Genomic DNA, 111,741 nt, shown 5'->3' with positions numbered 1-111,741 from the left:
TGCGCGTCCTGGCCTACTGCTCCCCGGCGGCGTCGTCCGCCCCGTCGTCAGTGGACTTGAGGTTTCGTTTCGCCAGCACGCCCAGGGCCACGAGGATGCCCAGGGCCGTTCCGGCGAAAAGTACCAGGCTCCAAGGGAACGGCTCCGAGGCGTCAGGCGCCGGCTCAGGCGCCGTGGTGGTGCCGGGCTGCGCGGTGCCGGCCGTGGGGACCCCCGCCGCAGTCGTCGAACTGCCCGCCGAACTGCCCGGCGTTGAGCCGGTGGCGCCGGAACCCGGCGCAGCGACGGTGGCGGTGAAGGTGAAGGTGCCCTCGATCGGATGCGAATCGGAGCTGACCACACGCCACACCACAGTGAACTCTCCGGCCGGCGCACCGGGCCGGAGCTTCTGCGACGCCACGTTGTCCACGATCTCCACCGGGCCCTCTGCCCAGTTGGTGCCCGCGGCATCCTTCACCTGGAACTGTGAACCGAGGGCCAGCGGGTCCCTGTTGAAAGTTACGGAAACCTTCTCCGGCGGAGTGGCCACGGTGGAACCCTGGGCCGGGCTGCTGGACTCAGCGGCGTCGTGGGCTGAGGCGGGCGCAGCTGCGGCCAGCACGGCGGCCGTGAAAAACAGTGCCCCGATGAGGGCGCTCAGCAGGTGGCGGATGGAACGCATGCGGGGCTACTCCTGTGTGTTGGCTTCCTTACAGACTAGGCGAAATCGCGGCGTCGCAACCCGGGAACCTACTAGGATTCAAGTAATCCCCAACACTCTCCCCCGGAGGACTAATGCTTAAGCAGGGCTCTGCACTGGACCGGTACTTCAAGATTTCCGAACGGGGGTCAAACTACTCCCGCGAGATCCGCGGAGGCTTTGCCACGTTCTTCGCCATGAGCTACATCGTGGTGCTGAATCCCCTGATCCTTTCCGGCCCCGACTCCAGCGGCACAACCCTGGGCTTCCCGGCCGTCGCCGCCGTCACTGCTTTTGCCGCGGGCATCCTGACCATCCTCATGGGCGCCTGGGCAAAGCACCCGTTCGCCATGGCCACCGGGCTGGGCGTCAACGCTTTCGTGGCTGTTACTGTCGCCACGAATCCGGGCCTGACCTGGCCGGACATGATGGGCCTGGTTGTCCTCTCCGGCGTCACCATGCTGATCCTGGTCCTCACCGGTTTCCGGACCGCCGTGTTCAAGGCTGTTCCGGATGGCCTCAAGACGGCCATCGTGGTGGGCATCGGCCTGTTCATCGCCCTGATCGGGCTGGTCAACGCCGGCTTCGTCCGCCGTATCCCGGATGCCGCCGGCACCACTGTCCCGGTGGGCCTTGGCTTCGACGGCAAGCTCCTGGGCTGGCCCACCCTGGTGTTCGTCTTCGGACTCATCCTGACCATCGGCCTGCTGGTCCGCAAGGTCAAGGGCGCCATCCTCATCGGCATCATCGCCTCCACCATTCTGTCCGTCATCCTTGAATTCACCCTGCACATCGGCCCCAGCTTCGACGGCAAGAACTTCAACCCGCAGGGCTGGTCCCTGGTGGCACCGAAATTCACCGAATGGGCTGCACCCGACCTGTCACTGATCGGCAAGGCCAACCCGATCGGCGCGTTCGAACACCTCGGCTTCGTAGCCGCGACGCTGCTGGCCTTCGTGATCCTGCTCAGCATCTTCTTCGACGCCATGGGCACCATGGTGGGCCTGGCCAACGAAGCCGGCACCGTGGACAAGGACGGCAACATCCCGGACGTGGACCGCGTGCTGCAGGTGGACGCCCTCGGCGCGATCGTGGGCGGCGGTGCGTCCGTTTCCTCCAACCAGATCTATGTGGAATCCGGCGCAGGCATCGGCGAGGGCGCACGCACGGGCCTGGCCTCGATCGTCACCGGACTGCTGTTCCTGGTGGCCATGTTCTTCACGCCGCTGATCAACCTGGTCCCGTTCGAGGCCGTGGCCCCCGCCCTCGTGGTGGTGGGCTTCATGATGGTTTCGCAGGTGGGCAAGATCGACTGGCAGGACTGGGGCATCGCGATTCCCGCATTCCTGACCTTCACCCTGATGCCGTTCACCTACTCCATCGCCAACGGCCTGGGCGCCGGCTTCATCGCGTACGTGCTGATCCGCACGTTCCAGGGCCGGGTGCGCGACATCCACCCGCTGATGTGGGCCGTTGCCGCCGCGTTCCTGCTGTTCTTCGGCATCGGGCCCATCGAGCAGGCGCTCGGTATTCACTAAATCTCGGCGCCGTTTAAGCAGGGTGTCCGGGATTCGGGACAGTCCGACGGCGGCGGGGCTGGTTTTCGGGGCTCCGCTGCGGTGAGCTTGGAGTATGCCTCACACAGCCCTCACAGTCGACATCCCGCCGCTCACGTGGAGGGGCCGTTTCGACGGCGACGCCGCCGAGCACCGCCGCTGGTGGCAGGCGGTCACGCCGTACCGCCACGAAACTGCCGCGCCGCAAAGCCTTGAACCTGGCCGTCGTCCCGCCGTCATTCTCGGTTTCAGCAGCGATGCCGGCGTGCTGCGCAACAAGGGCCGGGTGGGTGCCGCCGCTGCCCCCGCCGCCATCCGGGCCGCTCTCGGTCCGCTTGCGTTCCACCTCCCGCGCGAGGTGTTCGACGCCGGTGATGTCACCGTCAAGGACAATGCGCTGGAGGCCGGCCAGGCCCGCGCCGGGCTGGCCGTTTCTGAAATGCTCGACGCCGGCAACCTCACCGTGCTGCTGGGCGGGGGCCATGAGACCGCGTTCGCCAGCTACCTTGGTGTGGCCGGTTCCGAAGCCGTCCGCGGAGGGAAGCGCCTGGGGGTACTTAACCTCGACGCGCACTTCGACCTTCGGGAAGCACCTGAACCGTCCTCGGGCACGCCTTTCCTCCAGATGGCGCGTGCGGAGGAAGCCGCCGAACGCGCACTGAACTACGCCGTCGTCGGGATCTCCGAGCCCAACAACACCCGCGCGCTCTTCAAGACCGCTGACCGGCTGGGCGTGAAATACCTTCTCGACGAGGACTGCACTGCCGAAGCAACCCGGCAGTTCGTGGCCGACTTCCTGGACACCGTGGACGTGCTTTACCTGACCATCGACCTGGACGTGCTGCCCGCAGCAGTCGCCCCGGGAGTCAGCGCGCCCGCGGCGTTCGGGGTACCCCTGCCCGTGATCAGCTCCGTGTGCCGCCAGGTGGCTGCCAGCGGGAAACTGCTGCACCTGGACGTGGCCGAACTGAACCCGAAGTTCGACATCGACCAGCGCACGGCCAAGGTTGCCGCGCGGCTGGTCAACACGCTGCTGGGTTAGGAGCGTCGCCTGCCGTCAGTCCCGGAAGGTGACGACGGCGGTGGCCCACGGTCCCAGCGTTACCGCCAGGGCGCCGTCGTCCGCTGATGATGCCTCCGCCGGCGCCGCCTGCGCCCGGGCGCCCGCGGATGCCCCGATGACCGTCACGTCAGCCGCCGCCGAAGCAGTTCCCTCGGGAAGCGTGAGGCGAACTGCGGCCTCCCGCGGACTGAGGTTGCCCAGGAACAGTTGCAGGCCGGCGGCCGACTGCACCGGATAGACCGTCACGGGGTTTGTCCCGTGGGGCCGGTGTGACAGTGCGGGAGCGGAGCCCAGCACCGGGGCGCCCTTGCAGGCAGCGAGCCTCTGCAGCAGCTCCCCTGCCGGGTTGAGCGTGCCGTCTGCCCCGATGATGCCGCGCGGCCGGCCGGCTTCGAAGTACGTCACGGAGGCGACGCCGTCCACGGTGAGGGCAGCGAGGCTGGCGAGGGTCCAGGCCGCGGTGAAGCTGTGGTTCTGGAGCTCGTCTCCCCCGGCCTCCTGGTCCGGGGCGTGAAGCCTGGGTTTCAGCGTGATGGGTCCGACGTGCACGGGACGCCCGTCACCCAGCTTCAGGGCGTTGGCCGCGGCGAGCCGCTGCACAGGGACAGTCTCCACAATGTGTGGAACCTCCGTGCTGTGGACCTGCGGCGCCAGGCTGAAGGTCAGGGCGTCGGCGTCCTGCGGAACGGGGCTGCCGTCACTGCTGCCTGCAATCCAGCGGTTGAGTTCGGTGAAATGTGAGCGCGTGCCGGCCAGAAGCTGTCCGCTGAAGCCCGACTCGTCCAGCGATGCCTTCAGCGCGCCAAACGCTGCCGGGTCAGTGCACTGCGTCCCGGGGTGGAACAGGGCAAGACGGACGATCCGCGAGAGTTGACCTCCCAAGGCGCCCCTGAGAGCCTCCGCAACGCCGTCGGCTGATTCGGACACGACCCGCACGTCCAGTGCAGCGCCGTGGCGGTCCGCCTCCTTGGTTGCGGCGGCAAGCTTGCCTGGCCAGAGTTCCCGGGGCTCGTAGAGTTCCACCAGGACGGCGTCGAGGCCGGGGAGCCGTGATCCTTCCCCGATGTTTCCGGCGGCCGCTTGCGTTGAGTCCGCTTCCGTTGAGTCCACGGACAGGGCCAGCGCCGGAACGGTTCCCGCGGGCTCGCCCACCGTGAAGGCCGCTTGCTCGTGGCTTTCGCTGAGGGGGTTGTCCGGCGTCTCGATGCTGAGGGCTTCGATGCTGACCGACTGCTGCACGGTGTCCTCAGCGGCAACGTCCACCGGGATGGGCAGCGCGGACGGGGTGCTGTACGTCTTGAAGGAACCGTCGCTCCAGTTCCGCTGGTCCTCGGTCTCGAAGATGTCGCCGGAGAAGCCAAGGTCAAAGGCGGTGCCGGCGTCGGCCCATTCCAGCGAAGAAATGTCCGTGAAGACCAGGTCCGGCCTGATATCCGTGGGGAAGGCCCCGCTGGTGGCGGTGCCGTCCGGGGACACCACGTTGACGTCCCGTCCGGCTTCACTGGTGGGATGGAGGACCACCAGGCCGATCCGGTTGCGCCGGAACGCCGTTTTCGCCCGGCCGGAGAAGGACACTTCGACCGTGGCCGGGGTGATCCGGAGCATCAGCATGCCTTCGTACGCCGGGCCGGTGCCCGGCGCCCCCGGACCTTCCGCTGCGCCGGGTGCCGCGTAGTCAACGTGGATCCGGAGGCTGATGCCGTCGTCGTCCTTCAGCTCCGCGACATCCCGGACCGACGGCGCAAAGGTGCGCCATTCGTGGTCCCGCACCACCGCCTTGATGGCACGGAGGACGGGGCGGCCACCGTAGCTGATGTTTGCCAGTTCGTCCCCGATCAGCTCCGCTGTCCAGACGCCCACTGCAAGCTTGCGGATCTGCGGATCAAGGCGCTGTTCGAGCGGCGGGCGCTGGTCGGCAACCGCGTCGGCGGACACTTGGGCGGGCAGTGTTGCGGAGTGCTCGGTAGACACGGGAGGCTGCTCTCTGGTGGCTGGTGACTGCGCCCAGCTGACCCCGGGCCGGTCCTGTGGACTTGACGATATCGGATGAGGCGCGGGGGCTCAATGGCCGTCCACGAGCACTTACCGGGCGGCGTCGTAACCGGCGAGCAGGCGGCGGGACGCGGTGCCCATATGGGAAGCCATGGCATCCGTGACCGCCGCGGCGTCGCGCGATTCGAGGGCCGCGAAAATAGCCCGGTGCTCCGCGAGCGCCGCGGCGGCATGGCCTTCGTCCGTCAGCGCACGGTCAACCCAGATCCGCAGCAGCGAGCGGATGCTCTGCAGGAGCTCCTGCAGCACCTGGTTTCCGGAGCTGGCGGCGATTTCCTTGTGGAAGGCGGCGTCAGCTTCGACGAAGGCCGCCAGGTTGCCCAGGTTCTTCTCCATCGAGTCGAGGTTGGCGCGCATGCGCTCCAGGGCTTCTTCGGTAATCCTCATCGCAGCAAGTTGCACCGCCTGAACCTCCAGGCCGCTGCGCAGCTCAACGAGTTCGCGGGTACGCGGCTCGCCCAGCATGAGGCCCCAGCTGAGTGTCCGCGGCAAGAGCTCCGAGACGCCGTCGCGCAGGTAAGTTCCGGATCCCGGACGGACGATCACGATGCCCAGGATTTCCAAGGCGGCAAGTGCCTCGCGCACGGCCGAACGGCCTACCCCGAGCGAAGCGGCCAGCTGGCGCTCGGCCGGAAGACGGGTTCCGGGCGCAATGTCGCCGCTGGTGAAGTAGGCCATTAGCCTCTCCGCCACCTCGGAGACGACAGAGCCCTGCCCCATGGAACCGAGCGCGGCACTGATTTTGGCCGACGAGGCGGCGGAGTTTGCGGACACATTCACAGCGTAGCAACCGGACGCGGCAGCGCCGACAGAGCCTGCCCTCAACCCTTTGGAATTAAATCAGTCAACCGGTTGACCAATTTGCGCTTTCAGCCGTATGGTGGAAGTCACAGGCCTAGCCCCGCTTGATACGCCCCCGCCGCTAAGCCTCGAAACCAGCCCCACGCCTCCAGCGCAGGATGCGGCCGGGACATCAACATCTAGGAGTCAACGTGGACACCACACAATCGGTGGTCGAAAAATCTGCAATCAGGAAAGTGGCAATCCGGCTGGTGCCGTTCGTCGCCCTGATGTTCTTCATCAACTACCTTGACCGGACGGCCATCTCCTTTGCCGGCCCCAACGGCATGAACAACGATCTGGCCCTTTCGGCGGCTCAGTTCGGGTTCGCCTCCGGCGTCTTCTTCATCGGCTACATCCTGCTCGAGATCCCGAGCAACCTGGCACTGCACAAGTTCGGCGCCCGCCGCTGGCTCGCCCGCATCATGGTCAGCTGGGGCATCGTCTCCCTGCTGTTCACCTGGGTGGGCAACGTGGAACAGCTCTACGTACTGCGTTTCATCCTGGGCGTGGCAGAAGCCGGCTTCTTCCCCGGCGCCATCCTCTTCCTGAGCCTCTGGGTTCCGTCCCGGCACCGCAGCAAGATCCTCGCCCTCTTCTACTTGGCCCAGCCGCTCACCACCGTGATCGGTGCCCCGCTGGCCGGCCTCCTCATCCAGCAGCACGGACTCTTCGGACTCGCCGGCTGGCGCGTCATGTTCTTCGGCGTCGCCATCCCCGCCATCATCGTTGGCATCGTCGCCTGGTTCTACCTGGCTGACTCCCCCGCCAAGGCCAAGTGGCTGACGCAGGAGGAAAAGACCTGGCTGACCGGTGCACTGGAGCAGGAAAAGAAGGAAACCGCCGCCAGCAACAGGCACGTCAGCGTCCGCACAGTCTTCGGCAACGGCCGGGTCTGGATGCTCTCGGCAATCTACTTCGGCTTCATCTACGGCCTGTACGCGCTCGGGTTCTTCCTGCCCACCATCATCGCGGGCTTCGAAGGTATCTACGGAACCAAGTTCGACGTCTTCCAGAAGGGCCTGATCACCGCAATTCCGTACCTGCCCGCGGCGTTCGCGCTGTACTTCTGGTCCAAGGACGCCACCAAGCGCGGCGTCAGGACCTGGCACATCGCACTCCCCGCCCTCATTGGCGGCCTGAGCATCCCGCTGGCACTGTTCGCCGGCTCGCCGGCAGCAACCATCGCAGTCATCACCATCACTGCGATGTCCATCTTCGCCGCCCTGCCCAACTTCTGGACGGTACCCACCCAGTTCCTCACCGGCGCAGCGGCAGCCGCAGGCATCGCCCTGATCAACACCGTGGGCAACCTGGCCGGCTTCAGCGCCGGGTACGTCACCGGCTGGCTCAAGGACCTCACCGGAGGGTACACGGTGCCAATGTTCGTCGTCGGCGGCTTCATGCTCCTGTCCTCCATCCTCATGGTGGTGCTGAGCCGCTCCGGCAAGGTCAGCGAAGGCGTCCCGGTCGAGGCACTGGACCCGGCAGGAGCCGGACACCGCTCCGAGCCGTAGGCACGACCTCAACGCCTTTCTTCAACTAACCGGTGGTGGAGCCTGTCGGGACCGATCCGACAGGCTCCACCACCGGGGCCAGCCAATACTCCAGGAGCTTTCCCATGACCCGCCTGTTCAATGAACCAGCAGACTTCGCTGACGAGATGATCGAAGGCTTTGTTGCCTCCCACGGCCGCTGGGTGAAGCGCGTCTCCGGCGGCGTCGTCCGCAACACCAGGAGCACACCGGACACGGCGGCGCTGGTGATCGGCGGCGGCTCCGGCCACTATCCGGCGTTCGCCGGCCTGGTGGGGCAGGGCCTGGCACACGGCGCCGCCATGGGCAACCTGTTCGCGTCCCCCTCCGCCCAGCAGATCTACCACGTGTCCAAGGCCGCCAACAACGGCGGCGGCGTGCTGCTGGGCTACGGCAACTACGCCGGCGACGTCCTGCACTTCAACCAGGCACAGGACCGCCTCCGCGAGGAAGGCATCGACTGCCGCAGCATCGCCGTCACCGACGACGTCTCCTCCGCCCCGCCGGCCGAACGCGCCAAGCGCCGCGGCATCGCCGGAGATCTCACCGTTTTCAAGGTGGCCGCCGCGGCCGCCGAGGCCGGCTACTCGATGGACGACCTCGTCGCCATCGCCGAGCGCGCCAACGACCGCACCCGCTCCTTCGGAGTGGCCTTCACCGGCTGCACCCTGCCGGGCGCCGATCACCCGCTGTTCTTCGTCCCCGAGGGCCGGATGGCCGTGGGCATGGGCATCCACGGTGAGCCCGGCATCGGCGAGGCAGACATCCCGACGGCGGACGAACTCGCCGAACTTCTGGTCGCCAAGCTCCTCACCGAGATCCCCGACGGCTTCGAGGCGTCAGCCGGTGCCCGCGTTGTCCCCATCCTGAACGGACTGGGCAGCGTTAAGTACGAAGAGCTGTTCGTGGTCTACCGCCGCGTCGCCCGGCTCCTGGCTGAAGCCGGCCTCGAAGCCGTGGACCCGCAGGTGGGCGAACTCGTGACCAGCTTCGACATGGCCGGCACCTCCCTGACCCTGTTCTGGCTCGACGACGAACTCGAGACCCTCTGGAACGCCCCCGCCGATGCCCCGGCCTTCCGCCGCGGAGCGGTCACTGCCGAAGCGTTGGACGCGTCTGCCGGAAGCACAGACAACAGCGAGCTTGCCGACGTCGAACTTTCCATCCCTGAGGCCACGCCGGATTCCCGCGCCGGTGCCGTCCGGGTCCTGGCAGCGCTGGGGGCCGCCAAGGCAGTGGTGGACGCCAACGCCGACGAGCTCGGCCGGATCGATGCCATCGCCGGCGACGGCGACCACGGCATCGGCATGGAACGCGGCGTCCGCGCCGCCGTCGACGCCGCACGCGACGCCGTCGCCCGCGGTGCCGGCTCAGCCACCACCCTGCACTTCGCCGCGGACGCCTGGGCCGACAAGGCCGGCGGAACGTCCGGCGCGCTCTGGGGCATGGCCCTTCGGGCCGTCGGTGACGCGGTGGGCAACACGGAAACGCCCGACGCCGGGGCTGTCGCCGCCGGAGTCGCCGGCGCTGCCTCCGCGATCATGGACTTCGGCAAGGCCAAACCCGGGGACAAGACCCTGGTGGACGTCCTGGTCCCGTTCCGCGACGCCCTGGCTGCCGGCGTGAATGCCGGGCAGTCCCTCACCGAAGCCTGGGGCGCCGCCGCCACGGTTGCGCAGCAGGCCGCCGAAGACACCGCCCGGCTGCTGCCCCTCATGGGCCGTGCCCGCCCGCACGCCGAGAAGAGCCTCGGCACCCCGGACGCCGGGGCGGTCTCCATGGCACTGATCGTCCGGGCAATCCACAACACTTTCGCGGAGTCGAAAGCTGCAGCGAACACCGCCGCCCAGAACAAAACTGTTAAGGAGAACGCATGAGCGCCAAACTGCGCCTGGTCATCGGGTCCGACGACGCCGGATTCGAATACAAGGAAGCCCTGAAGGCTGACCTGGAGGCCTCCGAGCTGGTCGAATCCGTAACCGACGTAGGGGTGGATGCCACCAGCCACACGCCCTACCCGTCCGTGGCCATCGCCGCCGCCGAACTCATCGCCGCAGGCAAGGCCGACCGCGCCCTGCTGGTCTGCGGCACCGGCCTCGGTGTGGCCATCGCCGCGAACAAGGTCCCCGGCGTCCGCGCCGTCACCGCGCACGACAGCTTCTCCGTGGAACGCTCCGTCCTGAGCAACAACGCCCAGGTCCTCACCTTCGGCCAACGCGTCGTCGGACTGGAACTCGCCCGCCGGCTCGCCCGCGAATGGCTCACGTACACCTTCGACGAGACCTCCGCCTCGGCCGAAAAAGTCACCCTGATTAAGGACTATGAAGGTGTCACTTCCTGCTAGCACAGCAACAAAACCGAAGGCCATCATCGGCGTCAGCCTGAAGCTGTACTTCGGCTACCAGCGCTCAGTGGACTACTGCCGCGACGTGGCCGCCATCGCGTTCGCGCACCCCGCAGTCCAGAGCGGCGACATCGAACTCTTTGTACTGCCCTCCCTTCCGGCACTGCCCGAAGCGGCCCGCATCCTGGGCGCGGCCGGTGCCGCCGCCGGAGCCCAGGACATCTTCTGGGAAGACGAAGGCGCGTTCACCGGCGAGGTGGGCGGCAGGACCGTGGCCGAAGTCGGCGGCCGCTACGCCGAAGTCGGACATGCGGAACGCCGCCGGATCTTCGGCGAGGACGACGGGATCATCGGGCTCAAGACCGCCGCCGCGTACCGCAATGGCCTCACCCCGGTCCTGTGTGTGGGCGAACTGCAGCAGGGATCCATCGAGGAAGCAGTCGCCCGGTGCACGGCCGAGATCGATGCCGCGCTCAACCGCGCGCAGTCCCTTGGACCGGCGGCCCGCACCATCGTGGCGTACGAGCCCCAGTGGGCCATCGGCGCCCCGGAGCCGGCAACCCCGGAATACATCAGTGCCGTCATTACCGGTCTGGATGCGCACCTGCGTACTCTGCCCGGACAGGCGGACAGCCGGGTAATCTACGGCGGCAGCGCCGGACCCGGCCTGATCACGGAACTGGACTCCGCCGTCGCCGGTCTCTTCCTGGGCCGGTTCGCGCATGCTCCAAAGGCACTGAAGACCATCCTGGACGAGGCCGCCGCACGGCTGGGCCTGCTGGCCGGAACGGCGGCCAGAGCATGAGCTCAGCAATCGGCCTCAGCAGCTACGCCTTCTTCTGGCAGCTCTCGGACCAGGTCTCCGAACCGCTCAGCATCCACCAGGCCCTGGAACGCACCGCGGCCCTGGGCGTGGATCTGTTCCAGATCTGCGACTACGCCCCGCTGGAAGCCATGACGGACGCCGAACTCGAAGCCGTGCGGGCCACGGCGGACCGCCTTGGCCTTTCCCTGGAGCTCGGCACCAAGGGCATCCGTCCGGAGCATCTCAGGAGATTCCTACACATCGCCGGCATCCTGTGCTCGCCCCTGCTGCGGACCATGTTCAACGGCCCGGACCACACGCCCACTGCGGAGGAAGCGGTGGCGATCTTCACGGAAGTCCTGCCGGAGTTCCAGTCCGCCGGGGTGAAGATCGCGGTGGAGACCTACGAACAGGTTCCCACTTCCCGGATCCTGGATGTCATCCGCGGAGTGGACAGCCCCTACCTCGGCATCTGCAGCGACCCGGCCAACACGGTGGCGGCGCTGGAGATGCCCCGTGAGGTGATCGACGCCGTCGCGCCTTACGTCCTGAACATGCACATCAAAGACTTTGCGTTCAGCCGCAAGGAGGGGTGGGTCGGGTTCACGTACTCCGGCGCTCCCCTCGGCGAAGGCCTTCTCGACTATGACTACATGGCCGGGAAGTTTCAGCCCAAAGAAAGAAGCATCAACCAGATCGTCGAACACTGGCTGCCGTGGCAGGACTCCGAGGCGGAAACCATCCGCCTCGAAAACCAGTGGACCCGGCAAAGCATCGATTTCCTAAGGAGCAAGTGAAATGTCAGCAGAACAATTGACCGTCGCCGTCATCGGAGCCGGTGGGAAAATGGGGATGCGCGTTTCCCGGAACCTCCAGAAGAGCGCCCACACCGTTTTCTACAGCGAGAACTCCCCCGCCGGCCAGGACCGGGTCCGCGCCGAAGGCCGTGGGATCACCTCCACCGACGACGCCGTCAATGGCGCCGACGTCGTGATCCTCGCCGTCCCGGACACCGTCCTGGGCGTCGTATCCGAAGGCGTGGTCCCCCAGATGAAGGCCGGTGCGATCCTGCTCACCCTGGACCCCGCCGCCGCCTACGCCGGGCTGCTGGCCAAGCGCGACGACGTGGTCCAGGCCGTTGCCCACCCGTGCCACCCGTCCGTGTTCCTGGAGCGCACCACCAAGGAAGAGTGGGCCGACACTTTCGGCGGCGAGGGCGCCCCGCAGAACGTGGTTGCCGCGATCGACGGGGACGCACCGGCAGCGAGCCGCGACTCGGCCGAGGCCGTCATCCGCACCATCTACGCGCCCGTCATCGACGTCCACTGGGTCACCGTGAAACAGCTCGCCATCCTCGAACCCACCCTGGTGGAAACCGTGGCCTGCATGATCGGCACCCTGCTCAACGAGGCGCTGCACGAGACCGTGCACACCGCCGGCGTGCCGGAGGAAGCCGCCAAGGCCATGCTGTTCGGTCACGTTCAGATCGCCCTGACCAACGCCCTCCGTGGTTCCAACCCGTTCTCCGAGGCCTGCGAAATCGCCATCCAGTACGGCAAGGACACCATCATCAAGGACGACTGGAAGAAGATCTTCGACGACTCCGAGCTTGACGGCGTCATCGCCAAGATGCTGAAGCTGGACGCCGTCAGGCGCTAGGCGGATCCCCGCTGCCAGTAGCGGACAGCTGTCCCCGCACCGCTCCCGCGGGGCGGGGACAGTTCGTTGAGTCACCGCCCGGGTGGGAGGGTCAGTGCGGAGGCGGCCCGGAAGTAATCGCCTGGCGCAACAGTGCCTGCGCGGACCACCGCATGGATGCCACCGCCTGCTCCCGCGTGAGTCCGCCGATATCCGTGAGCCAGACCAGGGCCTCGATGCCAATAGCGCTGCGGATGGTCAGCGCCAGTGCCCGCATGGCCGCCGGCGACCAGGTGCTCCGGAGCGGGTGCAGGGATTCCTCGATCCAGGCGATGGCCCGCCCCTGCCGCAACGGCAGCGGCGAATCCTCTTTGGCCTCTTCAAGAGAAAGCCGGAGCATGGTGCGCTGTTGCGCCTCAGTCCGGACGATCAGTTGCGTGAATTCGAGCACGACGGCGTCCAGCCGGGCGGCGGGATCGTCCGGGGCGTCCGGCGGCAGGAGGGACGTTCGCGCGGTCTCCGGATGCGCGGCGGCCAGCAGCTCACGCTGGCCCGGAAAATACCGGTAGGCGGTGCTCCGGGCGACGCCTGCAGCAGCAGCCGCGTCATCCACTGTGGGAGTGTGGCCGGCAGCCACTGCCTCCCGGGCGGCCGCCACCAGTGCGTCGAACGTCCGTTGCTTCTGGCCCGTTCGCCCGCCAGCCTGGTAGGGGGTTGACATGGACCTTATGGTACTCCAGTCTTGTTATGGGACATCAGTCCCATAAGCTTCTCAGTGAAGAGAGAGCCCCATGGACGCAACCGGCAGTCCCGCGATCAACTCCGTAGCCATCAACCCCATCATCCGGGGACGGGAGGAAGGCGAACGGCGCTGGTTCTTCGGCGGCGGAGTGCACATCTGGAAAGCCAAGGCCGAGGAGACCGGCGGGGCCTTCATGATGTTCGAAGACCAGATGTCCGGCGGCAAGATGACGCCGCTGCACACACATCCCGATTCGGACGAAACCATGTTCATCCTGGAAGGCGAGATCCTGGTTCACATGGACGGAAGAGAACACCGGGTCGGCGAGGGCGGCCTGATGGTCGCGCCCCGAGGTGTCCCCCACGCTTTTATGGTGACGTCCCCCCACGCCCGGATGCTTTGTTTGCATACACCGGGATGCTGCCAGGCTTTCTACTGGGATGCGAGCACGCCACTGGACGCCGGGGCCGGGGGCGGCGCCGTGGATTTCGGCAAGGTGCAGGAGTCCGCGCGCAGGAACGGCGGGATTGTGCTCCTGGGGCCGCCACCCTTCGGATCCCACTGAGGGCGGGGCTTAAAACAGGCTGTCCCTCCGGGGTTCGGTGAACCCGAAACCCGGAGGGACAAATGCCAGACATCCTACGTATTTTGACAGCGTCGGTAGAATGGATTGTGGCCAACCGGCGCATAGTTTAGAGAAAGTCCTGCAATGAGCTCAGCCATCCTGGAAACCCGGACCACCAACGCGCGGTCCATCCGCCTGACCTTTTCCACCGTCGAAGAGGCCCACGACGGCTTGGACAGCGCCGTCAAGGAACTCATCGAAGCTGCCGTCGAGGACGGCAATTGCGGCATCCGCGTCACCCGCCACGAGCCGGGCGCGTTCACTGTGGCCTTGGACGAATCCGTCCCCTTCGGTGAGACCTACGAAGACATCGCCGCCTAACTCCGCGGCTCACGTTCGGCTGTCCAGGTCCGCGGCTTAAGTCCTGCGGACCTGGACGCCGTCGGACTTCATAAAGAGCTGGGTTTCCGACGGGCCCGAAGGCACCAGCCACAGCACGTTTCCACTCACGGAAATTTCCTCGATTTCACCTGCGGCCACCACATGCGCATGCTTGAGGATTTCGACCCGCTCGCCTGCCTTGAGGGTTCTCCAGTCGGAAACCGTGGCAGCAAATGCCGCCCGCCTGGACAGAACCGTCCCCCGTGCTTTCATTGAACTTCTACCCCTTTGTATATGTTCTTTTGCCACAACATCATTGGTGTGGGCTTCATCACTACGTCTTTAGTTCTACTACAATTCCCGGGCCCCCGCCTGTTGTGTCGCGCAGTATTTCGGGGGCACCGGGAAATTGTCATTCTTGATGCATAATATTCACTTTTAGGCCAGAATTCCGACGGCGGATTCGGCTGCCGCCCGCACCTCGCCGGAGGCGACGAGTCGGTCCGCGGCCTCCAGTTCCGGCGACAGGAACCTGTCCGTTCCCGGGCCGTCCACCACGTTGCGGAGCGCCGCGAGTACCGCGGCTCCGGCCGGCCCCGGGATGAGCTCTCCCCCGGACAGCTGGGTCCGCATGTCGATGGCCCGCGCCGACGTCACCAGCTCGATCGCCAGGACGCGGCGGAGGTTCTCCACGGCCTTGCGGAGCTTCCGGGCAGCGTGCCAGCCCATGGACACGTGGTCCTCCTGCATGGCTGAGCTGGGGATGGAGTCCACCGATGCCGGGACGGCGAGCCGCTTGTTGTCCGAGACCAGACCGGCCTGCGTGTACTGCGCGATCATCAGGCCGGAATCGACACCAGGGTCCGCAGCCAGGAAGGCGGGCAGCCCGTGTGAACGCGCCGGGTCCAGCATGCGGTCGGTACGGCGTTCGGCAATGGAACTCAAATCCGCCACGGTAATTGCCAGGAAATCCAAAACGTAGGCCACCGGGGCGCCGTGGAAATTGCCATTGGAACTCACGCGTCCGTCCGGCAGGACAACGGGATTATCGATGGCGGCGGCGAGTTCGCGCGAGGCGACGAGGGCTGCATGGTCCACGGTGTCGCGGACGGCGCCGGCCACCTGGGGTGCGCAGCGCAGCGAGTAGGCGTCCTGGACCTTGGTGTCGTTGACCCGGTGCGAGGCCACGATCGGGGAGTTGGACAGCACCCGCAGCATGTTGTCGGCGGACGCAGCCTGGCCCGGATGCGGCCGGAGCGCGGCGTGCAGCTCGGGCAGGAATACCTGGTCGGTGCCGAGCAGCGCCTCGACGCTGAGCGCGGCGGTGATATCCGCCGTCGTGAGCAGCTGGCGGATGTCCGCGATGGCCATCAGCAGCATGCCCAGCATGCCTTCGGTGCCGTTGACCAGGGCCAGGCCCTCCTTCTCGGCCAGGGTGACGGGTTCGATCCCGTGCTCGGCCAGCAGGTCGGCAACAGGCCTTTGGCCTTTGCTCCCGTACAGCGTGCCGTCCGGACCGGCGGCTTCGCCTTCGCCCATGAGGACCAGGGCGCAATGGGAGAGCGGAGCGAGGTCGCCCGAGCAGCCGAGCGAGCCGAATTCGCGGACCACCGGAGTGATCCCGGCGTTGAGCACGTCCACCATGGTCTGTAGCACCACGGGGCGGACGCCCGTCCGGCCGGAGGCGAGGGTCTTGGCGCGCAGGAACATGATGCAGCGGACCACTTCGCGCTCCACGGCCGGCCCCATGCCGGCGGCGTGGCTGCGGATCAGCGACTTCTGCAGCTGGGTGCGGAGCTCATTGGGGATGTGCCTGTTGGCCAGCGCCCCAAAGCCGGTGGAGATGCCGTAGGCCGGGACTTCGCTGTGGGCGAGGTCGTCGATGTGGGCGCGCACCTTGGCGACCGTGTCCAGGGCTTCCTGGGAGATGGCCACCCGGGCATCGTGGCGGGCGACGGCGACGACGTCCTCGGGGGTGACGCCGCTGGAGCCGAGGGTGACGGTGAGCGGTTCGTGGGTGGTGAGAGTCATTGGGTGTTCCTACTTTTCGTTCATGGGGATGCGGACGCCGCGTTCCTTGGCGACTTCGACGGCGCGGTCGTAGCCGGCGTCGGCGTGGCGGATGACGCCCATGCCGGGATCGTTGGTGAGCAGGCGTTCGAGCTTTTCCGCGGCGAGGTCGGTGCCATCGGCGACGGAGACCTGGCCGGCGTGGATGGAGCGGCCGATGCCGACGCCGCCGCCGTGGTGGATGGAGACCCAGGTGGCGCCGGAGGCGGTGTTGAGCAGGGCGTTGAGCAGCGGCCAGTCGGCGATCGCGTCGGAGCCGTCGGCCATGGCCTCGGTTTCGCGGTACGGGGAGGCGACCGAGCCGGAGTCGAGGTGGTCGCGGCCGATCACGATGGGCGCCTTGACCTTGCCTTCCTTGACGAGCTGGTTGAACAGCAGGCCGGCCTTGGCACGTTCACCGTAGCCCAGCCAGCAGATGCGGGCCGGCAGGCCTTCGAACTCGACCCGCTCCTGGGCGGCGTCGATCCAGCGGTGCAGGTGCTTGTTCTCCGGGAACAGTTCCTTGATGGCCTCATCAGTGACGCGGATGTCCTCCGGGTCGCCGGAGAGCGCCACCCAGCGGAAGGGGCCGAGGCCCTCGCAGAACAGCGGCCGGATGTAAGCCGGGACGAAGCCGGGGAATTCGAAGGCGCGGTTGTAGCCGCCCTTGCGGGCCTCGTCGCGGATGGAGTTGCCGTAGTCGAACACCTCGGCGCCGGCATCCTGGAACTCCACCATGGCCTGGACGTGCCTGGCCATCGACGCCTGGGCCTTCTTGGTGAAGCCTTCCGGGTCCGCGGCCGCCTCGGTGTGCCATTCCTCCACCGTGATGCCTTCGGGCAGGTAGCTCAGCGGATCGTGCGCGGAGGTCTGGTCCGTGACGATGTCCACGGTGAGCTCGCCGGCGTTGTGGCGGCGCAGGATCTCCGGGAAGACCTCGGCCGCGTTGCCGACGTAGCCCACGGACCAGCCGCGGCGCTCTTCCTTGGCCTTGAGCACCTTGGCGATCGCGGCGTCGAGGTCCGTTTCCACCTCGTCGAGGTAGCGCTTGCCGGCACGGCGGCGCAGGCGGGTCTCGTCGACGTCGACAATCAGGCAGGCGCCGTCGTTCAGCGTGACGGCGAGCGGCTGGGCGCCGCCCATGCCGCCGCAGCCGCCGGTGAGGGTCAGGGTGCCGGCGAGGGTGCCATTTTCGTCCCCGGTGAGCTTGCGGGCGATCGCGGCGAAGGTTTCGAACGTGCCCTGCAGGATGCCCTGGGTGCCGATGTAGATCCAGGACCCGGCGGTCATCTGGCCGTACATCATCAGGCCCTCGGCCTCGAGTCGGCGGAATTCGGGCCAGTTCGCCCAGTCGCCGACGAGGTTGGAGTTGGCCAGCAGCACACGCGGCGCCCATTCGTTGGTACGGAAGACACCCACGGGCTTGCCGGACTGGACCAGCAGGGTCTCGTCCTTTTCCATGGTTTCCAGGGTGCGGGTGATCGCGTCGAACGCGGCCCAGGACCGGACGGCGCGGCCCGTGCCGCCGTATACGACGAGGTCGTCGGGGCGCTCGGCCACCTCCGGGTCCAGGTTGTTCATGAGCATGCGCAGCGGCGCTTCCGTCTGCCAGCTCTTGGCGGTGAGCTCGGTGCCGCGGGCTGCTTTGACCGGGCGGGCACCGGTGGTGAAATCGGCGGGTGCCATGGGGGCTCCTTCATTGTTTCGGGTGGTTCGCGGGAAGAGGTTCTGTATCAACTAAAGCCTGTCCGCGGGTGCGGAAACAGGGCTTTCGGAAGGGTGCTGTCCGGGATTCCAGACGCGCTCCCAGTGCCCAACTGGCTGGCAGTTAACGTCGCGAAAAGCGCTTTTGGCGACGTTAACTGCGAGCTAGTTGGGCTGCGGTGCGGACTAGCCCGCGGGGCGGCCGTGGATGCGGACCGAGAGCTCGTCCGCCACCTTCCGGACGCGGGCAGCGAGGGCCGGCCACTGGTCTGCCGGGAGTTTGTCTTCGAGGAAGGTCACGGCGACGGCCGCCGTCGGCCATCCCACGTGGTCCGTCACCGCGGCGGCAATCGAGCCGAAGCCGGGCGTCACCTCACCGTGTTCGGTGGCATAGCCGCGCTGCCGGACCTGGTCCAGGTGCGAGGACAGCGCCGAGTACTTCATGATGGCGCCTTCCACCTCGTGCCGGGCGGTGAAGACTGCCGCGTTCGGGTACAGCGCGCGGACCTGCGACTTGGGCAGCGCGGCAAGGATGGCGCGGCCGCTGGCCGTGAGGTGGCTGGGCAGCCGGACGCCGACGTCGGTCACCAGGGACGGCCGGTTCTTGGCACGCTCCTCCACGATGTACAGCACGTCGCGGCCGTGGAGCACCGCCAGGTGCGCGCTTTCGCCGATGACGTCCACCAGGGAGGCGAGCATTGGCCGCCCCAGCCGGGACAGCGGTTCCTGCCTCGAGTACGCGGAGCTGAGTTCGAAGGCGCTGATGCCCAGGCCGTACCGCTGCTCCTCGTGCAGATGCATCACGAAGCCGTTGGCTTCCATCACGCCGAGCAGGTGGTACACGCTCGATCGCGGCAGGCCCAGCGCGGTGGCAATGTTCGACGCCGCCATGGGGCCGCGCTTGGAGGCCAGCAGCTTGAGGATGCGCAGGGTGTTTTCGGCCGCGGGAACTTTCGACGTCACCTTCATTGCCGGCTTTAGTACCGCGGTCGACGCCGCTTTTGGCGCCGTCTTTGGCGTCGCTTTTGGCGCTTCCCGCACGGGCGACTCACTGTCCGCCATGTGTCCTCCATCGATCGCGGCCGGACACCGCGCAGGTGTCCGGTATCCCGTACTTAAGCGTGCTCCCCTCCGGGGTGCCCGGCGATGCCATCGAACCACACCGGTGTCCGGGATGCCAGACATTCTCCCTGCGGATGTGCGGCCGGGGCTTCCGCCCCTATGCCGTGCCACCCGTCCGGTGCTTGGATGGAGGTCACGGACAGTTGCGGGAGGTCGCCATGCAGTGGATTGCCGGGCTGTTCCTTATCGCCCATGGACTGGTCCATCTCGCCATCTGGCTCCCCAAGCCGGACCCGAAAGCACCGTTCGACGTCGGACGCTCCCCCTTCGTCGGCGACGTCAGGCGCGTTGCAGTGGTGCTGGCTGTTGCCGCCACCGTTGTGCTGGCCGCGGGCGGCACAGGGCTAATCGGCGGGACGTCCTGGTGGGTCCCCGTCACTGTTTCCGGAGCAGCAATCTCGGCGGCGCTGCTTCTGCTGACCTTCAACAAGTGGTGGCTCATCGGGCTAGGAATCAACGCCGCCATCATCGTGCTGAGCACGCAGCAACAAGGCTAGGAACAAGGCGGTAAGCACGCGGCCATGACCAAACCACCGGCAGGGAAAATCGGCCTGGTGGCCGGGGCCAACCGCGGGGCAGGGTTCCGCCGCGCTGACGTCCGCGGCCTAATTAGCCGACCGAGTAGCTCTCTGCGGACAGAAAGAGCTCCCATTCCACGAAGGGGTCTTCGGCATGCGGATAGTCTGCCGGTTCGAGATCGGGCAATGGGTCGTCGTCTACCGGCGAGTCACGGTCACTATCCGGCCCAGGATATGCGGGCAAGGGGTGGCCCGGACTGTTGTCGAACTCCTCGGGCGCGCCCGGCTCCGGGCTGTTAGCCAGGGCAACGGTCTCACTTGGCAAGCGGGGTGGATCCCAGTCGGGTTGTTCGCTGGCGTAATGGCGGCCTGTGGGTGAAGTCCAGCCCGGCGGTTCATGGGTTCCGGCGCCGGAGGGTGCCCACCCGGTGGCGTGTTTGAGGCGGTGGTGTTTGCGGCACGGTTGGCCGAGGTTGCTGATCCCTGTGGTCCCGCCGCGAGCCCAGGCGAGGAGGTGGTCCGCGTCATTGTCCAGCGACTGGTTGTTACAGCCGGGGAACGGACATTTCCCGTCCCTCAGCCGGAGCCACTGCCGCAACACTTTGGGGATGCGGTAGCTGGTCCGTCCGATCTCCAACGGCGCACCATTCCGGGGGTCAGTCAGCACCCTCAGGAACGACGAAGCCCCCTCGGCGACAAGGGCTCGCCCCATGGACGGCGGGACCGGCCCGTACCCGTCCAGCATGGCAGCCTCCTCGCTCAAGCCCAGCAGCGAGAGCACCGGAACGGTAATGAGTACCTGCGCTGCAGGGGAAGGCACCTCTCCAGCCACTGAGCTGCCTTCAGTTTCGCTGCCTGCAGTGAGGAGCCAAGTGGCTGCGACGTCGGCGCGGAGTTGGGTAAGGGTCCTGGCCTCGTCTGCTCCTTGGAGGGCCCGGGCGGCACTGGTGGTTCGGTCCCAGATCGCGGCGGCGGTGTCGGCGGGAAGGTACGCGGAGAGCCAGGCCATGCCGTCCCGGTCCGGGAGGTACTCGACCCGCCGGTCCCTGGCGCTCTTGGTGTGGCGCTCTTCGATGCTGACCGGGTGGTGGCGCTCCCGCCAGGTGCGGGCCTTGGCGCGGAACCGGGACGGGACGAGGTCCCCGGCCGGGCACCCGCGGGCGGGGTTTGGCGCGTCGGCGTCCAGGAAATGTGCCTCCAAACCAGCGGCTCCAGCCCGGTCGAGGTTGGCGGCTTCGTCCACCATGATCCTGGCGTGCTGCCAGGAAATACTTCCGGCCTGCAGCGCGGACAGCGTCAGCGGCAAGGCAGTGGTCAGGGCGTGGGCCTCGGCCAGGAGGGCACCGGCGGTGCGTTCGCTGACTGTCAGGACACACGCGACCTCGGCAGTTACGGCCATGTCCTGGACTGTGTGTTCCTGCGGGGACGCTGGCGGCGGCGCGATGGCTGCGGCTGTTTCAGCGTATCCGGCGGCGAGGTGCACCTTCAGGGCAGCGATTCCGGCTTCCATCCCGGCGAGCTCAGCCATTCCGTCCAGGCACGCATCCGCCCGGTCCCGAAGCGGATCACCGCTGGCGGAGCCCACGTCGTCAGTACCGCGGCGGAACATGGCAGCCAACGCAGCGACGGAAGCCCCGATCGCCTCCGTCGTCTCCACGACCGCCTTGATTTCCATACCCAAAGCATCGCGCGAGGCACCGACATTCTTTGATGGCACAGCAACGGCCCGTAAGCGTCCGTTCGCACCCCGCACCGGGGCCGCAACTGTCCGTTCACGCTGGAGGGGAAAAAGCGGACGTGTGCCGAACAGTCTGAAATGAAAGACACCAAACCTCCGTGAGACTCATCACGTAGGCCGCGAAAATGATCTGCTGGATGGCGATCCCCCTCCCAATGACGAGAAGGTATTCGCATGCAACAAGCCCCAACAGCAGCCAAAACAGCAGAACAAACGGCTCCCGAAAACACCACCACGGCCCCCGGCACCGCCGGAGGCACTGTCCGCGCCGCTGCGGGCACCGCCGTCGACGCTGTCCTGAACCGCGGACTCAACGTCCGCCACATCCGCTTCATGGCCCTGGGGTCGGCCATCGGCACGGGCCTGTTCTACGGCTCAGCCTCCGCCATCCAGAAAGCCGGCCCGGCGGTCCTCCTGGCCTACATGATCGGCGGCGCCGCCGTGTTCATGGTGATGCGGGCGCTGGGCGAGATGGCCGTTCGGCACCCTGTATCCGGCTCCTTCGGCCAGTACGCCAGCCGCTACCTCGGCCCGCTGGCCGGGTTCGTGACCGGCTGGACGTATGTGTTCGAGATGGCCATCGTGGCCATTGCGGACGTCACGGCCTTCAGTATCTATATGGGTTTCTGGTTCCCGGACGTGGAGCGCTGGATCTGGGTCCTCGCCATCATCTTCTTCCTGGCTGCCCTGAACCTGCTCAGCGTCAAGGTGTTCGGGGAGCTGGAGTTCTGGTTCTCGCTGATCAAAGTCGTGGCCATCATCGCCATGATCGCCGGCGGTGCGGCCATCATCATCTTCGGTTTCCAGGCAGGCGGGGCCACCGTCGCACCGGGGATCGGCAACCTGGTGGAGCACGGGGGCCTGCTCCCCAACGGCTTCGAAGGGCTCCTGGCCTCGTTCGCCGTCGTGATGTTCGCCTTTGGCGGGATCGAAACTATCGGCGTCACAGCCGGTGAAGCTGCCGACCCCAAGAAGGTCATCCCCAAGGCGGTCAACACCGTGCCCGTGCGCGTGCTGCTCTTCTACGTGCTGACCCTGGCCGTACTGATGAGCCTGTTTCCGTGGAACGAGGTGGGCACCAACGGCAGTCCGTTCGTCCAGATCTTCAGCGGCCTGGGCATTCCCGCCGCCCCGCACATCCTCAACGCCGTGGTGATTACCGCAGCCCTGTCCGCCATCAACAGCGACATTTTTGGTGCGGGCCGCATCCTCTTCGGGCTGGCCCGGCAGGGCCACGCACCGGCCAGCTTCGGCAAGGTCTCGCGCCACGGGGTGCCGTGGATGACTGTTGTGATGATGGCCGTCGTCCTGCTGGTTGGGGTGGTCCTGAACGCCGTCATGCCGGAGGACGTGTTCCTGCTGATCGCCTCGATCGCCACCTTCGCCACCGTCTGGGTATGGGTCATGATCCTGGCATCCCATGTGGCCATGAAACGGGAGATCGCCCGCAGGGGGCTGCCGGCGTCGGAATTCCCTTCTCCGTGGTGGCCGGCGGCCTCCGTCCTGACTATCGCATTCATGGCGATGGTGATCGCGATCCTGGGTGCGTTCGAAGATTCCAGGGTTGCGCTCTACGTGGGCGCGGTGTGGCTGGGGGTGCTGGTGCTGGCCTACCGGCTGTGGGTCCGCGGCCATGGCCGCGCCCGCGCCGAACTGGTGGATGAGACGGCGTCGAGCCTCGCGGAACCGGGCAAGTAGTCCAGAAAAAATTCCGAGTGTTGGACGGTACAGAAGGGGTAGGAGTTACGCATGCGACGCGTGGGGTTTGGCCTTTAGGTTAGACAACAGGCGCAGGCCGGACAATCGAACCCTTTGCTGCAGCTTCCGGACCGCCTGCACGTCCTGCTGGTCCAGGCACTGCAAAGGAGTGGTTTTGATGAAGGATCTTCCAGCTTCCCGGCCTGCCCTCCCCCGCGACAAGCGCCGTTTGATCTCTTGGCTCAGCGACGCTGCGGAGAAAGTGCGTACGGCCACCGTGCCTTTCAAGATCGGCGACGTTGTACTCGGGGACGACCCGTTCAACGGCCGCAGGCTGGGCGTCGTGGCAGTGATCCGCGGCTCGTCGCTCGGCCTGCGGACGGCGGCTGACGCCCACCCCGATCTGGTGCCCGAGGTGATCTACTACGACTACCGACAGGTGAGGACGCCGGAGTAGCCGCAGGAGGACGACAGCGTCAGGAGGACGGAGGGAACACCCCCGCAGCGGACAGCCCGGATCGTGGCGCAGTTGCCACCTTGGCGCAGATCCAGCGGCCAAGTTCCGTTGCCCGCAACGGATCGATCGACGTCTCGAACCCTGCGCGTGCCAGCATCCATGCTAGGTCTTCGGTGGAGATGTTGCCTGCGGCACCTGGCGCAAAAGGACAGCCGCCCAGGCCCCCTACCGCGCTGTCGAATACTCCGACGCCGGCGGCCATTGCGGCGTACGTGTTGGCCAGCGCAGTGTGGCGCGTCTCGTGAAAATGCGCCCGCATCGGCACTTCTGTCTCAGAGCGCAGCCCGGCGAACACGTCGCCGACCTGCCAAGGGACGGCGCAGCCGATCGTGTCCGCGAGCGCAACCTCCGCCAGCGCCCCGCGCTGCAGGGCACTGCGGACGACGGCGAGGGTCTGTTCCTTGGGCACGTCACCCTGATAGGGACAGCCAAATGCGACGGCCGCCGTCACCGTGAGCGGAATCGAAGCCGCTGCGGCAATCGCGGACACCTCCTCCAAGGCGTCGAGGGCGGCGACGACGGTGGTGTTCTGGTTGGCAGCAGCGAAGGCATCCGTCACCGGCAGCACATAGTTCATCTCGTCCACGCCGGCGTCAACGGCGCGGACTGCGCCGCGGGTATTCAGGACCAGCCCGATGAAGCTGGCGCCTGTATCCCTGGGCACCCCGGCCATGACCGCATCCGCGTCCGCCATCTGCGGGACTTTCCGGGGGTTCACGAAACTGACGGCCTCAATCCTCCTGGCGCCCAGCGCTATCAGTTCCCGGATGAGGCGCAGCTTGTCGTCGGTGTTGACGGGCACTTTCTCGTTCTGGAGTCCGTCCCGCGGGCTGACATCCACGATTGAAACTGCCCGTGAAGCCTGCACGTCGTTCATCAGATGGTCCCCTCTGCCTTGGCGTCCTGCAGGTCCTTGTCCGAGAGCCCCAGCAGGCCCTTGTAAATGTCCCGGTTGTGAAAGCCCGGCGTGAGGGGACCACTCCAGCCGATCTCCCCCGCGCTGCGCGTCAGCTTCGGAACAATTCCGGGTTGCACGACCGAACCCAACTGCTCGTCCAGGACTTCCACCAACATTCCCCTGGCGCGAAGCTGCGGATCCTCGAAGATGTCCTCAATGCTGCTGACCGGGCTGTTAGGGACGGAGTGGCGGTCCAGGACCGAGATGAGCTCGTCGTGGTTGAAACCTGCAACCCATTCGGCAATGAGTGATTCCAGCTCTTCCTGGTGCAAGCCCCGAGCTGAATGGTTGCTGTAGCGCGTGTCCGACGCCAGCTCGGAACGTCCCATGGCGGCAGCCAGCCTCACGAAAACCGAATCCTGGTTAGCGGCGATTACCACCCACTTTCCGTCGGCGGAACGGAAGATATTTGACGGCGCGATCCCTTTCAACCCCGAGCCGCTGGGACCGGGAACAACGCCAGATGCCGCGTAATCCGGCACGGCACTTTCTAGGAGCGAAAAGCATGCTTCCACGAGGGACACGTCCACCACCTGGCCCGTTCCTCCCCGTGCGTCCCGCCAGTAGAGCGCCAGCAATATTCCCTGCAGCGCATAGAGTGACGCCAGGCTGTCCCCCAGCGAGATGCCGGTGCGCGGCGGTGCCTGGTCAGGATATCCGTTGAGGTACCGCAGCCCTCCCCTCGCTTCGGCAACGGAGGCGTAGCCCGGCTTGTGCGCGTCAGGCCCCGTCTGGCCGTAGCCGGACACCCGGGCAATGATGAGACCAGGGTTAACCCGCCAGACCTCCTCGGGGGAAAGACCCAGTTTTTCGAGCGTGCCGGGGCGGAAGTTCTCCAGAATGACATCTGCTTCCTCGCACAGTTCAAGGAAGAGCCCGCGTCCGGGCGGGGATTTGAGGTCCAGCGTCACGCATTTCTTGCCGCGGGACTGCACGGACCACCACAGCGTGTGGCCCTCCACGCGCGCCCGGCCCCATTCCCGCATCGGGTCCGGACGGTTCGGCGATTCGATCTTGATGACTTCTGCGCCGAAGTCGGCAAGCTGTCGTCCCGCGAACGGACCAGCAATGAGGGATCCCAATTCCAGGACACGCACGCCGGCCAGGGGTCCGGCCCCCTGCGGAACATCGGGAACGGACACAGCGGTTGTCGTGTGGTCTTGCGGGGGCGTCTCGGAAACCTTCACCATCTTTGGACTCCTGTTCTGCGGGCGCCGGAAAATCCGCGGCAACCGTCACGGATTCGGTTAGCGGGAAGCCTAATGAGATGTTTTTCCCGGGCGCCAGACTATTTCATATTGTGGACCTAAATCCACGATGTGGGTAGACCCTCCTGCGGAATCGTTCCCCCGATGACCCTTGTTGACTCCTCCGCCGCCGCGAGGACGGGCTCGAGCCACGAAGCGCACACGTCGTACGGCATCCTCATCGCCGGCCCCATCACGGTCAGCGCGCCGTAAAGTTCCGCTTGCGGACCGAAGATCGGAGCCGAGATTCCGCTCGCGCCCGAGACCCGCTCACCCGTCGTGATCGCGAATCCGTCCGCCCGGGTCTTCGCGACGGCGGCCTCCAGGCTCGTAGCATCCGTGATCGTCTGGTCCGTCAGCGAATGCAGCCCGGATCGATAGACCTGTTCGGCCACATCGGGGTTCCAGGCCAGAAGGACGCGGCCGGCGGCTCCTACGTGGAGCGGCATGATCTCGCCCACCTGCACCACCCTCCTGAGCATCCGCCTGGTTTCGGCGAGCGCTATGCAAACCCGCTTTCCCTGGGACTCCCGGAAGATGCAGGCCGTTTCGCCGAGTTCATCCCGCAGCCTTCGCAGCACGGGCGTGAGCAACTCCAGGAAGTCCAGGCCCTGCGTGGCCGGCGCAGCCCAGTGGGCCATCCGAACCCCGACGCGGAACCGGTCTCCGCTCCGGTCCAGGATCCCCTCCTGGACCATGTTCGCCACCAGGCGCTGGACGGTGGAGTGGGGCATTCCCGTGGCCGCACGGATTCCGGCCAAGGAAAGCTCCGGCTGGGCAAGGGAAAAAGCGTCAAGGATGGCGGTGATCTTTCGGAGAACCAGCAAAGGTGTGACCGATGATTCGTTGGGGCTCATGGACAAAGTGTATGAGCCCCGTCCACCGGCGCAGGCGTTGTCGTCTGCGGTCGGCAAAGTTTCACCGGGGCCGTTGAGTGTGATGCAGGTTACTGCTAGCATCGGGTCCACATCCTGATGGTGAACCCACGATGTGGAAACATCGCCCAACTCGTCAAAGCCGACGATGCGGGCACGCGGACGACTCAAAACGTTCGTCCTACCCATAATCAGCAGCGACAACAAATCGGCCAGCGCGGGCCGGGAAGAGTGCAATGATGCCAGCTGCACAGGCAGACAAATCCAAGTACGCGGTGGAGCTCGCCGGGTGCACCAGACAGTTCCCCACGCCCGGGGGTGAAACCTACTTTGCCGTCCGGGATATCAACCTCAAAGTCGAGCCCGGCAGGTTTGTCTCGATCGTGGGTCCAACCGGTTCCGGCAAGTCCACCATCCTCAACATGGCGGCGGGACTCTTGACCCCGAGCGCCGGCGAAGTGAGGAGCTTTGGGGAACCCGTAATCGGTGTCAACCGTCGTGCTTCCTACATGTTCCAGCAAGACCCGCTACTGCCGTGGAAGACGGTGATCGACAACGTGAGCCTCGGGCTGACGATGGCCGGGGTATCGAAGTCGGAAGCGCATTCGGAGGCACGGCGCTGGCTGGAGAAGGTTGGACTCAAGAATTTCGCTGACCGCTACCCGCACCAGCTCAGCGGCGGCATGCGTAAACGCACCGCCATCGCGCAGGCCTGGATCGTCAACCCGGACGTCCTGCTTATGGACGAGCCGTTTTCCGCACTCGATGTGCAGACCCGGCAAATAATGGAGAACGAACTGCTTCAGCTGTGGCAGGAATCGGGCAAGGCGGTGGTTTTCATCACCCACGACCTGGACGAAGCCATCGCGCTCTCCGACGAGGTCGTGATCCTCGGTGCGGGACCTGGGAGCACGGTCGTGGGAAGCTACGAAATCTACATTCCGCGTCCGCGCGACCTGCTCGATATTCGCGACGACCCCCAGTTCGTAGCGCTGCACCGTGAGATCTGGGGCAGGTTGAAGATCGAAGTTTCGAAGACCTACGAGACGGCAATGGCGGAAGAAGGCGAAGTCGCATGACTATCGTTGGATCAAAGAAGAACGGACTCTCTGCGGCGCTGGAACCCGGCACGCGCCGACGGGCGGGCAGGACCGAGATGTCGGCGCTGGCGATGCGAAGCACGCAGCTCCTCCTGACGATTGCGGTTCTCGGCGCGTGGGAACTTTCCGTGCGAACCGGCATAGTGGACGAGTTCTTCTTTCCGCTTCCCTCGGATATCTTCCAGACCGTCTGGATCTGGGTATCGTCCGGATTCGTCTTCCCCCACCTGTGGATCACCATGCAGGAGGCCATACTCGCCTTCATCGTGGGCGCCGCCGCCGGGCTTCTCCTCGGCTTCGTCCTGGCCCGCGTCCGTTTCCTCGAGCGGCTGCTGGACCCGTTCCTGCAGATGTTCAACGCCCTTCCCCGCGTTGTATTGGCCCCGATCTTTCTGCTCTGGTTCGGCCTGGGCATCTGGTCAAAGGTGGCGTTCGGTTTCACCCTGGTTTTCTTCATCGTCTTCTTCAACACTCTTGAGGGTGTGAAGAGCGTTGACCGCGTTCTCGTTGATAACGCCCGGATGCTGGGCGCCTCCGAAAAGCAACTCCTGCGTCACGTGTTCATTCCAAGCGCCCTGACCTGGATTTTCTCCAGCCTGCACATCAGCGTGGGCTTCGCCATCACCGGCGCCGTGGTGGGTGAATACCTCGGAGCTTCGGCCGGCGTCGGCTATGCGATCGCCCAGGCGCAGGGGGTCTTCGATACCAAGGGCGTCTTCGCCGGAATGTTCATCCTGATGATCGTGGTCCTCATTATCGACCTGCTCGTCAATCGCTTGGAGCGGCATCTGCTCCGGTGGCGCCCTGTTCAGTCGTCCTAGGCGCTCTAGACACACCACTATCACTGTCAAGAAGGGACACTCGATGATTCGAAATGAAAAACGGCAAAGGTGCCGGAGCATCATCCGGCCACTGGCCATCGCTGCAGCCGCGGTCCTGGCCCTCTCAGCCTGCGGCACGCCGTCCGCTGCACCTCCCGGACAGACTGGAACGGGAGGTGCCGCCAACGGCGCGGCGGGAGGCACGAAGGTGGTTGTCGGCGTCGGAGGCCAGACTCTCCTGACATACCTTCCGACCACCCTCGCGCAGGAGCTTGGTTACTACCAGGAGGAGGGCGTGAACGTCGAGCTCCAGGACCTGCAGGGCGGATCGAAGGCATTGACTGCCATGATCGGCGGCAGCACCCAGGTGACCAGCGGGTACTACGAGCACACCATCCAGATGCAGGCCAAAAACCAGAAGGTCAAGGCCTTCGTGGACATGGGCAGGTCCTCCGGGCTGGCGTTGCTGGTGGCCCCGAAGAACGAGGGCAAGATCAAGACTATTGCCGACCTCAAGGGCAAGAACGTTGGCGTCACGGCACCCGGCTCCTCCACGGACATGTTCATCAAGTTCCTGCTTGCCAAGAACGGCATGCAGCAGACGGACGCCTCCGTGTCCGCCATCGGCGCCGGATCCTCGGCCGTTGCGGCCATGGAGCAGGGTCAGGTGGACGCGGCGGTGATGCTCGAACCCGACGTCTCCGTGCTCACCAAGCGGATAGGACACGATCCCGTGTTGCTGGAAGACGTCCGGACCACCGAAGGGCTTAAGGAAGTGTTCGACGCGGACGCCTGGCCGTCAGCGAGCCTCTATGCCAAGGCTGACTGGCTGGACCAGAACAAGGAGACGGCCGGCAAACTCGCCAAGGCAATCAAGCGCACCCTTGAATTCATCGATGGACATTCGGGCGAAGAGATCGCTGCGAAAATGCCCGAAAAATTCGCAGGCGGCGACAAGGCCCTGTACGCGAAGGTGATTGAGGAGCTCAAGAAAACTCTCAGCAAGGACGGCGCCTTCACCGAGGATGGCGTGGAGGCTGTACTGAAGACCCAGCGCGTGGCCAACCCTGAGGTTGGCGACAAGGACATTCAGCTCGCAGACACCTACACGAACGAGTTTGTGAAGTAGGCCAGACAACAAGGGGCCGGTCATCCATAACGGATGACCGGCCCCTGTTTTTTGAAATCCCCCTCAGCGCCCGGCTGGAAGGCGTCATGCTTCCGGTTCGTCCCGCCGTCGAAAGTGGCCCGGCCATTCCGACCTGCGGATACGGCCGAGTTCCTCAACCGGACCGAGGTGCCCCCATTCATCCCGCCCGAGCCGCGCCAGCGGTTCGAGAAGGTCGATCCGGGGGTGGCTGCCCTCAAGAACGTCCGTGGAAACGGCGGCATGGGTGACCTCCCCGAAGACCAGGACGCAGTCTCCCATCTCCAGGGTCGAATGCAGCCTGCACTCCAGCGCCACAGGGGACTCCGCCACCCGCGGGACATCCACGGTGAGGCTCTGTTCGCGGGTCAAGCCTGCGGCGTCGAACTCACTGACATCAGGCGGGAAGTTGGTGCCCGTCGCATTGACCTCGGCCGTGAGGTCAGCCGGTGCAAGGTTCACCACGAACTCCCGGCGTTCAAGGATGTTTCGCAACGAGTCCTTCCTCCCCACCGACGTGAACTGGACGATCGGCGGCGTCACGGACGCAACGGTGAAGAAAGAGTGGGGGGCGAGGTTGTCCACACCGTCGGCTGAGGTGCTGGACACCCACGCGATGGGGCGGGGAACAACCACGGCCGTCAAGAGTCGGTAGAAGTCCCCGCCGGGCAACTCATCCGGATTAAAATCCTTGCGCATGGTCACAGCCTAACGGCGCAGGTCCCGTGCGCATTTCCCAAATACCTTCCTCAACCAGGACTACCGCGCCGACCAGCCGCCGTCCATGGTGTAGCTGGCGCCGGTAACCATGCCGGCGTCATTCGAGGCGAGCCAGGCGACCAGCGAGGCGACTTCCTCCGGCTCCACCAGGCGCTTGATGGCGGACTCGGTGAGCATGATCTTCGCCAGCACCTCGGATTCGGGGATGCCGTGGACCTTGGCCTGGTCAGCGATCTGCGACTCCACCAGGGGCGTGCGCACGTAGCCGGGGTTGATGCAGTTGGACGTGACCCCGTGAGCCCCGCCCTCCAGCGCCGTCACCTTGCTCAGCCCTTCCAGGCCGTGCTTGGCGGACACGTAGGCGCTCTTGAACGGGGAGGCCCGGATCCCGTGCACCGACGAGAGGTTGATGATCCGGCCGAAGTTGTTCGCATACATGTGTGGCAGCGCCGCCCGGATCAGCAGGAAGGGCGCCTCCAGCATGAGGGTGATAAGCCGGCGGAAATCGGCCGGCTCGAAGTCCTCAATAGGGCTGATGCGCTGGATTCCGGCGTTGTTGACCAGGATGTCGCAGTCCAGGCTGGCGGTTGCCAGGGCATCCACATCCAGCAGGTCCACTGCCCAGACGGTACCGCCCACTTCATCGGCAAGCGATGCTGCGGCGGCCTCGTCGACGTCCGCGATCACCACTTTGGCGCCCCGTGCGGCGAGGGCCCGCACACTGGCTGCGCCGATCCCGCCGGCTCCTCCGGTGACCAGAGCCTTGCGGCCGTTCAGCGTGTTTTCCATAACCAGCCTTCCTGTTCAAATGATTCTGTTCAAATGATTCAACGGGCCGGCCGGCTCCAGCAGGGCTGGAGCCGGCCACAATCCAGTAGCTCAGCGTGTGGCTGCTACCGCCAGGCCTTCTCGCTCGGCGTCGGCCCGATCAACTTCCTCGAGGGCAATGCCTTTGGTTTCCTTGAGGCTCAACACTGCCACTGTGGTGACGGCACACGCCACCACCAGGTGAATGGCCGTGGGGACCCATGATCCGGTGTCCTTGAGCCACTGCGTCGCCAGGAGCGGCGCCAGCGAACCGGCGAAGATCGAGGTGACCTGCGAGCCCAGCGATACACCTGCGTAGCGCATCCTGGTGGGGAAGAGCTCCGCCATGAGGGCCGGCTGGCCCGCGTACATGAACGCGTGCAGGCACAGGCCGATGGTCACTGCCAGGACGATGACCACGGCGTTCTTGGTATCGAACATGGGGAAGGCGAAGAACGGCCAGGTGGCACCGGTGATGGCGCCGACCAGGTACACGGGCTTCCGGCCCCAGCTGTCCACGAGCCGTCCCACCTGCGGGATGACCAGGAAGTGGATGACGTGGGCGATCAGCAGCGCCAGCAGGAGCGAGGACGTGTCGTACTTATGGACGCTCTTGAGGTAAACGATCGCGAAGCTGACCACGAGGTAATACATGATGTTTTCCGCGAACCGGAGGCCCATGGCCTGCAGGATGCCCTTGGGGTACTTGCGGATGACCTCGCCGACGCCGTAGCTAACGGCCTGCTCCTGCTCCAGCTGTGCTTTCGCTTCCAGGAAGATCGGCGACTCGGAGACGTTGGTGCGGATGTAGTAGCCCACGAATACGATCACCGCAGAGAGCCAGAATGCCACGCGCCAGCCCCAGCTGAGGAAGTCAGCGCTGCTGAGGACGTTGGACATGATGAACAGGACCAGGGTGGCCAGCAGGTTGCCTACGGGAACAGCGGACTGGGGCCAGCTGGACCAGAATCCGCGGGACTCGTTGGGGCTGTGCTCGGCGACGAGCAGCACGGCGCCGCCCCATTCGCCGCCCAGTGCGAAGCCTTGGATGAAGCGCAGGAACACCAGAAGTGCCGGGGCGAGGTAGCCGATCTCGGCGAAGCCGGGGAGGCAGCCCATCAGGAACGTCGACACACCGATGATCACGATGGTGAGCTGAAGGGTGGGCTTGCGGCCCAGCTTGTCCCCGATCTGGCCGAAGACGATGCCGCCGAGCGGGCGGGCCACGAAGCCGACCGCGTAGGTGATGAAGGCCTGGATGATGCCGTCCAGCTCATTGCCGGTGGCCGGGAAGAAGTACTTTCCGAACACCAGGGTTGCTGCAGTGGCGTAGAGGAAGAATTCGTACCATTCAACTACGGTGCCAACCATGGAGGCTGCGACGATTTTCTTGAGGCCGGCGCCCTTTGGGGCGGGAGCGGCCGGTGTTGCAGAGCGTTGTTCTACGCTCATGTTGGTTCTCCTTAGTGTCCACGGTGACACGCGCTGTGATCCACAGCACTGAATGGGCTCAGATGAGTATTGCCGCAGAAACTCCGCGGTTCAATGGCCAAACCGGCACTCCTTGTGTGCAGAATTGCAGATATGGAAGCTAATCCCGACGACCTCCTCGTCCTGTTGGCCGTCTCGCGGTCAGCCAAATTCACGACGGCGGCGCAGGCCCTGGGCTTGAACCACACCACCGTCTCGCGCCGGATAGCGGCCTTGGAGAAAACGCTGGGCGGCCGCGTCCTCTCCCGGGCCGCCGGCGCCTGGGAACTCACGGAGCTCGGCGCCGAGGCCGTGCTGGTGGCCGAGCAGGTGGAACAAGCCGTGCGCAGCCTGGGCAAGCCCGGCCAGGCGCCGGACCCCATCACGGGAGTTGTCCGCATGACGGCCACGGACGGCTTCAGCGCCTACATCGCTGCGCCGGCGGTGGCGAAGCTGCGGCGCAAGCATCCCGGACTCAGCGTGGAGATCGTGACCGTCACCCGCCGGGCCCTGCAGCAGCGCTCCGGGCTGGACATCGAGGTGGTGGTGGGCGAGCCCCAGGTGCACCGCGCCGAGGCCTTCAAACTGGGCGAATACGTGCTGGGCATGTACGCGTCGCGGGCCTACCTGGCCGAAAACGGGACACCGGCGACGGTGGAGGAACTGACAGAACATCCGCTGGTGTATTTCGTGGACTCCATGCTTCAGGTGGACGACCTCGACGCCCCGCGCAGGCTTGTCCCGGCCATGAAGGACGGCCTGAGCTCCACCAACGTGTTCGTCCATGTGGAAGCGACCCGCGCCGGTGCGGGAATCGGCTTCCTGCCCTGCTTCATGGGCGACCTGCACCAGGACCTGGTCCGGCTGCTTCCGGACGCCTTCTCCGAACGGCTCCCCTACTGGATGGTCCTGCGGCCCGACTCCATGCGTCGTCCGGCCGTTGCGGCGCTGGTGCAGGCGTTGCGCGACCAGACAGTGGAGCACCGGGAGCACCTGCTGGGGAGGAACTGAGGGCTATGTTCAGGGCATCCGGCACGGCGTAGTGTCAGAAGTAGGGGATGTCGGAGAGCCTTCGCTGGTGTGAACGCGTCGAATCTGTGTATATCCACCATCGTGGCTGCGGGCGCTCAAGAGTCCGCGGCTCCCGCCCGGCCCCAAGGGTCAGGCATGCGAAGGATCGAGGCCGTCATGGCTCCCGGCACCGGCGACGCCCCGACCCCCGAGCAACTCCAGGATCTCTTGCTTGAAAGCCCCGGATTCACGGAGTTCCTCCTGGGCCTGACCACCATCTCCGCCTCCCGCCTTGGCGGCTGCAATCCGATGCTGTGCGCCATTACGGTGGAGCGCGACGGCAGCCCGGCAACCGTGGCCAGCAGCGACAACGAGGCGTTGAGGATGGACGAGAAGCAGTACGCCTACGACGACGGCCCTTGCCTGACAGCCCTCCGGCAACAGCACACGGTATTGGTCCCGGACCTGGGAAATGACCGCCGGTGGGAGCACTACGCCCAGGCCGTTTCGGGAGAGGGCATTCGTTCCGTCCTGGCGGTCCCCATCCGCACCGACCCCGGCGCCGCTGCTGCCCTGAACTGCTATGCCCGGAGCACCGACGCTTTCGACGCTGCCACCATTTCCTCCGTCGAGGAGCACACGGATTCCATTTCCCGGATCCTCCGCCTGGCACTCCGTGTCCATCCGGCGGAGATCTACCCGGAGCGCCTCCGGTCAGCCCTCAAATCACGGGCCGTCATCGACGCCGCCGTTTCGCTGATCATGGTCCAGAACCGCAGCAGCAGGGACCAGGCGATGGAGTTGCTACACCTGGCGGCGCGGGCCAGCGACGGCAAACTTCACACCATCGCCGCGGACATCCTCTCCGGCGCCGGACTTTCCGGCGGAGGCATAACTCCCGGCGGGGACATCCGGCCGGAATGAAGGAAGCCTCCGCGCGAGTCAGGGGACTCAAGCGCGGAGGCTTCCTGCCCTCCGGTCTTGGGGGAAAGCGGAGAGCTTCCACAAACTTACAACGCCCGCAGGGCCCAAAAGCAAAAAATGGCTCCGAAAGCCGATTCTTGAGGCAACTTTGCGCTTGCCGCGACCTTATGTTGCAGCCGCCTTGTGCCTTTGTTGCGGGAACGGGGCCGGATGTCCTAATGCAGGAGCCGGCTGCTAGTCCGGTGCGCCGGGCGCCTCCGGTACCGGTACCGGGGCCGGGGCCGGATCGTGGCGGACGGCTGCGCCGGCGGCAAAAGCACGCACCTTGGCGTCATCCCAGATGTGGGCCGGTACGCCGCCACCCAGGAGCCTGCGGGCCAGCCGGGGGTCGTCGTCGAACGGCTGGTCGCTGCCGGCCATCACCATGTTGCCGTACCGGCGGCCCTTGAGCATGGCGGGATCGGCGATGATCAGGGTGTGCTCGAAGACTGCTGCGATGCTGGCGGCGTCCTCGCGGGCGTTCTTCAGGTCCGGAGCGTCCCCGGAATTCACCACGTAGATGCCGCCCGGGGCCAGCACCCGCCTGGCATGACCGTTGAACTCGGCAGTGGTCAGCGGCCGTGGAGTGAGCGCACCGGCAAACACATCGCGGATGATCACGTCGCGGGTCTGGGGCGTGAGCGACTCGGTGACTTCACGCGCTTCGCCCACACGCAGCCGCAGCAGCGGGGCCTTGGGCAGGTCGAACCAGCCGCGGACGTACTCCGCCAGCTTGCCGTCCAACTCCACGACCACCTGGCGGGCTTCCGGGTACGCGGCGTGGAAGTAGCGCGCCAGCGAGCACGCACCTCCGCCCAGGTGAAGTGCCCGCAGCTTGGGCCTGCCCTCCCGGGGCCACCGGGATTCGACCAGCGCGGCCATCCACCGCATGTATTCAAAGTCAAGGAAGAGCGGATCCGCCAAGTCGATGTGCGAGCTCATGACGCCGTTGATGCGCAGCAACCAGCCGTTCGAATTGTCCTGGTCCGCGATCAGCTCGCAGTCCCCGGTGTCGATGTAGTACACGCCCTCAACCGGACCGTCAGGGCGGGTTCCCTTGGGCACCTCCACGACTCCCGGCGTCGAACGTTCAGCGTTCCTGCCGGCAGACCGGCCCTTACGTGCCATCTAGCCGGCCACCGCATTGCTCATGCCCCAACCCTAGTTGACCGGCAGGGGGGTCCCCGCAACCAAAAACTTCCGCCGAGGCCGGAAAACCCGATCCAAAAACTAATACACCAAGGGTGCTTACTATTTGATAGTAATCATGCTTACTATTTAGTAGCCAGTTATTGCTGGTTCTTGATCAGCAGCCGACCTTCTTGGAAAGAGAGCGCGAAGATGACAGAGAACCGATGGCCACAGGACGGTAGCTACGGCACCCCTGGGGTCGCAGAGCAAACGGCCGTCCCGGCGATGCCGGAAACCGACGCCGCCTATGACACCGCCTACCCGGCACCGCAAGGCACGCCGTCGAGGACGGAGACGGCCAAACAGGAGGCCGGGGACGTTGCCCACCAGGCAACCGACTCCGCCCAGCACGTGGCTGAAACCGCCAAGGCTGAGGCCGCCAACGTCGCCGGAGAGGTCAAGGCCAACGCCAAGGACCTGCTCTACCAGGCAAAGACGGACCTGACAGACCAGGCCGGCGCCCAGCAGCAGAAGGTGGCCCAGGGCCTCCATTCGATTTCCGGCGAACTCCGCACCATGGCGGACGCCTCCGATCAGCCCGGTGTGGCCACCGACCTGATCCGCCAGGCTGCGGACCGGTCCGCGTCTGTGGCGTCGTGGTTGGAAGGCCGGGACCCCGGATCACTGCTCGACGAGGTGAAGACGTTCGCACGGCAGCGCCCGGGAACGTTCCTGATGCTCGCGGCCGGAGCGGGAATCCTTGCAGGCCGGCTGACACGCAGCCTCACTGCCGGGGCACCGGACTCGACGGGCGCCTCGCTCAGCGGCGGCACCGCACGTGCTCCGATCTCCAGCGTGCCCGGCTACGTTCCCGACACCGGGACAGCGGTTCCGCCGCCGCCGGTGCAGATGCCGGCCCCCGACGCCAACACTGCCGGGCTGTCCGTCGCCGGAGCAGGCACCGGCGCGTATGCAGGCACCAGCGCGTATTCCGACGCGCGGACCGGCGCCGACAGCTATTCCGAGGACACGTACCCGCCCAGCCCCCTGGCGGATGAGGGAACCCCGCGGGACCAGTGGGCTTCGGATCCGCTGGCCAAGGATCCGCTGGCAACCGACCCCCTCGCGGACGATCCGTACCGTGACGACCCCCTGCGCGGAGGGCAGCGATGAGCAGTCAATATCCGGAAACCACTCCTTCGGCGGCGCACGCCAAAGCGGATAACAACTCCCTCGGCGACCTGCTCGGCGACGTGACCCGTGACATCTCCACGCTGATGCGCCAGGAGGTGGAACTGGCCAAGGCCGAACTGAAGCAGTCGGCGTCCCGGGCCGGCAAAGGCGGCGGAATGCTGGCCGGGGCCGGAGTGGCTGGCCACTTCGTGCTCCTGTTCCTCTCCTTGGCCCTCTGGTGGGCTTTGGGAACAATCATGGGACTCGGCTGGTCCGCCGTCGTCGTCGCTGTTATCTGGGGCATCGTCGCCGCTGTCCTGACAGCCGTTGGCCGCAAGCAGCTCAACGCGATCAAGGGCATGCCGCAGACAGCGGAGACGCTCCAGGAAATACCTCCCACCCTTAAACCCAGCCACTAAGACACAGGCACAAAGAGAGCTCGAGGTACACACGATGAGTGAAAACCCGGACGCCATCCGCGCCGATATCGAAGCAACCCGCGCGCGGCTCGGCACCAATGTCGACGCCGTGGCGGACAAAGTTACCCCGTCGAACATCGTCCACCGCCAGACGGACAAGGTTAAGGACGCCGTGTTCGGAGTGAAGGAGAAGGTCATGGGAACAGCTGAGCATGCCACTGACCGTGTGCATTCCGGCACCGGCGGTGCGGGATCCCATCTGTCGGACGCCGGCGCGGCCATCGGGGACACGCCACGTCAAGTGCGTACCAAGACGCAGGGCAACCCGCTCGCGGCAGGGCTGATCGCATTCGGCGCCGGGATGCTGGTTTCGTCCCTGATCCCGGCGAGTGAGAAGGAGCGCGAGGCTGCCGACGCCCTCAAGACAAAAGCCGAGCCGCTCACCACGGAGCTGACCGAAGCCGCCAAGGACGTCGCGCAGGGCCTGAAGGCCCCGGCGCAGGACGCCATGGAGAACGTCAAGGCAACCGCTATGGAAGCGACTGACCACGTCAAGGCTGAAGGCCAGGGCGCAGTGGACGACGTGAAGTACCGCGCCGCAGACGCCAAGGACAATGTCCAACAGGTGTAGTCCGATCCGGAAGACGGCCGGTTGCCCTCGCTGACGCGCTGGGCAGCCGGCCGCTGCGCTTAACCACGAAAGAAGATTCCCATGGCCAAGAACCCTGCCACCGAGAACGGCACCGCAGCCCGCCCCGACGCCGAAACGCAGGAGAGCAGCACTGCCAAAGCCCGGACTGCGCCTGCACCGGATGACTCCCGCAAACCGGACAGCCCCGCCGACGTCAGCAAGCCCTCGTGGAAGTACATCGCTAAGAAGACCTTCCGGGAGTTCACCAAGGACCAGTGCCCGGACCTCGCCGCCGCCCTGACCTACTATTCGGTCCTCTCAATTTTCCCGGCGTTGTTGGCCCTCGTGTCCCTCCTCGGCATTTTCGGCAACGCCCAGAAAACTACGTCCGCGCTTCTCGACATCGTGCAGGGCATAGCCCCGGGCGAGACAGTAAACACGATCCGCCCTGTGATTGAAGACCTGGCAGGCTCCTCGGCGGCCGGCTTCACCCTGCTCCTTGGACTCCTCACCGCCCTCTGGTCCGCGTCGGGCTACGTAGGCGCCTTCGGCCGCGCCATGAACCGGGTGTACGAGGTCGATGAGGGCAGGCCGTTCCTCAAGCTCCGGGGCACCATGCTCGGCGTCACCGTCGTCAATCTGCTGATCGTCGTCGTGCTGGCCGCGATGCTCGTGCTAAGCGGTCCGGTGGCAGAGTCCGTCGGGAACGTCATCGGCCTGGGCGACGCGTTCCTGGCCGTCTGGAACATCGCCAAATGGCCCGTGATGCTGGTGCTGGTCATTGTGGCGATCGCCGTCCTGTTCTACGCCACCCCCAACGTGAAGCAGCCGAAATTCCGCTGGATGAGCATGGGATCGGCCATCGCCCTCGTGGTCTTCCTGCTGGCGTCCCTGGCATTCGGCTTCTACGTGGCCAACTACAACAGCTACAACAAGACCTACGGCGCCATCGGCGGCGTGATCATCGCGCTGCTGTGGCTGTGGATCCTGAACATGTCCCTGCTGTTCGGCGCCGAGTTCGACGCCGAGATGGAGCGGGGCCGCCAGCTCCAAGCCGGCATCGAGGCCGAGGAAACCATCCAGCTGCCGCCCCGGGACACCAAGCAAAGCGACAAGCTGCAGGTCCGGGAAGAAGAGGATATCCGGCGGGGACGCGACCTTCGCGAACGTCACGACCGCGAGCGGCGGGACCGCGAACAGGACCAAAGCCCCTAGCGCAAACGGCATGCCCGGTCTCTACTGGGTGGACATTGCGACCAGGCGGACATTGCCCCGCCACCGTCTATGAGGGGAGGTTCCATGCCGGCTCCAGCACGGAACCCGGACGGACCGGTCGCGGTGGGCTATGACGGATCCGAACCGTCACAGCTGGCCGTCCGGTGGGCCGCCGGGCACGCCGCCGCCACGAACCGGACATTGAAGGTGGTCCACGCGTGGGTCTGGCCCGTCTTCACCAAGAATCTGGGTCCGGTCAAAGGCGTTGAAGGCAGCGGGCTGAGGCATGCTGCCGAGGCCACCCTCCAGGAAGGCCTGGACCTGGCCCGCTCGGTTGCGGCCGGGCTGAACGCCACGCTGGACATTTCCGGCGTCATTGAGCCCGGGCTTCCCGCCCAGGTCCTCCGCGCTGCGGCGGAACGCGCGGGCGTGCTCGCCGTGGGCCACCGCGGCATGGGCCGCTTCCTGGGCCAGCTGGTGGGTTCCGCCTGCCTCGACTTGGCCGTCCACTCCCCCTGTCCCCTCATGGTGGTCCGCTACCCGGGCCGTCCCGGACAGCCGATAGCGGCCGGAATAGACGAAAAACCCCGGCACACGAAAGTGGTGGCGGAGGCGGCGCGCATGGCGGCCGACTTGAACGTTCCGCTGCAGCTGATCCACGTGGCCGGGGACCAGCACCAGGCACAACACGGGCGGCATGCACCGCTCCACGGCAAGGAACTGCTGGACCAGGCCGTGGAACTGGCCGGGAGCCTTGCCCCGGACATCCCCCTGGAGGGCATCCTGCTGGAGAGCCACCCCGTAGCAAAGGAACTGCTGGCCGCCGCGGCGCAGGCCGACGTCCTCGTGCTGGGTGCGCATCACCGCGAAGGACATCCGGGGAGTACTGTTTCCTCGGCGTTGGAGCGCGCACTGTGCAACGTGCTGATCACGCGGTGACAGCCGTGGCGGAATAACCGGACAGGAAGTGTGCCGTGCGTGCTTGGTGGGTTGGCAAACCGGGTCCCGTGGCAGGGCATCCCCTGGTGTTCGGCGACCGCCCCGATCCAAGCCCCGGGCCTGGCGAGGTCCTGCTGTCTGTTCGGGTGTGCGGAGTGTGCCGCACCGACCTCCACCTTGCCGAAGGCGATCTCGCGCCGCGCAGGACCGGCGTCATTCCCGGCCATGAAGTGGTGGGCGAAGTCGTGGAGCTTGGCGAACGCGCCACCAGGTTCCGGATCGGGGAACGCGTGGGTGTGGCCTGGCTGGGCGGCACCTGCGGACACTGCCGTTTCTGCCTCCGCTCCCAGGAGAACCTGTGCCTGTCCCCCACCTTCACGGGCTGGGACCGCGACGGCGGCTACGCGGACCGGGTGACGGTCAATGAGGACTACGCCTACAGGATTCCGGAGGTTTTCCCGGACGAGCAGGCCGCACCCCTGCTGTGCGCGGGCATCATCGGCTACCGGGCCCTGGCCCGCGCCCAGGTTCCGGAGGGCGGCCGCCTCGGCATCTACGGTTTCGGCGGCTCCGCCCATCTGGCCGCGCAGGTGGCCATGCACCGCGGAGCCAGCGTGTACGTGATGACCCGCTCGGAGGAAGCCCGGCGCCTCGCCTTGGAGCTCGGAGCCGCTTTCGCCGGTGACGCCGACGACGAACCTCCCGTGCCGCTCGATTCGGCCATCCTTTTCGCACCGGTGGGCTGGCTGGTGCCGCAGGCGCTGCGCGCCCTGGACCGCGGAGGCACGCTGGCGGTGGCGGGAATCCACCTGAGCGATATCCCGCCGCTGCATTACGGATCGGAACTGTTCCAGGAGCGGCAGCTGCGCAGCGTCACGGCAAATACCAGGGCCGACGGCGAGGAATTCCTTCGCGTCGCCGCGGAAATACCGCTTCGCCCCACCACCGTCCCCTATCGGATGGAGGATGCCGGCCGTGCGCTGCAGGACCTCGCGGCGGACCGCATTACCGGAGCCGCCGTACTGCACATGGATTAGGCGCAGCAGGTGCCCGGTCCCAGGATTACGTACCCGGGATCAGGCTCCGAGCCGGAATTCGTGATACCGCCCGGCGTGCAGCAGGACGTGCTGGGTTCCCACCCGGACCAGCACGGGGGAAGCGTCCCCCGGGTCCGCGGAAACCAGCAGGCGGCCCTTCTCCAGGTGCACCGCCAGCAGCTGGTCCCGGTAGCGCACATTGAATGTGACCCTGCCGAGCTCCGTGGGCAGGCGGGGAGAGAAATCAAGCGCGTCCCTCGTAATGCGCAGGCCGGCGAAGCTGCGCTGGATCACGTCGATGGAACCGGCCATGGCACCCAGGTGGATGCCCGCCCGGGTGGTGCCGCCCTGGGTGTCGTCCAGGTCCGCGTCGAGGGCTTCGCGGAACGTGTCCCACGCCCTTTCCGGATCAAGCTGAGCCAGTACGGAGGCGTGCGCCACCCTGCTCAACGTGGACCCGTGCGCCGTCCGGGCAAGGTAGAAGTCCACGGTCCTGGCGATCTGCTCCGCCGTCACGGTGTACCCGAGACGGCCCAGGAAGGTGGTGAGCTGGTCTTCGCCGAGGACGTAGAGCAGCATCAGGGCGTCCGCCTGCTTGGCCAGCCGGTAGTGGTTGGTGCTGCTGCCCTCGGCTTCGAGGATGAGGTCCAGCCGCTGGACGTTCCGGTACGTGCGGCGGTAGTGCTCCCAGTCCAGCTCCTTGAGATTCTCGTACCCGGCGAACTGGCTGATGATGCCGTCGGCAAGGAAGGGAACGAACACCCTTCGGCCGAGCCGCGCCCAGCCGTCAATTTCCTCGTCCGTGACCCTTAGCCGTTGCCGGAAGTCGTCCATGTCGAAACCCCGTACGGAACTCATGATCCACACGGCCTGGTCGCATACCCAGGCCGCCATGACGTTGGTGTAGGCGTTGTCGTCCAGGCCGCCGCCGGGGTTGTCCGGGTAGCCCGTGTGGTACTCGTCCGGACCCACCACAGCCCGGATATGGAACCTGTCCTCGGCGGGATCGTACTCCGCCATCGAAGCGAACAAGCGGGCAACCTCCACGATGATCTCCGCGCCGTGGTGGGTCAGCCAGGCGCGGTCCTGGGTCGCTTCGAAATACTGCCAGGCGTTGAAGGCGACCGTCAGGCCCGAGTGGCGCTGCAGGTGGGAGTAGTCCGGCACCCAACGGCCGGAACGGGAGTTGAACAGGAGCCTGGGCGTCTCCTCCCTGCCGTCGCTTCCGCTCTGCCACGGAATCAGGGCGCCCGCGAACCCGGCCGCCCTGGCAGCATCCCGCGCCGTGCCCAGCCGCCGCCACCGGTAGTCAAGGAGTGCCCGCGTCACGGCCGGAAGCCGGGATGTCAGGAGCGGCAGGACAAACAGTTCGTCCCAGAAGATGTGGCCCCGGTAGCCCTCACCGTGCAGGCCCCGGGCCGGAACTCCGGCGTCCAGCTCCGCCGTGTGCGCCGAAATGGTCTGGAGCAGGTGGAAGACATGCAGGTTCAGGATCAGCTGCGACTCGGTGGAATCGTCCACCTCGATGATGAAGGGCGTGAGCAGTCCCCGCCATGCCGCCTCGTGGCCGGCCAGCAGCACCTCGAAGCCTCCCCCGGAGCGGTTGAGGACATCAACGGCCGCTGTCCGGGGCGAAGAAATGGCGTGGTCGCGGGAGGTCGCCACGGCCACGGTCTTGGTGAGAGTTGCCCGCTCGCCGTCCCGCAGCTCCACGTCAAAGCGGTGAACGAACAGTCCGTCCAGCTCCTCGGGCCTGGCCGGATGCAGGCTGGCGGGGACGTCCGTTCGGATAGCCACCGCTACGCCGATCCTGCTCTGGGTGGTGCGGACCAGGACAACCTGGGTGGCGGACCCTGGCCCGTCATCGGCCCCGGAGACCGTCACATCTGCCAGGTGCCGGTTGGACAGGAGCGCTTCCACCGCCACGTTCGAGTTGGTGATGTCTGTGTCGCAGCCGCTTCGGATGCCCACCCGGCCGCCCCAGCCGACGGCTGTCACCGTCATTTCGAGCGCTGCGAGATGCGGTTCCGCCATGGAGACCAGCCGGCGCTGGACCACGTTAAGCTGCCGCCCGGCGTCGTCCTCCAGAACAGCTTCCCGCGTCAGCAGCGCGCGCTTCAGGTCCAGGGTGCGCCGCTCGCTGCGGAGCCGCAGTCCACCCTCGGACCACCACTTTCCGCCCTCCACGCACAGGTCCAGCGGCAGCCAGTCCGGCATGTTCACCATGTGCTCGTCCTCGGTCTCCTGCCCCTGGATCACGCTGGTGAGCCGGTTGTAGACGCCGGCCAGGTAGGTTCCCGGGTAGTGCACATCGTCCTTGCGGTGTTCGGGGGCCGCCCCCCGCGTTGCCATGTAGCCGTTGCCCAGGGTGGTCAGGGCCTCCCGGTGGCCTTCGTGTGCGGGGTCGAATCCCTCATAGACCAGCTGCCAGGGGTCCGCGATGACCAGGCCGAGATCCAGTTCACTGACGTCTTCAAGCACGACGTCGGCGCCCGCGGCTTCCAGCTCAGCACGGTGTCCTGCCCGGTCGATCCCCACCACCAGCCCGAAACCGCCGCGGCGGCCCGCCGCCACGCCGGCCACGGCATCCTCGATGACCACGGCCCGTTCCGGCGCCACGCCCAGTTCGCTGATGGCGTGGAGGAACAGCGCCGGGTCCGGCTTGCCGGCCAGTCCCAGCTGCGCCGCAGTATTCCCGTCGACAACGACGTCGAAACCGTCTTCAAGGCCGGCGGATGCCAGCACCGCGCGGGCATTCCGGCTGGCAGTAGCGAGCGCCACCGGGACCTTCCCGGCCTTGAGGCGTTCGAGCAGCGCCAGCGTTCCGGGGAAAACGGGGACGGCCCGGAGCCTCAGCAGCCTTTCGAAAATCCCGTTCTTGCGCGCCCCCAGCCCCACCGCCGTCCACTCCGCCGGGCCATCCCCCGGGCCGCCGGCCGGCAGATCCACCCCGCGCGAGTGCAGGAACCCCGCCGCTCCGTCCTCCCGGGTGCGGCCGTCCACATAACGCAGGTAGTCGGCGTCCGTGAAGGGACCGCGCCGGGCGGTTGGCGGAATCCGCGGGTCCTGGAGGACGTCGTCGAACAATTCCTTCCACGCCGCCGAGTGGAGGTCCGCGGTGTCCGTGACCACACCGTCAAGGTCAAAAACCACGGCGTCAACCGGGGCCAGCGCGGCTGCGGCGGTTGGCGACTCAGTCATGGCTCAGTCCTACCAGCATCGGCCCTGCCTGCCCAGTGGCATTGGGCCCATGTTCAGGGCGGCTGCCTATCCTGCAAGCAGGCTGTCCAGCGTGACGAAGCCGTAGCCGGCCTGGCGCATCCTCTCAATCATCTGCGGCAGGGCATCGGCGTCCAGGGTGGAGCCGTCGTCCGGGTTGGATCCGATGTGCATCAGGACGATTTCGCCCGGCTGCAGGGCGGACAGCGCGCGGTCCGCCACCAGCTGTGCCGTGATGCCGCCGCTGGTCCCCTTCCAGCCGAGGGTGTCCACGGACCAGCGCACCGGCACGTAACCCAGGTTGTTCACAGCTGCGATGGTGCGCGTGTCACGGGCACCGAACGGAAACCTGAACAAGGGACGGGGGTCCGCGCCGGCTGCCACTATTGACTGCTCCGCCGCGCGAACCTGGTCCCCGATCCCCGCGTCCGGCAGTCCGGTGAAGTCCGGGTGGGTCTGGGAGTGGTTGCCCACCCGGTGGCCGCCGGCCGCGATGGCAGCCACCCCGGCAGGATTGGCCGCGGCCCACGCCCCGGTCAGGAAGAACGTCCCGCGGACTCCGGCACCCGCCAGGGTCTGCAGGATTGACGGCAGGCCGGCCGAGTTGGCGCCCGCGTCGAACGTCAAGGCAACGGACGGCCCGGCACCGGGAACCAGCTCCACGTCCTGCCCGGCCAGGCCGGAAGGAAACGGGGCAACCGGCGGAGGGGACTGCGGTGCGGGCAGCGTCTCCGGCGGCGGTGTGGGGCCAGGCGCGACAGGGCCCGGATCGGTCGCTTCACCCGGACTTCCGGGCGAGGGGGACGGCGGGGGCTCCGACGACGCCCGGACCCCCGGGGCCGGGGTGGACGGCGTCGAAGACGGCGAAACGGAAGAGGTGGAGGAGGCCCCGCTTTCCGGCGGAGGACCGGTTTGCGGGGCCGGCCCCTGCGGCGCTCCGGCGAGGATCACGGCCAGCACAACCGCGGCGACGACAGCAACAGCCACCAGGACCACCGCCGCCAGCCGGCGGCGGCGCGGTTCGAGCGGAGGTTCGAGCGGAGGTTCGAGCGGAGGTTCGCCAGCCATGGTCAACCATGACAGCCGGAGCGCTGCCGCGCCTAGGGCTGAAGGGCCCGCCGTGGCGTTAATACATCAAAGGATGTACTTTGAAGCTGTGGAAACGCTCGCTCAGGCACCCGTACTCGCCCGCTTCGGCTACGCGGTCTCGGACCCGACCCGCGCCAGGATCCTGCTGGCCCTCTCCGGCGCCCCGGCCTACCCCTCCGATCTGGCGGACACCCTCGGGGTCTCCCGGCAGAGCATGTCAAACCATCTGACATGCCTTCGCGGCTGCGGCCTGGTGGTTGCCATTCCTGACGGTCGACGCAACCGGTATGAACTCGCGGACACCCGGCTGGGCCACGCGATAAAAGACCTGATTGGCGTGGTCCTCGCGGTTGATCCGTCCTGCTGCGCCCCGGACGGGGAGTGCTTCGCATGACGGCCCTGCTGACCGCACCAAGCCCGGAACGTCGCGCCGTACTGAGCCGGAGGATCCGGCTGTTCGCGGCCGCGACCATCACCTACAACCTCATCGAAGCTGTCGTGGCGCTCTGGGCCGGCGGGGCCGCTGACTCCTCGGCCCTGATCGGCTTCGGCCTGGACTCAGTCATCGAGGTGAGTTCTGCGTTGGCATTGTCCTGGCAGTTTTCCGCCAAAGACCCGGAACGGCGCGAGCACCTGACCCTGCGGATCATCGCCGTCTCCTTCTTCGCCCTCGCCGCGTTCGTCACCACAGACGCCGTCCGTGCATTAACCGGCGGGGACGAGCCGAGGCACTCAACGCCGGGCATAGTGATCGCGGCGCTGAGCCTGGCGATCATGCCCGTGCTGTCCTGGGCCCAGCGACGCGCAGGCCGGGAACTCGGTTCCCGGACAGCCGTGGCCGATTCCAAACAAACGCTGCTCTGCACCTACCTTTCCGCCGTGCTGCTGGTGGGCCTGGTCCTGAACAGCGCCTTGGGCTGGTGGTGGGCGGATGCCGGGGCCGCCTTGGTCATCGCCGGCATCGCGGTCCGGGAGGGCATCAATGCCTGGCGTGGCGAATCCTGCTGCGGCGGCTGCGCGCCGGACAGCAAGTCCACACCCGTCGTCGTGGCGCTCGGAACGAAACCGGTTGATCGTCGGCCCCTGGCGTAGCCGTCGAACGTGCGCACCGCACGCCACCCTGGGAAACATCACACCGTGACGTTTCAAGGACCTATTCCCCTACCCTCGCAGCCCGGGTTCAATGGAGTGTTACCCCTGGGTGTGCGCAGGCCAAGTGTGCCCATGCCAGGAGTGCCGTGGCGTGCCAGCTATCCAGACAAAGGCGGGATCCACCTGTGAAACTTGTTCTCCGGTATCCGCTCGTTGCGGGCACGGTGATGGCGTTGCTTGCTGTCGCCGTCCTGGTGACGTCCGGCCAGCCGGTGATCGCCCGGTTTGCCGCCAGCGGCTATGCCCTCGCGGTGGCCGCGTATCTGTCCCTCGGGATGCTGCGGCGGCTGCGCCAAGGGCACTGGGGCATCGATATCCTGGCTGTGACAGCGATTGTCAGCACCGTGCTGGTGGGCGAATTCATTGCCTCCATGATCATCGTGCTGATGATGGCCGGCGGCACGGCCCTTGAGGATTACGCGGCCGGCAGGGCGAAGAGCGAACTCAGCGCGCTGCTGGCGCGCGTCCCGCAGACAGCGCACCGGGAGCGGAACGGCGGCGGCAACGGCGCGCACAAGAACGCCGGCGCCCCCAACGGCGGCGCGAACGGCGCTGCCAGCAACGGCGTCGTCGAAAACGGTGCCCACGAGGACGTCGCGGCCACCGACGTCCGGGTGGGAGACATCCTGCTGGTCAAGCCCGGCGAGGTCGTCCCGCTGGACGGTGTGCTGCTTTCCGACGCCGGCACGTTCGACGAATCCTCACTCACCGGTGAAAGCCTGCCGGTGGAACGCACCGCGGGCGAGGGCATCATGAGCGGTTCCGTCAACGGCGAGGCCGCGGTCCGGATGCGCGTCACCGCCGTCATGGCGGACTCGCAGTACAGCCGGATCGTTGAACTCGTGAAGGAGGCGTCGGAGAGCCGCGCCCCCATGGTGCGCCTGGCCGACCGTTACGCCATTCCCTTCACCGCGTTCGCCTATGCGCTGGGCGCCATCGCCTGGATCGTCAGCGGCAGCCCCACTCGCTTCGCCGAAGTACTGGTGGTGGCAACTCCCTGCCCGCTGCTCATCGCGGCGCCGGTGGCTTTCCTGGGCGGTATGAGCCAGGCAGCCAAGGCCGGCATCATCGTCAAGTACGCCGGAGTCCTGGAGCAGCTCGGCAAGGTCCGCACCGCCGCCTTCGACAAGACCGGAACCCTCACCTACGGCCGGCCCTCCCTGGTGGCCATCGTGACGGCCGATTCCATGGGCCAGGACGAACTGCTCCGGCTGGCGGGTTCCGCTGAACAGTACTCCTCCCACGTCCTGGCGGCGTCCGTGATGGAGGCAGCCACCTCACGCGACCTCCGGTTCGAGACCGCCAGCGAGGCGCTCGAACATGCCACGCACGGGGTGCGCGCCGTGTTCGACGGCCGCGAAGTCGTGGTGGGCAAGCCCGCCTTCGTGGCAGAGTACGCGCCCGGCGTCGTGGAAACGGAACTGGTCAGCGGCCAGCTGGCAATCTACGTCGGCGTCGGCGGGGTGTACGTCGGGGCCCTGGTCATGAGCGACCCGCTGCGCGCCGAGGCCCGCCGGACGCTGGCTGAGCTGACCGCGCTGGGGGTCACCGAAACGGTGATGCTGACCGGCGACGCCCTGGCCACGGCCCAACACATCGCCGCCGAGGTGGGCCTCACGGACGTCCGTGCCGAATGCCTGCCGCCGGACAAAGTGGAAGCGGTGAAGTCCCTTCCGCTGCGTCCCGTGATGATGGTGGGCGACGGCGTCAACGACGCCCCCGTCCTGGCGGTGGCCGACGTCGGAATCGCCATGGGTGCACGCGGTTCCACCGCGGCCGGCGAGTCTGCCGACGTCGTGATCATCCTTGACGACCTGTCCAAGGCGGCGCACGCGGTGCGGATCGGGCAGCGCACTGTCAGGGTGGCGATGCAAAGCATCTGGATCGGCATCGTGCTGAGCGTGGGGCTCATGGTGGCCGCGGCTGCGGGCTTCGTGCCGGCCATCGCCGGCGCCCTGTCGCAGGAACTGGTGGACCTGGCCACCATCCTCAACGCGCTGCGCGCGCTGAGCCCGGGCCGGCACCCGGCACCGCCCACAGGTCAGGCCGACGCCTCCACGTCCGCGATCACCCGCACGGTCTTGAGGTAGCTGTCCGGATTGAGCGAGATGGAGTCGATGCCTTCCCCCACCAGGAAGGCCGCGAAGTCCGGATGGTTGCTGGGCCCCTGGCCGCAGATTCCAATCTTGATTCCGGCTGCGTGCGCCTTGCGGATGGCTTCGCTGATCATGGCAGTGACGGCCTCATCGCGTTCGTCGAAAAGGGCTGCCAGCTGCTCGGAGTCCCGGTCCACGCCCAGGACCAGTTGCGTGAGGTCGTTGGAACCGATGGAGAAGCCGTCGAACTTGGGGGCGAACTTCTCGGCCAGGACCACGTTGGAGGGGATCTCGCACATCATGTACACCTGCAGGCCGTTTTCGCCGCGGACCAGGCCGTTCTCCGCCATGACGGCCAGCACGCGGTCCGCTTCGCCGGGTGTGCGGCAGAACGGGATCATCACTATGACGTTGCCGAAGCCGATGGTTTCCCGCACCCGTTTGAGGGCGGCGCACTCCAGCGCGAAACCTTCCCGGTAGCGTTCGTCGTAGTACCGGGATGCACCGCGGAAGCCCAGCATGGGGTTCTCTTCGGGCTGTTCGAAGGAGCTGCCGCCGATCAGGTGTGCGTACTCGTTGGTCTTGAAGTCGCTGAGCCTGACGATCACCGGATGCGGGTGGTACGGCGCTGCGATTTTGGCGATCCCCAGCGCCAGCGCCTCCACGAAGTACTCCCGCGGGTCCGCGTAGCCGCTGGTCAGCTCCTTGATCTGCCGGGCTTCGTCAGCGTCAGTGACGCGCTCCGGATGGACCAGCGCCATCGGATGGACCCGGATCAGGTTGCTGATGATGAACTCCATCCGGGCCAGGCCCACCCCTGCTGCCGGCAGCCGCCACCACTGGAACGAGGCCCCCGGGCTGGCGATGTTCACCATCACGGCGGTGCGGGTGGCGGGAAGGGCGCCAAGGTCCACGTCCTCGGTATCGAACGGGACTGTGCCTTCGTACACCCGGCCCTGGTCCCCTTCCGCGCAGCTGAGCGTCACCGCCTGGCCCTCGCCCAGGACGCTGGTTCCGTTTCCGGTTCCGACGACGGCGGGAACGCCCAGCTCGCGGCTCACGATCGCCGCGTGGCTGGTGGTGCCGCCGTGGTCCGTGACGATCCCGGAGGCCCGTTTCATCACCGGCACCCAGTCCGGGTCCGTCATCTCGGTGACCAGGATGGCGCCGTCGCGGAAGGAGTCGATGTCCCGGGTACTACGGATGACGCACGCCGTGCCCTGCGCGATCGAATCGCCGATCGCTGCGCCGGAGGCCAGGACTTTGCCCGTGCCGCGGAGGTGATGGATGGTGAAGCGCGTCCCGCTCTTGCGCGCCTGCACGGTTTCGGGCCGCGCCTGCACCATGAACAGTTCCCCGGTGGCGCCGTCGCGGGCCCATTCCATGTCCATGGGGCGGCCGTAGTGGTCCTCCACCGTCACCGCCCAGCGCGCCAGGTCCAGGATTTCGGGGTCGCCCAGCACGAACGAACTCCGCTCCTCCGCCGACGTTTCCACCGTCCGGGTCCGCGCGTGGCCGCCCCGGCTGTAGACCATCTTGCGGGCTTTGGAACCGAGGGTTTTCTCAATGATCGGAGCCAGGCGGGGGTCCGCCAGGAGCGGCTTGAAAACCACGTATTTGTCCGGGTTGATACTGCCCTGGACCACGGTTTCGCCGAGGCCCCAGGCGGCGCTGATCACGGCCGCACGGGGGAAGCCCGAATCGGTGTCGATGGAAAACATCACGCCGGAGGCGCCGACGTCGGACCTCACCATCCGCTGCACCCCGATGGAAAGGGCCACGTCCAGGTGGTCGAAACCCTTGACCTCCCGGTAGCTGATGGCGCGGTCCGTGAAGAGCGATGCGTAGCAGCGCCGGCAGGCGTCCAGGAGTTCGCGTTCCCCGGAGATGTTCAGGAACGTCTCCTGCTGCCCGGCGAAGCTTGCGTCCGGCAAGTCCTCCGCCGTGGCGCTGCTGCGGACGGCAACGGAGAGCCGGTCCAGTCCCGCCCGTTCGGCGAGGGTGCGGTAATGGCTGCGGATTGACTCGGCGATGTCCTCCGGGAATTCGCTGTCCAGGAACAGCTCGCGGATGGCCTCGCCCGTGGACCGCAGCGTCGTCTCGCCGGCCCGGTACTCCGCGATCCGGGCACGCATGGCGGCGTCGATGCCGTTGGCTTCGATGAAGGTGCGGTAGGCGGCCGCCGTAGTGGCGAAGCCGTCCGGCACCCGCACTCCGCGGGACTTCAGCGAGCGCGTCATCTCCCCCAGCGAGGCGTTCTTGCCGCCCACCTGGGGCACATGCTCCATGCCGATCTCGTCGAACCACACCACGTGGCTTTCAGTCATGACTGCTCCCGCCGCTTGCTCCATGGATTGATCCTCGTTTGCCCGTCTCCCGCGGGTCAGAGGCTTTGGACCTCACCTGCCGCTGCACGGCCGGCGGGACGGCCGGCCGCCCGGCTGGCGGGACCAGAGGCCGGTCCGGAGCGGCAGGGCCAGGTCCGCGGCGCCGGATGATCTTGTAGATCCAGTCCGCAACGATGACGGCGGGCATGGCGGCGAGCGCCACGGCCAGGCCCCCGGGCGACGGCGGCGCGTGGCCCAGCAGTGTGGCGACGGGACCGATGAACAGGAACACCGCCAGCAGTCCCAGCTCCGCCAGCACGGCCCAGAGCAGCAGCCGGTTGCTGAACCAGCCCAGCCGCCACGGCGGGGCGGAGGCGCTGCGGCAGGCGAAGGCGTTGGCGAGCTGTGCCAGGACCACGGTGGTGAACGCGGCACCCGAGGCGGCCATCAGCACATCCGACGCCGGCAGTTCCGCGCCGGGGCGCCACCCCGCACCCAGGAGCACGGCGGTGTACGCGGTCATCTCGAAGAGGGCTTCCACCGGCCCCAGGAGACCGAACACCCGGAACATCAGGGCCCGGTCCATCAGGTGCCTCCGCTCCGGCGGCCGTTTGAGCGCGCCCTTGCTGGGGGCCTCGCTGCCCAGGGCCAGCGCCGGGAGCAGGTCGGTGCCGATGTCCAGGGCCAGGATTTGCAGCACGCTCAGCGCCAGCGGGAAGCGGCCGCCGGAGAGCGCCCAGATAACGAACGGGGTGAGCTCGGCGACGTTGTCCGTCAGGTGGTAGGTCAGGAACCGCCGGATGTTCGCGTACGTGGCACGGCCTTGCTCCACTGCGGCGATGATGGTGGCGAAGTCGTCATCCAGGAGCACGAGGTCCGCCGCCTCGCGGGCGACGTCCGTGCCGCTCAGCCCCATGGCCACGCCGATGTCTGCCTGCTGGAGGGCCGGGCCGTCGTTGACGCCGTCGCCGGTCATGGCCACCACGTGGCCCCTGAGCTGGAGCAGGCGGGCCACCCGGAGTTTCTGTTCGGGCGTGACCCGGCTGACCACAACGCCGTCGCGGTCCAGCAGGGCGGTCAGGACGGCGTCGTCCTCCGGCAGGGTGTGTCCCTCCAACACCAGCTCGGGTGATCCGATCAGCCCGGTTTCCCGGGCGATGGCGGCGGCGGTGAAGGCGTGGTCGCCGGTGACCATGGCCACCTTGATTCCCGCATCGCGGGCGGCCTCGAGTGCCAGCCGGACTTCGGCCCGGGGCGGGTCATGCAGGCCGATCAGGCCCAGCAGCGTCAGATCCTGCTCAACCGCCTCCAGCTTGAAGCTGGCACCGGGCGGGCCGGGCAGTGGCCGCTCCGCCACGGCCAGGACCCGCAGGCCGTGGGAGGCCATCCGGTCGACCATCTGCCGGGCCCGGTCCGCGCCTTCCGGGCCGCACAGCGGAATCACGGACTCCGGGGCGCCCTTGACATAAAGAGTGGTGCCCACGATGGCGGACTCCCGCAGCCGGCGCGGATCGAAGGCAAAGCGGTGCGACACCTCGAGCTCGTCGGGTTTCTGCCCGGGAGCTGCCAGCCGGGTGGCGAGCGCATCAATGGCGGCCTCCATCGGGTCGCCCTCGGCGATCCATTTGCCCTCGTGGAGCACCGCGCGGCCTACGGAAGCGGCCAATGCAGCAGTGCTGAGGTGCCGGGCCTCCCCGGCTCCGCCCCCGGTGACCTCGGCCTCGGGTCCGTACCCCGCGCCGATGACGCTGAGCACCCCTTCCGGGGTCCAGACCTCGACGGCGTTCATCCGGTTCTGGGTCAGCGTGCCGGTCTTGTCCGTGCAAATGAAAGTGGTGGAGCCGAGGGTTTCCACCGCTTCCAGGTTCCGGACCAGGGCGTTGCGCTGCGCCATCCGCTGTGCCCCGACGGCCAGGGACAGCGTGACCGTGGGCAGCAGGCCTTCGGGCACGAGCGCCACGCCCACTCCGATCGCGAACAGGAACGCGTCCCGCCAGGAAATGCCGACCAGCAGCGAGAGCACAAAAAACAGCACACCGATGCCCAGGGCCATCGTGGCGGTGATCCGGACAATGCGCTGCAGTTCCCGGGCCAGCGGGGTGGGCGGCGCCTTGACCTGGCCGGTGAGGGCGGCGATTTCGGCGAGCCGGGTGTCACCGCCGGTGACCATGACGATGCCTTCCGCCTCGCCGTTGACCAGGAAGGTCCCGCCGAACACGGTGTCCCCCGGGGCCTTGGCCAGGGGTTCGCTTTCGCCGGTGAGCATTGACTCGTCCACGGAGCACCCTGCGGCCAGTGCCAGCCGGAGATCCGCCGGTACCCGGTCACCCGCCACCAGCACTACGGCGTCGTCCGGCACCAGTTCGGTGGTGTGGACTTTGACGATGCGGTTGTCCCGGCGGACCGACACCATGGCCGGAAGCAGCTCGCGGAGCTTGGAGGCGGCATGCTGTGCCCGCTCCTGCTGGATGTAGGCGAACACCCCGTTCACCACCACCACCACCACGATAGCCACGGCAAGCTGCGGCATTCCGGCGATGTAGGCCAGCACTGCTGCGCACCAGAGCATGATGGCAAAGAAGTGGGTCATCTCGGCCAGCAGCCTGCGCCAGCCCGGGACGGCGCGGGCCTGCGGCAGCCGGTTGGGTCCCGCCTTCCGCAGCCGGAGGGCGGCCTCCTCGGAGCTGAGTCCGGCGGGCCGCGGCAACGCACCGGCACCGGCACCCGGAATCACAGCCGCAGCCTGCCATTCACGGGCAGCACCGGACACGTGGAACCACGGCATTCACGGGGAACCCCATGGATCGAGGATGCGGTCTTGGAGGTCAGGCTCCTAGGGTCAAAGGTCACCACTGTCGCGGGGCAGCTCCAGCGAGGGCACGTCCCGCACCGGCAGCTCCAGTGCCAGCGCCCGGAGGTAGGCGCCGAACCCCTGGGGTGCGCGGGCATGCGTGCGGCCCGATGTCAGCACCCGGATGGTGTCCGTGGCCTGCACCGTGTAGGCCTGTTTGCGCAGGTTTTCCACCAGGATCCGGTCCTCGTGGACGCGTCTGCGGGGAAAGCCGCCGGCCGCGAAGTAGGCCGAGGCGCGGACACCGAAGTTGGCGCCGTAGATGTGCGGATGGTCCTCCCTGAACGGGTGCCGCTCCAGCCACCGGCGCAGGATCGCGGGCTCCGTGCCGGCGGGGTCCGGCTCTACGGATCCCAGGACGGCGTCGGCACCGGCGTCGGCCAGTTCAACCTGGCGCACCAGCCAATTCCGCGGAACGGCGGAGTCGGCGTCGGTGTTGGCCAGCCAGATGCGTCCGGTCCGCAGCCCCGGGGTGATTCCGGCGGCCAGGACTCCGGCGGCGCGGCTTGCCCCGGTGCTTCCCAGCCTGACCTGCACGGCCGCGAACCGCGGATCGGCGGCAACGTAGCCGGAAGCGATGTCCGCGGACCGGTCAGTGCAGCTGTCGAGCACCACGGTGATGGCCGCCTCCACCTCGGGGCGTTCGCGTTGCAGCGTGTCGGCGGCGGCCCGGAGCGCCGCCAGCGCCCGGTCAAGGTGCTGGTCCTCGTTGTGGGCCGGCATCACCACCACCACCCGCTCGATGCCCTGCCCGGACCGGACCTCCGCCGCAGGATGGTCCCCTGCCCGTTCCGTCATCTCGCTGGTCATCTCAGGTCGCTGCCCGTCTCAGGTCGCTGGTCATCTCAGGTCACTGCCCATCTCAGGGTGCGTCCGGACCGCTGGCAGGAAGCGGTTCCGGTGCAGCGGCTCCGGCGTGGGGCCCGTCCGGGGCAACCAGGACTTCCAGGACGAAGTCCTTCTCCCTGTACAGCCCTTCGGTGGGCCAGCGGAGCTGCTGCCGCGCCATGGCATGGACGGCGTCCCCGTCGAGTTCCCAGCCTGATACCGGGTGCCGCCAGTGGCAGAGCACCAGGGTCCCGCCGGGGTTCAGCGAGCTTTCCACCTGCGCGAACAGTTCCGCCAGCTCCTCCGCGGTCAGGTAGTACCCCGTCTCTGACACCACCACCAGGTCGAAGCGCCCCTCCGGCCAGTGCTGCGGAACAGTGAGGTGCAGGGTCCGGGCGGAGGGATGTCCGGAGAGGCGATCCGCAGCCCGGGCCAGGGCGGTGCTGCTGGCGTCAACCGCCACGAACTCCCGGCAGCGGGCCGCCAGTTCCACGCTGAGCGTGCCGATGGAACAGCCGACTTCCAGCCCGGATTCGTAGTTTGCCTGCGGCAGGATGGCCAGGGTGAGCGCCCGCTTCCGCCGTTCGTACCAGCTGGTGGTGTAGCTCCAGGGGTCGGTGTTGCCGCTGTGCACGGCGTCGAAGATCTGCTCGGCGTCGCCCGCGCTGTTGGTTCCGCCGGCGGGCCGGTGCCACGCGAATGTTTCCCAGGCACGGGAGAAATGGTCCAGGAAGCTCCCGGCAAGAAGTGCCTCGTCGCCGGGCTGGTCGGACAGCGGTTGTGTCTGCGAGGCGTGCGCCAGGAGGGCCGCGGCTTTGGCCCGCTGCTCGTCCGGAGTGAGCGGCACACGGACCCAGGACTGCCAGGCAGGGTCCTCAGGTGATGCCCACAACCAGTACCAGACCGGGTATTCCAGCAGGCCGTGCCCGCCCTGCGCCGCCACGTCTGCGGCCACGGCGCCCAGGACGTCGTGGTCCGTGTGGCCGTCGGAGCGGTACGGCGCCACGATCGCCACCTGGTTCGCCGGGCGGCCGGACGCTTCGATGGTCTCCCGGACGGCGGCAGCAATGCGGTCCCGGTCGGCGTCAAGGTGGCCGTCCCGGAAGTGCAGGAACTGCCGGGTCGCCCCGGGGGCCAGCCCGGACACAGCGGCCCGGAACTCATTGAGCCGGACGGCGGCCAGCTGTTCCGGCGTCGTGGTCGGGGAGTCCGGGTGCGACGCCTCCCCGGCCGTGCAAAGCAGCACGTCCACAGCCGCGCCGGCGGCGTGCAGCCGGGACAGTAATCCTCCGGCGCCCAGGGTTTCATCGTCCGGATGAGCCGCCAGCACAATGAAGGTCATGGCGGCGAGTTCGCCCGGGTCCAGGGGAAGCTCGGGGAGGACGGACAGGCCGCTGGCCTCCCATTCGGACTCGGCAGTGCCGGTGTCCGCGTGCGAGAAGGTCACCATGAGCGGTCCCCTTTCAAGGTCAGGGCACCAAGCTGGGCGTCATCGCGCATGGCGTGGTGCTGCCGGATGTACAGCGACAGGTCGGCCATGCGCTTTCCGTACGCTTCGTTGAAGGCCAGGGGGCCCGGGCCCAGGTTCTGTGCCACCACCGTCTGGACGCGTTCGACGGCGGCGGCAACGGTTCCGCGCACGCGCAGTGCTTCGCTCCACGCGCCGGAGCCGGACAGTTCACCGGCGTCGATCCGCTCGGCCGTCCGGGCCAGGTAGCCGGCCAGGGAGGTGATGATGCGGTCGGTTTCACCCAGGTGGGCCAGGGCTATCTGGTCGGGTTCACGCCCCTTGTCCGCGGCGGCGGCCAGCGCGGCGCTGAAGTCGCGGGCCACGGCAACGGCTCCGCCGAACCAGCACGCCGCCACGCCCATGCCGCCCCAGGCGAAGCCCGGGCGCTGGAAGTACCAGCCTGCTCCGCCCACCGGCACGGCGCTGACGCCGTCAAAGTGCACGGTGCCGCTGGGAATTTCGCGCAGGCCCCGGCTGGTCCACTGCGGGGTCTCGCAGGAAACCCCGGGCGCATGCAGGTCGACGGCGAAGGCGGCCCGGCCGCCGTCGGCGAGGTGTGCGGTCAGCACAGCACCGTCGAGCCGGGCAGCGAGCGAGCACCAGGGCTTGGAACCGTTAAGGACGTATTTCCCGGTGCCGTCCGCCGTGGCGTCTAGCCGCAGCCCCGGCCCCTCCGCAGCAAACACGCCCCAGGCTCCGTCGGCAGGTTCGACTGCAGCCCCGCCCGTGGCCGGGACCTCTTCCCCGGCTTGGAAACCGGCCTGGGCGAGGATGGCGACGGCGTCAAGGTGCGGTTCGAACACCCGGCCGGCGGCCACGTCCACGGCAGTCACGGACGCCAGCAGTTCCCAGAGCCGCGCCGTGCCGCCTTCGCCGGAGCGGGGCGCTGTCCGTCCGACGTCACGCGCCAGTTCCAGCAGCGCCGGCACATCTCCCGCTGCGTGGTCCACGGCCCCAAGCAGCGGCGCCATCGCCCCAAGCCGTTGCGGCGTCGAACTGATCCGCACTGCCCGCGCTTCTGGCTTCATTCAGTCTTCATCCGGCACTGTGACCGGGGCCTTCGCCGACATGGTCTCGGCGTTAACCATCCACGCCAGCTGTTCCAGCCGCGAAATCCCGGCGTGAAGCAGGTCGGCGCTGGTGGGATCTTCCTCGTCCACCTCGTCATGGACGTCCCGCATGGTCTTCACGGTCCGCTCCAGCCGGGCGGTGATCAGTTTGACGGCGTCCTTGGTGGCGGTGAGTCCCTCGGGGAACTGTTCCAGCCGGGTGTCGGCTGATACCGTGGCGCTCCTGCCGTCGGGCAGCGCGTGCAGGGCGCGCATGCGCTCGGCGGTTTCATCCGCGAACAGCCGCACGCTGGTGACAATTTCGTCGAGCTGCAGGTGGAGGTCGCGGAAGTTGGTTCCCACAATGTTCCAGTGTGCCTGCTTGCCTTGGACGTGGAGTTCGATCAGGTCCGTCAGGACCATCTGGAGATTGCTGGCAAGAGTCGGTGAAGCCTTCATTTCTTCCTCCGGTGCAGGCAGTGCGGGACTGGGCCATCCCGCGTTAGCTTATTCTAAGCATACTTAGCATTTAGGCGGGACGCGGCCGGTCCGGTGACAGCGGGAATCCCGTCCGGCGTCACTCAGCGCACCACGGCCAGCGCAAAGCCGTCCCAGCCCTTCGAGCCCACGGTCTGCATGACCGTCCCGTCCAGGCGCGGGTCCCCGCCGATCATTTCCAGGGCGCTGATGATTCCAGGCGCGTTGACGTCGTCCATGGACGGATCAAGCAGCGCGCCCTCCCACACCACGTTGTCCATCACGATCACGGTGCCCGGCCGGCCCAGCCTGATGGCCCAGTCCAGGTACTTCGGATTGTTTTCCTTGTCCGCGTCGATGAACACAAAATCGAAGGGTCCGCGGCCGTCGTCCTTCAGCCCCGGAAGTGTGTCCAGTGCGGCCCCCACCCGGATGTCCACCTTGTGCCCCACCCCCGCGGCGTCCACGTTCGCGCGCGCCACACGGGCGTGTTTGGGGAGGTATTCGCACGTGACGAGTACGCCGTCGTCGGGCAGTCCCTGGGCCATCCAGATGGTGCTGAAGCCGGCCAGCGTGCCGATCTCCAGGACGCGCCGGGCGCCGGAAAGCTGCACCAGCAGCTTGAGCAGCTTGCCTGCGTTCGGCGCCACTTCGATGGGCGGCATGCCGGCGTCGGCGGCGGTAGTCACGGCCCGCGTGAGGGGGCTGCCGGGACGGACCACGACGTTCGTCAGATACTCCTCAACCGCCACCCACCGGGGCTCGGGCCTGTGCTCAACCATGGGGCCAGTCTGGCAGTTGCCGCTGCCCGCGGGAAGGGCAGGCGGCGGCGGAAATCAGATGGGCAAGTCAGCCTGCGTCAGCGATGGCCGTTTCCAGCCGTTCCACTTTGGCGGTGAGCTCACCGGAATAGCCGGGGCGGATGTCGGCCTTGATGACCAGCGACACGCGGCTGCCGAAGCGTCCCACGGCCTCGGTGGCCTCCTTGACCACGGCGAACACCTCGTCCCACTCACCTTCGATCGTGGTGAACATGGAATCCGTATGGTTCGGCAGGCCTGAGTCCCGGACAATCTTGACGGCGGCAGCGACGGCGTCGTGCACTGAAGCGTCTGCGGAGGCCGCGTCTTCCAACGCAGTGGAATCGGTGGTGGAATCGCCCGCCAGGCGGGCCGGCCGGCCGGAGGGTGCAACGGAGAATGCGAGCAACATGGACCCAGTCTGCCACAGCGGCGAACGTCATATAGGAGTACATTCGGCGCTACCAATCAGTAACCCGGGCGCTCAGCGCCTGCGTTGCTAACCTTGAAAAATGAACCTCGCAGTGGAACGCAAGCCCCTTCGTGCGGATGCTGCGCGCAATGTGGACAAGATCATCACCGCCGCCCGGAAGTGCTTCCGTGAGTACGGCCCCGACGTGCCGCTTCAGACCATCGCCGTAACGGCCGGCGTCGGACCCGCAACCTTGTTCCGGAACTTTGCGGACAAGGAGCAGCTGGTCCTTGCCGCACTCAACCGCCAGCTCCGCCTGATGGTCGACCCAGTGATCGATGACGCCCTGGCCGGCCCTGATGCCGCCGCCGGGCTGTTCCGCGTGATCGATGCGCTGATGGCGGCGGCCAGCGAGGATGCCAACCTGCTCGGAGCCGTGGCCGGACGCCGCGGGCTGCTGACCGGTATCACCGGCAGCCTCTTTGAGTCGGTGGCTGTCCTGCTGGGCCGCGGCCAGGCCCAGGGAACCCTGCGGACCGACATCTCCATGACGGACGTCATCCGCCTGCTGGCCATGCTGATCGGCGTCGTGGACACCATGGAACCGGGATCCGATGCGTGGCGGCGCCCCGTGGCGCTGGTGGAGGATGCCATCCGCACCGAGCGCCCGCGCCGGCCCCTTCCGCCGCAGTCCCCGCTGCCGGGCACGGCCTTCGATTCAGTCGTCCTGGCCTGATTCGACCTCCGTCTGGTCCGTTTCGTCATGGGTCCGGTCGTCGTGCAGCCGGCCGGCGTCCTCGGACCCGCGGCTGTACGGCGCCCTGCCGTCCGGGGCATGGATCTCGTCCAGTCGCTCGTTCAAGGCATGGGCCAATATGTCCCGCTGCAGGGCCGGCAGCGCGATGGCACCGTGGATGTAGGCCTCGATTTCAAACTGGCCGGCAATGCCGCCAATGCTGAAATACCTCAGCCACAGTTCTTCAACGGTGATGTCGGCATTCCGGAGCATCTCCTCAAAGCAAAGCCTCTGCTCATCTTCGTCCTTGCCCAGGGCCAAAACGCACCCCCGCTCACCGGGGCGGCTGGGTGGAGGACACCAGCTCGGAGGACACGTCACGCAGCGACCTCCTGGCCCGCCGCGACTCCATCAGGAGGTCTTGCATGGCGGTGTCCTCGTCCAGGCCGTGCCGGGCCATGAGTATTCCCTTGGCCACGGCGATGATCTCGCGGTGGGCCAGTGCGTCTCGGAGATCCTCACTCAGCGTCCGCGCGCTCTCACGCGCCTGCACGTTGATCAGGAAGATGGTTGCCTGCGCCGCGAAGAGCTCCAGCAGGCGCACCGTGGTGTGGTCGAAGCTGTTCTCCGGGCGGCCGTAGATCTTCACGGAGCCCAGGGCGGACTCTCCGGCGAGCAACGGAGCACTGACGGAAGACCGCAGTCCCAGCTCGGCCGCGGCGCAGGCCCACTCAGGCCAGCGCCGGTCATGCAGTACGTCACTGACCAGCACGGGCTCGCCGCTGGCCCAGGCAAGAAGGCACGGGCCCTGGCCCAGCTCGTACTGGCGTTCGTCGGCAACCTGGACCATACGGCTGGACGCACTCGCTGTATGTTTCCGGCCGTCAGCGTCGATCAGGGTGACGCCCGCGCCCGCGGCGCCGGGCACGGCCAATTCGGCGGCGGCAGTGATGAGCTCGAGTGCCCTGGATACCGTCTCGTCCGTCAGCAGGAGCTCGGAGGCGCGGGCAAAAATGGCCGCCAGTTCGTCTGCAAGGGGTAGTTTCACCGCCATGGCCGCACCCATTCCACTGCTATGCCGCCCTTCGCGCGTTGACTGGAACTGTTAAAAGCATAGCCGCAGGGGCCTCCGTCAGCCGCTGAAGTGGGTGGCTCCCGGCATGGTGTTGAAGTTTCGCAGCAGGTCCTCTGCCACGGCCCGGAGCTTGACGTTGCGGTTGTTGGAAACCTTGCTCAGGATCGCGAATGCCTCAGCCTGCGTGCAGCGGCTCTGGCCCATGACAATTCCCGAGGCGAGGTTGATGCTGGTGCGCGACCTCAGCGCCTCGAGGAGGTCGTCGTTGAGGTCCCTCGAGGCGCCGATGCGCACGGCCAGCCGCACGGCTTTGCCGGCACGGGCGGCGAAGGCTTCACAAATCACGATTGCCTCGTCGTCGAACGCCCCTGCCTCGGGGGCGAAGAACGCTATGGATGCGGCGGCGTCCGGATCCAGCTGCAGCGGGAGGGCCAGGACGCTTAGCTGGCCCGCCTTTACCACGGCTCGGTTGTAGCGCGGCCAGCGGGAGTCGGCCCGGGCATCGGGTACGGAAACCGTCGCCCCGGCTTCAAGGGCCGCCAGCGACGGACTGAGGCCTGTGGCCCGCTGGATTTCCCCCAGCAGCCGCGCGCCGGGTCCGCTTCCGGCGGAGGCCTCGGACCGCCTCGAGCGGACCAGCGTGACGGCGCACAGCACGGGCAGTCCGGTGGTCTTGCCGATGAAGCCGGCGGAGAAGACGGACAGCTCCGTGAGGAAGTCCTGCACGTCGGTGCTTTCCAGAACCAGGTCCTGCAGCCGCTCAGCCAGATACTGGCCCAACCGGGCGCCGGTCATGCCCGGCCCCCGGCGCTGCTTCTTATGGAGGTTACGCAGTCAGCCACGGTATCGCTTTTTGGAGTTCGACATGGTTTACGAACTACGTACAGCCTTCCCTCCGGCGCGGCCATGACATGCCAGCAGCTTGCCTTGCTTATGAACGGCGACGCCGATCCGCTGCTGGTAATGTCGGCGGCCAGCACCTCCGAACTGCAGGCCCTCACGGACGCCCTGTTCAAGGACCTGGACACGTCCCATCCCGTGTTTGGGGCGCAGGTCTGGTACGACCTCGCCCTGGAGGAGCTGGAAAACAGGGTCAACGGAGCCTCCCCACAGGCCGACGGTGTCACTGGTGCAGATTCGGTGGGCGAAGCCTAGGCTGCGTCATTCCGCCGGTCTGTTGACGGCCTGGCCTTCATCAGGGGCTTCTCCGTCTGTTGCCGCCTCGCCGCTGGGTGGCGCCTCGCCTTCCTGGGCCGGATGCGTCTCCCTTTGGTGGGCCTTCATGTGTTCCTCGTGCAGGTGGTCTGCTTCCTGAAGATGCTGCTGCAGTTTCTCCTCGGCATCCCTGCGGCGGCGGGACATCTCACGCATTTCACGGGTGGATTCGGATCCCGGCGATGGCACATAGGGCCTGGATTTGGGGTCTCTTTCGGCAGCAGGAACCAAGGGCGCTTGTTCTTCGCTCATGGTGGCATCCTTCCACAGCATGCTGGGCACTGCTAGGGCCTAAAGGCCGTCGTTAGCTCCAGCCCAGCATCCTCAGCCCGGCCGCTGCGCCAGCCCCGGCCAGGACCACCACCAGGAACGGCGCCCGGAACCAAAGCGCAATTCCGGCCGCAGCCAGTGCGCCCGCCCGGGCGTCAAAGGCCAGCGCCTGGCCCGATGCCACCGCGTTCACGACGGTGAGCGATGCCAGCAGCCCGATGGTCATGGTGCCGGCAATCCGGGACATCTGCGGGTTGCGCAGGAGGCTGGCGGGGACCAGATAGCCCAGAAGCTTCCAGGCGTAGCCAAGGAGGCAGGCCAGCAGCAGCCACAGCCAAAGATTCATTTCGCGGCACCTCCCGTATCGGGGTGCCGACGCAGGTGAGCGCCTTCGTCCCGCTGCCCGTGGTGGTGTTCGGCATAGGGGTCCACGTCAGGCTCCAGGCCTTCGTCGCTCCGTCCGTGGCTGAACCAGCCGATCGCAGCGGCCACAAAAGCCGCTATCAGGATGGGAACTCCCGCGGGCACGAACGGCACCGCCAGTACCGTGGCCAGGGCGCACACCACGGCGATCGCCACCGGCTCGCGGCCCTTGAGCCGCGGCCAGAGCAGGCCGAGGAAGGCTGCTACCGCGGCGCCGTCGAGCCCCCACTGCCTGGGATCCCCCAGGGCGCCGCCTGCCAGTGCCCCGACGGCAGTGAACACATTCCACAGCACGAAGATGCCGATGCCGGCCGTCCAGAATCCGCGCTTTTGCTCTCCCGGGTCGGTTTGCCCGGTGCTGGTGGCGGTTGACTCGTCGATGGTGACGTGCGCCGCGGCATACTTCCGCCACCCGCGCGGCTGCAGCAGCGCGTTGAGCTGCATGCCGTAGATACCGTTGCGCATGCCCAGGAGCGTGGCCGCCCCCATGGCGGCCACCCCCGACCCGCCGCCCGCCACCACGCCGATGAACGCGAACTGCGAACCGCCGCTGAACAGCAGCAGGCTCAGCGCCATGGTCTGCCAGAAGTCCAGCCCGGACGTCACGCCCAGCGCCCCGAAGGATACCCCGTAAAGCCCCGTGGCGACGCTGATGGACAGCCCCACACGCACGGCCGGGGATTGAAGCAGCTTCATGCCGGCAGGCCGGCAACGGGGCCGCCGGCAGGCGTCCCCAGGCCAGCCTTCCCCAGGGCCGTTTTCCGCAGGCTCCAGGCCCAGAGGATCAGCGGCACCTGGAGCGGCAGCCGCGCGGTGTGCACCTTCCGCTGCCCCGGGCTCCCGGCCGGACCGTACGCCCGGCGCAGGGCGTCGACGTGCCCGGCAAGGAACACTGTGAACATCGCGGCGATGCCCCCGGCGGCGGCTTTGCGGGTGGCCGGGATCAGGAGTCCGACGGCGGCACCAGCCTCGAGCAGTCCGCTGACCGCCACCCATTCATCGCGGGTCATCACGGCGCACGGGCCGTTGGGACGGGTGCCTGAGTCGTCACGGCACAGGAAATCGGGAACCACCTGATGGAAGAAGGCGGGATCTCGGAAATGCTTCATGGCGCTGGTCAGCAGCAGGGCGCTCATGGCAGCCGCTGAGAGTCTCTGTGTGGCCCGGGCGGACCAGGTGAATGGCATGAATCCATGCAACCACAGCCGCGGACAGCCCGGTAAACGGGACTTTCCGCCCGTGTCAGGAGCCACAGCGCGGCGTAGCTTGTTGACTATGAGCAGCGTGGTGGAAATGACCGGCGTCGTCAAGCGCTTTGGAACGGTAACTGCCCTCGACGGGCTCGACTTCAACGTGGCGGCGGGCGAGGTTCACGGTTTCCTGGGTCCCAACGGGTCCGGCAAGTCCACCACGCTGCGGCTTCTGCTCGGCATGCTGCGCGCCAACTCGGGCTCGATCCGGGTGCTGGGCCTGGATCCCTGGCACGATGTTGCCGCGCTGCACCGCCGGCTGGCGTACGTGCCCGGGGACGTTGCCTTGTGGCCGAACCTGACCGGCGGGGAAGTGATCGACCTGCTGGGGCGCCTCCAGGGCGGACAGGACCGCGGCCGGCGGGACCGGCTGCTGCAGACCTTCGACCTCGACCCCACCAAGAAGTCGCGCACGTATTCCAAGGGCAACCGGCAAAAAGTTGCCCTGGTGGCGGCCTTGGCCACCGACGCCGACCTCTTCCTCCTGGACGAGCCCACCAGCGGGCTGGACCCGTTGATGGAAGACGCCTTCCGCGGGTGCGTGCGTGAGCTGCGGGCGCAGGGCCGCACGGTCCTGCTGAGCAGCCACATCCTGAGTGAGGCCGAAGCGCTTTCGGACAGGGTCAGCATCATCCGCGCCGGCCGGGTGGTGGAGTCCGGGCCGCTCGAGCAGCTGCGGCACCTGACCCGGACGTCGGTCACGGCCGACGTCGCGCGCGTGCCGGCCGGCCTGGATCTCCTGCCCGGCGTCCACGACGTCGTGGTGTCGGACCACCGTGTGAGCGCCCAGGTGGACCCCGCGGCACTGGGCCCGTTCCTGCAGGCACTGACGGCCGCGGGGCTGCACGCCCTGACCAGCCAGCCGCCCACGCTGGAGGATCTGTTCCTGCGCCACTACGGCCCCTCCGGATCGCTCGAAACGGCACGGCGATGACCCGCACCGCCGAAGCCCACACCGCGACGACCCGTGCCTCAACGACCGGAACACTGTCCGGCACCGGCGTTATGGTCCGGCTGGCGCTCCGGCGGGACCGCTGGATGCTGCCGCTGTGGATCCTGGGCTTCGCCATCATTGCCTACTCGACCGCAGCGGCCGGGGCCGGGCTGTACCCGGACGAGCCCAGCCGGGTGGCAGCCGCCACCGCACTGAACGCCACGGCGTCCATGGTGGCGCTGTTCGGGCGGATCTACGATCATGCCTCGCTCGGTGCCCTTTCACTCATCAAATACACCGCTTTCATGACAGCCATCCTGGCCGTGCTCATGGTCATCCTCACCATCCGGCACACACGGGGGGACGAGGAAAGCGGACGGCTGGAACTCCTCGGCGGCGGACGGCTGGGACGGGACGCACCGCTGGTGTCCGCGCTGGCCATCAGCTTTGCAACCAGCATCCTCACCGGGCTGCTCTCGGCGGCCGCGCTTGCCGTCGGCGGCCTGCCCGGCAGCGGATCACTGGCCTTCGGGCTGGGCTGGGCCGCCACCGGGATGGCCTACAGCACCGTGGCAGCTGTGGCGGCGCAGGTGACGGCAAGCGCCAGGGCGGCCACCGGGTTCAGCATCGGGGTCATTGCCGTGACCTACGGGCTGCGCGCGGTGGGCGACCTCGCCGAACCCGGCCCGTCGGTCTGGTCCTGGCTCTCGCCCATCGGGTGGAACCAGCAGATCCGGGCCTACGCCGGCGACCACTGGTGGGTCCTCTCGTTGCCGCTGGCCCTCTGCGCAGCCCTTGTCCCTGTTGCGTTTTTCCTGCGGGCCCGCCGCGACCTCGGCGCCGGACTGCGTGATGAGCGGCCCGGCCCTGCCCGCGGCAAGCTCTCCGGTGTCCTGGGGCTCGCCGTGCGCCTGCAGTACCGCGTCCTGGTGGCGTGGGGTGTGGCGTTTGTCCTCTTCGGGGTGGTGATCGGCTCGCTCGTCGGCAACGTGGCCGATTTCCTGACGTCGCCGGGCGCCCAGGACCTGATGCGGGCGCTGGGCGGCCCCCAGGCCCTCACCGACGCGTTCCTCGCAGCCGAGATCAGCATCATGGGGGTACTCGCGGCGGCCTACGGCATCTCCGCCGCCAACCATCTCCGCAGCGAAGAATCGGCCGGGCATACCGAGGCCCTGCTGGGCACCGCCACCACCCGCATCCGCTGGGCGGGCAGCCACTACGCCGTGGCCTTGGCCGGCGTCGGGCTGCTGCAACTGCTCACCGGAGTCTCCATCGGCATCGGGGCCGCGGCCGCCGTCAACGATGCCGGACTGGTGGCCCGGTGCACCGTGGCGGCCCTGGCCCAGATTCCGGCGGCGTGGGTGCTGACCAGTGCGGCCCTGGCGGTGTTCGGCTGGGTACCCCGGATGACAGCGGCCGTCTGGGTGCTCCTGCTGGGACTCATTGCACTGGGTGAATTCGGCGTGCTCTGGAATGCCCCGGAATGGCTGATGGACCTCTCGCCGTTCCGGCATACCCCGCTGCTCCCGGTGGACGCGGAGGGAATCCCGGCGCTGGTGGCCCTCACGGCGGCAGCGGCACTGCTCGGCGCACTGGGTTTCGCGGGATGGCGGCGGCGGGACCTTGCCGCCTGAACGCTGCGGAGGCGCGACGCTGCGGCGGCGCAGGATGAACGGTGCGGAGGCGCGGACCGTCAGCTGACGGGATGACTTCTTTCGGACAGCCGGGCCAGCACCTGCGCCGGCCGGTTGGTGGTGATCTCGTGGATTCCCAGTTCCTGGCACAGGGCCACGTCCTGATCCGAGTCCACGGTCCACACCCTGAACCTGCGGCCGGAATCCATCCAGCGTTTCACGGTGCGGGCGTGCTGGCGGACATAGTCGATACCCGGTCCGGCCAGCCGTACTTCGCAGTCGTTCAGGATGCGTTCGCCCTCCACCTGGGCTGCACGCATCACGTTCGCCAACGCCCCGCCGGTGATGACTCCCAGTCCCAGTTCCTCGCGTATTTCCTCCGCGTTGACGTCATCCACCAACTGGCAGACGAACTCGGCCGGAACGCTCTTGAGCAGGTGCTTCACGGAGTCCGGGCTGAAGCTCATGAACGAGACACTGACGTTGTCCACCCTTGAGGTGCCGGGATCCCAGCCCTCGGCTGCCAACACTTCCAGCACCCGGTCCTCCAGCTGGAGCAGGTAGGGGCTGGGGTGCTTGAGTTCGATGGCCAGCCCGATGTCCCGGCCCGTCGCGCGGAGGATGTCCAGCAGCTCCGGCAGCGTCAGGAGCTGATCAGACTTCCCGCCGTACTCGAGGGGAATCCTGGCGCCCTTCCAGGAAGAGAAATCCAGCAGCCGCAGTTCATCGAGGGTCCGGTCGGCCACGGGGCCGGTGCCGTCCGAGGTGCGGTCCAGGTTCGCGTCATGCAGCAGGACCACGTGCTGGTCCCGGCTGAGGTGGACGTCGCATTCAACGCCGTCGGCGCCGTCCGCGATGGCCTGGAGATAAGCTGCCCGGGTGTGCTCGGCAAAGGCGGCGCTGGCTCCCCGGTGGGCGTAGACCAGCGGCCGGGAGGACACGGACTCGTCGGTAGTCATGGTGACACGTTAGCGGACACCCGCGACCGATGCGGGACTAGGCTGGGCACATGCAGGTGAACAGTGAACAAACCACCCGCCCCGCTGCAGCGAGGCCCGCGCAGGCCGGCCCACCCGCTGCCGGGGCCGCCGTCGGACCTGCCCGTCCGGGCAGTGATACGGAAAAAGCCGCCGCGCTGCGGAAGATGAAACTCCTGGCGCTGGGGCTCCTGATTGTCATGGCGGTGATTTTCGTCGTCGCCTTCGCCCTGCAAAAGCAGTACCCCTGGCTGGAATACGTGCGGGCTGCGGCGGAAGGCGGCATGGTGGGCGCCCTCGCGGACTGGTTTGCCGTGACCGCGCTGTTCAAGTACCCCATGGGGATCAAGATCCCGCACACGGCCATCATCCCGCGCCGCAAGGACCAGATCGGTGCGTCGCTGGGCGAGTTCGTGGAGACGAACTTCCTCTCCGAACAGGTTGTGCAGGAAAAGCTCGCGTCAGTGGACATCGCGCGGAAGGCCGGCGCGTGGCTGTCCGGCCCCGGCGGCCCCGAGCGCGTGGCCAAGGAGGGCGCCGCCGTCATCCGCGGCGCGTTCAAGGTATTGAACGACGACGACGTCCAGGCCGTGATCGAGTCAATGGTCCGCAAGCACCTGCTCACTCCGCCGTGGGGGCCTCCGGTGGGCAGGCTCGCCGAGCGGATTTTCGCCGACGGGCACCACCACACCCTGGTGGACCTGTTGGTGGACCGGACCGTGGACTGGGTCCGGGACAACCACGAAACCGTCAGCAGGCTGGTGTCGGACCGGTCCCCGCAATGGGTGCCGCAGTTCGTGGACGGACTGGTCGGAGACAAGGTCTACGTGGAAATCCTCAAGTTCACCAAGGCCGTGCAGGCCGATCCGCAGCACCAGGTGCGGCAGTCCATCGACACCTACCTCGCGTCGCTCGCGCAGGACCTGCAGCACGATCCGGTGATGATCGCCCGGGCCGAAGGCATCAAGGCGCAGGTGCTGGGCGACCCCGAGGTGCGGGAACTGGCATCCCGCACCTGGGGCACCATCAAGGCGGCGCTGCTCGGCGCCGTCGACGATCCGCACAGCGAACTGACCGTCAAGTTCAAAGCGGCCGTGCACGACTTCGGCACCCGCCTGGTGGTGGACCCCGAACTGGCGGGCAAGGTCAACGCGTGGATCGGTGACGCCGCGGGCTACCTGGTGAAGACGTACCGCTCGGACATCGCGGGCGTGATCACGGATACGGTGGCGCGCTGGGATGCCGAGGAAACTTCGCAGAAAATCGAGCTGCAAGTGGGCAAGGACCTGCAGTTCATCAGGATCAACGGCACGGTGGTGGGCGCCCTGGCCGGGCTGGCCATCTTCACGCTGGCGCACCTGGCCTTCGGCTGACCCCCCAGCGCGAAGCTACGCGGGCACGGCCTTTGCCCTGGTCCGGCCCTGCACGGCGAAGACCGTGAAGCCCAGCGCCACGATGGCCGTGACCACCAGCAGAAGCAGCCCGATCGAGTAGCTGTGGGTGGCGGCGTCGTACGTTGCCCCCATCACCAGCGGCGGAAAGTAGCCGCCCAGCCCGCCCGCCGCACTCACCACGCCGCTGATGCTGCCCACTTTCCCGTGCGGGGCCAGCACGCCCACCCAGGCGAACACCCCGCCCGTCCCCAGCCCCAGGGCCGCCGCCATGGCGACGAATGTCAGGCCGGCGGGGACCTCGCCGTCCGGCTGCAGGTTCACCACCCACGCAAGAAGGGCGACGGCGGTGAGCGAGGTGATCACCACCGGTTTGGGCCCGAGCTTGTCCGCGAGCACGCCGCCCACCGGCCGGGCCAGGACTGCCGCGAGGGCGAAGCCTGCCGTGCGGGCGCCGGCGCCGCTGGGATCGAAGCTGTACACGTCCCGCAAGTAGGTGGGCAGGTACGTGGCGAAGGAGACGAAGCCGCCAAAGACGACCGCGTAGAGGAAGCACATTTTCCAGGTGACCGGTGTCTTGGCTGCGTCCAGGAGCTTGGGCAGCACGGGGGCGTTGCTTCGGCTCCAGGCCGGGGATTCCTTCATCAGGAACCACACCAGGGCCGCCATCACGGCGAGGACGCCGGCGATCAGCAGGTGCGTGGGGAAGTATCCGATTCCGGCGACGAGCCGGGGATTCAGGAAGGCGGCCAGCGCCGTTCCGCCCATTCCGGCACCAAAAACGCCGGTGGCGAAGCCCCGCCGGGACGGCTCGTACCAGCCGCTCACAAAGGGGATTCCGACGGCGAAGACGGTTCCGGCGACGCCCAGCAGCAGCCCGGCGCCCAGCACCAGCGGGAAGGAACGCAAGGTGCCGCCGGCGGACACAAGCAGGATCGGCAGGATGGAGGCAAGCAGCACGAAGGTGAACATTGCCCGGCCGCCGTACTTGTCGGTCAGCGTGCCGACGACGATCCGCCCCAGCGAGCCGACGAACACCGGCATGGCCACCAGGACCCCCGTGGTGGCCGGGTTGAGCTGCAGGTTCTGCGTATAGAAGGCACCGAGGGTGGCCACGGAGTTCCAGGCCCAGAAGCCTGCCACGGACGCCGCGGTGGCCAGGATAAGGTTCCGGGTCTGGCCCGCGGGCGCGGACGTGGGGGGCGGTGCTGTTCCAGCCACTGTTTACTCCTTTGGATTCAGCCGGCTGTGGATTCTGTCAGCCACTTCAGCGGTTTCGGGTGTCCCTGTCCTTGGTCCCCACGGGCGACCAGCCGCGCCGGACGGCAACGTCACGCGAGCGGTACACGATGTAGGGGCGGAAAAGGTAGTGCAGCGGCGCGGTGAAGGCGTGGACCAGCCGGGTAAACGGCCAGATGACGAACAGCGCCATGCCCACCAGGGTGTGTAGGTGGAAGGAGAACGGCGCCCCCGCCATGGCCGCGACATCCGGCTGGAGGACGAACAGCGAACGGAACCAGGGCGCCACTGTCTCGCGGTAATTGTGCCCGTGCTCACCCTCGAAAACGCTGGCCAGAGTGGTCCAGAGGCCGAACACGATGGCGGCGGTAAGCACCACGTACATGGCCTTGTCGTTCGTGGTGGTGGCCATGAACACGGGCCCGGTGGTGCGGCGGCGGTAGATCAGCAGGATGATGCCGCCGAGCGTCCCCACTCCCGCAATGCCGCCGACAAACAGGGCATTGAAGTGGTAGAAGTCCTGGCTCATTCCCACCGCCTGCGTCCAAGTCATCGGAATCACCAGGCCGAAGAAATGCCCGGCAATCACCGCCAGCAGCCCGAAGTGGAACAGCGGCGAGGCAATCCGGAGCAGCTTCGATTCGTACAGCTGGGATGACCTGGTGGTCCAGCCGAACTGGTCGTACTTGTAGCGCCACACCAGCCCGCCCACCAGCACCACCACCATGACGTACGGCAGGACGCCCCAGAGCACGGTGTCCAGTGCGGAGATTTCGACGGCGGATCCGGGCCCAGCTTCGAATGCCGGCATGGTCAGGTTCCCTTCACGGGCAGGAGTCGCGGATCGTAGGGGTCCAGGCCCACGGCTTCGGTGGGCGGGCCGTAGCCGGCCATCCGCATCACGGCCTGCTCGTCCGCGGGCGATTTCCCGGGCAGCGTGGCGCAGACGGCCTGCAGGATCCGGGCGTGCGGCAGTTCGTCCCGCAGCAGCCCGAAGCGGAGCATCTCCAGGCTCGCCCGGAAACGGGTCAGCAGTTCCCGCCCGGCCGCCAGGTCCACCACCGCGGCGAATTCCAGGACCATCGGCAGGTAGTCGGGCAGTTCACCGCGGGTGTCCACCAGGATGTCGCTTTGCCGGTAGGTCTTCTTGAAGTTGCCCAGCACCTCGCCGCGGCGCCGGGTGTCCCCGTCCGTCCAATAGCTCAGGTGCAGGGCGTGGCGCTTGCCGAGGTCGAATTCGCGGACGTAGTGGGCCTGCACCTCCATGAGGGGCGTGGATTCCAGCACGTCCAGCACCCCGGCGAAGTCAGCGCCGGCTCCGGGAAACTCTCCCAGTGCGTCCCGCATGAGCGGCACCCTGCCGATCAGTTCCTCGTCCGGGTAGGACAGGCACCAGGCCGCGGCAAGGTACACCACCTGCTGGCGCCGGCTCACGGCTGCTCCCCCGCCGTATGTTTCTCGGGGAAAAGCCCCGGCGGCGCGCCGGTGCCGTCCCAGTTGAGCAGGTTCACCCGGCCGCGCAGGGTTGTTTCGCCTGGAGCCTCGCCTGAGGTTTGGCGGTCCTTCAGGGCGTTGAAGGTTTCCACCGCCACCGGAACGGGCCGGCCGCTGGCTTCGCCGAACGGGGAGGAATCCTGCATGCCGGGTCCGCCGTCGAAATCCAGCGAGCAGCCCATCTCCTCCAGGTCGTGGGCCTGTTCCACATGCGCTTTGGGAATCACGTAGCGTTCCTCATACTTCGCGATCGCCATCAGCCGGTACATCTCGTACATCGTCTGCCCGTCCATGCCCACGGATTCGGGGATGGAGTCGTCGGGGTCGTTGCCCAGGCTGATGCCGCGCATGAACGAACGCATGGCAGCGAGCTTCTTCAGCACCGCGGTGACCCGGTCCGCGTCCCCGGCGGTGAAGAGTTCCGCGAGGTATTCCACCGGGATGCGCAGCGCGTCAATGGCGCCGAACAGGTTGCCGGTGTCCTCGCCGTCGTGACCCTGGTCCCGCAGGAGGTCCACCACGGGTGAGAGCGGCGGCACGTACCAGACCATCGGCATGGTCCGGTATTCGGGGTGAAGCGGCAGCGCCACCTTGTAGACCTTGGCCAGGGCGTACACGGGCGAGCGCCGGGCGGCGTCGATCCAGTCTTCCGGGATGTTCTGGGCCCGGGCCTCCGCCTGGACCGCGGGGTCGTTCGGGTCCAGCAGCACGTCCATCTGGGCGTCGTAGAGTTCCTTCGGGTCGGTGACGGCCGCCGCGGCGGTGACGGCGTCGGCGTCGTAAAGGAACAACCCCAGGTACCGCAGCCGGCCCACGCAGGTCTCCGAGCAGACCGTCGGCAGCCCCACCTCGACCCGCGGGTAGCAGAAGGTGCACTTCTCGGCCTTGCCCGTCTTGTGGTTGAAGTAGATCTTCTTGTACGGGCAGCCGGTGACGCACTGCCGCCAGCCCCGGCACTTGTCCTGGTCCACCAGGACGATCCCGTCCTCCACGCGCTTGTAGATGGCGCCGGAGGGGCAGGAGGCCATGCAGGACGGGTTCAGGCAGTGCTCGCAGATTCGCGGCAGGTAGAACATGAAGGTCTGCTCGTAGGCGAACTTGATCTTGTCCTCGGACTCGCGCCGGACCTTCTCCACGATGGGGTCCAGGTGGCCGTTCTCGACGGATCCGCCCAGGTCGTCGTCCCAGTTGGCGGACCAGGTGATTTTCGTGTCCTTGCCGGTGATCAGGGACTTCGGCCGGGCCACCGGGAAGTCGTCGCCCAGCGGCGCGTCCACGAGGGTCTTGTAGTCGTAGGTCCACGGCTCGTAGTAGTCCTTGAGTTCGGGCTGGACGGGGCTGGCGAAGATCCCCAGGAGCTTCTTCACCCGGCCGCCTGCCTTGAGCACCAGCTTGCCGCGCTTGTTCAGCACCCAGCCGCCGTGCCACCGCTCCTGGTCCTCGTAGCGGCGCGGGTAGCCCTGGCCGGGCCGGGTTTCCACGTTGTTGAACCAGACGTATTCGGTGCCCGCACGGTTGGTCCAGGCCTGCTTGCAGGTCACGGAACAGGTGTGGCAGCCGATGCATTTGTCCAGGTTCATGACCATGCCCATTTGAGCCATGACACGCATCAGTACTGCACCTCCTGGGAACGACGACGGACGGTGGCCACCATGTCGCGCTGGTTGCCGGTGGGGCCGAGGTAGTTGAACGCGTAGGCCAGCTGGGCGTAGCCGCCGATCAGGTGCGAGGGTTTGACCAGCAACCGGGTCACGGAGTTGTGGATGCCGCCGCGCCGTCCCGTGGCTTCCGACTTCGGCACGTCGATGGTGCGCTCCTGCGCGTGGTGGACGTAGACCACGCCGGCCGGCATCCGGTGGCTGACGATCGCCCGGGCCACCAGGACCCCGTTGATGTTCAGGCACTCCACCCAGTCGTTGTCCTTGACCTGGATCGCCTCGGCGTCGGCGGGGCTCATCCAGACCGTGGGGCCGCCGCGGGAGAGGGAGAGCATGAGCAGGTTGTCCTGGTATTCGGAGTGGATGGACCACTTGGAGTGCGGCGTCAGGTACCTGACCACCACCTCCATGGACCCGTCCCGGCCGAGTTTGGGTTCCCCGAAGAGGCGGTGCATGTCCAAGGGCGGCCGGTAGATCGGCAGGGCCTCGCCGATGTCGATCATCCAGTCGTGGTCCAGGAAGAAGTGCATCCGGCCGGTCAGGGTATGCCAGGGCTTGAGCCGTTCCACGTTGATGGTGAACGGTGCATAGCGCCGGCCGCCCGTTTCGGAGCCGGACCACTCCGGCGAGGTGATGACCGGGACCGGTCCGGCCTGGGTCTGGGCGAAGGTGATGAACTTTTCCTCGGAGCCCTCGGACAGGTCAGCCAGCTTCCTTCCGGTGCGTACTTCCAGGTCCTTGAAGCCTTGCACGGACAAGGCACCGTTGGTGGTGCCGGAGAAGGCCAGGATGGCCTCGGCCATTTTCGCATCGGTGTCGATCGCCGGCCGGCCGTCCGCGGCGCCCCCGAGCATCACGCCATTGGAACGGCTGAGCCGCTCCAATGGACCGGCGAGTTTGTACGTGACGTTCTTGACCGTGAAACCGAGCTTGTCGGCCAGCGGCCCGACGGCGGCGAGCTTGTCCGCGATGGCCGTGTAGTCCCGCTCCACCACGGAAAAGACGGGCATGTTCTGCCCGGGCACGGCGGGGATATCCGTGTTCCGCCAGTCCCGCACGATCCCGCCGGGCTGCGCCAGCTGGCCAGGGGTGTCGTGCTGCAGCGGCACGCTGACCAGGTCCCGGCGGATGCCCAGGTGGGTTTTTGCCATCCGGGAGAACTCCCGTGCCAGCAGGTGGAACATCTCGAAGTCCGTTTTGGTCTCCCACGGCGGGTCGATCGCCGGCGTGAAGGCGTGCACAAACGGGTGCATGTCCGTGGAGGACAGGTCGTGCTTCTCGTACCAGGTGGCGGCGGGGAACACGACGTCGGAGAGCAGCGTGGTGGAGGTCATCCGGAAGTCGGCTGACACCAGCAGGTCCAGTTTTCCTTCCGGCGCCTGCTCGTGCCACTTCACGTCCCGGGGCTTGAGCCCTTCGGCGTGGTCCTTGCCCAGGACGTTGTTGTGGGTGCCCAGCAGGTTCCGCAGGAAGTACTCGTTGCCTTTGGCCGAGGAACCGAACAGGTTGGAACGCCACAGCACCAGCGTCCGCGGCCAGTTCTCCGGGGCATCCACGTCCTCGATCGCCGGGTTCAGCGTGCGGTTATTCAGGGCGTCCGCGATGTAGCCCGGGGTGTCCGTCGCGGTGCCGGCGGCGACGGCGGCCTCCGCCTCGTCCGCGAGGTCCAGCGGATTCCGGTCGAACTGCGGGTAGAAGGGCATCCAGCCGAGCCGGGCGGACTGGGCAAGCGCGTCTGCGGTGTGCATGCCGTCCAGGGCTCCGGTGGACAGCGGGGATTTCAGTGCGTCCGCGGAGTAGCCGTCCTGCCGCCACTGGTCCGTGTGCATGTACCAGTAGCCGGTGCCGATCATGGTCCGCGGCGGGCGTGACCAGTCCAGCGCGTTGGCCAGCGACACCCAGCCGGTGGCCGGCCGGGTCTTTTCCTGCCCCACGTAATGCGCCCAGCCGCCGCCGTTGCGGCCCATGCAGCCGGTCAGCATCACCAGCGCCAGGACTGCCCGGTAGGTGGTGTCGCCGTGGAACCACTGGCAGATCCCGGCGCCCATGATGATCATGGAGCGGCCCTTGGACTGCTCCGCGTTACGGGCGAACTCCCGCGCCACCCGGATGCAGGCCTGGGCGGGGACGGACGTGATCTCCTCCTGCCAGGCCGGGGTGTAGGGCGTCGCGGCGTCGTCATAGCCGCCGGCCCACTCCCCCGGGAGCCCTTCACGGCCGACGCCGTACTGGGCCAGCATGAGGTCGAACACCGTGGTGACCAGCTGGCCCTCGACCTCGATGACGGGCACCCCGCGGCGCAGCACGCTGCCCTCCCCGCCGGCATCCTCGAAGCACGGCAGCAGGATCCCGGCGCTCTCCGCGGAGACTTCGCGCAACGACAGCGCCGGTTCGATGCCTTCGAGGTCCAGGTTCCACTTGCCCTCGCCGCTGCCGGAGTACCGGAATCCCATGGAGCCGTTGGGCACCGCAGTCCGCCCGGTCTTCTTGTCGAACAGCACGGTGCGGAACGCAGCGTCCTCGGCCCCGGCTTCGGCGGGGAGGTCCTTGGCGGTGAGGAACTTCGACGGCGTCAGCGCGCCGTCGTCGTTCCTTTCCAGCCGGACCAGGAACGGCAGGTCCGTATACTGCCGGACGTAGTCGGAAAAGAACGGGACCTCGCGGTCCACGAAGTACTCCTTGAGCATGACGTGCCCCATGGCCATGGCCAGCGCAGCGTCCGTCCCGGCCTGGGCGGGGAGCCATTCGTCGGCGAACTTGGTGTTGTCCGCGTAATCCGGGCTGACCGTGACCACCTTGGTGCCGCGGTACCGCACCTCGGCCATCCAGTGCGCATCCGGGGTCCGCGTGACGGGGACGTTGGAACCCCACATCATGAGGTAGCCGGCGTCCCACCAGTCACCGGATTCCGGGACGTCGGTCTGGTCGCCGAAAACCTGCGGGCTGGCCACGGGCAGGTCCGCGTACCAGTCGTAGAAGGACGTCATCACCCCGCCGATCAGCTGGATGAAACGGGTTCCCACGGCGTGCGAGACCATCGACATTGCGGGGATCGGCGAGAAGCCGGCGCAGCGGTCCGGGCCGTAGGTCCTGATCGTGTTCACGTGGGCGGCGGCCGCGATCTCGATTGCTTCCTGCCAGGAGACCCGGACCAGGCCGCCCTTGCCGCGGGCCTGCTGGTAGCGGCGCCGCCTGTCCGGGTCGCTGGCGATCTCGGCGAACGCCAGCACCGGATCCCCCAGCCGGGCCTTGGCCTCGCGGTACATCTCCACGAGGACGCCGCGGGCGTACGGGAAGCGGACCCGCGTGGGCGAGTAGGTGTACCAGGAAAAGGCCGCCCCGCGCGGGCAGCCCCTGGGTTCGTACTCCGGGCTGTCCGGGCCAACGGACGGGTAGTCTGTCTGCTGGGATTCCCACGTGATGATGCCGTCCTTGACGTACACCTTCCAGGAGCACGAGCCGGTGCAGTTCACCCCGTGCGTGGAGCGGACCACCTTGTCATGGCTCCACCGGTCGCGGTAGAAGATGTCGCCCTTGCGGCCGCCCTCCCTGAACACCGCCCTGCCGTCGTCGGTCTGGTCCCATTTCGTGAAGAATCGGCCCAGCTTCAACATTGCATCTGATGCGGGTCCATCTAACCCCGCATGGGGTCCGGAAGCCATGCCCTCAAGCTAGGTGGCAGGTTCAAGCCCCCGATAGGGCCGAACGGCACTAGCCCTCCCCGCCAAAGCAGCGCGCACAGGGTAAGGGCTACGCGAAGGCTTCGATCTCCACGCCGGCCGCTTCCAGTGCTTTGCGCACGGCGGATGCCGTTTCCACCGAGCCGGGAGTGTCGCCGTGCAGGCACAGCGAATGCGGCTGCAGCCTGATTACGGTTCCGTCCACGGCTTCCACTTCACCATGCACGGCGAGGCGGACGGCGCGCTCGGCGATCTCCCCGGCGTTCTCCAGCAACGCGCCGTCCTGGGAGCGCGGCACCAGTGTTCCGTCCGGGAAGTAGGCGCGGTCGGCGAAGGCTTCGTGGAAGACGGGGTGCCCGGCTTCCGCGGCAGCGTACAGGAGCGCGGACCCCTGCTGGCCCAGGATGGGCAGCCCGGGATCGTAGGCCTGGACGGCGGCGATCACGGCGGAGGCCTGCTCGGGGTCATGCACGGTGCGGTCGTACAGCGCGCCGTGGGCCTTGACGAAGTCCACGGACGCCCCGACGGCGTGCGCCACGCCGTCGAGCGCGCCAAGCTGGTACAGCACGGCGCCGAAAAGGTCGTCGAAGGTCATGTCAATGGACCGCAGGCCAAAGCCGGGAAGGTCCGGGTAACCGACGTGGGCGCCCACGCGGACGTCCAGCTCATAGGCCGCCCGGCAGGTGTCCAGCATGGTGACGGGGTCCCCGGCGTGCAGGCCGCAGGCCACGCTGGCGCTGGTGATGAGCGGGAACATTGCGGCGTCGTCCCCCATGGTCCAGGAGCCGAAGGACTCCCCCAGGTCAGCGTTCAGATCCAATGAATCCGCCTTTCAAGGTTGGGTCCCCACCGGGGGTGTTTCCGCCGGGGGTGTTTGCGCCGTGGGTGTTTACGCCGTGGTCACCCGCGGCGGAGCCAAGGGCGGCCGGGGCTCCGGCGCTGCCGGTTGTGCCACTGCCGGGCGTGCCGGCGGCCACTTCGCCGGGAATTGTGTCCGGCATGGGGCCAAACGCCTCCTTGGCGCTTGCGACGACGGCGCGTCCCATCACGCGGTTGCCCACGCCGCCCACCACGGCTCCGACGCCGAACGGCAGTGCCCGGCCCAGGAGCGCGGTCCCCTGCCGCTGCAGGAGGTTGCGGAGGAACGCGCGCTGGATCCGGTCCCGCACCGACCCGAATCCGGGGAAGGACGTCTTGCGGGCGAACACGGAACCCCAGGCGTCGGTAGGACCCTTGCTGCGGCCCGCGGCCTGGCCGCTGAGGCTGCCGAGGAGGGCAGTGCCTTCTTCGCCCAGCATGATGGCCATGACCATGAGGCCGGCTTTTTCGGGATCGACCATGCGGATGCCGTGCAGCTCGGCCAGGGACGTTGCGTACAGGGCGGTGGCTTCCAGGAAGCCGACCGTGGCAGCGGCTGAGAGGCCCAGCGCGGCGACGGTGCCGACGCCGGGGATGACGGCGGATCCGCCCACCAGAGCGCCGCCTCCGGTCACGGCCAGGAGGTAGTCGCGTTCCAGCTTGTCAGCCAGCTGCGCCGCCGTGGCACGCGGGTGCCTGCGCTGCAGCCGCCGAAGGTTGGCGAGCACCAGCGGGCGCTGGACTTCGACCGCCCGCAGAATCATGTTGTGCAATCCGGGCTTGGGCTTTCCCTCGGAGTCGAACACCGCCTTGTGCGCGGTTTTTTGTGCAATTCTCATTGCCGGGTTCTTCCGCATGGCCATCGTCACCTTTCCTGGAACGGGAACAAGCCGCCGGAGCAACCGTGGTCACTCCGTGCGGGGACAGCTCGCGGCTGCCACTCATCCTTAACACTAAGCCACCTTGCTACATGACCCATGACTCGGCCACCGCAATATATGCGGACGACGACGGCCCCCGGGGTCCGGGATACACCGTGGGCGCACCGGGCCATTCCACCCCGAATTCCGACAGCCGTCCCGTGCTGCATGGCAGGTACACGTTGCTCAGGGCTGCACTGCTTCCGCCAAGCTGGAATTCGGGGGCCAGGAACTGGCGGCGGTCCAGGACGCCGCTGATCTCAAGTTCCGCTTTGCCCCCGACGGCCCGGAAACCGCGCTCGATGTCGAGTTCGACGTCGAACTCGTCCTGGGTGTGGGTGATTTCAACCAGGGGGAACCGCGCTGCTTCCGGAAAGTGGCGGGTCAGTTCATTGGCCAGAGTCTCGGCGAAGTACCCGTTGGGGCCGTAGCTTCGCCAGCCCTGGCGGGTGGCGACCAGCAGGGCGTTTCCAGTGCCCCATCTGGACCATTCCGCCATCCAGAAGGAGGCGAAGCAGCTGGCGGGTTCGCCGGGGATGTGGACGCCCTCGCGGTCCACCGGATGCAGTGCAAGTCCCGGGTTGCTGCCGATGAATGCCATGCTGCGGCGCCACGTGCCTGCCGGACTGTTCCCCATGGGTTGAGCCTAACGGGGCAGCGGCGAAAATGGTGCCGGCAGGCACGGCGGCGCGGCTGGAGGAGCAGGCCTAGACTGGCCATATGCCCGCCCCCAGAGCTCTCAGACCCTTCGTGCACCGGGAATACCGGGTGCTGATTGCGGCGCTGGCCGTCTCGATTTTCGGCTCCGGCATGTGGGCCGTGGCCATGGTTTACCAGGTGATCCACCTGGGCGGCGGACCGCTTCAGCTGTCCCTCGTTGCCACCGCCGGCAGCGTGGGGCTCGTGGCGTTTGTCCTGGCTGGCGGCATCGCCGCCGACCGGGTGCCGCAGCGGCTCCTGATCATCGCGGTGGAAGGAACCAACCTCGCCGTGATCGCCGCCATCAGCGGACTGGCCCTGGCGGGCTGGCTGCAGCTGTGGCACCTTGCCGTGGGCGCATTCGTGCTGGGTGTGGGGGCGGCGTTCTTCTTCCCGGCCTACTCGGCCATCCTGCCCCGCATCCTGCCGGCAGAGGACCTGCTGGCGGCCAACGGCATGGAGGGGACCATGCGTCCCATCCTGCAACAGGCGGCCGGTCCCGCCGTCGCCGGCATCCTGGTGGCAGCGTTGTCCCCCTCGCACGCCGTCACGGGCGTGGCGGCATGCCACCTGCTTGCCTTCATTATCCTCAACTTCCTCGGCCAGCATGCCCTCGAAACGCCCGGCACCGACGGCGGGCCGGGCATCGACGGCGGACCCGCGGCGGAACGGGGCAAAACGTCCTTCTTCCACGACCTCCGCGAAGGTGTCAGCTACACACTCCGGACGCCATGGTTGTTGTGGACGCTGCTCTGGGCCTGCATCTCGGTGCTGTTCCTGATCGGACCCATCGAGGTGCTGCTGCCGTTCGTTGTCCGCGACCAGCTGGGCGGCGATTCGCGCATGTTCGGATTCCTGCTGGCGGTGATGGGCGTCGGCGGAGCGGCCGCTTCCCTGGCCACGGCGTCCTTCGCGCTGCCGCGCCGCTACCTCACGGTGATGATGGTTTCGTGGGGTGCCGGCAGCCTTCCCCTCGCTGCCGTTGGAATCATGGACAGCTTCTGGATGGTTGCCGCGGCGCTCTTCGTGTTCGGTGCGACCGGCGGCATCGGCATGGTCATCTGGGGCACGCTCCTGCAGCGGCGCGTTCCCGCCCACCTGCTGGGCCGCGTCTCCAGCCTGGACTTCTTTGTATCGCTGGCCCTGATGCCCGTCTCCATGGCGCTGGCCGGCCCCGCCGCAGAGGTGGTGCCCACGTGGGCGATCTTCCTGGTGGCCGGCGGCGTGTGCCCTGTCATGGCAGTAGTGGCAATGGTGGTGGCCCGGATGCCGGCCGACGAGCTGGCACACCCGCTGGACCGCAGTGCCGCGGACCGGGAGTCGGCGGACAGCCCCTAGGCCACGCTCCCCGCGCCGCGCGTCTCCAGCCCGCCGCGGGGCGCCGTCCCGCTGCGGGGCGCCGTCCCGGGAACCGCCCTCAGCGCCTTCCGGAGGGCCAGGAAAAGCAGCACCAGGCCGGCAGTCAGCAGGATGTGTCCGGTGCCGGCAATCCCGGCCAGGGCTTTGGAACCTGCGTCCGCGCCGGCGACAACGAGCGACCCCTTGACCAGCATCATTCCGCCGGTCACCACCACGCCGGCGTTCCAGGTCCGGAAAAACCAGGCCGACAGCTTCGGCGCGGCAGCGGAGAGGGCGAAGACCTTCTCCAGCATCAGCACCATCAGCAAAACGACGAAGCCCAGCACCAGCCAGTGCGTGTGCACCAGGCCCAGCTGGGACTCCCCGGTAAAGCCGTAGGCCTTGGTGAACTCACGGTAATAGAGGCCGGAGAGGACTCCGGCAATGGCATAGGCAAAAGAGGCATGGAAGAGTTTTTTCACCCCTCCAGTCTTTCGCCGGAGCACGACGGCGGGATCAACCGTTCGGTTGATCCCGCCCGTCTGTTGGGACTACTGCGTGCTTAGCTGCGGGCGCGCACCATCGGGATGGACGCCGTCGGAAGTCCGCTCGGGAAGATGGTGGGCTCCGGCGCGCCGACGGGGGCCAGCGGCACCCGGGCAACGTCGTTGCCGACGGTGAGCACCTCACCGCGGACGTTGACGTCCAGCGGTTCGCCGTCCCGGATGCTGAGGCTGATCGATCCCTGGTCCAGCTCCACGAAGAGGAGGCGGTCCCGCACCTTGAGGTGGAAGGTCAGGCCATCCCATTCGGCTGGCAGCCGCGGATCGAAGAACGGTACCTCGCCCTGGTCGCGCAGGCCTGCGAAGCCGCTGACCAGCGAGCTCCAGACACCGCCGGTGGAGGCAATGTGCACGCCGTCGATCGTGTTGCCGTGGGTGTCGTCAAGGTCGATGTACAGCGCATGGGTGAAGTGGTCCAGCGCGGCTTTCCCGTAGCCCACCTCGGCGGCCATGATCCCCTGGACGCAGGCGGACAGGGTGGAGTCGCCGGTGGTGATCGGATCGTAGAAGTCGAACGCCCTGCGCTTTTCCTCGGCCGTGAAGTCCTGCCACTGCAGGAACATCGCCAGCACGGTGTCCGCCTGCTTGAGGACCTGGTGGCGGTAGATCACCAGCGGGTGGAAGTTCAGCAGCAGCGGGTACTTGGACCGGGGCGTGCTCCAGTCCCACGGCTCCAGGGTCATGAAGTCGTTGTCCTGCGAATACACCTCGAGGTCTTCGTCGTAGGGCAGCTGCATCCGGAGCGCGGCCTGTTCCCAGAGTTCGCGTTCTGCGTCGTCGATTTCCGGGTGGTCCAGGGCCGCCGCGGTGCGGAGGTTGAACCGCGCCATGACGTTGGTGTAGAGGTTGTCGTTCACCACGGCCGTGTACTCGTCCGGGCCGGTGACGCCGTGGATATGGAACAGCCCGTCCTTGCCGAAGAAGCCAAGGGACACCCACATCCGGGCAGTCTCGATTAACAGCTCCGCGCCCATGCCCTGCTTGAACTCCGCGTCGCCGCTGGCCCACATGTACCTGTTGGTGGCGAAGGCGACGGCGGCAGCAATGTGGAACTGCGCGGTGCCGGCGGCGTAATAGGCGCTGGCTTCGAGCCCGTTGATGGTGCGCCACGGGAACAGGGCGCCGTCCACGCTCAGTTCCTTGGCCCGGACCTTGGCGTCCGGCAGCATCTCGTGCCGGAACTCCAGCACCTGGCGCGCGTTGTCCGGGCTGGTGTAGGTCAGGTACGGCAGCAGGTACACTTCCTGGTCCCAGAAGTAGTGCCCCTCGTAGCCGGAGCCGCTGACGCCCTTGGCCGGGATGCCGGCAACGTCCGCGCGGGCGGTGGCCTGGGCCAGCTGGAAGAGGTTCCAGCGGATGGCCTGCTGCAGTTCGGGCTGGCCACCCACCACAATGTCCGTGGTGGCCCAGTAGTCCCGGTAGTGCGCCTCGCTTTCGGCGAAGATCGCGCTGACGGGCTGCAGGGCGCCCTCCGCTGCTTCGGACGGGTCCTGCGGGGAACCGCCGTCCACGGCTCCTTCGCGGAAGGCCCGAGCCACGGCGTAGCTGGCGCTCTTCTCGAGGCGGAAGGGCTGGTCTGCGCTCACGGCGAGGACGTACCGGACGCTGCTGTCGTCCTGGTCCACCAGGGTCTCGAACGGCTGCACGTCAGCCGACGTCCAGTGGTCCACGGCCAGGCCGACCCGCTGCCGGGACTCGGCTGCTTCCCAGGAGAGACGCAGCGAGCCGTCCCCGCCGTCGAGCCGTACCGGCAGCAGGACGCGGCCGGCGTGCCGCCCGGCCCGCCGCGGATCGTGGGTGGAGTGGTCCTCCACTGGCTGGTCCTGGCGGTTGATGACGGAGGATGTGACGTCCGCGTAGATGTCCCGGTCCGCGGCGACTTCGAGGCTGATGCCCAGGGTGCCGCGGGACTGGTAGCCCACGGCCCGGCGCTCAGTGGTGGTCACGGTGGCACCGGAACGGCACTGCCAGGTGATCCGGCATTCGTAGATCCCGGTGGCGAAGTCAACGGAGCGGCGGTAGTCCAGCACCGTTGATTCGCTGAGGGTCAGCGTCTCGCCGTCGATAATCACCGTGAAGTTGTTGATATCCGGGATGTAGAGGATCCGCTGGCCCGTGCGGGCAAAGCCGTAGGCGTTTTCCGCGTGCTTGATGTCCCAGGTTTCGTGGAAGCCGTTGATGAAGCTTCCGGGCAGGTCAGCGTCCGCGGAGGCCCAGTGGGCGCCGCGGATGCCAAGATGGCCGTTGCCCAGGCTGAAGAGGGTCTCCAGGGTTCCGGCGTTTCCGGGAAGGTGGACTGTCTCCACGAGCTGCCAGGGGTCGTTAGGGAAACGAGCACGGTCAGAGGTGATGAGTGCCATGGCTGTTGGGGTTCCTTTTGGCGTTGGTGCAGGTTGGGGGGCGTGTGGTCGGTCTAGAGGAGTTCGTTCAGGTCCTCAACCACCAGGGTGGCGCCGGCGTCCAGGAGCGTCTGCCGGCCGGCTCCGCGGTCCACTCCAATCACCGAATGGAAGGTGCCTGCGTTACCGGCCTGGACCCCGGACACGGCGTCCTCCACCACCACGCACTCCTCGCTGGGGAGGCCCAGCAGTTGCGCCGCGTATTCGTAGGTGGCCGGGCTGGGCTTTCCGGGCAGTCCCGCGGCAGCGGCGGCGACCCCGTCCACCACCACCGGGAAGTGGTGCGCCAGTCCCGCCGCCTGCAGCACGGCCGGCGCGTTCCGGGAGGAGGAGACGACGGCGACCTTGAGTCCCAGCGAGAGTACGGCTTCCAGGAAGCGAACGGAGCCCTCGTAGGGTGCCACGCCGCCGGCTTCGACGATGTCGTTGAAAACCTTGTTCTTGCGGTTGCCGAGGCCGTGGACAGTGTCGTTGGCGGGATCGTCGTCCGCCGGGCCTTCGGGCAGCACGATGCTGCGCGAGGCGAGGAAGTCCCGGACGCCGTCGAACCGGGGCTTGCCGTCGATATGGTCGAAGTAGTCGCTTTCGCGGTAGCCGTCCGCTTCGGGAACGTCCCGCAAGTAGCCGTCGAAGAGCTCCTGCCAGGCGCGTTCGTGGACGATCGCCGTCGGCGTGAGCACGCCGTCGAGGTCGAAGAGGATGGCGGACGCGCCGGACCAGCTGGAGGTGGTGCTGTTACCGGTGGTGCTGTTGGAAAGCTCAGTCATGCGGTACTCGATGTCCTTTCAGACGGCGGCAGGGGAAGTGCATGGATACTGCAGGTTTGGTGCGGACCGGAACCATCGGGTCCAGTGGCCGGTCCGGTGGAGTCGGGCGTCGGCGGCCGTAGCTGGCGTTTTCGCTCAGCGATTCAGCTTTCTACTGACCGTTTTCACTCAACGTTTCCGTCGCGCGGTTTTGCGTTCGATCAGTTTGGTATCCAGCACGTGGCTGGCGGGGGCACTCAGCGGCCCCGGACGTTGGAGTCCTTCGATCAGCAGGTTGGCGGCGAAGGCGCCCTGATCGGCTACCGGCTGGGCGATTGTGCTCAGTCCCAGGAACCAACTCATCTGATGATCGTCTATTCCTATGATGGACACGTTTTTCGGCGCTGACAAACCGAGCTCGCGCAGGGCCATGAGGGCACCGAAGGCTGTTTCGTCGCATCCGGCGAAGATCGCGGAGGGCATCCGGCGGTTTTCGATGAGCTCGGTCATGGCCCGGCGGCCGCCTTCGATGCTCGAACCGGCGTCCATGACCAGATCCGGGTCCACGGTTAAGTGGTGCTCGGCAAGCGCCCGGTGGAACCCTTTGAGCCGGTCCGTGGCCGTGGCCACGGTGCGCTCCCCCGGTTCGCGCCCGGAGAGGATGGCCAGGTCCCAGTGCCCCAGGCCGAGCAGGTGGTTGGTCGCCTTCCATGCCGCGTCCTCGTTGTCGATTCCCACGTTGTCCCAGGGGACGTTGTGCATGCCCACGCTTGCGACCGCCAGTCCGGACGACGCCAGGGCGTCGATTTCAGCGTCGCTCAGGGCGATGTTGAGCAGCAGGACGCCGTCCACGCGCTGCGCCAGGGCATCCAGGTCGCCGAAAACCTTGCGGTGGACGCTGGGCGTGTTGCGCAGGCTGATGAGCACGGTGTCGAAGCCGCTGTCGGCGAAGACTTCCTCGGCCGCCTCCACAGCTTGGGCGAAGAACCACGCCGTCGCGGTGGGCGCGATGATGGCCACGGACCCGGTGGTGCCGCCGGCAAGGCGCGCTGCCGCCGAGGATGCTTTGTAACCGAGTTTGGTGGCGGCGTCCGCCACCTTCACCTGGGCCGTTTCCGAAACGTTGGGCAGCCCGCGCAGCGCACGGGAAACGGTACAGATGGACAGCCCCGACAATGCGGCAACGTCCTGGATGGTCACGCGCGGTCCTCTAGCCATGCAACACGGGCTCAGCCCTTTCTTCTTCGGAAGTCGTGGGCCCGATACATGGCCGAAGAAGAGTGTAAGCGCTTACAAATTTAGCGCGCAACTGGTTTTTTCCGCGGGTGCGGAATGTTGCGGGTTTCCCGGGACCAGAGAGGGCGGTCTTGCCGCCCTCAGCGGAGAACGTAGTGGCGCAGGAAGGCGCTCACGTCAACCATTTCCGGCTTGGAAATTGTGTGGCCCATCCCCGGATAGGTCCGTGCAGTCAGCTGGGTATTCCGGTTGAGCCACTCCTCGGTGTGCTCCACGGCGGCGTCGTTGATCACCAGGTCGGCCTTGTCCCTGCCCCAAAAGAACGGCGGCTTGGCGTCGAACGATTCGCTCATGGCCAGCAGTTCGTTGTCCAGGACGAATCCGGACAGTCCCACCACGGCGCGGAAGTCGTGCGGCCGCAGCCGCAGCAGCGTGCTGGCCATGGCCATGCCCTGCGAAAAACCCAGCAGGCTTACGCTGCTGTGCTGCGCCCTGACTGAATTGATCCAGTCGAACACCTTGTTGCTGACGGAAATGACGTCAGCGAAGTCATGGGTCAGGAAGTAGTCCAGCAGGAACCAGCCGTAGTCATCGCCGATCACCTTGGGCGCGCGCAGCGCCGCGCAAGTAAACTCGGGCGGCAGCTGGCCGAAGAGGTCAGACATGCGCACCTCGTCCGTTCCGTAGCCGTGCATCATGACCAGCAGCGGCGTGCCGGCGCGCTGGTTCTCCGGCCTGGACCATACGACTGTCTCCATCGCATCAGCCTAACTTTCCGGGGAGGCCCTCAGCCCGCGGTGATCACCAGCGAGGCGCTGTGGCCCCCGAACCCGAACGCATTGGAGATGCCGGCCTTCGCCGCGGATGCCCGGGTTGTTTCCGAAACGATGTTGAGGTGGATGCCCGGGTCCGTGTTGTCGAGGTTGAGGGTGCCCGGAATGGCGCCCGTGCGGAGCGCCTGGATCGTGACGATGGCACCGAGCGCCCCGGCCCCGCCCAGCAGGTGACCGGTGAGGGATTTCGTGGACGTAACCGGAACTGAATGTCCGACGACGGCGCCGATGGCTTCCGCTTCGAGCCGGTCCCCCACCGGGGTGGAGGTCGCATGGGCATGCACGAAGTCGATGTCCTCCCCGGTGAGGCCGGCAGCGGCAATGGCTTTCTGCAGGACGCGGCGCTGCATGGCGGGGTCGGCCGCAACGATGTCCACGGCGTCGGAGGTGACGGCACTGCCTGCAATGACCCCGAGCACCTCGGCTCCGCGGGCGCGGGCGTGGTCTTCGCGCTCCAGGACCACGATCCCGGCGCCCTCGGCCATGACAAAGCCGTCCCGGTCGCGGTCAAAGGGCCGGGAGGCGGCCTGCGGGCTATCGTTGCGGGTGGAGAGCGCCCTGATCTGCGAGAACCCGCTGATGGTCAGGCCGTTGATGCAGGAGTCCACCCCGCCGGCGATCACCACGTCGGCGGCACCGCTCCGGATCATGTCGGCCGCCTGCGAGATCGCCTCAGCGCCGGAGGCGCAGGCACTGACTGGCGTCCGCGCCCCGCCGCGGGCGCCCACGTCGATGGAGACCCAGGCCGCAGGCCCGTTGACCATAATCCGGGTAAGGGTGTGCGGGGAAACCCTGCGCGCCCCCTTGACGTCCAGGGTCCGGGTTTGCTCCAGGGTGGTATCCAGTCCTCCGTAGCCGGAGCCGATGACGACGGCGAGCCGTTCCGGGTCGGTCCCGGGCCGGCCCGCGTGCGCCCAGGCTTCGCGGGCGGCGATGAGTGCCAGATGGCCGCAGCGGTCCATCCTCTTGTATTCCAGGGTGGAGAGCAGCGACGGGACATCGGCCGTAACGCGTCCTGCGATGCGCACCGGCAGCCCGGCGGCCCACTCCTCGTCGAGGGGTACTATCCCGGAGCGCCCGGCCAGGAGGGCGTCCCATGTTTCGCCGGCAGTGGAGCCGACGGGGGTCACTGCTCCCAGGCCGGTGACTACAACCGCGGGGAATGGTTCAGACATGGGTAACACTGCTCCTGGGATCTGTTGTCGCTGCGGGCTGATTGCCGCGGACGCAATACACAGTACGCGGGACACGCCTCGGGCCGCCGGTGTTACTCCGCCGCCGCCGGCAATATCACGGCAAATAACGACTGTGACACGACTCCGGCGCGCGCCGTCCCGTTCATTGAAACGTCAGGAGGCGGACTGTAGCGTGTCGCTAGACAGCATGCTGATCAAGTTTTTGCCCGCACGTCCCCCGGACAGCTAGGAGCAAGTCATGAGAATCGGTTCCTCCATTTTCCTTATCGCCCTCGGTGCCATCCTGGCGTGGGCCGTCACCCCGGGCCTGATCCCGTATGTGGACCAGACCCTGATCGGCTACATCCTGATGGCCGTTGGCGTCATAGGCCTGATCGCCTCGCTGGTCCTGGCATCGCCGGGGCGCACCCGCCGGGTAAGTGAAACCCGGTCAGTGGTGGACCCGAACACGGGCGAGCGCATTGTCCGCAATGAGAGCCGGGACGGCGGCATCTAGCCATGACCCTCCGGCCGCCGTTGTCCTCGGAAAGCCGACGGACACCGGCGCACCGCATTGAGAACATCCCGGAAGCCGGGCCAGACCACCACGGTCCGGCCCGGCTTCCGCCGTCTTAAGAGGGACCCGCCCCGCCCGGCACCGGAGTTTTTGTCCACTTATCGCGACTTCGGAGGCCTCGAGCTCCTTCGATCTGGACAAAAACTCGCCGGCGGGATCTTTGTTCGTGTTGTTTTCATTGACAAACCAACAAGAACAAAGATAAAGTCAAGCAATTCAACATCATGTGATGGCAGTCACTGATAGCAGTTCCGGAAATGCCAGCAGTATTTACGCAATGGAGGGTAAGTGTTCGCCGAGGAGCGCCAGCAGCTGATGGCAGGTCTAGTCGCCGAAAGCGGCCGTGCCAGCGTGACCGCCCTTGCCGAACGCTTCAACATCACCACCGAAACCGTCCGGCGCGACCTCGCCGCCCTGGAATCAGCCGGCACCGTCCGCCGGGTCCATGGCGGCGCCGTCGCCCCGGACCGGATCAGCACCACCGAGGAAAGCATCCTCGAGCGGACCATCCAGCGGCAGCCGGAGAAGCTGCGCATCGCCGAGGCCGCCCTGGCTTTCATCCCGCAAAACCCGGCCGGCAGCATCCTCGTGGACGCAGGCTCCACCACGGAAGCCCTGGCGGACCTGATCGCCCTGCGCCTGGCTGACCCCTCCGCTTCGCCGTCCGCCGGTTCGGAGAACGAACTGGTGGTCATCACCCATGCGGTCCCCATCGCTGCGAAACTGGCTGGCGAGCCAGGCATCGCCCTCCACCTCCTGGGCGGCCGGGTCCGCGGCCTCACCCAGGCTGCGGTGGGGCAGTCCACCGTGGACGCTGCCCACCGGATCCGCCCGGACATCGCCTTCATCGGCGCCAACGGAATCCACTCGGCCTTCGGGCTGAGCACGCCCGATCCTGAAGAAGCCGCCGTCAAGGCTGCCTTCGTCCAATCGGCACGCCGCATTGTGGTGCTGGCCGATTCGTCCAAGCTGGATGCGGAAACGCTGGTCCAGTTCGCCTCGTTGAAAGATCTGGACACCTTGATTACAGACAGTGAACCCAGCCCGGAACTAGCAGCGGCGCTTGCTGACGCCGGCGTTGACGTGGTGATCGCGTGATTGTCACCCTGACCGCCAACCCGAGCCTGGACCGTACCGTGGGCCTCCCCTCGCCCCTGCTGCGCGGGGAAGTGCAGCGGGCCATCTCCGTCAGCCAGGAATCGGGCGGCAAAGGCGTCAACGTCTCCCGCGCCCTGGTGGCCTCCGGGTTGGAAACCGTAGCCGTCCTGCCGGGCGGCGACTCCGATCCCGTGCTGGCGGGGCTTCGTGACAGCGGAGTCCCCTTCGCCGCCCTTGCCATCCACGAGCCGCTGCGCACCAACGTGGCGTTGACGGAGCCGGACGGGGTCACCACCAAGATCAACGAACCCGGCCCGGTGCTGAGCGAAGACCAGCAGGAAGCCCTGATCGGGCTGCTGCTGGAGCGGTCCCGCGGTGCCAGCTGGGTCGTCCTCGCCGGTTCGCTCCCACCCGGAGTTCCGGCGGACTTCTATGCCACCGTCACCCGGCGGCTACGCTCCACGCATGCCGGCAACGGCACACAACAGTCGACGCCGCTCATCGCCGTCGACTCGTCCGGCGCTCCCCTCGCCGCCGCCCTCTCGGGCGACGCGTCAGGCATGCCGGACCTCCTCAAGCCCAACGCCGAAGAACTGGCTGAACTGGCTGCCGCAGCCGGTTTCGCCACGGCGTCCACCGCTGACGAACTGGAAGCGGATCCGGAGGCTGCCGCGGCAGCCGCCGCCGCCGTCGTGCGTTCCGGTGTAGGTGCCGTGCTGGCAACGCTCGGTTCCAAGGGTGCGGTACTTGTGACGGCCGACGGCGCGTGGCTGGCCACGCACCCGCCGGTCAAAGCGGTCAGCACGGTCGGCGCGGGAGATTCATCCCTTGCCGGCTACCTGCTGGCCTCCAGCCTGGGCGCCGCCCCGGCCGACTGCCTCCGTCAGGCAGTGGCACATGGTGCCGCTGCCGCCTCCCTGCCGGGCTCCACAGTTCCGGCGGTCCACCAAACCACCCCTGATGCCGTAACCATCACGGCCCTCCGGAAGGACTGACAGTGACTCAGCTCATTACTACTGATCTGGTCGAGCTAGACCAGAACCTGGGCAACTCGCCCGAGGACGTGATCCGCCATTTGGCCGGCAGGGTTGCCGCCACAGGACGCGCCAGCGAGGCGGAAGGCCTCTTCACGGACGCCTTTGCCCGGGAGTCCAAAACCGCCACCGGCGTTCCCGGCGGAATTGCCATTCCGCACTGCCGCTCCACTGCGGTGACGGTGCCCACCCTGGCCATGGCCCGGCTCTCGCAGCCTGTGGACTTCGGCGCCAAAGACGGCCCGGCGGACCTCATCTTCTTCATCGCGGCCCCTGAGGGCGCAGACCAGGAGCACCTTAAGCTCCTGTCCAAGCTGGCCCGTTCGCTGATCAAGAAGGACTTCACCGCTTCCCTGCGCGCAGCCACCACCCAGGCCGACATTGTCGAACTGGTGGAGGGCGCCCTTGCCGACAAGCCCGCCGCCGCCGCAGAACCCGCAACAGCAAGCGCAGCGGCCGGGGCAAGCGCAGCCGCAGCACCGTCCCCCGGTGCCGCCACCGGCTCCCGGTCCGGGGGCCCCAAGCGCCTCGTGGCCGTGACGGCCTGCCCCACGGGCATCGCCCACACCTACATGGCCGCCGACTCCCTCGTGGCAGCTGCCAAGGAAGTCGGAGTGGACCTGCAGGTGGAAACCCAGGGCTCCTCCGGCGCCAAGCCGCTGGACCCCGCGGTGATCGCAGCCGCTGACGCCGTGATCTTCGCGGTGGACGTGGACGTCCGCGGCAAGGAGCGCTTCGCCGGCATGCCGGTCATCAACGCTCCGGTCAAGCGCGGCATCGACGAGCCGGACAAGATGGTCCAGGAGGCGCTGGCCGCCGCGGACAACCCCAATGCCCGCCGTGTCCCGCACTACGGCGCGGAGGAGCAGGCTGAAGCCGAGGCCACCGAAAAGGGCGAGCACATCGGCCAGAAGCTGAAGAAGGCGCTCCTCACCGGCGTCAGCTACATGATCCCGTTCGTGGCAGGTGGCGGCCTCCTGATCGCCCTGGGCTTCCTGATGGGCGGCTACCTGATTACCCAGTTCGCGGACACCATTGTGGTGGACAACAGCATCTTCAACCTGCCTACCGAATACCCTGAAAACGCCTGGGGTCCGCTCGGCGCCTACCTCGGTGCAGTGCTCTTCAAGATCGGTGCCCTGTCCCTCGGCTTCCTGGTCCCCGCACTGGCCGGCTACATCGCCTACGGCATCGCCGACCGCCCGGGCATCGCCCCGGGCTTCGTGGCAGGCGCCGTCGCAGGGTTCATGGGTGCAGGCTTCCTGGGCGGCATCGTCGGCGGCCTCCTGGCCGGTTACATTGCCCATTCCATCGGCAAGATCCAGGTGGCCCGCTGGCTGCGCGGCCTGATGCCCGTGGTGATCATTCCGCTGGTGGCTTCGCTCGTGGCTTCCGGCCTGATGTTCCTGATCCTGGGCGCCCCGATCGTAGCCATCACCAAGGGCCTGAACGGTTGGCTCTCCGGACTCACCGGTGCCAGCGCCATCGCGCTCGGCATCATCCTGGGCCTCATGATGTGCTTCGACCTCGGCGGCCCGGTCAACAAGGTTGCCTACTCGTTCGCCGTCGCCGGCCTGGGTGCCGCAACCCTGGACAACCAGGCACCGTGGCAGATCATGGCAGCCGTCATGGCCTCGGGCATGGTTCCGCCGCTGGCCATGGCCCTCGCCTCCACCGTCCTGGACAAGAAGCGTTTCAGCCTGGCCGAGCGTGAAAACGGCAAGGCCGCCTGGCTGCTGGGGGCATCCTTCATCTCCGAAGGCGCCATCCCGTTCGCCGCGGCCGACCCGCTCCGCGTCATCCCCGCCAGCATGCTCGGCGGCGCCGTGACCGGTGCCATCTCCATGGCAGCGGGCGTAGGCTCGAAGGCCCCCCACGGCGGCATCTTCGTCTTCTTCGCGATCGACAACTTCGTGATGTTCGTTGTGTCGATCCTTGTCGGTACCGTGATCACCGCCCTGGCAGTGATCGCCCTCAAGCGCTGGGCCGTCCGCAAGTCCGTTGATACCGTGGAGCCGGTTCCAGTAACTGTCTGACCCGGTTCGGACGCTTTCCAACCACCTGTCCCGACCTGATATCCAAGGAGCACACATGTTCGAACGCACCGCCACCATCGCAAGCCGCGTGGGCCTGCACGCCCGCCCCGCCGCCATCTTCGCCGAGGCGGCCGGCGAGTACCCGCACGAGATCACCATTGCCCGCCAGGGCGAGCCGGCCGACGAGGCCATGGACGCGGCCAGCATCCTGTCCCTCATGAGCCTGGGCGCCTCACACGGCGACGTTGTGGTCCTCCGCGCCGAGGGCGACGGCGCCGACACCGCCCTGGACCACCTGGTCCAGATCCTGGAAACCGATCACGACGCCGAGTAGCGGCACGGCGGGCTAGTACAGTCCGCCTTCGGTACAGCAGTCAGCGGCCGGCCCGCTGCGCCACCTCCCTTGTACGGGCGGGCGGCGCACGGGCCGGCCGCTGCTTTTTAACTCCCGGCTTTTGGCTCCCTGCTTTTGACTCCCGGACCCTGAACTAAGCAGCCTTAGTAAATCCTTGTGTTTGCCTGGCGGCCCGATTAGCGTGGCATTGTGGCGACACGCCGATCAACAGACCCGCAATCGGGGGCACGTTCCCCTGCGGAAAGAGGATGAGACAGTGGCTACCCTGCAGGAAACCATCGAGGTGGATGTTCCCGTGTCCACCGCCTACAACCAATGGACCCAGTTCGAGTCATTCCCGGAGTTCATGCGGGGAGTGGAGTCCGTCCAACAGATCGACGAGACGTCCCTGCATTTCCGGACGGACATCGCCGGGGTCAAGCGCGAATACAGCGCGCAGATCACCGAGCAGCTGCCGGACCGGCGCATCGCCTGGGTCAGCACGGACAAGCCGCGCAACGCCGGCGAGGTCTCCTTCGAACCCCTCGGCCCGGATCGGACCAGGGTCACCGTTGCGCTGGAATGGGAGCCCGAGGGGCTGCTGGAGAAAGCGGGCTCGGCGGTGGGAGCGGACAGCCACCAGATCAGCGCCGACCTCAAACGGTTCAAGCAGTTCATCGAATCGCGCGGGATTGAGACAGGCGCCTGGCGTTCTGCCGTAGACAACGGAGAAGTCGAGGAAACCAGAGAAGAGGCAGGCTTCGCGGCGAACGCCCCGGCGCACCACGCACACGCGTCCGCTGCCCAAGCACCCCACCCGCAGCCGCCGCACACGCCCACCCCTTCGCCGCAGCGTCCGGCGGGAATGGACCCGTTCATTGACGACGCTGAACCGTCGGATCCGAGCTGACCATGCCCGAGAAAAAGAACCCCGGCCTCAGGGACCCGGAGCTGTACGAAGAGCTCCGCGAAGACGGCGCCTCCAAGCAGAAAGCCGCCCGCATTTCCAATGCCGCCGCCAGCAGGGGGCGCTCCGCAGTGGGCCGCAAGGGCGGCAAGAGCGGCGATTATGAAGATTGGACGGTGGCCCAGCTGAAGGCCAAAGCCAAGGAAATCGGGCTGACGGGTTACTCCAGCAAGAAGAAAAGCGAGCTCATTTCAGCGCTCAGAAACTCCTGACCGCGGCTGCAATGGGTTACCGTACCTCAGGCCCCTTTCCGCCGGCTCTTGGCCGGCTCCTTGGCGGCCGGCTCCGTCGCAGCTGCCTTGCCGGCCGTCTTGGCCGGAGCTTTGGAGGCGGTTGCCTTGGAAGCGGTTGCCTTGGAAGCCGTCGAACGGGCCGCCGTCGTCTTGGCACCCGCGCCTTTCGACGCTGCGGACCGGCCCGAGGCAGCAGACCGGGAGGCCTTCGCGGGAGCCTTCCCGGCGTCGTCGGCCTGTGCCGCATCGGCACTGCCGCCGCCCCGCTTCTTTTCCAGGCTTCGCTTGAGGGCTTCCATCAGGTCGATCACTTCGCCGCTGCCCGCTTCGGCGGCCTCGGCGCCGAACGTCTGTTCCGTATCCAGGGACTCGCCCTGCTCGATCTTGGCGTCGATGAGCTTGCGGAGCTGCACCTGGTAGTCATCCGTGAACTGGCCGGGCTCAAAGTCCCCGGCCATGGAGTCCACCAGGGCTGCGGACATCTCGCGTTCCTGGGCGGTGATCCGGACGGTGGTTTCCAGGGCGGGGAACGCCGCTTCCCGCACCTCGTCGGCCCACAGCAGGGACTGCAGCACCAGGACGTCATCCCGGATCCGCAGGGCACCAAGCCGGGTCTTCTCGCGGAGCGCGAACTGCACCACGGCCACCCGGTCCGTGTCCTCCAGCGCACGGCGGAGGAGCACATACGCCTTGGGCGACTTGGAGTCGGGTTCGAGGTAATAGCTCTTCTCGAACATGATGGGGTCGAGCTGCTCGGAGGGGACAAACTGCACCACTTCGATCTCGTGGCTGCTCTCCGCCGGGATGGACTTGAGCTCATCCTTGGTGAGGATCACAGTGCGGCCGTCTTCCTCGTAGGCCTTGTCGATGTCCGAATAGTCAACGATCTCGCCGCACACCTCGCAGCGGCGCTGGTAGCGGATGCGCCCGCCGTCGGCGTTGTGGACCTGGTGGAGCCCGATGTCGTGGTCCTCGGTGGCGCTGTAGACCTTGACCGGCACGTTGACCAGCCCAAATGCGATAGCGCCTTTCCATATGGCTCTCATGGATCAAGTGAACATCACAGTTGCCCGGAGGTGAAGACCTTTGGCAGGCAGTAGGGAACGTGTCCGGGTCCAGGGCCGTGAACTGGTGGTCACCAACCTGGACAAGGTGATGTACCCGGAGACGGGCACCACCAAGGCGGACGTCCTGGCGTACTACGCCGCCGTCGCGCCGGTGCTGATCCCCGCCGCTGCGAACCGGCCGGCCACGCGCAAGCGCTGGGTCAACGGCGTGGGAACCGCGGAGGCCCCGGGTCAGATGTTCTTCCAGAAGAACCTGGACGAGTCCACCCCGGGCTGGATTCCGCGGGCATCCATCCGCCACAAGGAGCGCACCAACCAGTACCCTCTGGTCAATGACGCCGCCACCCTGACGTGGCTGGCCCAGATGGGTTCCCTGGAAATCCACGTCCCCCAGTGGCGCGTGGACCCGCACGGGAATCCGATGAACCCGGACCGGCTGGTGCTGGACCTGGATCCCGGCGAAGGCGCCGGCCTGGCCGAGTGCGTCGAAGTGGCCCGGCTTGCCCGCGCCATCCTGAAGGACGTTGGCCTGGATCCCGTCCCGGTGACCAGCGGCAGCAAGGGCATCCACCTCTACGCCGGCCTCGACGGCACACAGAGCTCGGACCAGATCTCCGAGTTCGCCCACGAACTTGCCCGCGCACTGGAATCGGACCACCCGGACCTGGCTGTCAGCGACATGAAGAAGACGCTCCGCACGGGCAAGGTGCTGGTGGACTGGAGCCAGAACAACGCGGCGAAGACCACTATCGTCCCGTACTCCCTCCGCGGCCGGCTCCGCCCCACTGTGGCCGCCCCGAGGACGTGGCGTGAGCTGGCCTCCCCCGCGCTGAAGCAGCTGGACTATCGGGAGGTCATGCGGCGGGTGAAAGATGGCAAGGATCCGTTCGCGGCAATCACCGCGGGCGGCGGCCACGTTCAGGCCCACCACGACGGCGGCGGATTCGGATCCCGCGACAGTGCAACGGCCGACGGCGGCAGCATGGACCCGAGGCTGGAAAAGTACCGCTCCATGCGGGATCCGGAAGGGACCCCCGAACCGTTCAGCGCCGACCGTCACCGGGCCGACCCCGCCGCCGGCACCATCAGGGAGCGGTTTGTGATCCAGGAGCACCACGCCAGCCGGCTGCATTACGACTTCCGGCTGGAGCGGGACGGCGTGCTGGTGTCCTGGGCGCTTCCGAAGGGCGTGCCGACATCAGGGGCGCAGAACCACCTTGCGGTCCAGACTGAAGACCACCCTATGGACTACCTCGATTTCGAGGGCACCATCCCCAAAGGCCAGTACGGTGCAGGGAATGTCACCATCTGGGACCACGGCTACTACGAATGCGACAAATGGATCGCGGGCAAGGAAGTCATCGCAACCCTCACGGGGGCGGACGGCGGCGGCCTTGGCGGAACCAGGAAGTTCGCGCTGATCCGGACCAGCCGGGACAGCGGCACCTCGAAATCGCCGGAGCAGGCCCAGTGGCTCATCCATCTGATGGACCGCAAACGGCACGGTGCGCCGGCAGCCTCCGGCCCTCCCCCGGCCGCCGGCGCCCCCACAGAAGCACAAAAGCGGGATGAGCCGCCCCCGGACTCCCCGCCGGACTTCTCGCCGGATTTCCTGCCGATGCTGGCTAGCGCCGGGACCCCGGCCGACCTCCGCGGCCTGGACTGGCAGTTCGAACTGAAATGGGACGGCATCCGTGCGCTTATCATCGGCGACGCCGACAGGATCCGGCTCATCAGCCGTAACGGCAATGACATGACCGCAAGCTACCCGGAACTGACAGACCGCAGCTGCTGGCCGGAGCAGAGCTTCACCGCCGACGGCGAGATCGTCGCCGTCGGGCCTTCCGGGCGGCCCGATTTCGGGCTGCTGCAGACGCGGATGAAACTGACCAAGCCGGCCGACGTCGCCAAAGTGCGGGCAGTGACTCCGGTACGGCTGATGGTGTTCGACCTGCTCTCCGACGCCGGCGAGGACCTCCGCAGGATGCCGCTCCGGAAGCGCCGGGCACGCTTGGAGCAGTTGGATTGGCCGGACGGCTGCCCCGTGCACCTGTCCGAAGTCCTGGACCACGAGGTGGAGCACATCCTCGAGAGCGCCAGGGAACTGGGCCTCGAAGGAATCATGGCAAAACGCCTTGACGGCCGGTATGTCAGCGGGGAGCGCAGCAGGTCCTGGCTGAAGCTGAAGTTCGAGCGCACCCAGGAAGTGGTGGTGGGCGGCTGGCGCCCCGGCAAGGGGTCGCGGCAAGGCTCCGTGGGGTCATTGCTGGTAGGCATCCCCGATGGCGCCAAGCTGCGCTACGTGGGACGCGTGGGCAGCGGATTCAGCGACCGGGAACTGAAGGAACTGCGGCTGCAGGTGGACACGCTGTCCAGGAAGACCTCTCCCTTCACCGAGGTTCCCGCTGCCGACGCCTCCGATGCGCACTGGGTGACTCCCGGACTGGTGGGCGAAGTTACCTTCGGGGAATGGACCGGCGGCGGGAAACTGCGGCACCCGGTGTGGCGCGGCTGGCGCCTGGACAAAAACGCCGACGACGTCGTGGCGGAATCGGGATGATGCGTCATCGCGTGACGGCACGGAAATGCCCCGGTGTCCGCCCTTTGCAGGCGGACACCGGGGCATTGGCGGGGCCGTAGCACCGGAAGCCGGCGCGCTCCGGACCCTTAGTCGTGGTGCGGAACCTGCGGCCGGCTGGTCCGGTGGATGGCACCCACCGCAGTCTCGTGTTCGCGGCCGTGCAGTGTGCCGCGGTCCTTGGGGTGCTTGTGTTTGCCGCTGCCGTCCGGCCATTTGGGCCCGTTTGCCGAGGCCGGGGTGGCGACGGGCTCAGTCTCCGGCGCGGGTACCTCGTCCATGGATTCCGTCAGGTGACTGGCGAGTTCCGGCTCCAGCTGTTCCCCAGGATTCTTCTCAGCCATTTGTGTTCTTCCTTTCCGCATTGAAATGAAGTGTCCACCCATAGTAGGACTGCAGTTACTCCTTGTCTGCAGGCCCTACCAGCGGACTTTTTTCTGGGCAGGGCCTTGCTTGCCGCTAGCCTGCGTGGGCTTATGGCCGTGCGAGACGCTCTGCGAACCTGCGCCGCCGCGGGACTTGCTTGCCAGCATTTCCCGCTGGGCGTCCGTCAGCCGCGATTTGATGCCCTGGCCGGCGTCCTGCGCTTCGGCGTCCTGCGCTTCGGCATCCTGCGCTTGGGGGTTCGGGCCTGACGTCTGTTCGGCGTTCCGGGTGGTGTCTTTGTCAGTCACGGATGTTCTCCTTGTGGTGCGGAATCGGGTGGCGGTCATGAGTTGCGGACGCACACGCTGCAAGATCGCGGTGGAGAAGTCACGACGACGAGAGTCGGCCTGGGGATCAACACGGAAGTACGCCTCCCATGGGTCAACCTTAGGCAGTAATCCGGCCGGTTGGGAACCCCCGGCTCGGACTGCTTCGGGCACCGGCCTGAAGCGGCGGCCGGGTCCATGAAGCGGCCCGTTTTCGGCCCGTTTGGGCCCATTTGGGCCGCGTAATCGAAAAAGCTTTGGTAACGATGGGCGACATCGCAGCGTTCCCAGTGCTGGCGCGGTGAAACGGCGCAAAACAATTTTCGTTTTGGCACCGTATCGGCCACGGAAACAGGGGATCATACGCCACTTAACTCGGAAACTCCATGGAATTCGCGTAAAATTGAAAGCCTGCCCGGAGCGGGGCAGCTACAAGTCGCAAGCAAATGACCTCCACGGGAGAAGCCCAAATGCCCAAAGACCGAAGCATGACCGACTCTTCAGCAGGCGTGAACAACGCCCGCGGAACCGACAATATTTTGCCTGAGGGCGGTGCGCCCCAAAGCGCCAAGAAGCCGAGGCTGCTGCCTCGCCGCAGGCTCAAGGAATCCGACGTCAATGTCGTGGACCAGCCCATGCTGAAGAAAGCACTGGGTGGAACCATCGTTGGCAACACCATGGAGTGGTACGACGTGGGAGTCTTCGGCTACCTCATCACCACCATGGGTCCGGTCTTCCTGCCGGAATCAGATCCCTCCACGCGAAACCTGTTCCTGCTGGGAACATTCGCCGCCACCTTCATTGCACGCCCCCTTGGCGGCGTGATCTTCGGCTGGCTGGGTGACAAGGTTGGCAGGCAGAAGATTCTGGCCACCACCCTCATGATCATGGCTGCGAGCACCTTCGCCATCGGCCTGCTGCCCGGCTACGCGCAGATCGGCCTGTGGGCGGCCGGCTTGCTGGTCCTGCTTAAGATCATTCAGGGCTTCTCCACCGGCGGCGAGTACGCCGGTGCCACAACTTTCGTCAGTGAATATGCCGCTGACAAGCGCAGGGGCTTCTTCGCCAGCTTCCTGGACCTCGGCAGCTACATGGGCTTTGCCATGGGTGCGGCACTTGTTTCGGTGCTGCAGCTTACCCTGGGCCAGGAAACCATGGAGGACTGGGGCTGGCGCATTCCGTTCCTCGTGGCCGGACCGCTGGGCCTGATCGCCGTGTACTTCCGAAGCAAAATCGAGGAATCCCCGCAGTTCCAGGCAACCCTGGACGCGCAGGAGGAACTCGCCAAGAACGCCACCGACGGTGACGTCGCCTCGGCCAAGGGCCCGGTGGGAATCGTGAAGGCGTACTGGCGCCCCATCATCACCGCAATGGTTGTGGTGGCCGCGGCCAACACCGCCGGTTATGCCCTGACGTCCTACATGCCGACGTACCTCACGGACTCCAAGGGTTACGACGAACTCCACGGCACGCTGCTGACCATCCCGGTCCTGGTAGTCATGGCACTCTGCATTCCGCTCACCGGACGCCTCTCGGACCGCGTCGGCCGTCGCCCTGTCCTGTGGGTCGGCGCGCTGAGCACCATCGTCCTGGCCATTCCGGCGTTCATGTTGATCGGAATCGGCGAAATCTGGTCCACGCTGGCGGGCCTGGCACTGATCGCTTTCCCCGTCACGTTCTATGTGGCCAACCTGGCGTCCGCCTTGCCGGCCCAGTTCCCCACCTCCAGCCGTTACGGCGCCATGGGCATCTCCTACAACTTCGCGGTGGCCATCTTCGGCGGCACCACACCCTTCATTGTGGAACTGCTGATCAAGGTCACGGGCAACGACATGATGCCCGCCTACTACCTGATGGCAACCTCCGTGGCCGGTGCGATCGGAATCTACTTCCTGAAGGAATCCGCCAACCGCCCGCTGCCCGGCTCCATGCCCAGCGTGGACACCCAGGCCGAGGCCCGCGAACTGGTGGCCACCCAGGACGAGAATCCGCTGATCGACCTGGACGACATGCCGTTCGATGACTACACGCAGGCTACGGAAAAGACTCCGGTCAAGGCCTGACCCTGCCGCTGCTCCGCTTCACTAAAAGACCGTGATGCCACGACCGCTCAACGAGCGGACGTGGCATCACGGCTTTAACCCCGGCATAAGTTGATTCGAATCGTTCGCAGCGAACTGTTATGTTGTTAACTCAATTCGTTAGATTTATTCAACATAGAGTCTGGGGCGATATGCATGACACATAAGTCGACATCTACAATCCAACGCAAAACCAAGCTCGGAGCCTTCGCCGCCGCTTTTGCGGCGATCGCCGTTTCATTCGGGGCAACGCCGGCCGTGGCAGCCGGGCCCGGCCCGTTGACGGCCGTTTCGAGCAGCACTCCCTGCGGATTTCACATGGACGGGATCCTCGCCCGCTACAACCATTGCAGCCACGACGGAAGCAACGTCTACGTCCAGGTCACGTCACTCGTTACTCCCGGAGCGCCTCCCGGCCTCGGCGGCGGCCTGACGCTGCTCTGCCTCTCTCCCGGCGATCATGCCTTGGTTCCCTTCGTGTACGGATTCATCACCGGGGCAACCTCGGACGGCACCAGGTGCAGCACGCCGAACGCCTGACCATTCGCTAGCCGCCGATCGGCCGGCTCTTGGATGCAGAAGCCCGTGCCGCGCGTTTCCCTTGCTGGAAACCCCCGGCGGCGGGCCTCTGTTGTTCCCGCCCGTTGTGACGTCCAATGTCCGCCCGCCCGAACCGGGGATGTGACGACGCCGGACGCCGGGTGATAACTTCCCAGAGACACAGCCTGAAGGCAGCAACAAACGATTGGTGGTGCGAACGCGTGAACGCCCTACGCCGGCATCTCCGCGACCTGCACAGCCTCGGCCCGGCCAACCGTGATCACCTGTCTGCCCTGCGCGTTGCCGTGAGCGTGGCCGTACCTTCGCTGGTCCTGCTCGTGTTCGGGCGGCCGGAGCTGATCATCTATGCCGTGTTTGGCGCCCTGACCGGAATGTACGGGCGTTCGGAGCCCCACCAGCTCCGCCTCAGGCACCAGGCCCAGGCAGCCCTGGTCCTGCTCAGCGGGGTTGGCGTTGGCATCTTCCTGTCCGTCAACCACCTTCATTCATGGTGGCTCGTGGGCGTGGAAGCGGTCCTGGCCGGCGTGGGTTCGGTGTTCTCCGACAGGGTGAACCTGAAGCCCAACGGGCCCTTCTTCGGCATCCTTGCGCTGGGTGCCTGTGCCTCAGTCCCCACAACCGTTCCCTGGTTTGCGGCGCTCCTCATCGCCGCCGCCTCGGCGGCGTTTTCAATCATCATCGGCTTTGGCGGCTGGGTGCGGGGCCGGAGGTGGCAGCCGGGAGCGGCCCGGGCCGCGGCTCCCCTGCGGGGACTGCGGCGCTACGCTGCGATGATCCACGCGGCGAGGTACGTGCTGGCAGTCGGAACTGCCGGCGCCATCGGCGTCCTCAGTGGCAGCGGCCACCCGCACTGGGCCATGGCCGCCGCAGCTGTTCCGCTTGCCGGAGCCGACCTGCCCAGCAGCGTGCACCGCGGCCTCCACCGCATGATGGGGACGTTCCTCGGGCTGGTGGTGGTCGCCGTCGTACTTCTTCCTGAGCCGTGGGCGCCGCTGACGTTCTTTCCCGGGGCGGAAGCCGCGGTGCTGGCATTTCTGGTCATCATCTTCCAGTTCACCACCGAGCTTTTCATGACGAGGCACTACGGCCTGGCCATGGTGTCCTTCACCCCTGTGATCCTGCTGATGACACAGCTTGCAGCCCCGGCCGACCCCTACGTCCTCATCACGGAACGTGCCGTGGAAACGGTGGTGGGGGCGGTGATCGGCATCCTGGTCATCGTGCTGGTCCGGCGCCGCCGCCGGACCGGCTGATCGCAGCAGCTACTTCGCAGGCCTGCGCGGGGGCCCGGACGTGAAGCGGGCGGGCAGCATCCTTGAGGCGGCGGCGACGATCTTGTACCGCTTGGTGGGGATGGAAACCGCGCGGCCGCGGTCGTTGTCCGCCAGTCCTTCCCGGACCACGCGGTCAGCGTGCAGCCACAGCCAGCGCGGGGCCACGGTCTTGTCCATGCCCATGCGGTCGTGGAATTCGGTGTGGGTGAATCCCGGGCACACCGCCGTCACCTTCACCCCGCTCCCGGCATATGCCAGGTTGGCCCAGCGGCTGAAGGTCACCTGCCACGCCTTGGCCGCCGAGTAGCTCCCCCGGTTGGCGAAGGCCGCCACGCTGGCCACATTGATGATCCTTCCGGAACCCCGCGCCAGCATGCCCTGCAGCGCTGCATGGCACAGTTCCATGGGCGTCTGCACATGCAACCTGAGATGCCGGCGTTCCTCGTCCAGGCTGTTCTTGTCGAACGGCTTCAGCAACCCGATCCCCGCGTTGTTGACCAGGATTTCCACCGGCCGCGCAGGGTCGGAAAGGCGCTCGACGACGGCGGCCACCCCGGCGTCGTCCGTCAGGTCCGCGGACAGCACCTCCGCGGTGATGCTGTAGTTGTTTTCCAGTTCGTGCGCCGCGGCCCGCAGCCGCTCCGCGTCCCGCGCGACCAGGACCATGTGGTGGCCCTGCTCGGCGAGCTGGCGGGCAAACTCGGCGCCCAGGCCTGCGGTGGCGCCGGTGATCAGGGCTGTGGTTCCGGGAACTTGTTCCGTCATGGCAGAAGCCTAGTCCCTTGCGCCGGGCACCTCACCCGGAACTTCCCGGGCGGACGTTGCGAGCGGGTTCTCCAGCCGGCCTGCCATCTGCAGGCCCCCGGACGGGTCCGCCAGGTCCAGCATCTGCTGGTTGTTGCGCAGCTGCAGCCTGTTCAGGCAGGAGAACTGGAAGTCGGGCGCAAACAGGTCGTGGCGGGCAAATTGGTCCGCCAGCTCCGGGTTTTCCGCCTGGTAGTCGCGAATGGCTTCAGCCGCGATGCGCCAGAATTCGTTGCCGCCAAGCACTCCATCTTCCTCGAGGAGGGCACCGAGGAACCGGAAGATGCAGTCGAACACATCGGTGAAGATGGCCAGGACCTTCTCACCGTCGGGAATATCCACCTTGATCCGGGACACGGCGTCCGGCAGCTCAAGCCGGTCCCCCATCACTACGATTTCCTCCGCAATGTCCTTCATCACCGCGCGCACGGGCACGCCGTTTTCCAGGACCAGGATCACGTTCTCCCCATGCGGCATGAACGCCAGCTCGTAGCGGTACAGGCAGTGCACCAGCGGGACGAGATAGGCCTCGAAGTACCGCCGCAGCCACTCCCCCGGCTCGAGCCCGGACTGTTCGATCAGCGCGGACACCAGGGGCCTGCCGGCCGAGTCAACGTGCAGGAGCGAGGCCATGGTGGCCAGCTGCTGCCCGTCCTTCAGCAACGGCAGCGGGCTTTCCCGCCACAGCGCCGACAGCATTTTCCGGTACGGCGAATCCTTGGCGGACGCCGCCTCGTAATAGCCGTTGTGGTATCCGATGGCGGCCACCTCGCGGATCATGGCAAGTCCCCTGCCCCGCAGGGCCTCATCGCTGCCGATCAGCTCCTGGAGCCAGTCATTGATGGCCGGGGTGGCCTTCATGTACAGCGGCGAGAGCCCGCGCATGAAGCCCATGTTCAGGACGGACATGGCCGTCTTGACGTAGGCCTTTTCCGGCGCGGACGTGTTGAAGAATGTCCTGATGGACTGCTGCGCCTGGTAACTGTCAGCCCCGATGCCGAGGTGGACAATATGATGCTGGGCGATTTCGGCGGCAAAGGTGACCGTCAGCTTGTTCTCCCACTGCCAGGGGTGCACCGGCATCAGAAAGTACCGGGCCGGGTCCAGTCCCAGGGCAGTGAGCCCGGCCTCGAAAGAGGCCAGGGTGTTCGCGCCCAGTTCGGCTTCAAGGTGGGCGGCATAGTCCAGTCCCTCGCTGGAGGTGAACACGGCCTTGCTCCGGTGCACTGCGATCCACTCCAGCTGAACAGGGGCGCCGGCTTCCGGGGCAAAGGCACGGTAATCGTTGATGCCGAAGCCCAGCCGGCCGTTGTTGGCCACGAAGCAGGGATGTCCCTCGGTCATGCTCCGCTCAATGGCCTGGAAGTCCGTGGCCGCATCCGCGCCGCGCGTCACGCCGGCCGCCAGCTCAGCGGAGGACGGCTGGCCCATCCACTGCTTGTATGCATGGCTGGAGAGCGTGCTGCTGATCTCCTCAAGATAGACAGGGAGCATCTCCGGCCGAATCCCCAGCGTGTGGTGGAATTCGGTGATGAACCGGAGCGCGTCCAGGGGCGCATCCTCCCCGTCCCGGCTACACATGATCGAGTCGGCATCCACGGACCAGTGCTCAAGGGACCGGATAGTTGCGGAGAAGCGGTACTCAACCGTGGCGTCATCGCTGAGCACCCGGTAGTGCTGGGCCCGGGCTGCGGATTCCCTGCCGCCCCCGGCCGGGTCCCCGGCGCTGGTCCGTTCCGGACTGAGGATGCGCTCGTGGGAGAACTCGGCGAGCGCCTTGCGGACAAGGTGGCGGTTGGCCGCAGCCCAGCGATCCGGGGTGAGGTGGGTTGCCGCGTTGCCCGCGGTCTGGACGGGTTCAAGGTCAGCGATGGTCATAGTGATGCTCCCTGGCGGATCGGGGACTGGCGGATCGGGGACGAATGGAGGGCTGCACGGGCGGAGTGGAAAGCTTCCCGGGTGCAGAAACTGAGGAGGGCCTGCTTGTCCGGCAGCGCGATCTCCCCGGCGGGCTGGAAACCCAGCCGCGCATTGAGGACATGGATTTTAAGGTTCCGGGCGTCCGGCTCAACCACCACGCGCTCCACTTTGTCCTTGGCGAAGAGCCGGTCCAAAACCGCTTCCATCGCGGCGGCGGTGTAGCCGGTGCGCGGCGGTCCGGCCGGCGGACCCACCAGGAGGTGCATGCCGATGTCCCCCGGCTGCACGGCGTAGAGGCCGGCCAGGGGCGAGAAGGCCGGAAGGTACTCCTCCATCAGGAAGGCGGGAACGCCGTCGTCGAGCCCCAGCAGCGCGTGGTGATGCCCGCTGGACTGGATCGTTGAGTATTCCTCAACAACGTCCGCCACGGTGGCGGACTGCATCCCCCAGAAAACGGCATACGGACGGGTCACCCAGCAGTGGAGGAGCTCCGCGTCGGATTCCGGATCGAAGCAGCGGAACGTGAAGCTCATGCCGGCACCAGTGCCGGGGCCGGCACCCCAAACTCCTGGAAGGCGATACTCCGTTCCACGGGGTAGACCTCGCGCCCGCAGATCCCGCGCAGGATGCACGAGTTGCGGTAGGCGGCCATGCCCAGGTCCGGCGTGACGAAGCCGTGCGTGTGGAGTTCGGCGTTCTGGACGAAGATCTCCCCGGGCTCGACGCCGGTGCTGTAGTTGCGCTCCACCGCGAACCTGCCGGCGCCGTCGCGGGCGATTCGGTCCTGCACTCCGGCCAGGAACCCCGGCTCGCGGTAGCCGTAGCCGGTGGCGAGCACCACGGCTTCGGTGTCCAGCGAGTAATCCGCGCCCTGCTCCTCGTGCCGCAACTGCAGGGTGTGTGTACCTGACGCCGGGTCCCAGGACGCTCCGGTGAGCGCCGAGTGCGTCAGCAGCCGCGTATCCACGGCGCCGGAGAGGCTCTTGGCATACAGGAGGTCGTAGATGGCGTCGATGAGCTCGGAGTTGATGCCTTTGTACAGGTTCTTCTGGCTCCGGATCAGGCCGTCGCGCCGCTCCTCCGGTAGCCCGTGGAAGTAGTCCACATACTCCGGCGACGTCATCTCCAGGGTGAGCTTGGTGTACTCCAGCGGGAAGAACCGGCCGGAGCGGGTGACCCAGTTGAGCTGGTACCCGTGGACGTCGATCTCCTGCAGCAGTTCGTAGTAGATTTCGGCGGCGCTCTGGCCGCTGCCCACGATGGTGATGCTCCGCTGCTTCTGCAGTTCGCTCTTCCGCGCCAAATAGTCGGCGTTGTGGAACACCACACCGCCACCGGTGGCTGCCGCCGCGACTATTCCGTCGCAGGCAGCCGGTACGTACGGCGACGTTCCGGTGCCCAGCACCAGCCGCCGGGCGCGCAGCACCTCAGGCCCTGCGGGACCGTCCACGGACAGGCTGTACCCGCCGTCGTCGTACGTGATCTTCCGGACGTCCGTGCCGAACCTCACCGATTCGAGCTGGCCGGCCACCCACTGGCAGTACTGGTTGTACTCGGCGCGGAGCGGGTAGAAGTTTTCCCGGATATAGAAGCGGTAGAGCCTGCCCGTCTGTTTCAGGAAGTTCAGGAACGAATAGGGGGACGTGGGGTCGGCCAGCGTCACGAGGTCCGCCATGAACGGGACCTGCAGGTGCGCGGGCTCCAGCATCATGCCAGGGTGCCAGTCGAACGAGTGGCGGCGCTCGAGGAACACTGCGTCGAGCCCGTCCACAGGCTCCGCAAGCGCGGCGAGTCCCAGGTTGAAGGGTCCGACGCCGATTCCGGCGACGTCGTAAATGCGGCCCGGGCCCGAGGTGCTGATGTTGGAGGTGCCGGATGCTGCGGCGTCGGGCTTGCCCGCGCTCATGCTGAGGCCTCCTGCCCGGCAAGCAGCGCTTCGCCGGTGCTGCGGAGCAGGTTGATGATGGCGCTGATGTCCTCCGGGGTGGCCTCGGCGTTGAGCAGCGTGAACTTCAGGTAATGCCTGCCGGCCACCTTGGTTCCGGCCACCACCGCGTCGCCCGAGGCAAACACCGCGGCCCGGATGGCCGGGTTAAGCGTGTCGGCGGAGTCCTCAGCCAGCCGGTTCCCGTCAGCAAGGACCGGACGGTACCGGAACACCAGCGTGCTCAACTGCGGTTCGGCGGCCAGCTCAAAGTCCGGATCCGCCGCCAGGGCCTGCCCGGTGCGGGCCGCAAGGTCGATCGCTTCGTCCAGCAGCGCACCCACGGCATCCGCCCCCATGATCCGGAGCGTGAGCCAGAGCTTCAGCGCGTCAAAGCGCCGCGTGGTCTGGATGCTCTTGTCCACCTGGTTGGGAATGTCCGCCAGCGCGGCGCTCTCCGGATTGAGGTAGTCCGCATAGTAGGTCACGTGCTGCAGCATGGCCCGGTCCCGCACCAGCAGGGCACTGGAGCTGACGGGCTGGAAGAAGGTCTTGTGGAAGTCCACGGTGACCGAGTCGGCCAGGCCGATTCCGTCCAGCCGATGCCCGTAGCGGCCGGAAACCATGAGCCCGCCGCCGTAGGCGGCGTCCACGTGGAACCACGCCCCGTACGCCCTGGCGAGGGTTGCCAGCTCCGCGAGCGGATCCACCGCGCCGAAGTCGGTTGTCCCGGCGGTCCCGATCACGGCCATCGGCACCAGGCCGGCGTCGGCAGCCTGCGCGAGTGCGGCCGCCAGCGCGGCCGGGTCCATCCGGTGGTCAGGTCCGTACGCGACCGGCACGACGGCGTCGTACCCCAGTCCCAGCATGGACGCCGATTTCCGGATGCTGAAGTGGCTGTCCTCCGAGGCGAAGACCCGCAGCTTCTCCAGCAGGCCCGGCAGCCGGAGGGAATCATTCCCGGGCAGCTTCCGCAGTCCCGCGACCGCGTGGTTGCGGGCAATAAGCAGCGCCTGGAAGTTGGACTGGCTGCCGCCGGACGTGAACACACCGTCCGCCGCGCCGCCGAGGGACAGCCGCTCCGCGGTCCAGTCGATGAGGCGGCGCTCGATCATGGTGGCGCCGGCGCTCTGGTCCCAGGTGTCCATGGAGGAATTCACGGCGGACAGGATGCTCTCACCCACCAGCGCCGGGATGACCACGGGGCAGTTCAGGTGGGCCGCGTACTTCGCGTCGTGGAAGTAGACGGCATCCTTCAGGTAGACCTCTTCAAGTTCAGCCAGCGCGGCAGCGGTGTCCGGCAACGGTGCGCCCAGGTCGACGGCGGCGACGCGTTCCCTGAGTTCGCGGGGTCCGACGCCGGTGAACGGTTTGGTGGTCCGCTCCAGTTTGGTGGCCACGGCGGTGACGCCCTGGAGGACCTGGGCCACGTAGCGCGGCGCATTGCGGGAGTTGAACAGGTGGTTGGTGGCGGCGAGGGCGAGCTCCACCCGGGAGCCGAAGTCGTGCCCGGCAGTCGGAGAGGGGAAGCCCGGGGAGTTTTGGTCCACAGGGGGCAACAGCGTCACAAGGTTTTCCTTTGGTAGGCGTTTGGCGGCGCGCTAACGTAGCAAGGCAAGCCTTACTTAGGTAAACCTTTTAGTCAAACTTTTGTGAGCTAATTATTAAATTGGCGGATTTCCGGGGTGTTTGAGGCTCAATGGGGCGTCATTGACTGTTCCCGATGCCGCGGTTGAGGCAGAATTTGCCGCCTAATGCGAGGCGGCGGCTGCTGACTTGCGGCGGCACAGCAGCGTCCAGCGGTTGCCGGCGTCCTCCTTGGCGTAGGAAAACTGGTCCAGGGCAACCTTGGCGAGGGCAAGTCCGCGGCCGCTCCCGGACATGTCGTCCGGCAGTTCGGCCGCCGACAGGTCAATGCCGGCGGGCCGGGCATTGTCCGTGAATTCGGCATACAGCCGCTCCGGTTCGCACTCAACTGCCAGGACGAACCGCACGGGATCCGTGCTGGCCGGCTGCGAGTGCTCGATGATGTTTGACGCAACCTCAATGAGCGCAGTCTCGAACCGGATACGGTCCATGGGCTCGATTCCGGGTTCGCCCGCCCAGACTTCCTCCAGCAGCTCATGGATCAGCTCCAGGCTTTCGGGAACCGCGGCGGCCCGCAGGCCGAACTGGCTGCTCATCAATAGGCCCCGTCCACCGAGGCGACCGGCTGCAGCACCTTGTTCAGGTTGGTCATTTCCAGGACCGCCGTGATCTGCGCTGTCGGGTTGGCCAGCCGGAGGTCACCGCCAGCCTGCCGCGTCTTTTTCAGCCCGGTAATCAGCGCGCCCAGGCCGGACGAGTCAATGAAATCGGTGCCGGCCAGGTCAACCACCAGCCGGACCGTGCCGTCGCTGATGAGCGCGTCAATGTTGGCGCCGAGGTGCGGCGCGGAGACCATGTTGAGTCGGCCCACGGGACGGATCACGCCCACTCCATTGGCCAGGGTCTCGTTGCTGAATTCGATCATTGACTTACCTCTTTCTTCTTATTTCTGTCCAGCCAGGCATCGTAGCCGGGGTATCGCACAGCCTCGATGACCACGCTGAAGATCAGCAGGTCGAAGGCTATCCACACAAAGTTGACGGAGCTGCCCAGGACGTCGCCCTGGCCCAGCAGCAGGCGGATCACGCCCACAGCGGCAGCCAGGACAAGGACAGTCATGGCAATCAGTTGCGGCCGGACCAGGTGCCATGGCAGCCGGTTGCGTTCCTGCAGCGTCTTGGGGGTGACGCGGAAGTCCAGGTCCCGGCCCAGGAACACGTTGCCGAACGCGGACGTGACGGACTTGATCCAGGTGGGGAAGAGGGCCAGGGAATACTGCTGGCCACGCCACGTCTTCACGCCGCGCCCCACCACCAGGAAAAGGATCTGGTTCACCACCAGGAACGGGATGAGCCGGAGGAAGAACTCGTTGCTCAGCGACTGCACCGGCAGGATCCCCAGGGTGAGGTAGATGACCGGGGCGGCGATGTAGGCCACCGCGGCGAACCCGGCAAGATAGCTCCACATGGTTGCCAGGTACATCAGCCGCTGGGCCACGCTCAGGCCTTTTTGCAGCAGCGGATTCTCCCGGAACATAACCTGCATGGTGCCCTGCGCCCATCGGAGCCGCTGCGTGAGCATCGAATCGAGGTCCTCGGGGGCAAGCCCGTCGGCCAGCTTTTCGTGGTGGTAGGCCGATTCCCAGCCGAGGGAATGCAGCCGCATGCACGTGGCCATGTCCTCGGTAACGGAGATGGTGGCCAGCGGCATCACGGCCTGCGCCTCGCCGGCCTTCTCGGCGTTGACGGATTCGATCAGGACGCGGACGGTTTCCACCGCTCCCAGCGGAGACCAGTCGCGCTGGGAGAGCCTGTCCAGCGCAACGTCGTCGATGACCGCAAGGGAGCCGTCGACGTCGATCGTCCGGGACAACCCCTCGATCGAGTTCAGCTCGGCGTGCAGGGCCGCGAAATCTTCAGCAACGAGGTTCCGGGCCACGGTGTCCACACGTTCCTGGAACCGGTAGGTGACGTCGGCGATGCTTTGGCCGTCACTGAGCTCACGGCGGACCTGCCGCAGGTCGGTCGCCACGGTGGTCAGCGCCGCAGCCAGCCGTTCCTGCCCGGGACCAAGCTGCCGCCTCGCCTTGGCCACCACCTTGTCCGCCGTCCGAAGCGCCTTGTTCAGCGCCAGCTCGGTTTCCGAGACGTAGCGCATCACGCCCAGCTGCATCAGGGCTTCTCGGCGGATGATCGCGTTGGAGCCGCAGAAGAACGCAGCATTCCACCCGTCCTTGCCCTGCTGGATGGGCCCGTAGAACAGCGGCGCCTGGCTGCCCAGCGGATCATTGGGCGGGACATTTACAAACACCTGGGGCGTCTGGACCAGCGCCATCCTGCGGTCGTTGAAATAGCCCAGGGTGTGGTCCAGGATCCTGGGGTCCGGGACCTGGTCGGCGTCAAGGATCAGCATGAACTCGCCGTCGGTGGCGAGGAGCGCGTTGTTCAGGTTGCCGGCCTTCGCATGGCGCGGGCGGTTGGCCCAGTCCTCGGACCGGGTGATCCAGCCGATGCCTTCCGCTTCCGCGATGGCCCGCAGCTCGGCGCGGTTGCCGTCATCGAGGATCCAGGTCCGGTGCGGGTACTCGATGTTCTTCGCCGCCCGGGCTGTTCCCATCACAAGGTCAAACGGCTCGTTGTAGGTGGTGATGAACACGTCCACGGTCAGGCCCGGTGGCGGCGGTGGCGGCGTGTCCCGCTGCCGGTAACGCCACATTGTGACGCCGAACAGCAGGGAGTCCACCAGGGAGTATGTCTCGGCCAGGACCAGAGGAACCGCGATCCACCATGCCTCCCAGTTGATCGACACCATCCAGCGCCAAATGATGTAGTTCAGGCCCAGGATGGCCGTGGCCAGGACAATCAGCCTGATGGCCAGCTGTCGCAGTGTCAGCTGGCGCGGGGTCATGGTTGCCTCCGTACAACGATTGCGGTTACGTCGTCCACTGCAGTGGCGGCCGAGGCCAGCGCGGCAATGGTGTCCACCAGATCGTTTGGATCAGGGTGTTCCATGGCCAGCAGGGCAATGTGCTGCAGGGCGTCGGCCGCGCCGCCAAAGAGGTCGAAGAGCCCGTCGGAAAAGATCAGCATCGTTTCGGACGGGGCCAGCGTGAAGCTTCCCTGGCTCCAGGAGCCGCGCGGCTCGATTCCCAGCGGCAGGTCGGCACCGGCGATCCTGCGGAAGCCGCCGTCGGGCTCACCACCAGGCAGAA

105 protein-coding genes (1 of these 105 running past the window's edge) are annotated in these 111,741 nt (G+C 67.0%); 44 read left to right on the top strand and 61 right to left on the bottom strand.

All coding sequences use genetic code 11. The annotated features are described in order from the left end of the window. Positions 1 to 13: 13 nt before the first annotated feature. Complete coding sequence (locus ACSQ12_RS02140; protein WP_436064146.1) at positions 14 to 661, bottom strand: copper resistance CopC family protein; 648 nt, start codon at positions 659 to 661, stop codon at positions 14 to 16. Positions 662 to 774: 113 nt separating this feature from the next. Here ACSQ12_RS02140 and ACSQ12_RS02135 point away from each other — a divergent pair, with 113 nt between their 5' ends. Next, complete coding sequence (locus ACSQ12_RS02135) at positions 775 to 2,217, top strand: NCS2 family permease (RefSeq protein WP_209747838.1); 1,443 nt, start codon at positions 775 to 777, stop codon at positions 2,215 to 2,217. Positions 2,218 to 2,311: 94 nt separating this feature from the next. Then, positions 2,312 to 3,277: a formimidoylglutamase gene (gene hutG / locus ACSQ12_RS02130; protein WP_436064145.1), complete on the top strand. Its 966-nt coding sequence runs from the start codon at positions 2,312 to 2,314 to the stop codon at positions 3,275 to 3,277. Positions 3,278 to 3,292: 15 nt separating this feature from the next. Here the strand turns inward: hutG and ACSQ12_RS02125 are convergent, their stop codons facing one another. Both ACSQ12_RS02125 and ACSQ12_RS02120 read right to left on the bottom strand, forming a co-directional pair. Then, entirely contained in the window at positions 3,293 to 5,269 is a 1,977-nt protein-coding gene (locus ACSQ12_RS02125; RefSeq protein ID WP_436064144.1) for a hypothetical protein, read from the bottom strand. 111 nt (positions 5,270 to 5,380) lie between these two features. Continuing rightward, positions 5,381 to 6,124, bottom strand: a complete 744-nt coding sequence (locus tag ACSQ12_RS02120; RefSeq protein ID WP_436064143.1) for a FadR/GntR family transcriptional regulator — start codon at positions 6,122 to 6,124, stop codon at positions 5,381 to 5,383. A 218-nt stretch (positions 6,125 to 6,342) separates the two neighbouring features. On the opposite strand from ACSQ12_RS02120, the gene ACSQ12_RS02115 reads away from it, so the two are divergent. From ACSQ12_RS02115 to ACSQ12_RS02090, 6 genes are all read left to right on the top strand, one after another. Next, positions 6,343 to 7,707 (top strand): MFS transporter, encoded by a 1,365-nt coding sequence (locus ACSQ12_RS02115; RefSeq protein WP_436064142.1) that lies wholly within the window; start codon positions 6,343 to 6,345, stop codon positions 7,705 to 7,707. A 104-nt stretch (positions 7,708 to 7,811) separates the two neighbouring features. Further along, the gene (locus tag ACSQ12_RS02110; protein ID WP_436064141.1) at positions 7,812 to 9,602 is read left to right on the top strand and encodes a dihydroxyacetone kinase family protein; all 1,791 of its coding nucleotides are present in this window, start codon (positions 7,812 to 7,814) and stop codon (positions 9,600 to 9,602) included. Next, entirely contained in the window at positions 9,599 to 10,069 is a 471-nt protein-coding gene (locus tag ACSQ12_RS02105; RefSeq protein ID WP_209752593.1) for a ribose-5-phosphate isomerase, read from the top strand. The genes ACSQ12_RS02110 and ACSQ12_RS02105 overlap by 4 nt, the downstream gene beginning before the upstream one ends. Continuing rightward, positions 10,053 to 10,874: a triose-phosphate isomerase family protein gene (locus ACSQ12_RS02100; RefSeq protein ID WP_436064140.1), complete on the top strand. Its 822-nt coding sequence runs from the start codon at positions 10,053 to 10,055 to the stop codon at positions 10,872 to 10,874. The genes ACSQ12_RS02105 and ACSQ12_RS02100 overlap by 17 nt, the downstream gene beginning before the upstream one ends. Next, positions 10,871 to 11,671: a sugar phosphate isomerase/epimerase family protein gene (locus ACSQ12_RS02095; protein ID WP_436064139.1), complete on the top strand. Its 801-nt coding sequence runs from the start codon at positions 10,871 to 10,873 to the stop codon at positions 11,669 to 11,671. The genes ACSQ12_RS02100 and ACSQ12_RS02095 overlap by 4 nt, the downstream gene beginning before the upstream one ends. A 1-nt stretch (position 11,672) precedes the next feature. Beyond that, complete coding sequence (locus tag ACSQ12_RS02090; protein ID WP_436064138.1) at positions 11,673 to 12,533, top strand: phosphogluconate dehydrogenase C-terminal domain-containing protein; 861 nt, start codon at positions 11,673 to 11,675, stop codon at positions 12,531 to 12,533. 91 nt (positions 12,534 to 12,624) lie between these two features. Here the strand turns inward: ACSQ12_RS02090 and ACSQ12_RS02085 are convergent, their stop codons facing one another. Beyond that, positions 12,625 to 13,233 carry a TetR family transcriptional regulator gene (locus ACSQ12_RS02085; protein WP_436064137.1) on the bottom strand — a complete coding sequence of 203 codons (609 nt, stop codon included), beginning with the start codon at positions 13,231 to 13,233 and terminating at the stop codon, positions 12,625 to 12,627. 70 nt (positions 13,234 to 13,303) lie between these two features. Between ACSQ12_RS02085 and ACSQ12_RS02080 the strand changes: the two genes are divergently transcribed. After that, the gene (locus tag ACSQ12_RS02080) at positions 13,304 to 13,819 is read left to right on the top strand and encodes a cupin domain-containing protein (RefSeq protein WP_436064136.1); all 516 of its coding nucleotides are present in this window, start codon (positions 13,304 to 13,306) and stop codon (positions 13,817 to 13,819) included. 144 nt (positions 13,820 to 13,963) lie between these two features. Next, positions 13,964 to 14,200: a hypothetical protein gene (locus ACSQ12_RS02075; RefSeq protein ID WP_436064135.1), complete on the top strand. Its 237-nt coding sequence runs from the start codon at positions 13,964 to 13,966 to the stop codon at positions 14,198 to 14,200. A gap of 36 nt (positions 14,201 to 14,236) precedes the next feature. Here the strand turns inward: ACSQ12_RS02075 and ACSQ12_RS02070 are convergent, their stop codons facing one another. The 4 genes from ACSQ12_RS02070 to ACSQ12_RS02055 all read right to left on the bottom strand — a co-directional run bounded on the left by ACSQ12_RS02070 (position 14,237) and on the right by ACSQ12_RS02055 (position 18,922). Next, complete coding sequence (locus ACSQ12_RS02070; protein WP_436064134.1) at positions 14,237 to 14,473, bottom strand: hypothetical protein; 237 nt, start codon at positions 14,471 to 14,473, stop codon at positions 14,237 to 14,239. A gap of 165 nt (positions 14,474 to 14,638) precedes the next feature. Further along, on the bottom strand, positions 14,639 to 16,231 hold the full coding sequence (gene hutH / locus ACSQ12_RS02065; RefSeq protein ID WP_436064133.1) for a histidine ammonia-lyase: 1,593 nt from the start codon (positions 16,229 to 16,231) through the stop codon (positions 14,639 to 14,641). Between the two features lie 9 nt (positions 16,232 to 16,240). After that, positions 16,241 to 17,935 carry a urocanate hydratase gene (locus ACSQ12_RS02060; protein ID WP_436064132.1) on the bottom strand — a complete coding sequence of 565 codons (1,695 nt, stop codon included), beginning with the start codon at positions 17,933 to 17,935 and terminating at the stop codon, positions 16,241 to 16,243. A 204-nt stretch (positions 17,936 to 18,139) separates the two neighbouring features. After that, positions 18,140 to 18,922, bottom strand: a complete 783-nt coding sequence (locus ACSQ12_RS02055; RefSeq protein WP_436066912.1) for an IclR family transcriptional regulator — start codon at positions 18,920 to 18,922, stop codon at positions 18,140 to 18,142. A gap of 311 nt (positions 18,923 to 19,233) precedes the next feature. Here ACSQ12_RS02055 and ACSQ12_RS02050 point away from each other — a divergent pair, with 311 nt between their 5' ends. Further along, positions 19,234 to 19,572, top strand: a complete 339-nt coding sequence (locus ACSQ12_RS02050; RefSeq protein WP_436064131.1) for a hypothetical protein — start codon at positions 19,234 to 19,236, stop codon at positions 19,570 to 19,572. 112 nt (positions 19,573 to 19,684) lie between these two features. On the opposite strand, the gene ACSQ12_RS02045 is transcribed toward ACSQ12_RS02050, so the two are convergent. Further along, the gene (locus ACSQ12_RS02045) at positions 19,685 to 21,268 is read right to left on the bottom strand and encodes a DUF222 domain-containing protein (protein WP_436064130.1); all 1,584 of its coding nucleotides are present in this window, start codon (positions 21,266 to 21,268) and stop codon (positions 19,685 to 19,687) included. Positions 21,269 to 21,505: 237 nt separating this feature from the next. Here ACSQ12_RS02045 and ACSQ12_RS02040 point away from each other — a divergent pair, with 237 nt between their 5' ends. Together ACSQ12_RS02040 and ACSQ12_RS02035 are read left to right on the top strand one after the other, a co-directional pair. After that, positions 21,506 to 23,029, top strand: a complete 1,524-nt coding sequence (locus ACSQ12_RS02040; protein ID WP_436064129.1) for an amino acid permease — start codon at positions 21,506 to 21,508, stop codon at positions 23,027 to 23,029. 178 nt (positions 23,030 to 23,207) lie between these two features. After that, positions 23,208 to 23,486, top strand: coding sequence for a hypothetical protein (locus ACSQ12_RS02035; RefSeq protein ID WP_209747859.1), 279 nt, complete (start codon positions 23,208 to 23,210; stop codon positions 23,484 to 23,486). A gap of 19 nt (positions 23,487 to 23,505) precedes the next feature. Here ACSQ12_RS02035 and ACSQ12_RS02030 read toward each other — a convergent pair whose 3' ends face one another. The 3 genes from ACSQ12_RS02030 to ACSQ12_RS02020 all read right to left on the bottom strand — a co-directional run bounded on the left by ACSQ12_RS02030 (position 23,506) and on the right by ACSQ12_RS02020 (position 26,608). Further along, positions 23,506 to 24,423 carry a hydroxymethylglutaryl-CoA lyase gene (locus ACSQ12_RS02030; RefSeq protein ID WP_436064128.1) on the bottom strand — a complete coding sequence of 306 codons (918 nt, stop codon included), beginning with the start codon at positions 24,421 to 24,423 and terminating at the stop codon, positions 23,506 to 23,508. Beyond that, positions 24,423 to 25,694: a CaiB/BaiF CoA transferase family protein gene (locus ACSQ12_RS02025; RefSeq protein ID WP_436064127.1), complete on the bottom strand. Its 1,272-nt coding sequence runs from the start codon at positions 25,692 to 25,694 to the stop codon at positions 24,423 to 24,425. The genes ACSQ12_RS02030 and ACSQ12_RS02025 overlap by 1 nt, the downstream gene beginning before the upstream one ends. A gap of 116 nt (positions 25,695 to 25,810) precedes the next feature. Continuing rightward, entirely contained in the window at positions 25,811 to 26,608 is a 798-nt protein-coding gene (locus ACSQ12_RS02020; RefSeq protein WP_436064126.1) for an IclR family transcriptional regulator, read from the bottom strand. A gap of 257 nt (positions 26,609 to 26,865) precedes the next feature. Here ACSQ12_RS02020 and ACSQ12_RS02015 point away from each other — a divergent pair, with 257 nt between their 5' ends. The 3 genes from ACSQ12_RS02015 to ACSQ12_RS02005 are packed head-to-tail and all read left to right on the top strand — an operon-like array spanning position 26,866 to position 29,676. After that, complete coding sequence (locus tag ACSQ12_RS02015) at positions 26,866 to 27,705, top strand: ABC transporter ATP-binding protein (RefSeq protein WP_436064125.1); 840 nt, start codon at positions 26,866 to 26,868, stop codon at positions 27,703 to 27,705. Beyond that, the gene (locus ACSQ12_RS02010; protein ID WP_436064124.1) at positions 27,702 to 28,547 is read left to right on the top strand and encodes an ABC transporter permease; all 846 of its coding nucleotides are present in this window, start codon (positions 27,702 to 27,704) and stop codon (positions 28,545 to 28,547) included. The genes ACSQ12_RS02015 and ACSQ12_RS02010 overlap by 4 nt, the downstream gene beginning before the upstream one ends. Positions 28,548 to 28,590: 43 nt before the next feature. Beyond that, a complete protein-coding gene (locus ACSQ12_RS02005; RefSeq protein ID WP_436064123.1) occupies positions 28,591 to 29,676 on the top strand; it encodes an ABC transporter substrate-binding protein in 1,086 nt (361 codons plus the stop codon). An 84-nt stretch (positions 29,677 to 29,760) separates the two neighbouring features. On the opposite strand, the gene ACSQ12_RS02000 is transcribed toward ACSQ12_RS02005, so the two are convergent. From ACSQ12_RS02000 to ACSQ12_RS01990, 3 genes are all read right to left on the bottom strand, one after another. Next, on the bottom strand, positions 29,761 to 30,393 hold the full coding sequence (locus tag ACSQ12_RS02000; protein ID WP_436064122.1) for a flavin reductase family protein: 633 nt from the start codon (positions 30,391 to 30,393) through the stop codon (positions 29,761 to 29,763). 60 nt (positions 30,394 to 30,453) lie between these two features. After that, positions 30,454 to 31,203, bottom strand: coding sequence for a 3-hydroxybutyrate dehydrogenase (locus ACSQ12_RS01995; protein WP_209747863.1), 750 nt, complete (start codon positions 31,201 to 31,203; stop codon positions 30,454 to 30,456). A gap of 90 nt (positions 31,204 to 31,293) precedes the next feature. Continuing rightward, complete coding sequence (locus tag ACSQ12_RS01990; RefSeq protein ID WP_436064121.1) at positions 31,294 to 32,673, bottom strand: MFS transporter; 1,380 nt, start codon at positions 32,671 to 32,673, stop codon at positions 31,294 to 31,296. A gap of 132 nt (positions 32,674 to 32,805) precedes the next feature. On the opposite strand from ACSQ12_RS01990, the gene ACSQ12_RS01985 reads away from it, so the two are divergent. Together ACSQ12_RS01985 and ACSQ12_RS01980 are read left to right on the top strand one after the other, a co-directional pair. After that, complete coding sequence (locus ACSQ12_RS01985) at positions 32,806 to 33,702, top strand: LysR family transcriptional regulator (RefSeq protein WP_209747866.1); 897 nt, start codon at positions 32,806 to 32,808, stop codon at positions 33,700 to 33,702. 156 nt (positions 33,703 to 33,858) lie between these two features. Beyond that, a complete protein-coding gene (locus tag ACSQ12_RS01980; RefSeq protein WP_436064120.1) occupies positions 33,859 to 34,626 on the top strand; it encodes a GAF and ANTAR domain-containing protein in 768 nt (255 codons plus the stop codon). Between the two features lie 234 nt (positions 34,627 to 34,860). On the opposite strand, the gene ACSQ12_RS01975 is transcribed toward ACSQ12_RS01980, so the two are convergent. Beyond that, entirely contained in the window at positions 34,861 to 35,793 is a 933-nt protein-coding gene (locus ACSQ12_RS01975; protein ID WP_436064119.1) for a spermidine synthase, read from the bottom strand. 213 nt (positions 35,794 to 36,006) lie between these two features. Between ACSQ12_RS01975 and ACSQ12_RS01970 the strand changes: the two genes are divergently transcribed. From ACSQ12_RS01970 to ACSQ12_RS01945, 6 genes are all read left to right on the top strand, one after another. Beyond that, positions 36,007 to 36,969 (top strand): hypothetical protein, encoded by a 963-nt coding sequence (locus tag ACSQ12_RS01970; RefSeq protein WP_436064118.1) that lies wholly within the window; start codon positions 36,007 to 36,009, stop codon positions 36,967 to 36,969. Then, entirely contained in the window at positions 36,966 to 37,388 is a 423-nt protein-coding gene (locus tag ACSQ12_RS01965; protein ID WP_436064117.1) for a phage holin family protein, read from the top strand. The genes ACSQ12_RS01970 and ACSQ12_RS01965 overlap by 4 nt, the downstream gene beginning before the upstream one ends. Before the next feature lie 34 nt (positions 37,389 to 37,422). Next, complete coding sequence (locus ACSQ12_RS01960) at positions 37,423 to 38,019, top strand: DUF3618 domain-containing protein (RefSeq protein ID WP_436064116.1); 597 nt, start codon at positions 37,423 to 37,425, stop codon at positions 38,017 to 38,019. An 81-nt stretch (positions 38,020 to 38,100) separates the two neighbouring features. Then, entirely contained in the window at positions 38,101 to 39,234 is a 1,134-nt protein-coding gene (locus ACSQ12_RS01955) for a YihY/virulence factor BrkB family protein (RefSeq protein WP_436064115.1), read from the top strand. Between the two features lie 84 nt (positions 39,235 to 39,318). Next, complete coding sequence (locus ACSQ12_RS01950) at positions 39,319 to 40,173, top strand: universal stress protein (protein WP_436064114.1); 855 nt, start codon at positions 39,319 to 39,321, stop codon at positions 40,171 to 40,173. A 35-nt stretch (positions 40,174 to 40,208) separates the two neighbouring features. Then, complete coding sequence (locus tag ACSQ12_RS01945) at positions 40,209 to 41,210, top strand: zinc-dependent alcohol dehydrogenase family protein (protein WP_436064113.1); 1,002 nt, start codon at positions 40,209 to 40,211, stop codon at positions 41,208 to 41,210. Between the two features lie 39 nt (positions 41,211 to 41,249). On the opposite strand, the gene ACSQ12_RS01940 is transcribed toward ACSQ12_RS01945, so the two are convergent. Both ACSQ12_RS01940 and ACSQ12_RS01935 read right to left on the bottom strand, forming a co-directional pair. Continuing rightward, positions 41,250 to 44,411: a beta-phosphoglucomutase family hydrolase gene (locus ACSQ12_RS01940; protein WP_436064112.1), complete on the bottom strand. Its 3,162-nt coding sequence runs from the start codon at positions 44,409 to 44,411 to the stop codon at positions 41,250 to 41,252. A gap of 66 nt (positions 44,412 to 44,477) precedes the next feature. Continuing rightward, entirely contained in the window at positions 44,478 to 45,497 is a 1,020-nt protein-coding gene (locus ACSQ12_RS01935; RefSeq protein WP_436064111.1) for a polysaccharide deacetylase family protein, read from the bottom strand. 88 nt (positions 45,498 to 45,585) lie between these two features. On the opposite strand from ACSQ12_RS01935, the gene ACSQ12_RS01930 reads away from it, so the two are divergent. From ACSQ12_RS01930 to ACSQ12_RS01920, 3 genes are all read left to right on the top strand, one after another. Beyond that, positions 45,586 to 45,912, top strand: a complete 327-nt coding sequence (locus ACSQ12_RS01930; protein WP_436064110.1) for an ArsR/SmtB family transcription factor — start codon at positions 45,586 to 45,588, stop codon at positions 45,910 to 45,912. Further along, the gene (locus tag ACSQ12_RS01925) at positions 45,909 to 46,610 is read left to right on the top strand and encodes a cation diffusion facilitator family transporter (protein WP_436064109.1); all 702 of its coding nucleotides are present in this window, start codon (positions 45,909 to 45,911) and stop codon (positions 46,608 to 46,610) included. Before ACSQ12_RS01930 ends, ACSQ12_RS01925 begins: the two co-directional genes overlap by 4 nt. Before the next feature lie 227 nt (positions 46,611 to 46,837). Then, positions 46,838 to 48,760 (top strand): heavy metal translocating P-type ATPase, encoded by a 1,923-nt coding sequence (locus ACSQ12_RS01920; protein ID WP_436066911.1) that lies wholly within the window; start codon positions 46,838 to 46,840, stop codon positions 48,758 to 48,760. Here the strand turns inward: ACSQ12_RS01920 and ppsA are convergent. From ppsA to ACSQ12_RS01880, 8 genes are all read right to left on the bottom strand, one after another. Next, positions 48,712 to 51,093 (bottom strand): phosphoenolpyruvate synthase, encoded by a 2,382-nt coding sequence (gene ppsA, locus ACSQ12_RS01915; protein ID WP_436064108.1) that lies wholly within the window; start codon positions 51,091 to 51,093, stop codon positions 48,712 to 48,714. The genes ACSQ12_RS01920 and ppsA overlap by 49 nt on opposite strands. Continuing rightward, complete coding sequence (locus ACSQ12_RS01910) at positions 51,086 to 53,878, bottom strand: cation-translocating P-type ATPase (protein ID WP_436064107.1); 2,793 nt, start codon at positions 53,876 to 53,878, stop codon at positions 51,086 to 51,088. The genes ppsA and ACSQ12_RS01910 overlap by 8 nt, the downstream gene beginning before the upstream one ends. 54 nt (positions 53,879 to 53,932) lie before the next feature. Beyond that, positions 53,933 to 54,754, bottom strand: a complete 822-nt coding sequence (locus tag ACSQ12_RS01905) for a glycosyltransferase (protein ID WP_436064106.1) — start codon at positions 54,752 to 54,754, stop codon at positions 53,933 to 53,935. Between the two features lie 52 nt (positions 54,755 to 54,806). Then, a complete protein-coding gene (locus ACSQ12_RS01900; protein ID WP_436064105.1) occupies positions 54,807 to 56,222 on the bottom strand; it encodes a PIG-L family deacetylase in 1,416 nt (471 codons plus the stop codon). Continuing rightward, a complete protein-coding gene (locus tag ACSQ12_RS01895) occupies positions 56,216 to 57,310 on the bottom strand; it encodes an acyl-CoA dehydrogenase family protein (protein WP_436064104.1) in 1,095 nt (364 codons plus the stop codon). The genes ACSQ12_RS01900 and ACSQ12_RS01895 overlap by 7 nt, the downstream gene beginning before the upstream one ends. After that, positions 57,311 to 57,790: a Dps family protein gene (locus ACSQ12_RS01890; RefSeq protein WP_209747902.1), complete on the bottom strand. Its 480-nt coding sequence runs from the start codon at positions 57,788 to 57,790 to the stop codon at positions 57,311 to 57,313. Between the two features lie 122 nt (positions 57,791 to 57,912). Further along, complete coding sequence (locus ACSQ12_RS01885; RefSeq protein WP_436064103.1) at positions 57,913 to 58,590, bottom strand: O-methyltransferase; 678 nt, start codon at positions 58,588 to 58,590, stop codon at positions 57,913 to 57,915. A 67-nt stretch (positions 58,591 to 58,657) separates the two neighbouring features. Beyond that, on the bottom strand, positions 58,658 to 59,020 hold the full coding sequence (locus ACSQ12_RS01880) for a thiamine-binding protein (protein WP_209747906.1): 363 nt from the start codon (positions 59,018 to 59,020) through the stop codon (positions 58,658 to 58,660). Between the two features lie 100 nt (positions 59,021 to 59,120). Between ACSQ12_RS01880 and ACSQ12_RS01875 the strand changes: the two genes are divergently transcribed. After that, a complete protein-coding gene (locus ACSQ12_RS01875) occupies positions 59,121 to 59,756 on the top strand; it encodes a TetR/AcrR family transcriptional regulator (RefSeq protein ID WP_043477316.1) in 636 nt (211 codons plus the stop codon). On the opposite strand, the gene ACSQ12_RS01870 is transcribed toward ACSQ12_RS01875, so the two are convergent. The 3 genes from ACSQ12_RS01870 to ACSQ12_RS01860 all read right to left on the bottom strand — a co-directional run bounded on the left by ACSQ12_RS01870 (position 59,739) and on the right by ACSQ12_RS01860 (position 61,626). Further along, positions 59,739 to 60,077, bottom strand: a complete 339-nt coding sequence (locus tag ACSQ12_RS01870; protein WP_436064102.1) for a hypothetical protein — start codon at positions 60,075 to 60,077, stop codon at positions 59,739 to 59,741. The genes ACSQ12_RS01875 and ACSQ12_RS01870 overlap by 18 nt on opposite strands. Before the next feature lie 13 nt (positions 60,078 to 60,090). Then, entirely contained in the window at positions 60,091 to 60,810 is a 720-nt protein-coding gene (locus ACSQ12_RS01865) for a GAF and ANTAR domain-containing protein (protein ID WP_436064101.1), read from the bottom strand. A gap of 78 nt (positions 60,811 to 60,888) precedes the next feature. Beyond that, the gene (locus ACSQ12_RS01860) at positions 60,889 to 61,626 is read right to left on the bottom strand and encodes a GAF and ANTAR domain-containing protein (RefSeq protein ID WP_436064100.1); all 738 of its coding nucleotides are present in this window, start codon (positions 61,624 to 61,626) and stop codon (positions 60,889 to 60,891) included. Between the two features lie 132 nt (positions 61,627 to 61,758). Between ACSQ12_RS01860 and ACSQ12_RS01855 the strand changes: the two genes are divergently transcribed. Beyond that, on the top strand, positions 61,759 to 61,986 hold the full coding sequence (locus ACSQ12_RS01855; protein ID WP_436064099.1) for a hypothetical protein: 228 nt from the start codon (positions 61,759 to 61,761) through the stop codon (positions 61,984 to 61,986). Between the two features lie 6 nt (positions 61,987 to 61,992). Here ACSQ12_RS01855 and ACSQ12_RS01850 read toward each other — a convergent pair whose 3' ends face one another. The 4 genes from ACSQ12_RS01850 to ACSQ12_RS01835 are packed head-to-tail and all read right to left on the bottom strand — an operon-like array spanning position 61,993 to position 63,926. Further along, on the bottom strand, positions 61,993 to 62,298 hold the full coding sequence (locus tag ACSQ12_RS01850) for a hypothetical protein (RefSeq protein WP_436064098.1): 306 nt from the start codon (positions 62,296 to 62,298) through the stop codon (positions 61,993 to 61,995). A 52-nt stretch (positions 62,299 to 62,350) separates the two neighbouring features. Next, a complete protein-coding gene (locus ACSQ12_RS01845) occupies positions 62,351 to 62,662 on the bottom strand; it encodes an AzlD domain-containing protein (RefSeq protein WP_436064097.1) in 312 nt (103 codons plus the stop codon). Beyond that, a complete protein-coding gene (locus ACSQ12_RS01840; protein ID WP_436064096.1) occupies positions 62,659 to 63,435 on the bottom strand; it encodes an AzlC family ABC transporter permease in 777 nt (258 codons plus the stop codon). The genes ACSQ12_RS01845 and ACSQ12_RS01840 overlap by 4 nt, the downstream gene beginning before the upstream one ends. Further along, on the bottom strand, positions 63,432 to 63,926 hold the full coding sequence (locus ACSQ12_RS01835) for a DoxX family protein (RefSeq protein ID WP_436064095.1): 495 nt from the start codon (positions 63,924 to 63,926) through the stop codon (positions 63,432 to 63,434). Before ACSQ12_RS01835 ends, ACSQ12_RS01840 begins: the two co-directional genes overlap by 4 nt. Before the next feature lie 88 nt (positions 63,927 to 64,014). Here ACSQ12_RS01835 and ACSQ12_RS01830 point away from each other — a divergent pair, with 88 nt between their 5' ends. After that, positions 64,015 to 64,923 carry an ATP-binding cassette domain-containing protein gene (locus tag ACSQ12_RS01830; protein ID WP_436064094.1) on the top strand — a complete coding sequence of 303 codons (909 nt, stop codon included), beginning with the start codon at positions 64,015 to 64,017 and terminating at the stop codon, positions 64,921 to 64,923. Further along, the gene (locus tag ACSQ12_RS01825) at positions 64,920 to 66,557 is read left to right on the top strand and encodes an ABC transporter permease (protein WP_436064093.1); all 1,638 of its coding nucleotides are present in this window, start codon (positions 64,920 to 64,922) and stop codon (positions 66,555 to 66,557) included. Before ACSQ12_RS01830 ends, ACSQ12_RS01825 begins: the two co-directional genes overlap by 4 nt. Before the next feature lie 59 nt (positions 66,558 to 66,616). On the opposite strand, the gene ACSQ12_RS01820 is transcribed toward ACSQ12_RS01825, so the two are convergent. Further along, positions 66,617 to 67,516 (bottom strand): glycerophosphodiester phosphodiesterase, encoded by a 900-nt coding sequence (locus ACSQ12_RS01820; RefSeq protein WP_436064092.1) that lies wholly within the window; start codon positions 67,514 to 67,516, stop codon positions 66,617 to 66,619. 50 nt (positions 67,517 to 67,566) lie between these two features. On the opposite strand from ACSQ12_RS01820, the gene ACSQ12_RS01815 reads away from it, so the two are divergent. Continuing rightward, entirely contained in the window at positions 67,567 to 68,907 is a 1,341-nt protein-coding gene (locus ACSQ12_RS01815; RefSeq protein ID WP_436064091.1) for a DUF445 domain-containing protein, read from the top strand. A 15-nt stretch (positions 68,908 to 68,922) separates the two neighbouring features. Here ACSQ12_RS01815 and ACSQ12_RS01810 read toward each other — a convergent pair whose 3' ends face one another. The 8 genes from ACSQ12_RS01810 to ACSQ12_RS01775 form a co-directional block, all read right to left on the bottom strand. Then, positions 68,923 to 70,146, bottom strand: a complete 1,224-nt coding sequence (locus ACSQ12_RS01810) for an MFS transporter (RefSeq protein ID WP_436064090.1) — start codon at positions 70,144 to 70,146, stop codon at positions 68,923 to 68,925. Between the two features lie 46 nt (positions 70,147 to 70,192). Further along, positions 70,193 to 70,975: a respiratory nitrate reductase subunit gamma gene (narI, locus tag ACSQ12_RS01805; protein WP_436064089.1), complete on the bottom strand. Its 783-nt coding sequence runs from the start codon at positions 70,973 to 70,975 to the stop codon at positions 70,193 to 70,195. 2 nt (positions 70,976 to 70,977) lie between these two features. Continuing rightward, on the bottom strand, positions 70,978 to 71,598 hold the full coding sequence (narJ, locus tag ACSQ12_RS01800; RefSeq protein ID WP_436064088.1) for a nitrate reductase molybdenum cofactor assembly chaperone: 621 nt from the start codon (positions 71,596 to 71,598) through the stop codon (positions 70,978 to 70,980). Continuing rightward, positions 71,595 to 73,268 (bottom strand): nitrate reductase subunit beta, encoded by a 1,674-nt coding sequence (gene narH, locus ACSQ12_RS01795; RefSeq protein ID WP_436064087.1) that lies wholly within the window; start codon positions 73,266 to 73,268, stop codon positions 71,595 to 71,597. The genes narJ and narH overlap by 4 nt, the downstream gene beginning before the upstream one ends. Then, positions 73,268 to 76,978 (bottom strand): nitrate reductase subunit alpha, encoded by a 3,711-nt coding sequence (locus tag ACSQ12_RS01790; protein WP_436064086.1) that lies wholly within the window; start codon positions 76,976 to 76,978, stop codon positions 73,268 to 73,270. Before ACSQ12_RS01790 ends, narH begins: the two co-directional genes overlap by 1 nt. A gap of 88 nt (positions 76,979 to 77,066) precedes the next feature. Then, on the bottom strand, positions 77,067 to 77,816 hold the full coding sequence (locus ACSQ12_RS01785) for a LamB/YcsF family protein (RefSeq protein ID WP_436064085.1): 750 nt from the start codon (positions 77,814 to 77,816) through the stop codon (positions 77,067 to 77,069). Then, complete coding sequence (locus ACSQ12_RS01780) at positions 77,800 to 78,717, bottom strand: hypothetical protein (RefSeq protein ID WP_436066910.1); 918 nt, start codon at positions 78,715 to 78,717, stop codon at positions 77,800 to 77,802. Before ACSQ12_RS01780 ends, ACSQ12_RS01785 begins: the two co-directional genes overlap by 17 nt. Positions 78,718 to 78,820: 103 nt before the next feature. Next, complete coding sequence (locus ACSQ12_RS01775; protein ID WP_436064084.1) at positions 78,821 to 79,411, bottom strand: hypothetical protein; 591 nt, start codon at positions 79,409 to 79,411, stop codon at positions 78,821 to 78,823. Between the two features lie 83 nt (positions 79,412 to 79,494). Between ACSQ12_RS01775 and ACSQ12_RS01770 the strand changes: the two genes are divergently transcribed. Further along, positions 79,495 to 80,811, top strand: coding sequence for an MFS transporter (locus ACSQ12_RS01770; RefSeq protein WP_436064083.1), 1,317 nt, complete (start codon positions 79,495 to 79,497; stop codon positions 80,809 to 80,811). Here ACSQ12_RS01770 and ACSQ12_RS01765 read toward each other — a convergent pair. From ACSQ12_RS01765 to ACSQ12_RS01740, 6 genes are all read right to left on the bottom strand, one after another. Beyond that, positions 80,808 to 81,293: a DUF2871 domain-containing protein gene (locus ACSQ12_RS01765; protein WP_436064082.1), complete on the bottom strand. Its 486-nt coding sequence runs from the start codon at positions 81,291 to 81,293 to the stop codon at positions 80,808 to 80,810. The genes ACSQ12_RS01770 and ACSQ12_RS01765 overlap by 4 nt on opposite strands. 80 nt (positions 81,294 to 81,373) lie before the next feature. Further along, positions 81,374 to 83,734 carry a glycoside hydrolase family 65 protein gene (locus ACSQ12_RS01760; RefSeq protein WP_436064081.1) on the bottom strand — a complete coding sequence of 787 codons (2,361 nt, stop codon included), beginning with the start codon at positions 83,732 to 83,734 and terminating at the stop codon, positions 81,374 to 81,376. A 53-nt stretch (positions 83,735 to 83,787) separates the two neighbouring features. Continuing rightward, a complete protein-coding gene (locus tag ACSQ12_RS01755) occupies positions 83,788 to 84,540 on the bottom strand; it encodes an HAD family hydrolase (protein ID WP_436064080.1) in 753 nt (250 codons plus the stop codon). A gap of 168 nt (positions 84,541 to 84,708) precedes the next feature. After that, on the bottom strand, positions 84,709 to 85,719 hold the full coding sequence (locus tag ACSQ12_RS01750; RefSeq protein WP_307864460.1) for a LacI family DNA-binding transcriptional regulator: 1,011 nt from the start codon (positions 85,717 to 85,719) through the stop codon (positions 84,709 to 84,711). 176 nt (positions 85,720 to 85,895) lie between these two features. After that, entirely contained in the window at positions 85,896 to 86,513 is a 618-nt protein-coding gene (locus tag ACSQ12_RS01745) for an alpha/beta hydrolase (protein ID WP_436064079.1), read from the bottom strand. 29 nt (positions 86,514 to 86,542) lie between these two features. Beyond that, positions 86,543 to 87,763: a beta-ketoacyl-[acyl-carrier-protein] synthase family protein gene (locus ACSQ12_RS01740; RefSeq protein ID WP_436064078.1), complete on the bottom strand. Its 1,221-nt coding sequence runs from the start codon at positions 87,761 to 87,763 to the stop codon at positions 86,543 to 86,545. A gap of 259 nt (positions 87,764 to 88,022) precedes the next feature. On the opposite strand from ACSQ12_RS01740, the gene ACSQ12_RS01735 reads away from it, so the two are divergent. The 7 genes from ACSQ12_RS01735 (at position 88,023) to ACSQ12_RS01705 (ending at position 94,021) form a co-directional block, all read left to right on the top strand. Further along, the gene (locus tag ACSQ12_RS01735) at positions 88,023 to 88,280 is read left to right on the top strand and encodes a DUF6458 family protein (protein ID WP_209747958.1); all 258 of its coding nucleotides are present in this window, start codon (positions 88,023 to 88,025) and stop codon (positions 88,278 to 88,280) included. Between the two features lie 348 nt (positions 88,281 to 88,628). Continuing rightward, on the top strand, positions 88,629 to 89,438 hold the full coding sequence (locus tag ACSQ12_RS01730) for a DeoR/GlpR family DNA-binding transcription regulator (RefSeq protein WP_436064077.1): 810 nt from the start codon (positions 88,629 to 88,631) through the stop codon (positions 89,436 to 89,438). Then, positions 89,435 to 90,433, top strand: coding sequence for a 1-phosphofructokinase family hexose kinase (locus ACSQ12_RS01725; RefSeq protein WP_209747962.1), 999 nt, complete (start codon positions 89,435 to 89,437; stop codon positions 90,431 to 90,433). The genes ACSQ12_RS01730 and ACSQ12_RS01725 overlap by 4 nt, the downstream gene beginning before the upstream one ends. A 2-nt stretch (positions 90,434 to 90,435) precedes the next feature. Then, a complete protein-coding gene (locus ACSQ12_RS01720) occupies positions 90,436 to 92,508 on the top strand; it encodes a PTS fructose transporter subunit IIABC (RefSeq protein ID WP_436064076.1) in 2,073 nt (690 codons plus the stop codon). A 55-nt stretch (positions 92,509 to 92,563) separates the two neighbouring features. Continuing rightward, on the top strand, positions 92,564 to 92,842 hold the full coding sequence (locus tag ACSQ12_RS01715; RefSeq protein WP_028270626.1) for an HPr family phosphocarrier protein: 279 nt from the start codon (positions 92,564 to 92,566) through the stop codon (positions 92,840 to 92,842). A gap of 277 nt (positions 92,843 to 93,119) precedes the next feature. Continuing rightward, positions 93,120 to 93,752, top strand: a complete 633-nt coding sequence (locus ACSQ12_RS01710; protein WP_209747966.1) for an SRPBCC family protein — start codon at positions 93,120 to 93,122, stop codon at positions 93,750 to 93,752. 2 nt (positions 93,753 to 93,754) lie between these two features. Beyond that, the gene (locus tag ACSQ12_RS01705; protein ID WP_436064075.1) at positions 93,755 to 94,021 is read left to right on the top strand and encodes a DUF7218 family protein; all 267 of its coding nucleotides are present in this window, start codon (positions 93,755 to 93,757) and stop codon (positions 94,019 to 94,021) included. 26 nt (positions 94,022 to 94,047) lie between these two features. Here the strand turns inward: ACSQ12_RS01705 and ACSQ12_RS01700 are convergent, their stop codons facing one another. Further along, on the bottom strand, positions 94,048 to 95,088 hold the full coding sequence (locus tag ACSQ12_RS01700; protein WP_436064074.1) for a Ku protein: 1,041 nt from the start codon (positions 95,086 to 95,088) through the stop codon (positions 94,048 to 94,050). A 40-nt stretch (positions 95,089 to 95,128) separates the two neighbouring features. Here ACSQ12_RS01700 and ACSQ12_RS01695 point away from each other — a divergent pair, with 40 nt between their 5' ends. Then, positions 95,129 to 97,669: an ATP-dependent DNA ligase gene (locus tag ACSQ12_RS01695; RefSeq protein WP_436064073.1), complete on the top strand. Its 2,541-nt coding sequence runs from the start codon at positions 95,129 to 95,131 to the stop codon at positions 97,667 to 97,669. Positions 97,670 to 97,776: 107 nt separating this feature from the next. Here the strand turns inward: ACSQ12_RS01695 and ACSQ12_RS01690 are convergent, their stop codons facing one another. After that, the gene (locus ACSQ12_RS01690) at positions 97,777 to 98,031 is read right to left on the bottom strand and encodes a hypothetical protein (RefSeq protein WP_436064072.1); all 255 of its coding nucleotides are present in this window, start codon (positions 98,029 to 98,031) and stop codon (positions 97,777 to 97,779) included. Positions 98,032 to 98,106: 75 nt separating this feature from the next. Further along, a complete protein-coding gene (locus ACSQ12_RS01685; protein WP_436064071.1) occupies positions 98,107 to 98,361 on the bottom strand; it encodes a hypothetical protein in 255 nt (84 codons plus the stop codon). Between the two features lie 488 nt (positions 98,362 to 98,849). Here ACSQ12_RS01685 and ACSQ12_RS01680 point away from each other — a divergent pair, with 488 nt between their 5' ends. From ACSQ12_RS01680 to ACSQ12_RS01670, 3 genes are all read left to right on the top strand, one after another. Beyond that, the gene (locus tag ACSQ12_RS01680) at positions 98,850 to 100,442 is read left to right on the top strand and encodes an MFS transporter (RefSeq protein ID WP_209747975.1); all 1,593 of its coding nucleotides are present in this window, start codon (positions 98,850 to 98,852) and stop codon (positions 100,440 to 100,442) included. A gap of 174 nt (positions 100,443 to 100,616) precedes the next feature. Then, complete coding sequence (locus tag ACSQ12_RS01675) at positions 100,617 to 101,000, top strand: DUF6355 family natural product biosynthesis protein (protein WP_436064070.1); 384 nt, start codon at positions 100,617 to 100,619, stop codon at positions 100,998 to 101,000. Between the two features lie 221 nt (positions 101,001 to 101,221). Beyond that, positions 101,222 to 102,274 carry an FUSC family protein gene (locus tag ACSQ12_RS01670; protein WP_436064069.1) on the top strand — a complete coding sequence of 351 codons (1,053 nt, stop codon included), beginning with the start codon at positions 101,222 to 101,224 and terminating at the stop codon, positions 102,272 to 102,274. A gap of 9 nt (positions 102,275 to 102,283) precedes the next feature. Here ACSQ12_RS01670 and ACSQ12_RS01665 read toward each other — a convergent pair whose 3' ends face one another. The 10 genes from ACSQ12_RS01665 to ACSQ12_RS01620 form a co-directional block, all read right to left on the bottom strand. Next, on the bottom strand, positions 102,284 to 103,060 hold the full coding sequence (locus ACSQ12_RS01665) for an SDR family NAD(P)-dependent oxidoreductase (RefSeq protein ID WP_436064068.1): 777 nt from the start codon (positions 103,058 to 103,060) through the stop codon (positions 102,284 to 102,286). 9 nt (positions 103,061 to 103,069) lie between these two features. Next, on the bottom strand, positions 103,070 to 104,977 hold the full coding sequence (locus tag ACSQ12_RS01660; RefSeq protein ID WP_436064067.1) for an IucA/IucC family protein: 1,908 nt from the start codon (positions 104,975 to 104,977) through the stop codon (positions 103,070 to 103,072). Then, on the bottom strand, positions 104,974 to 105,552 hold the full coding sequence (locus tag ACSQ12_RS01655) for a GNAT family N-acetyltransferase (RefSeq protein ID WP_436064066.1): 579 nt from the start codon (positions 105,550 to 105,552) through the stop codon (positions 104,974 to 104,976). The genes ACSQ12_RS01660 and ACSQ12_RS01655 overlap by 4 nt, the downstream gene beginning before the upstream one ends. Then, positions 105,549 to 106,880 (bottom strand): lysine N(6)-hydroxylase/L-ornithine N(5)-oxygenase family protein, encoded by a 1,332-nt coding sequence (locus tag ACSQ12_RS01650; RefSeq protein ID WP_436066909.1) that lies wholly within the window; start codon positions 106,878 to 106,880, stop codon positions 105,549 to 105,551. Before ACSQ12_RS01650 ends, ACSQ12_RS01655 begins: the two co-directional genes overlap by 4 nt. Before the next feature lie 41 nt (positions 106,881 to 106,921). Next, complete coding sequence (locus ACSQ12_RS01645; protein WP_436066908.1) at positions 106,922 to 108,505, bottom strand: pyridoxal phosphate-dependent decarboxylase family protein; 1,584 nt, start codon at positions 108,503 to 108,505, stop codon at positions 106,922 to 106,924. Between the two features lie 189 nt (positions 108,506 to 108,694). After that, the gene (locus ACSQ12_RS01640) at positions 108,695 to 109,126 is read right to left on the bottom strand and encodes an ATP-binding protein (protein WP_436064065.1); all 432 of its coding nucleotides are present in this window, start codon (positions 109,124 to 109,126) and stop codon (positions 108,695 to 108,697) included. Then, the gene (locus tag ACSQ12_RS01635; protein WP_390249371.1) at positions 109,126 to 109,455 is read right to left on the bottom strand and encodes an STAS domain-containing protein; all 330 of its coding nucleotides are present in this window, start codon (positions 109,453 to 109,455) and stop codon (positions 109,126 to 109,128) included. Before ACSQ12_RS01635 ends, ACSQ12_RS01640 begins: the two co-directional genes overlap by 1 nt. Next, positions 109,452 to 111,437 (bottom strand): glycosyltransferase family 2 protein, encoded by a 1,986-nt coding sequence (locus ACSQ12_RS01630; protein WP_436064064.1) that lies wholly within the window; start codon positions 111,435 to 111,437, stop codon positions 109,452 to 109,454. Before ACSQ12_RS01630 ends, ACSQ12_RS01635 begins: the two co-directional genes overlap by 4 nt. Further along, complete coding sequence (locus ACSQ12_RS01625; protein WP_436066907.1) at positions 111,434 to 111,676, bottom strand: SpoIIE family protein phosphatase; 243 nt, start codon at positions 111,674 to 111,676, stop codon at positions 111,434 to 111,436. The genes ACSQ12_RS01630 and ACSQ12_RS01625 overlap by 4 nt, the downstream gene beginning before the upstream one ends. Next, positions 111,613 to 111,741 carry the end of a PP2C family protein-serine/threonine phosphatase gene (locus ACSQ12_RS01620; protein WP_436064063.1) on the bottom strand. Its footprint extends 924 nt past the window's final position, so the window shows 129 of its 1,053 coding nt (coding positions 925-1,053); the start codon falls outside the window, past its right edge — the gene reads right to left on this strand; its stop codon occupies positions 111,613 to 111,615. Before ACSQ12_RS01620 ends, ACSQ12_RS01625 begins: the two co-directional genes overlap by 64 nt.

The sequence above is a fragment of the Arthrobacter sp. LjRoot14 genome (assembly GCF_964253905.1).
Lineage (GTDB): Bacteria > Actinomycetota > Actinomycetes > Actinomycetales > Micrococcaceae > Arthrobacter.
This window is presented reverse-complemented; position numbering and strand designations above follow the sequence as displayed.

What these genes read in the sequence shown, in the direction of transcription:
- ACSQ12_RS02140 (WP_436064146.1), bottom strand. Translation starts at nt 661, where the DNA reads ATGCGTTCCATCCGCCACCTGCTGAGCGCCCTCATCGGGGCACTGTTT.
- ACSQ12_RS01925 (WP_436064109.1), top strand. Translation starts at nt 45,909, where the DNA reads ATGACGGCCCTGCTGACCGCACCAAGCCCGGAACGTCGCGCCGTACTG.
- ACSQ12_RS01630 (WP_436064064.1), bottom strand. Translation starts at nt 111,437, where the DNA reads ATGACCCCGCGCCAGCTGACACTGCGACAGCTGGCCATCAGGCTGATT.
- ACSQ12_RS01890 (WP_209747902.1), bottom strand. Translation starts at nt 57,790, where the DNA reads ATGAAGGCTTCACCGACTCTTGCCAGCAATCTCCAGATGGTCCTGACG.
- ACSQ12_RS02025 (WP_436064127.1), bottom strand. Translation starts at nt 25,694, where the DNA reads ATGGTGAAGGTTTCCGAGACGCCCCCGCAAGACCACACGACAACCGCT.
- ACSQ12_RS01755 (WP_436064080.1), bottom strand. Translation starts at nt 84,540, where the DNA reads ATGACTGAGCTTTCCAACAGCACCACCGGTAACAGCACCACCTCCAGC.
- ACSQ12_RS01860 (WP_436064100.1), bottom strand. Translation starts at nt 61,626, where the DNA reads ATGACCGGCGCCCGGTTGGGCCAGTATCTGGCTGAGCGGCTGCAGGAC.
- ACSQ12_RS01895 (WP_436064104.1), bottom strand. Translation starts at nt 57,310, where the DNA reads ATGAAGCCAGAAGCGCGGGCAGTGCGGATCAGTTCGACGCCGCAACGG.
- ACSQ12_RS01660 (WP_436064067.1), bottom strand. Translation starts at nt 104,977, where the DNA reads ATGACCATCGCTGACCTTGAACCCGTCCAGACCGCGGGCAACGCGGCA.
- ACSQ12_RS01905 (WP_436064106.1), bottom strand. Translation starts at nt 54,754, where the DNA reads ATGACCAGCGAGATGACGGAACGGGCAGGGGACCATCCTGCGGCGGAG.
- hutG (WP_436064145.1), top strand. Translation starts at nt 2,312, where the DNA reads ATGCCTCACACAGCCCTCACAGTCGACATCCCGCCGCTCACGTGGAGG.
- ACSQ12_RS01975 (WP_436064119.1), bottom strand. Translation starts at nt 35,793, where the DNA reads ATGGCACGTAAGGGCCGGTCTGCCGGCAGGAACGCTGAACGTTCGACG.
- ACSQ12_RS01770 (WP_436064083.1), top strand. Translation starts at nt 79,495, where the DNA reads ATGCCCGCCCCCAGAGCTCTCAGACCCTTCGTGCACCGGGAATACCGG.
- ACSQ12_RS01955 (WP_436064115.1), top strand. Translation starts at nt 38,101, where the DNA reads ATGGCCAAGAACCCTGCCACCGAGAACGGCACCGCAGCCCGCCCCGAC.
- ACSQ12_RS01985 (WP_209747866.1), top strand. Translation starts at nt 32,806, where the DNA reads ATGGAAGCTAATCCCGACGACCTCCTCGTCCTGTTGGCCGTCTCGCGG.
- ACSQ12_RS01865 (WP_436064101.1), bottom strand. Translation starts at nt 60,810, where the DNA reads ATGGCGGTGAAACTACCCCTTGCAGACGAACTGGCGGCCATTTTTGCC.
- ACSQ12_RS01735 (WP_209747958.1), top strand. Translation starts at nt 88,023, where the DNA reads ATGAGAATCGGTTCCTCCATTTTCCTTATCGCCCTCGGTGCCATCCTG.
- ACSQ12_RS01910 (WP_436064107.1), bottom strand. Translation starts at nt 53,878, where the DNA reads ATGCCGTGGTTCCACGTGTCCGGTGCTGCCCGTGAATGGCAGGCTGCG.
- ACSQ12_RS01635 (WP_390249371.1), bottom strand. Translation starts at nt 109,455, where the DNA reads ATGATCGAATTCAGCAACGAGACCCTGGCCAATGGAGTGGGCGTGATC.
- ACSQ12_RS02000 (WP_436064122.1), bottom strand. Translation starts at nt 30,393, where the DNA reads ATGCGCAAGGATTTTAATCCGGATGAGTTGCCCGGCGGGGACTTCTAC.
- ACSQ12_RS01815 (WP_436064091.1), top strand. Translation starts at nt 67,567, where the DNA reads ATGCAGGTGAACAGTGAACAAACCACCCGCCCCGCTGCAGCGAGGCCC.
- ACSQ12_RS02105 (WP_209752593.1), top strand. Translation starts at nt 9,599, where the DNA reads ATGAGCGCCAAACTGCGCCTGGTCATCGGGTCCGACGACGCCGGATTC.
- narI (WP_436064089.1), bottom strand. Translation starts at nt 70,975, where the DNA reads ATGCCGGCATTCGAAGCTGGGCCCGGATCCGCCGTCGAAATCTCCGCA.
- ACSQ12_RS01995 (WP_209747863.1), bottom strand. Translation starts at nt 31,203, where the DNA reads ATGGAAAACACGCTGAACGGCCGCAAGGCTCTGGTCACCGGAGGAGCC.
- ACSQ12_RS02090 (WP_436064138.1), top strand. Translation starts at nt 11,673, where the DNA reads ATGTCAGCAGAACAATTGACCGTCGCCGTCATCGGAGCCGGTGGGAAA.
- hutH (WP_436064133.1), bottom strand. Translation starts at nt 16,231, where the DNA reads ATGACTCTCACCACCCACGAACCGCTCACCGTCACCCTCGGCTCCAGC.
- ACSQ12_RS02035 (WP_209747859.1), top strand. Translation starts at nt 23,208, where the DNA reads ATGAAGGATCTTCCAGCTTCCCGGCCTGCCCTCCCCCGCGACAAGCGC.
- ACSQ12_RS01980 (WP_436064120.1), top strand. Translation starts at nt 33,859, where the DNA reads ATGCGAAGGATCGAGGCCGTCATGGCTCCCGGCACCGGCGACGCCCCG.
- ACSQ12_RS01965 (WP_436064117.1), top strand. Translation starts at nt 36,966, where the DNA reads ATGAGCAGTCAATATCCGGAAACCACTCCTTCGGCGGCGCACGCCAAA.
- ACSQ12_RS01690 (WP_436064072.1), bottom strand. Translation starts at nt 98,031, where the DNA reads ATGGCTGAGAAGAATCCTGGGGAACAGCTGGAGCCGGAACTCGCCAGT.
- ACSQ12_RS02045 (WP_436064130.1), bottom strand. Translation starts at nt 21,268, where the DNA reads ATGGAAATCAAGGCGGTCGTGGAGACGACGGAGGCGATCGGGGCTTCC.
- ACSQ12_RS01705 (WP_436064075.1), top strand. Translation starts at nt 93,755, where the DNA reads ATGCCCGAGAAAAAGAACCCCGGCCTCAGGGACCCGGAGCTGTACGAA.
- ACSQ12_RS01775 (WP_436064084.1), bottom strand. Translation starts at nt 79,411, where the DNA reads ATGGGGAACAGTCCGGCAGGCACGTGGCGCCGCAGCATGGCATTCATC.
- ACSQ12_RS02030 (WP_436064128.1), bottom strand. Translation starts at nt 24,423, where the DNA reads ATGAACGACGTGCAGGCTTCACGGGCAGTTTCAATCGTGGATGTCAGC.
- ACSQ12_RS01935 (WP_436064111.1), bottom strand. Translation starts at nt 45,497, where the DNA reads ATGGCTGGCGAACCTCCGCTCGAACCTCCGCTCGAACCTCCGCTCGAA.
- ACSQ12_RS02010 (WP_436064124.1), top strand. Translation starts at nt 27,702, where the DNA reads ATGACTATCGTTGGATCAAAGAAGAACGGACTCTCTGCGGCGCTGGAA.
- ACSQ12_RS01850 (WP_436064098.1), bottom strand. Translation starts at nt 62,298, where the DNA reads ATGAGCGAAGAACAAGCGCCCTTGGTTCCTGCTGCCGAAAGAGACCCC.
- ACSQ12_RS01880 (WP_209747906.1), bottom strand. Translation starts at nt 59,020, where the DNA reads ATGTTGCTCGCATTCTCCGTTGCACCCTCCGGCCGGCCGGCCCGCCTG.
- ACSQ12_RS01830 (WP_436064094.1), top strand. Translation starts at nt 64,015, where the DNA reads ATGAGCAGCGTGGTGGAAATGACCGGCGTCGTCAAGCGCTTTGGAACG.
- narH (WP_436064087.1), bottom strand. Translation starts at nt 73,268, where the DNA reads ATGCGTGTCATGGCTCAAATGGGCATGGTCATGAACCTGGACAAATGC.
- ACSQ12_RS01875 (WP_043477316.1), top strand. Translation starts at nt 59,121, where the DNA reads ATGAACCTCGCAGTGGAACGCAAGCCCCTTCGTGCGGATGCTGCGCGC.
- ACSQ12_RS01760 (WP_436064081.1), bottom strand. Translation starts at nt 83,734, where the DNA reads ATGGCACTCATCACCTCTGACCGTGCTCGTTTCCCTAACGACCCCTGG.
- ACSQ12_RS01940 (WP_436064112.1), bottom strand. Translation starts at nt 44,411, where the DNA reads ATGACTGAGTCGCCAACCGCCGCAGCCGCGCTGGCCCCGGTTGACGCC.
- ACSQ12_RS01820 (WP_436064092.1), bottom strand. Translation starts at nt 67,516, where the DNA reads ATGACTACCGACGAGTCCGTGTCCTCCCGGCCGCTGGTCTACGCCCAC.
- ACSQ12_RS01990 (WP_436064121.1), bottom strand. Translation starts at nt 32,673, where the DNA reads ATGAGCGTAGAACAACGCTCTGCAACACCGGCCGCTCCCGCCCCAAAG.
- ACSQ12_RS02070 (WP_436064134.1), bottom strand. Translation starts at nt 14,473, where the DNA reads ATGAAAGCACGGGGGACGGTTCTGTCCAGGCGGGCGGCATTTGCTGCC.
- ACSQ12_RS01655 (WP_436064066.1), bottom strand. Translation starts at nt 105,552, where the DNA reads ATGAGCTTCACGTTCCGCTGCTTCGATCCGGAATCCGACGCGGAGCTC.
- ACSQ12_RS01885 (WP_436064103.1), bottom strand. Translation starts at nt 58,590, where the DNA reads ATGGTTGAGCACAGGCCCGAGCCCCGGTGGGTGGCGGTTGAGGAGTAT.
- ACSQ12_RS01715 (WP_028270626.1), top strand. Translation starts at nt 92,564, where the DNA reads ATGTTCGAACGCACCGCCACCATCGCAAGCCGCGTGGGCCTGCACGCC.
- ACSQ12_RS01640 (WP_436064065.1), bottom strand. Translation starts at nt 109,126, where the DNA reads ATGAGCAGCCAGTTCGGCCTGCGGGCCGCCGCGGTTCCCGAAAGCCTG.
- ppsA (WP_436064108.1), bottom strand. Translation starts at nt 51,093, where the DNA reads ATGACTGAAAGCCACGTGGTGTGGTTCGACGAGATCGGCATGGAGCAT.
- ACSQ12_RS01960 (WP_436064116.1), top strand. Translation starts at nt 37,423, where the DNA reads ATGAGTGAAAACCCGGACGCCATCCGCGCCGATATCGAAGCAACCCGC.
- ACSQ12_RS01920 (WP_436066911.1), top strand. Translation starts at nt 46,838, where the DNA reads ATGGCGTTGCTTGCTGTCGCCGTCCTGGTGACGTCCGGCCAGCCGGTG.
- ACSQ12_RS02050 (WP_436064131.1), top strand. Translation starts at nt 19,234, where the DNA reads ATGCAGTGGATTGCCGGGCTGTTCCTTATCGCCCATGGACTGGTCCAT.
- ACSQ12_RS01835 (WP_436064095.1), bottom strand. Translation starts at nt 63,926, where the DNA reads ATGCCATTCACCTGGTCCGCCCGGGCCACACAGAGACTCTCAGCGGCT.
- ACSQ12_RS01950 (WP_436064114.1), top strand. Translation starts at nt 39,319, where the DNA reads ATGCCGGCTCCAGCACGGAACCCGGACGGACCGGTCGCGGTGGGCTAT.
- ACSQ12_RS01900 (WP_436064105.1), bottom strand. Translation starts at nt 56,222, where the DNA reads ATGGTGACCTTCTCGCACGCGGACACCGGCACTGCCGAGTCCGAATGG.
- ACSQ12_RS01745 (WP_436064079.1), bottom strand. Translation starts at nt 86,513, where the DNA reads ATGGAGACAGTCGTATGGTCCAGGCCGGAGAACCAGCGCGCCGGCACG.
- ACSQ12_RS01970 (WP_436064118.1), top strand. Translation starts at nt 36,007, where the DNA reads ATGACAGAGAACCGATGGCCACAGGACGGTAGCTACGGCACCCCTGGG.
- ACSQ12_RS02135 (WP_209747838.1), top strand. Translation starts at nt 775, where the DNA reads ATGCTTAAGCAGGGCTCTGCACTGGACCGGTACTTCAAGATTTCCGAA.
- ACSQ12_RS02055 (WP_436066912.1), bottom strand. Translation starts at nt 18,922, where the DNA reads ATGAAGGTGACGTCGAAAGTTCCCGCGGCCGAAAACACCCTGCGCATC.
- ACSQ12_RS01700 (WP_436064074.1), bottom strand. Translation starts at nt 95,088, where the DNA reads ATGAGAGCCATATGGAAAGGCGCTATCGCATTTGGGCTGGTCAACGTG.
- ACSQ12_RS02060 (WP_436064132.1), bottom strand. Translation starts at nt 17,935, where the DNA reads ATGGCACCCGCCGATTTCACCACCGGTGCCCGCCCGGTCAAAGCAGCC.
- ACSQ12_RS02075 (WP_436064135.1), top strand. Translation starts at nt 13,964, where the DNA reads ATGAGCTCAGCCATCCTGGAAACCCGGACCACCAACGCGCGGTCCATC.
- ACSQ12_RS01790 (WP_436064086.1), bottom strand. Translation starts at nt 76,978, where the DNA reads ATGGCTTCCGGACCCCATGCGGGGTTAGATGGACCCGCATCAGATGCA.
- ACSQ12_RS01675 (WP_436064070.1), top strand. Translation starts at nt 100,617, where the DNA reads ATGACACATAAGTCGACATCTACAATCCAACGCAAAACCAAGCTCGGA.
- ACSQ12_RS02080 (WP_436064136.1), top strand. Translation starts at nt 13,304, where the DNA reads ATGGACGCAACCGGCAGTCCCGCGATCAACTCCGTAGCCATCAACCCC.
- ACSQ12_RS01845 (WP_436064097.1), bottom strand. Translation starts at nt 62,662, where the DNA reads ATGAATCTTTGGCTGTGGCTGCTGCTGGCCTGCCTCCTTGGCTACGCC.
- ACSQ12_RS01740 (WP_436064078.1), bottom strand. Translation starts at nt 87,763, where the DNA reads ATGTCTGAACCATTCCCCGCGGTTGTAGTCACCGGCCTGGGAGCAGTG.
- ACSQ12_RS01840 (WP_436064096.1), bottom strand. Translation starts at nt 63,435, where the DNA reads ATGAAGCTGCTTCAATCCCCGGCCGTGCGTGTGGGGCTGTCCATCAGC.
- ACSQ12_RS01680 (WP_209747975.1), top strand. Translation starts at nt 98,850, where the DNA reads ATGCCCAAAGACCGAAGCATGACCGACTCTTCAGCAGGCGTGAACAAC.
- ACSQ12_RS02015 (WP_436064125.1), top strand. Translation starts at nt 26,866, where the DNA reads ATGCCAGCTGCACAGGCAGACAAATCCAAGTACGCGGTGGAGCTCGCC.
- ACSQ12_RS02085 (WP_436064137.1), bottom strand. Translation starts at nt 13,233, where the DNA reads ATGTCAACCCCCTACCAGGCTGGCGGGCGAACGGGCCAGAAGCAACGG.
- ACSQ12_RS02005 (WP_436064123.1), top strand. Translation starts at nt 28,591, where the DNA reads ATGATTCGAAATGAAAAACGGCAAAGGTGCCGGAGCATCATCCGGCCA.
- ACSQ12_RS01780 (WP_436066910.1), bottom strand. Translation starts at nt 78,717, where the DNA reads ATGGCCATGCGGAAGAACCCGGCAATGAGAATTGCACAAAAAACCGCG.
- ACSQ12_RS01665 (WP_436064068.1), bottom strand. Translation starts at nt 103,060, where the DNA reads ATGACGGAACAAGTTCCCGGAACCACAGCCCTGATCACCGGCGCCACC.
- ACSQ12_RS02110 (WP_436064141.1), top strand. Translation starts at nt 7,812, where the DNA reads ATGACCCGCCTGTTCAATGAACCAGCAGACTTCGCTGACGAGATGATC.
- ACSQ12_RS02020 (WP_436064126.1), bottom strand. Translation starts at nt 26,608, where the DNA reads ATGAGCCCCAACGAATCATCGGTCACACCTTTGCTGGTTCTCCGAAAG.
- ACSQ12_RS02040 (WP_436064129.1), top strand. Translation starts at nt 21,506, where the DNA reads ATGCAACAAGCCCCAACAGCAGCCAAAACAGCAGAACAAACGGCTCCC.
- ACSQ12_RS02095 (WP_436064139.1), top strand. Translation starts at nt 10,871, where the DNA reads ATGAGCTCAGCAATCGGCCTCAGCAGCTACGCCTTCTTCTGGCAGCTC.
- ACSQ12_RS01825 (WP_436064093.1), top strand. Translation starts at nt 64,920, where the DNA reads ATGACCCGCACCGCCGAAGCCCACACCGCGACGACCCGTGCCTCAACG.